Consider the following 115,343-nt stretch of genomic DNA (forward strand, 5'->3'; position numbering starts at 1 on the left):
GACACCGGCGTTTCTCCGCTGGCTGCTGTTGGTGTTGAATACGCACTGACCAAAAACTGGGCGACTCGCCTGGACTATCAGTGGGTTAACAACATCGGTGACGCAGGTACCGTTGGTGCACGTCCAGACAACAGCATGCTGAGCGTTGGCCTTTCTTATCGTTTCGGTCAGGATGAAGATGCAGCACCAGTTGTAGCTCCGGCTCCAGCTCCAGCTCCAGTTGTTGAAACCAAGCGTTTCACCCTGAAGTCTGACGTTCTGTTCACCTTCAACAAGGCAACTCTGAAGCCAGAAGGTCAGCAGGCTCTGGATCAGCTGTACAGCCAGCTGAGCTCAATGGATCCGAAAGACGGTTCTGTTGTAGTACTGGGCTTCACCGATCGCATCGGTTCAGAGCAGTACAACCAGAAACTGTCTGAGAAACGCGCTCAGTCTGTTGTCGATTACCTCGTATCTAAAGGTATCCCGTCTAACAAGATCTCTGCACGCGGTATGGGCAAATCTAACCCAGTTACTGGCAACACCTGTGACAGCGTGAAAGGCCGTAATGCCCTGATCGACTGCCTGGCGCCAGACCGTCGCGTTGAAATCGACGTGAAAGGTATCAAAGACGTTGTAACTCAGCCACAGGCTTAAGTTATCACGCAATAAAAAACCCCGCTTCGGCGGGGTTTTTTTATGGCTGAAAATCAGTGGCAGCGAGAAGTTTTATTCGCCGTCCGAGCTGCCTTTTCCCAGAATTGCCTGCAGATCTTGCTTCAAAGTGGACATCTGGCTGGCGTACTTCTCTTTGCGTTCTGCATCTTCAATTAACTGCACAATGGTTTCTGACAACGTACTGCTGCGACGCTGTGCTAATCCAGCCAGACGTTGCCAAACCAAATATTCCAGGTCGATCGATTTCTTGCGCGTGTGCTGATGCTCAGCATTAAAGTGTCGTTTACGGCGGGCACGTATCGTCTGCTTTAGGCGATTCTCAAGATCGGGATGAATATGCTGCGCGATCCACTCGTTAACATCAACCGGACTATTCTCCATCGACAATAGCGCATCCACCGCAGCGTGCGCCGCACTGAGCTCAAGATGACGAGTGATCAGTTCACCCTCCCGATGCTTTTTCACCAGGTATTTCCACTTCCATCCACTTTCAAGATTTTCGAGTTGCTGGTATTTCATCGGAATCTCATCGTGATCACGTAACAAACTAAGAATAACAGCTTTTTTCCTGGATGCAGCAAGGAAAAACATGTTGCTGGTGTCACAATTCGGGCCAGAACTCCGCCGTGATTAACCGGGTCGAATCCTGTATAATCGCGCTTTTCCTAAAACAGACTAATGCGAATATTTTGACCAGCACTCAAATTACGTGGCAAGCCCTGCAGCCGGATAGCGACCGCTACCAATCCATTTTCTCAAATGTCTCACTGGAAGATTGCGATAGCCTTGCCGCGGTTCAGCCGCGTCTGCTGAATGCGCTGGCGCATTTACATCACCAAACGTTAGGTTTTCCCCTGCTGTTACTGCGCAGTCAGGAAAACAGCGATTACCTTGCCTGCATCGCCGAGGCTGCACAACGCTTCCAGCCAGACGAGGTTTCGCTATACGGCGGTGACTACCATGTAATGGGCGATACCGTAAGTTTGCTGCCACCGAGCGATAGCAATCGCCCGTTCACCAGCCAGGGCGGTGTACATTTTGCCGACTGGATTGAGTATGAACAACTTTTTGGTTGTGTCCGCCAATATAAAGATCGCGTGCAACCTGAACCTGGTTTGCTGCATCGCGCCAATGGCGGCACGCTGATCCTCGCTGTGAACACCCTTCTGGCACAACCGCTGCTTTGGTTGCGCCTGCGCAAGTGTATCGAACAAGGTCGCTTCGATTGGTATTCGCAGGATGAACGTCAACCGCTACCGGTGGCTATTCCACCGCTTCCGCTGCAGTTGCGCCTGGTGTTATGCGGCGATCGTGATGCACTGGCCGCCTTCCAGGAACTGGATGTTGAAGTCCACGAGATGGCACTGTATAGCGAATTCGAAGAGAGCCTGCAGGTGCTGGACGAAGATGACATGACGTCATGGTGCCAGTGGACGCTCACTCAAGCCGAGCAGGCTGGTTTAGCACAGCCAGAAGCAGATTTCTGGCCTGTACTGATTACGGAAGCGGCGCGTATGACGGGCGATCAAGACACCTTGCCATTATGCCCACGCTGGCTGCGCCGCCAGTTACAGGAAACCGCGCTGCATGGCGATAGCCTGAATGGTGAAGCGTTGAAAGAAGCGCTGGAAGCGCGTCAGTGGCGTGAAGGCTTCCTTGCGGACCGCATGCGTGATGAAATCCTGCTCAATCAAATTATGATTGAAACGGAAGGCGAAGTGGTTGGGCAAATCAATGGCCTCTCCGTGGTTGAGTTTCCGGGCCATCCACGTCCGTGGGGCGAACCGTCGCGTATTACCTGTGTGGTCCATCCAGGCGATGGCGAGTTCACTGACGTGGAGCGTAAAGCCGAACTGGGTGGCAATATTCATGCGAAAGGCATGATGATTATGCAGGCCTACCTGATTGCTGAACTGGAACTGGAGCAGCAGCTGCCCTTCTCCGCCTCGCTGGTGTTTGAGCAATCCTATTCAGAAGTGGATGGCGACAGCGCCTCGCTGGCTGAACTGTGCGCGCTAATCAGTGCGTTGGCTAATCAGCCGGTTAACCAACAGATTGCGGTAACCGGTTCAGTCGATCAGTTTGGTAACGTGCAGCCGGTCGGAGGCCTGAATGAAAAAATTGAAGGTTTCTTCCACATCTGTAATTCCCGTGAGTTGACCGGCAAGCAAGGTGTGATTTTCCCTGCCAGTAATGCGCGTCATCTCAGTCTGAATCAGGAAGTGGTGGAAGCGGTGAAGGCCGGACAATTCCATCTCTGGGCCATTGAGAGTGTAGATGAAGCGCTGCCGCTACTGACCGGGATTGCCTGGCAAAGTGAAAGCGGCGAATCACTGCTTAGCACCATTCAGGAACGTATTACGCAGTTGAATCAGCAGGAAGCACGCCTGCGTCCGTGGCCACTGCGTTGGCTCAACTGGTTCAACCACAGCTGATAACATTGCTCAGCGTACAACTGTTCGCTAATATTCGGGCTTCACTAAAAGAAGGCATATTGAGAACATGGTAGATAAACGCGAATCCTATAGTAAAGAAGACCTGGTTGCCTCGGGTCGCGGCGAACTGTTTGGCGAAAATGGACCGCCGCTTCCATCCAACAACATGTTGATGATGGACCGCGTGGTCAAAATGACCGAAGACGGCGGTAAATTCGACAAAGGTTTCGTAGAAGCCGAACTGGATATCCGCCCTGACCTGTGGTTCTTTGACTGCCACTTCATTGGCGACCCGGTAATGCCTGGCTGCCTCGGCCTCGATGCCATGTGGCAACTGGTTGGTTTCTACCTCGGCTGGCTGGGTGCTGAAGGCAAAGGCCGTGCATTGGGCGTGGGCGAAGTGAAGTTCACTGGACAAGTTTTGCCGACCGCTAAAAAAGTGACCTACAAAATTCACTTCAAGCGTGTCATTAACCGCAAGCTAGTAATGGGCGTGGCAGATGGTGAAGTGTTCGTCGACGGCAACCTGATTTACTCCGCGACTGATTTGAAAGTAGGTCTGTTCAAAGACACGTCAGCTTTCTAATCCTTCCAAACGAAAACCTCCGCACGCAGCGGAGGTTTCTTCCTTAATGATAGACATCCGGCAATGCTAGGCCACCGCCGACCTGTCCTCCATGGCTTGACGCCAACCTCCCAACCAGTAAGACCGCGCATCGATCATTTGATAAGGGCATATCTCTTTCGAGCGGCCCGTAATACCGGCTTGATAGCCTCGTGAATGTGCTCGTTCCAGGCGGTCTCTCTTCTGTCTCTTCATGCCTCGTTTCCCTCATTTCAGGTCTGGTGGAATCTGGGTGGAAAGAAAGAGTGGCGATATAATGTTCAACCACAGTAATGTTCTAACCCGATGCAGAAGAAAGGTCAATGCGCAAAATTCACGCCAATGTCATGATTTTGACGTCAAATCGACATCTGGAATTGTCAGTTGATTGTATATCTGGCTGATTAGCCAATAAAAAAAGCCCCTGATTTGACTGCGATCACACTACAGTAAATCAAGGACTTAGCATAAGCTTCGAACAAATCTTAATTTAGCGAAACGACACTATTCGCAATTTGTTGCGCTGCTTGCTGCCAACCGAGAGCCAAAGTGCGTACCAACGCATCATAGCCATCTTCAGTTTGCGGCAGTGTCAGATTAAAGCCATGTTTGATTAGGTGCCCTTGATGCTGCAACAACCACTCGCCACTCACCACCACTTGTCCATCATAACGTCCCTGGAAACCAGTAACGTTGACTGAAAGCGTGTCGTGAGTTTCGCCAAGCGGCGAACCGGCGACCAGTCGGCCGGGCAGCGCTTTGCTGAGATTACTGATCAGCGTTTGCTGCAGCTGTTGGTCGAGCGGACTGGCCCAGAGGTTATTGCTAGCAATCACGTATTTCACATCGCTGGTCTGATAAACCAAACCGTTACCCGCCATATAATCCGGCACCGTTACCTGCTCGACCCAAATCATGGGTTGGCCAGTTCCTCCAGCACTCTCAACGCGCGCCACATTGCTGCCCGCAGGCAGCTGATAATAGGTGTTTTCAATGGTGCTGCTGCACCCTGTTAACAGCAGCAACGCACCGATAATTAGCCCTTTTTTCACTGTTTCGCCCTCTTTGGCTGTGGATCCTGGCCCGGTTTGGCTTCAAACACCAGCGCATTACTTTTGCTATTCAGCGTTTTCAGCACCGGCTGCAATTCACGTAGCACCTGATCCAGCCGCTGCATATCGCCCACCAGCTTGCTGTAAGCCGGCGATCCCGGTTGCAGCCCTTTCATGCTGCGATTCAGTTCGCGCAGGGTTTGCTGCATGTCTGAAGGCAAGGTTTTCATTGCTGGATTCGCCGTGACTTGATTGAGGTTATCTAATGTTTTCTGCAGTTGCTGCAGGGTACGCTGGCTCTCTTTCAAGGTTCCGGTCGCTTCATTCAGCACAGGATTAAGTGGCAGGCCGTTGATCTTATCCAGTGCCGCCATTAGTTTCTGCTGAATCTGCGCCAGGCCACCGCTGACGGTTGGAATCACTTCCAATCCGGCAACTTCGTTCGGACCTTTATAAGTCGGCGCGTTATCGTAGAAATCGAGATCGATAAACAGCGCGCCCGACAACAGGCTACCGGTCTTCAGCGTGGCACGCAGACCGCGTTTTTTACCTTCCTGCAGATGCTGCTCAAGATTGAAATCTCCACCCAGACGATTAACAAAGCGGTCGGGTTCAATGCGAATTAACACCGGCACGCGATAGTCGTTATTAAGCGCCTGATTGACGCCAGGAATCATATACGGAACTTGCGAGACGGTACCCAGACGAATGCCGCGGAACTCAACTGGCGCGCCAACCTGCAGGCCACGAATCGAATCGCTGAAGAACAGCAGGAAATCGGTGTGATTGGTATACAGCGAATCCTGGATGCTGCGTTGATCGTCGAACAGATGATATTCCGCTTTGTTCTCCGCAGCTCGACCCAGTTCAGCGCCGTCCGGCACATCGAAGCTGACGCCTCCGCTAAACAGCGTGGTGAGCGATCCCATTTCCACCCGCATACCGGAAGCCGACATATCCACGGCAATACCGCTGTCTTTCCAAAAACGTACGTTAGTGGTAATTAGGCGATCGTAAGGCGCGGCGACAAACAGTTGATAGGTCATCATGCGTTTATCGGTATCAAAGTTGCTGGCTTCTACCGTACCGACGCGATAACCGCGGAACAGCACCGGATCGCCCGCATTAAGCTGACCGGCTTTTTTACTGTCGAGCGTGACGCGAATACCTTTTGCATCAGGGGGTGCCAGCGGCGGAGCATCCAGCAGTTGGTAACGCTCTGGTTTAACGCCTTTAGAGCCTGGCTGCAGCTCAATGTAGGCGCCCGAAAGTAGCGTACCAAGACCGGTAACGCCCTCGCGTCCAATCTGCGGTTTTACCACCCAGAAAGCGCTGTCTCCCTGCAACAACTTCTCCATGCCGGAGTTCAGGCGTGCCGTAATTTCGACATGGTGAAGATCATCGGTAAGCACCGCACTCTCCACCACCCCAACGTCTACGCTGCGGCTTTTGATGGTTGTTTTACCGGCTTCAATGCCTTCGGCATTTTCAGTAATCAGCGTCACTTCCGGGCCTTGATGGCTAAAGTGATAAAAAAGAATCCATCCGCCGATTAACAGCGTAACGATGGGTACAATCCACACCGGTGACCAGCGTTTAATCTGGTCGACCTTAGCAGTCTCGTGATGGTTGTCCGTCAAGACGCGGCTCCTTACGTTCAGTTTCCCGTTGTCGATCCCACAGCAGGCGCGGATCAAAGGTCATTGCTGCAAACATGGTAAGAATCACCACCATGGCAAACAGTAACGCGCCCGGCGCAGGATACACACTCATCAACCTTCCCATCCGCACCAATGCGGAGAGAACGGCGATTACAAACACATCAATCATTGACCAGCGGCCAACGAATTCAACCACCTCATAAACCACGTGCATCTTTTCATCATCGCGCCCACCGCGTCCGCTGCCGTGCCAGCACAGCCAGGCAATCGCCAGCATTTTCAGCGATGGCACCATAATACTGGCGATGAAAATCACCAAAGCCACCGGCCATGATCCGTCGCTCCACAGCAAAATCACCCCGGCCATAATGTTCGAAGGATATTGCGAACCGAGCGTTTCGGTCACCATGATCGGCATGATATTGGAGGGAATGTAAAGCATCACCGAGGTGATCAACAGCGCCAGCGTCCATTGCAAACTGTGCTTGCGGCGTGCATGCGCTTTTACCCCACAACGTGGGCAAGCAAGTTGGGCAGCCGGCAGAATGGCAGTACAGCAAGGACAGCTGCGCAAACCTTGCTTAAGGCCGCTGATTCCAGCCTGCGGAACCTTAGGCAACGGCGGCATCGCATCAATGCGTTGCCATACCCAGCGACGATCGACACACTGAAACGCGCGCAAATGCAGCACGCAAAACAGACACCACGGCCAGAAACTGCTGCCGAGACCAATCTCACCGTAAGCCATCAGCTTCACGAAACTGACCAGCACGCCCGCCATAAAAATTTCGGCCATGCCCCAGCTACGCAGCTGAAATAGAATGCGCGCTAAACCCAACCGCAGGTTATGCGGCATGCGGACGTTGTTGACCAGCAGGATAATGGTGATCATGCAGAAGGCGGGGATGCCTTGCACAAACAGCAGAAACAGGGTCGCGAGGCTACGATAGTCTTCGCGATCCATCACTTGCGGGATTTCGAGCAGCGATATCTGGCTGCTCAAACCCGCGACGTGCATATTGATGAAAGGAAACAGATTGGCCAGCACCAGCATAAATAACGCCGAAATGGCGTAGCCGGTCGGACGTCGACGCGGCTCCTGCCAGTTGGCCAGCAGCGTGGTGTGACAACGCGGGCAACGCGCACGGCTGCCGACCGGGACAGCGGGCAGCTTTACTGTTAAATCACACTGTGGACAAAGACTCCACTGATGCGCCTGATCCGCTGCACACATGCTGACTCCTTCCGATTACGCGCCGTTTTTCAGCGCTTCCAGCTCTTCCCAACGTTCAAACGCCACTTCCAGCTCCTGTTCGGTCTGCGCTAACGCATCCAATACCGGCTGGGTTTCATCATGTGGCTGACTGAAGAAGTCCGGATGGCTCATTTTGGCCTGTAATTCACCGATACGTGTTTCCAGTTGTTCCAGCTTTTGCGGCAGCTGTTCCAGTTCACGTGCCAGGTTATAGCTTAGCTTGCTGGCGGGACGTTTGGTGGCTTCACTTTTCTCTGCGGTTTTCACCGGTGCAGCGGATTTCGCCTGAGAGGCTTTACCTTGTTTATAAGCCGCACGCTGCTGCTGTGCATCGTGATAGCCGCCGACAAAGGTGCCGATCTCGCCGTTGCCTTCAAAAATCCAGCACTCCGTCACGGTGTTGTCAACGAATTGACGATCGTGGCTCACCAGCATCACGGTACCCTGATAACCATCCACCAGCTCTTCCAGCAGCTCCAACGTTTCGACGTCGAGGTCGTTGGTCGGTTCATCAAGGATCAGCAGGTTGCTTGGCTTAAGGAACAGACGCGCCAGCAGCAGGCGGTTACGCTCACCGCCGGACAGCGCACGCACCGGCGTCATGGCACGTTTCGGGTGGAACAGGAAGTCCTGCAGATAGCCGAGCACGTGGCGCGGCTTACCGTTTACCATCACTTCCTGCTTACCTTCGGCGAGGTTATCCATCACGGTACGATCCGGATCCAACTCAGCGCGATGCTGATCGAAGTAAGCAATTTCCAGCTTGGTGCCACAATGTACGCGGCCGCTATCAGCTTTTAGCTGGTCCAGCATCAAACGCAGCAAGGTCGTTTTACCGCAACCGTTCGGGCCAATCAGGGCGATTTTGTCGCCGCGCTGCACCTGAGTTGAGAAGTCTTTCACCAGGGTTTTGCCACCCACGCTGTAATTGACATCTTCCATCTCAAACACAATTTTGCCCGAGCGTGCCGCTTCGCCGACCTGCATGTTGGCCTTACCCATCACTTCGCGACGCGCAGAACGTTCGTTACGCAGCGCTTTCAGAGCACGTACGCGGCCTTCGTTACGCGTACGGCGCGCTTTGATGCCTTGACGAATCCACACTTCTTCCTGTGCCAGCTTGCGGTCGAATTCTGCGTTCTGCATCTCTTCCACGCGCAACGCTTCTTCTTTGCCGGTCAGGAACAGATCGTAATTGCCCGGCCAGGAAACCAGCTTGCCGCGGTCGAGATCGACAATGCGCGTCGCCATGTTGCGGATAAACGAACGGTCATGCGAAATGAAGACAATGCTGCCGCTAAAGGTCTTGAGGAAAGTTTCCAGCCAGTCGATGGTTTCGATATCGAGGTGGTTAGTCGGTTCGTCAAGCATCAGCACACGCGGGTTGCTCACCAACGCGCGTCCCAATGCCGCTTTACGCAGCCAGCCGCCGGAGAGTGAAGACAACTCCGTATCGGCATCGAGGCCAATCTGCAGCAGCACATCATTGATGCGGCTATCCAGTTGCCATAGGTTCTGGTGATCCAGAATGGTCTGCAGACGACCCATCTCGTTCAGGTTCTTCTCGCTCGGATCTTCCATCACCAGATGGGAAATAGCGTGATAAGCCTTGAGATGTTCAGCCTGCTCGGCTACGCCTTCGGCAATGAAGTCGTAGACAGAACCGGTGATGTTGCGTGGCGGATCCTGTTGCAGACGCGCTACCACCAAATCCTGCTCATAAATGATGCGGCCGTCATCCAGCGGTTGTTCACCGTTGATGATTTTCATCAGCGTCGATTTACCGGCGCCGTTACGGCCAACCAGACAGACGCGTTCGCCCTCTTCGATATGCAGTTCGGTGTTATCCAACAGCGGCGCATCGCTGAATGAGAGGTAAGCGCCATGGATACTGATCAGTGACATAAAACTTATTCCTTACCGGCGTGGCTAACCAGCCAGCAGTTGTGAATTTGACGGTTGCGCGCGAAATCCTGCGACAGCGTTTTTTGGGTAATTTCCTGCGCCTGCAGACCAAGACGAGCTAAACCGTCGAGGTCCATTTTGAAGCCGCGCTTATTATTGGAGAACATAATGGTGCCACCGCGACGCAGCAGACGTTTTAGGTTCTGCATTAGCATCATGTGATCGCGCTGCACGTCGAAATCGTCTTCCATACGCTTAGAGTTAGAGAACGTCGGCGGATCGATAAAGATCAAATCGAACTGTTCGTCACTCTCGCGCAGCCAGCTCAAACAGTCCGCGTGCATCAGGCGGTGCTGACGTCCGGTCAACCCGTTTAGACGCAGGTTGCGCTCAGCCCACTCCAGATAGGTGCGCGACATATCCACGGTGGTGGTGGTTTTCGCTCCGCCCAGACCGGCGTGCACGCTGGCGGTGCCGGTGTAAGCAAACAGATTAAGGAAATCTTTACCTGCGCTCATTTTGCCGAGCATTTGACGCGCAATACGGTGATCGAGGAACAGGCCAGTATCCAGATAATCGGTGAGATTCACCAGTAGGCGGGCATCAAATTCCTGCACTTCAAAGAAATCGCCCTTCTCGCCCAGCTTTTGATACTGACTTTTGCCTTTCTGACGTTCACGCGTTTTCATCACCAGACGGTTTGCCGGGATCTCCAGCACGCTCAGCGTGGCGCTGATCACATCAAACAGACGCTGACGCGCTTTGTTGGCGTCCACGGTTTTCGGGGGCGCGTATTCCTGGATCACCACCCAATCAGCGTAGCGATCAACTGCCACGTTGTATTCAGGTAGGTCGGCATCGTACAGACGATAGCAGTCGATATTTGACTGACGCGCCCACTTATCCAGCTTCTTAAGATTCTTACGCAGACGGTTAGCAAAATCTTCGGCAATCTGCGCGCCGCCTTCGGCGCTGGTCGTGGCCAGCTGGTAGTTTTTCTGCACGCACTCCAGCGGCCCGTTTTTGGCTTTAAACTGGCGATCGGCACGCAGTTGCAGACAGCTTAATAGCTCTGGCGATGCGCTGAACAGTGACAGATTCCAGCCGCCAAAATTCTGCTTCATGATACGACCGAGCTGGCTGTGCAGCGCAATCAGTGCCGGCTCACTTTCCAAACGCTCACCGTACGGCGGGTTGCTCAATACCGTGCCGGTAATCTCTTGCCCAGCCAGCGGATTTTTCAGCTTGATGACATCCTGCTGCGCAAAAGTGAACAGCTCGAACACGCCTGCACGACGGGCGTTCGCGCGCGCAGATTCCAGCACGCGGCTGTCGTTATCATAGCCAAAGAAACGGGCGGTCGCCGCGGCGGTACCGACGCGTGCGCGCTCCTTCGCTTGCGCGTGTACTTCCTGCCAAACCGCCTGGTTGTGTTTCTTCCAGCGATTAAAGCCCCAATGGGTTCGCAGCAGGCCAGGTGCGCGATCGCAGGCGATCAACGCCGCTTCCAGCAGCAGCGTACCGGAACCACACATGGGATCAACCAGTGGCGTGCTGCTCTGCCAGCCGGAACGCATCACAATCGCCGCGGCCAAGGTCTCTTTCAGCGGCGCAGCGCCAGTTTGCTGGCGATAGCCGCGCTGATGCAGAGAATCACCGCTCAGATCCAGGGCGATGCTGACGCGATCTTTATTTAGCCACGCGTTAATACGGATACCCGGCTGCTCACGATCGACGTTCGGACGCTCCAGGTTCTGGCGGGTGAAGCTGTCGACGATGGCGTCTTTAATACGCAATGCACCGAACTGGCTATTGCGAATCACTTCGTTAGTGCCGCTAAAGTGGATGGCAAAACTGGTGTTGCTATCGAACATCTCGGTCCAGGGAATGCTTTGCGCGCCCACGTAAAGATCGAGATCGCTCCAGACGCCAAATTCTCCCAGCGGCAGCAAAATGCGTGAAGCCAGACGGCTCCACAGCAGGCTTTGGTACATTACATGGTCGTCGGCCTGAAAGTGGACGCCGCCCTGCACCACCTGCAAATCCTGCGCACCCAGCGCGTCTAGCTCACTTTTCAACAGCTCTTCGAGCCCACGCGCCGTACTGGCAAACAGAGAATTCATATCGTCACTTTTTACTCTTGCTTAAATTGCTGCGCATTATAGCGAATCAGCGTGCTATGTCATAAAGTTAGCTTCTTTTTGACAAATACCTTTATCGGGAACGCCATGATCACGTTATCTCGCCTTTTTATCCATCCGGTTAAATCGATGCGCGGCCTGCAGCTGTCGCATGCGCAGGTGCTGGAGAGCGGTCTGGGTTTTGATCGCATCTTTATGGTGACCGAGCTGGACGGCACCTTTATTACGGCGCGTCAGTATCCGGAGATGGTGCGCTTTACGCCGGCGCTGCTGCCGGACGGCCTGTTTTTGCAGGCGCCCGATGGAACACAAGCGCTGATCCGCTTTGCCGACTTCACCACCGAGCAGGCGCCAACCGAAGTATGGGGCAACCATTTTACCGCGCGTATCGCTCCCGAAGAGATCAACAGCTGGCTGAGCGCATTCTTCCCGCGTCCGGTACAACTGCGCTGGACCGGCGTGGAACCCACGCGTCGCGTAAAGCGCTTTGATCACGTGCCGCTGAGTTTTGCCGATGGTTTTCCGTTCCTGCTGGTGAATATGGCCTCGTTGCAGGATCTGCAGCAGCGTTGCCCGGCCAGCGTGCGCGTCGAGCAGTTTCGCCCCAATCTGGTGGTGAGCGGCGCAGCCGCGTGGGAAGAGGACAGCTGGAAACGTCTGCAGATTGGCGAAATCGTTTTGGAGATGCCGAAGCCGTGCAGTCGCTGCGTGTTTACTACCGTGGGCACCGAAAGCGGCCGTAAACATCCTGAGGGCGAGCCGCTCACCACCTTACAGCGTTTTCGCAGTGCGCAGGATGGCAGCGGTGATATCGATTTCGGCCTGAATTTGATCGCGCTGAATAGCGGTATTATTCGCGTCGGCGATGCGGTGACCATTATAGAGAAGCAAACGCCGCGCGCGTATGGTGCCGGTGCGGTCGTTGAAACCCTCGCACCGACCACCGGCAGCCACAGCGAAGTGACCATTGATTATCAGGGCACCGCCTTTAGCGGCGACAATCAGCAAGTGTTGCTGGAGCAGTTGGAGATGCAGGGATTTCGCATTCCCTACTCGTGTCGTGCCGGCATTTGCGGCAGTTGCAAAGTAAAGCTGGTTGCGGGCGAAGTGAAGGCATTAAAGAAAAGCGCGGTGCGCGCAGATGGCACTATCCTGAGCTGCAGCTGTATTCCCGCAGGCGATATCGAACTGGCCTAAGCCGATTATACCGCCCGCGCAAAGTGGGCGGTTTGCTCCTGCTGCTGCGGACGTAAACGATCGTTCATGATCTTAATCGCATCACCCAACTGCATACCTTTACCTGCCACGGTTAACGCGTTTTGCGCGACTAAGCACAGCGCCGCATTCTCACCGCTTTCAACCACAAACAGCTGTGCTTGTTCACCGCTATCGGCCAGCGTCACGGCAACCATCTCACCCGCGGCTGGCTGCCAGCTGTGCGCATGATTGGTGAAATGCCAGCTCTTAGGCATTAACGGTTTTAGAAAACGGCTCGCGACTAACGCGTTTAAAACTAATTCAGCGCGCTGATCGCCTTTTAATCCACTTTGGCGGCAGCGCTCCTCAAAAGTAAAATAGAGCGCGGCGTCATCAACGCAAAAACCGCTGACATTAAAGGCATCGGGCGTGAGCATTTTACGCGAGAAGCGCGAGCGAAATAACATACCATCCGCTAAATCCAGCATCATGCGGTCATGCTCGGCGTCGAAATACCAACGCCAGTTGTCATCAGGTTTGATTTTCATGATCTGCCCTGTGGTTTATCGCTGCGCTAAATGGCGCTTAATTAAAAAAATAAATCTGAGAAAAGGCTGAAAATGCACCAGCAGGACAAAATATAAACGAGCCGAAGGGATAAATAAACCCCTCGGCGCAGTAAAGTGGGAAATGTCTTAGAGGTGAGTCACGATATCTTTAATTAAACCCGGGCCTTTATAAATAAATCCGGAGTATATCTGCACTAATGTTGCACCCGCGGCGATTTTTTCACGCGCAGATACCAGCGAATCAATGCCACCTACGCCAATAATAGGTAAGCGTCCCTGAAGCTCTTGCGCCAGGCGGCGAATCACTTCGGTGCTGCGCGACTGCACCGGACGGCCACTTAATCCGCCCGCCTCGTCGGCATATTTAAGGCCGGTTACCAGCGAACGATCGAGCGTGGTATTCGTCGCAATCACTCCGTCAATTTCATGGCGCACCAAACTGTTCGCCACCTGAATCAATTCTTCTTCTGAAAGATCCGGTGCGATCTTAACCGCCACTGGCACATATTTAAGGTGCCGTTCTTGCAGCTCTTTTTGCTTTAATTTGATGGCGGAAAGAAGATCGTCCAGCGCTTCGCCATATTGCAGCGTGCGTAATCCTGGCGTGTTCGGCGAGGAGATATTGATGGCAATATAACCGGCGTGGGCATACACCTTTTCCATGCAGATGAGATAATCGTCTTTGCCTTTTTCGACCGGCGTATCTTTATTTTTACCAATATTGATACCGAGAATACCTTTAAAGCGCGACTTTTTAACGTTCGCAATCAGGTGATCAACACCGTGATTATTAAAGCCCATGCGGTTAATAATCCCTTCCGCCGCCACCAGACGGAACATGCGCGGTTTGTCGTTGCCCGGCTGGGCAAGTGGCGTCACAGTTCCGACTTCAACAAAACCAAAGCCCATTGCACCGAAGGCGTCAATGCACTCCGCATTTTTATCGAGACCGGCGGCTAAACCGAGTGCGTTCGGGAACGTCAATCCCATACAGGTAACCGGACGTGAAGGCAGCGACTGGCGAATCAGCCCTTCCAGCGGCGTACCGCTGATAAAACGCAGTTGTTGAAAGGTGAGTTCGTGCGCACGCTCAGGATCAAGCTTAAACAGCGCCGGCCGGACGATAGGATATAACATGCACTCTCCTCAAAGACGGATATCAGGGAAGTCGGGGTGCACGGGAATTTGTGCGCCAGAATGGTAAGGTGCTCTGGCGCAAAAGTAAATTGTTCTACTGCATCACAAATTGATCGGTATCAGCGCCGGGCAGAATAGCGTCCAAGCTGCTCGCGACACACCTGCAGCCCACTGTAAATCGTTGGGCAGTACCACATCAGTTTTAGACGCGCGCTGTGCTGCAACACTTTGCGCACCAGCTGATTCACCTGCGGCTGCCAATCTGTGGGAATCACCATATGATTTTTGCGAATTTGCGCTAAACAGCTTTGCATCACCGTTTGGTAATAGCTATCCAGCAGCGTTGCATCGACCGCCAGTTGATGATCGCGTAAGAACTGCTCGCTACTGGCGCGCGCAATAAAGTAGTTTTTCACATAGGAAAAATCGCGGGTGCTCTGCGACAGCGATGTCAGCATAAAGCGTTTGTAGTAGTAGCTTTGGCTGGTGCAGTAGATGTTGCGCGCCTGCAGATAGAGCGCAAACATGTATGGTGCATCTTCATGGTTTTGGATCGGCAGAAACTGCAGCGCCAGCTGATCAATTAACCGGCGGGAAATAATGCTGCTCCACACCACGCGATGTGCCGATTGATGCTGCATCAAGGTACGCAAGCTGGTGCTGCCGCCGGGCAACAGCCCGCTAACATGACGCTGATGAATGGTTTGATAGTGCCGCTGTGGCGCAGGCAGATCAAAGAACATCTTCGCGCCGAAACAGAACAGATCGATATCGTCATGGCGCGCCTGTACGCGGCGGAAATCGGCGAACAGATCGGTGGAGACAAAATCGTCCGCATCCATAAAGTAAACGAAATCGCCGGTGGCGACAGACAGCCCTTTCATACGTGCCGCACTGACGCCACCGCGTTCGCCGCTGAGCAGCACCACCTGCGGGTGCTGCTCAGCAAATTCCGTTAACCAGGCAACGCTGTTATCACTGGAGCCATCGTCGATAACAATGATCTGTTCCGGCGGCGATGACTGACGTAGCAGTGAACTCATCGCCTCTGGCAGCCAGGGCGCGCAATTCCAGTTCGGAATGATGACCGAAACCGTAGGGATACGGTGAGATGACATCATGCTCATCCTCTTTCCTCAACGTTAAACAACGGAATTCTGAGGCGCTTCAACACCACGCTATGCAGTAAGCAGCACACGCCGAGATTGAAGGCACCAATCACCGCCAGCCACAGCAGGTTGATCCAGCGATTTTGATTCCACTCGATAGGCAACAAGGTACTCAGCCAGGCAATTGCCGCAGAAACCGCCCAAATCAGCATCACGTCGTGGGTTAACCAGGTGAAATGAATGCCTGGTGCGAAGCGGCGATGCACCAGCCACGCCCAACCCACCAGATAGAAGATGTTCTGGCCCAGCCACAGCCAACCTGTGCCCAACGCGCCATAGTGAATAGCGCACCAGATATTGAGCGGCACCAGCAGCACGGCAAAGCAGGTGAACCCTTTCATATGCAGCTTGAGATTGCCGTTGATGTACTGCAGGTGATAGAGCAAGCCACAGATTGCCTGAATACCGCTCCCCAACGCGTAGAGGCTGAGGACAAACGACATCTCATCAACAATCTGGCTCTTCTGCGTCCACGCCCACAGTAGCGGCCCGGCATAGCAGGCAATGGTAATGCTGAGCGGCGCCATGAAGATCGCTACCGCTTGCGTGGTGTAGCGATAGAGCTTCAGCGACTCCGCATCGCCCTCTTTACGCGTTTTCATGCCGGTCATGCGCGGCACAATGGCCTGCATAATCGGACTACTCAGCAGCAGGATCCCGGTAGCCGCGGTTGCTACCACGGTGAATGAACCGTATTCACTCAACGGCAGCGTCTTGGACAGGACCAAACGGTCGATTTGCGAAATAAAGGTCCACACCGCGCTGGAAAATGCCGCGCTGAGGGCAAAACGAATGAAGGGTTTGAGCACCTCTTTGAGATCGCCGCGCTTCTCTTTGCGCGCCGCTCGGGGGATCAGCTGGCAGGATTTATAAATGCAGCAGGCCGCCTCGGCAATCGACACCAGCAGTTGCCAGACAAAGAAGGCCAATACCGGATTAGAGAAGAACTGAATGACCAGCACCGCACCGAAGGTACGCAACGTGGTGATGATCAGGTTAACGCCGTTCAGCCATACCTGATGCTCAAAGCCGACAATCACACTGCGATAAGGACTGGTGCGCCAGCGGATTGCAGCAGTGATCACCATGATTGCCACCGCAATCACCACATCACCTGACGGAAGATGCTTTGCATCCAGCCAGTGGGTCGCTATCCATGGCGTTGCCAGCCAGCCCAACACCACCAGCACGATGGTCGAGAACAGGAAGAATTTGGTGAGGGTGGCAAACAGCGCAGGAAACCAGACAAATTCCGCCTGGTTAGCCCGGTAGCGCGCCGCTTCGCGCATTAAGGTCGTGGAAACACCGGCATCCAGTAATTGCAGCCAAGTTAATAAGATCGAAAAGAAGCCGACTAATCCATAGGCTTCCATTCCTAAGTGTTGAATATAAAGGGGTACAACCAAAATACCTGACAGCGTCAGATAGATCTGGCCAACGTAGTTGGCAATCGCGTTACGTTTTATAGACATAGGTGTTTTGGCATCTGGGGATTTATCTCAGTGGCCTTAAGCGTGACATAAAAGCATTCACGCGCACACCGGAGTTATTCTTAAAATTAAAGTCGGCGCTAAGCGCCCAGCCTTTTTCTCATTTTCATAATAGAGAAATAGATGTCAGGTTGTTTCAACATAAGTTTTTCCATTGCACCCTGCACTGGAAAATTATCTGCAAAGTAAGTCAACGCATGACGGATATTATCTGAGAATTTATCTGCGCTACTCAACTCCTGCTGGACTAATTGTAATAAGCCGCTGCGTAAATAACTTTCACGGTAGCGGTTTCGCTCCGGAATAAAGTGTGACAAACGTGTGAGTTTTTCATAATCAGTAATAAATTGCTGATAAGTGAAGGGCTGAGAGGCATTTACGTTCGCTGCAAGCGCCGTTTCACTGGCGTAGTCGAGCACCCATGCGGTTTGGGTATGGAGTAATCCCGCCAGCATCACATCCTGAATCCGGTTAAGTGGCGCACCGCTCCGGGCCAGGCCCGCGCGCAAGACCACAGCAAAGGCGCCTTGTTGCCACCAGCGCTGCTCATGGAGTTGCTGAAACAGCTGGGTAGACGAATGCAAGCCGGCAGCCAGCTCGCGCTTTGCCAGAGAGACAATGAAACAGTTTAGCTCAGGCCGTTGATCGCTGAGTTTCGCGACATCCTGTAGCAAACTGGCGGGCAAGGCACCGCGCTCTGCACTGAACAGCAGAAAATCATCGTCGGACGGCGTACTGTGCGGAAAGGTGGGCAACAGCGAAGAGGTAAAATGGGCTGACGCAGCATCAGCCTGTAACCAATAACACACCAACTCCTCTGCAATTTTACTGGATGGCGTGAGGCGATTAAACGTGACAGGCGCAGCCTGCTGCTCAGTAAATTCCTGAGCACGTGATGCTCTTTCCATATTCATCTCCCTGGGGAAAATTGGTTTGCCACAACGGCATTACACGCCACAAAAGGTGGCTGTTAATTAAATAAGCGCAGTATCGTTATTGAGTTCTAGCGGAAATTAGCTCAACCAATTATAAACAGGCTGAGAGATTTAATTCCATCGTCGACCTTTTACGTTGCGTTTATGAAGCTCATAATTGTTCAATATAACTTGAGTAAAAAGTAAATCGCCGGGCAAAAAGTAACAATAAGTTTTGCTACTAGAGATAAGAACCGTCTTGTAATTAATCTTTGTAGGCTTTTTCGCAACCACCCGCTTAAATAAAAACCATTCATTAATAGGAAATAGTAGGCTCCTCCTAAGCTAATTCCGATTCCAGATGGGTAGAATAAGATTGAATCGGCATTTTTCTTCTTGTGATTCAATGCCAGTGTCCGCTAGCGCGGTATCATGTTGCCATCTGTGCAAATCTGTATCCGCGTTAACGCCTCTATTAAACCCTTTCATCAATGTGTTTAACCATTAACCGAGATAAACACGCTGTGCTGATTAATATAACTACGCCCTTTTTCCCCGGCTTTTCGGATTAACCCTAAGCATGCTAACCGGCCTGTTTTCGTCTTCCTTTATATGTCTCTGGCTATCCCATTTTACGACTTAGGATTACCAGATAAATCATTTAAGCCTCGCCCCCCGCTCTGACAGTATTGAACACATCAGTTCTGAATATTAGATAATCAATAACTTTCAGTTATAAGGAGTGACTATGCGGGTTATTACGCTGGCGGGCAGCCCTCGCTTCCCTTCACGCTCTACTGCACTGCTCAGCCTGTGCCAGCACGCGCTGGAGGCACGCGGTGTTGACGTCATTCCATGGAATATTCACAACTTCCAGCCGGAAGATCTGCTTTATGCACGCTTCGATTCCCCCGCGTTAGCCGCTCTGAAAGCTGATTTGGCGCTGGCAGATGGATTAATCGTCGCCACTCCTATCTATAAAGCCTCGTTTTCCGGTGCGTTGAAAACCTTGCTTGATCTGCTGCCCGAGCGCGCACTGGAACACAAAGTGGTCCTGCCACTGGCGAGCGGCGGAAGTTCATCACACCTGCTGGCGGTCGATTATGCGCTGAAGCCGGTGCTCAACGCGCTGAAAGCGCAGGAAGTATTGCACGGCGTATTCGCCACTGACGGCCAGATTACCGATTACGATCGCCAGCCGCTGTTAGATCCGCTGCTGTCGCAACGCATTGATGAGGCGCTGGATACCTTCTGGCACGCGCTGCATCGTCGCCATCAACCCTACGCACAAGCGGTATAAAGGAAGCATGATGAAACGGATATTGACGGGCTTGCTGCTCCCCGCTGTAGCGGGACTGCTGGCTTTAAGCGTTACAGCCCAGGCCGCTGATGCACCGGAACAGCTACGCATTGGTTATCAAAAGGGTTCGGTCAGCATGGTGCTGGCGAAAAGCCATAAGCTGCTGGAGCAGCGCTTTCCACACACACAGATAAAGTGGGTGGAATTCCCGGCTGGGCCGCAAATGCTGGAAGCGCTCAACGTCGACAGTATTGATTTAGGTAGCACCGGCGATATCCCGCCACTGTTTGCCCAGGCTGCTGGCGCCGATCTGTTGTATGTCGGATCTGAACCACCAAAACCGCAGGCGGAAGTGATTCTGGTGCCGAAAGAGAGCCCGATTCACAGCGTAGCCGATCTGAAAGGCCATAAGGTGGCGTTCCAGAAAGGCTCCAGCTCGCACAATCTTCTGCTGCGCGCCCTGGAACAAGCCGGACTGAGTTTTAAAGACATTCAACCCACCTATTTAACCCCCGCCGATGCGCGCGCGGCTTTCCAGCAAGGTGACGTGGATGCCTGGGCGATTTGGGATCCTTACTACTCTGCCGCCCTGCTGCAGGGCAACGTGCGTGTGCTGGTCGATGGCAGCAAGCTCAATCAAACCGGCTCCTTTTATCTAGCCACGCGCAAATATACCGAGGCTAACGGCGCATTCGTGCAGCAGGTGCTAAACACCTTCAGCGATGCCGATGCATTAACCCACAGCCAGCGCGACCAGAGTATCGATCTGCTGGCGCAGGCGATGGGCTTACCGAAGCCGGTGATTGCCAGCTATCTCGACCATCGTCCACCGACCACCATTACGCCGGTCAGCGCCCATACCGCGCAGGCCCAACAGCAAACGGCCGATCTGTTTTATGCCAATCATCTGATGCCGGTAAAAGTGAATATCGCCGATCGCATCTGGCAGCCACAATCCGCCCAGCCTAAAGGAAATTAATCATGAGCGTATCCGTATTCTGGTTTCTCCCGACTCACGGCGATGGTCACTATCTCGGCACGGCGGAAGGGTCGCGCCCGGTTGATCACGGCTACCTGCAACAGATTGCGCAGGCGGCGGATCGCCTCGGTTTCGGCGGCGTGCTGATTCCCACTGGTCGCTCCTGTGAAGATGCCTGGCTGGTAGCGGCATCTTTAATTCCGGTCACGCAGCGCCTGCGCTTCCTGGTCGCGCTGCGTCCGGGCGTGATATCGCCAACTCAGGCTGCGCGTCAGGCGGCCACGCTCGATCGTCTGTCGAATGGTCGTGCGCTGTTTAATCTGGTTACGGGCGGCGATCCGGAAGAGCTCGCCGGCGATGGCGTGTTCCTTGATCACCGTGAACGCTATGAAGAGTCCGCTGAGTTTACCCGCGTCTGGCGTCGGGTCACCGAAGGCGAAACCGTCGATTACGATGGCAAGCACGTGAAAGTGCGCGGTGCGCGCCTGATGTTTAAACCGGTGCAGCAGCCGCGTCCACCGCTGTGGTTTGGGGGATCGTCGGATGCGGCCCAGGATCTGGCCGCCGAGCAGGTCGATGTTTATCTCACCTGGGGCGAACCGCCAGCCTTAGTAAAAGAGAAGATTGAGCAGGTGCGGACCAAAGCGGCGGCACAAGGTCGCACCGTTCGCTTCGGTATTCGTCTGCACGTCATTGTGCGTGAAACCAATGAAGAAGCGTGGCAGGCAGCAGATCGCCTGATTGCCCATCTCGACGATGCCACCATTGCCAAAGCGCAGGCGGCGTTTGCACGCACTGATTCGGTCGGTCAGCAACGTATGGCCGCGCTGCACGGTGGCCGCCGCGACAAGCTGGAGATCAGCCCGAATCTGTGGGCTGGCGTAGGTTTAGTACGTGGTGGCGCCGGCACCGCGCTGGTGGGCGATGGTCCAACCGTGGCGGCGCGCATGCAGGAGTACAGCGATCTCGGCATCGAGACCTTTATTCTCTCCGGTTATCCGCATCTGGAAGAGGCGTATCGCGTGGGTGAGCTGCTGTTCCCGCACCTCGAGCTGGCCATTCCGGACGTACCGCAACCACGCGTGGTGCAAGCGCATGGGGAAGCGGTAGCCAATGATTTCACGCCACAAAAAGTGTCGCAGAGCTAAAGGAGCAGATGATGGCAAACGTTAAAACCAGGTTGACGAATGCGGTACTGCCCTGGGTTTTGCCGGTGGTGCTGATTGCGGTGTGGCAACTGGCATCGCAGGTGGGCTGGCTGTCGACGCGCATTCTGCCGTCGCCGGAAAATATCCTCATCACCTTCTGGAAGCTGACGGTAAGCGGTGAACTGTGGCAGAACCTGGCGATCAGCAGCTGGCGCGCCGCTATCGGCTTCTCCATTGGCGGTTCGATTGGTTTGATTCTGGGTTTGATTACCGGCACTTCACGCGTGGGTGAACGCTTGCTGGATACCTCGGTGCAGATGCTGCGTAACGTACCGCATCTGGCGCTGATTCCGCTGGTGATTTTGTGGTTCGGTATTGACGAATCCGCCAAGATTTTCCTTGTGGCGCTGGGTACTCTGTTCCCGATTTATCTCAACACTTATCACGGTATTCGCAACATTGATCGTGGCCTGGTGGAGATGGCGCGCAGCTATGGTTTGTCCGGCTGGAGCTTATTCATTCAGGTGATTTTGCCGGGTGCGCTGCCGTCCATTATGGTCGGCGTGCGTTTTGCTCTCGGCCTGATGTGGCTGACCTTGATTGTCGCCGAGACCATTTCCGCTAACTCCGGCATTGGTTATCTGGCAATGAACGCCCGTGAATTCCTGCAAACCGATGTGGTGGTGGTGGCCATCATTCTCTATGCCCTGCTCGGCAAACTGGCTGACGTCGCGGCACAACTGCTGGAGCGCGTCTGGCTGCGCTGGCATCCGGCCTATCAATTGAAGGAGAACGCATGAGCAACGCAATCCTAAATCCGGCACGCCTGAATCGCGGTACACCGGTTGGCGTAAAGGGCGTCAGCAAGCAATATGGCGATCGCACCATCCTGAACAATATTGATCTGCACATTCCGTCCGGACAGTTTGTTGCAGTTGTTGGCCGCAGCGGCTGTGGCAAAAGTACCCTGTTGCGCCTGTTAGCTGGCCTGGAATCCACCACGCGCGGTGCCTTACTGGCCGGAAATGCGCCGTTATCGCAAGCACGTGAAGACACGCGGCTGATGTTCCAGGATTCACGCCTGCTGCCGTGGAAAAAGGTGATTGATAACGTTGGACTGGGACTGAAAGGCCGCGAATGGCGAGCTTCCGCACTGGAAGCGCTGGATGCCGTTGGTTTGGCCGACCGCGCCAATGAGTGGCCCGCAGCCTTGTCCGGCGGGCAGAAACAGCGCGTGGCGCTGGCGCGTGCGCTGATTCACCGTCCCGGTTTGCTGCTGCTCGACGAACCGCTGGGTGCGCTGGATGCATTAACGCGTATTGAAATGCAGGGATTGATTGAGTCGCTATGGCAGCAGCATAACTTCACCGTGCTGCTGGTGACGCACGATGTTAGCGAAGCGGTGGCGATCGCCGATCGCGTGCTGCTGATTGAGGAGGGACAAATTGGGCTGGATTTGCTGGTCGATTTGCCGCGTCCGCGCCGTCGCGGATCTGCGCGTCTGGCGGAACTGGAGGCTGAAGTGCTGGATCGCGTGATGAAGCGAGGTTCATCGGAGCAGCCGCTGAAGTTTGCACAGCAGAGTTAAAAAAGGTGCGCATAAATGCGCACCCTGTGAAATCCGCGTAGGGTCGCCATTTATGGCGACCACTATGATTACGCGTTCAATGCTTTAGTGATCTTCTCGTACAGATCGCCAGACAGCTTATCCAACCCTTTCAACGTCTCCAGCGCCTTGCGCATCAACGCCTGACGGTCGGCATCGTAACGTTTCAGACGAATCAACGGCTCGATCATCCGCGCGGCCACCTGCGGGTTACGCGTATTGAGATCGGTCAACATCTCCACCAGGAACTGATAGCCGCTGCCATCTTTGGCGTGGAATGCCGCCGGATTAGCAGAAGCAAATGCCCCAATCAGCGAACGAATACGGTTCGGGTTGCCCATGGTGAATGATCGGTGATGCAGCAGTTCGCGCACCTTGCTCAGCACATCCGCCGCCGGGCTGGTGGCTTGCAGCACAAACCATTTATCCATCACCAAACCATCCTGATGCCAGCGCTCGTCGTATGCGGCTAACAAGGTATCGCGGCACGGCAGATTCGCCGCTACGGCCGCGGCCAGTGCCGCTAACGCGTCGGTCATGTTGTTCGCCTGCTGATATTGCGCCTGCACCAGCTTGTCTGCTTGTATCGCATCGGCAAACGCCAGATAGCCAAGGCAGACGTTTTTCAGCGTGCGCTTGCCAATTTCTGCATGCTCAATTTTGTATTCGTTGCTTTGGTTGGCCAGATAGAGGGCAAAGAATTCATCACTCAACTCTTTAGCCAGCGTACGTACCAGCGCATCGCGCACCGCCGAGATCGCCAGCGGATCGATGACATCAAACAGTTCCGCAATTTCATTCTCAGAGGGCAGCGACAGAATCAACGCTTTCAGCGCCGGATCGCCCTGCTCATCCAGCAGCACCGCGCGGAATGCATCGGCGACATGCAGCGGCAGCGACAGCGGCTGCCCCTGCTGATGGCGCGCCACATTCAGACGAATGTAAGTGGCCAGCAGACTCTGTGCCGCATCCCAGCGAGCGAAATCGTTGCGCGCGTGGCGCATCAGGAAGGTGAGCTGCGCATCGCTCCATTTATAGTCGAGCTTCACCGGCGCGGAGAATTCACGCAGCAGTGAGGGCACCGGCTGGAAATAGACTTTGTCGAAAATAAAAGTCTGGAACTCTTCGGTGACGTTCAGCACGTGATGCACCGGATGTCCGTTGTGCTGCAGCGGGATCACGTTGCCTTCGTTATCGTACAGTTCGATATCCAGCGGAATGTGTAGCGGCAGTTTCTCTTTCTGCTCGGCGGTGGCCGGCGTACGCTGGGTGACATGCAGCGTGTACTGCTCAAGCTCAGGATTGTAGTCATCGCGCACCGTCAGGATTGGCGTGCCCGCCTGGCTGTACCAGCGGCGGAACTGAGAAAGATCAACGTTGGAGGCATCTTCCATCGCCTGCACAAAATCATCACAGGTGGCGGCGCTGCCATCGTGGCGCTCGAAATAGAGCTGCATGCCCTTCTGGAAATTCTCTTCGCCGAGCAAGGTGTGCATCATGCGGATCACTTCCGAACCTTTCTCGTATACCGTCAAGGTGTAGAAGTTGTTCATCTCGATCACCTGATCCGGACGGATCGGATGCGCCATGGGGCTGGCGTCTTCGGCAAACTGCGCACCACGCATCACGCGCACATTATCAATGCGGTTGACCGCACGTGAACCGAGGTCTGAACTGAACTCCTGATCGCGGAACACCGTCAGGCCCTCTTTCAGGCTGAGCTGGAACCAGTCGCGGCAGGTGACGCGGTTACCCGTCCAGTTGTGGAAATACTCATGTCCAATAACCGCTTCAATGCCGAGATAATCTTTGTCGGTGGCCGTTTCGGCTTTCGCCAGCACATATTTGGAGTTGAAGACGTTGAGACCTTTGTTCTCCATCGCGCCCATATTGAAGAAGTCCACCGCAACGATCATAAAGATGTCGAGGTCATACTCGAGGTTGAAGCGCTCTTCATCCCACTTCATGCTGGCTTTCAGCGAGGTCATCGCCCAATCGGCGCGATCCAGATTGCCGCGGTCGACAAAGATCTCCAGCGCCACATCGCGGCCTGAGCGGGTGGTGAAACTGTCACGTAGCACGTCGAAATCACCGGCCACCAGCGCAAACAGGTAACAGGGTTTCGGGAAGGGATCTTGCCACTTCACCCAATGACGGCCATCTTCATGGCGCCCGCTCTCCAGCTTGTTGCCGTTCGAGAGTAAATAAGGATAGCGTGCGGCATCGGCAATAATGGTGGTGGTAAAGCGCGCCAGCACATCCGGGCGGTCGAGATACCAAGTGATGTGGCGGAAACCTTCGGCTTCACATTGGGTACAAAGCGCTTCGCCAGATTGATATAACCCTTCCAGCGCGGTGTTTTTATCCGGATGGATGTCATTAATGATGGTCAGGGTAAAGTTGTCCGGCAGCTGGCTAATGAACAACGCGCCCTCTTCTTCGCGGTAGTGCGACCATGGATTGCCATCCACCGCCAGCGACACCAGCGTGAGGTCTTCACCATCAAGGCGCAGCTCCGCATCCGCAGCACCCAGTCGCTTGACCTGACTGACCGCCGTAACGCGCGTCGAGGCGGCATCCAGATCAAACGTCAGGTCGATGTCGGTAATGGTGTAATCCGGCGCACGGTAATCGTGGCGATATTTAATTTGCGGCTGTTGCGTCATAAGTCCTTCTCGCATCTTTTAATCGTTAATATGTTGCCCCGTCAAAGTCTAAGCGGGTTGTGCCTTCGTTGCCACGCACAATGCGTGCCTTCGTTGAAAAGGCTACAATTCATTAACAATGGCACAAATGACCCTCGACCTGCCACCCGCAATTATGGTGTGATCGCGGTCATTACTGTTTTATACTCCTGCGTCTTTATGACTTTGTTGAACACCGGGCTCTGCTCCGCGGAAGAGGATGCTGAAACGCACCATGACTGGACATGCTTCCCCGATTTTGACCACGCTGCTTGATACCGATGCGTACAAGCTTCATATGCAGCAGGCCGTCTATCATCGCTATTATGATGTCCCGGTTACGGCGGAATTTCGCTGCCGTGGCGATGAACTGCTGGGTATTTATGCGGACGAGATCCGCGCACAAATTGAAACCCTGCAAACGCTCGCCCTTAGTGACGATGAGTATCACTACCTTAGCGGGCTACCCTTCTTTCAAACCGATTACCTCAACTGGCTGCGCCAGTTCCGCCTCGATCCTTCACAGGTAAATGTCCGCAACGACAATGGCCATCTGACGATTCAGATTCATGGTCCGTGGCGTGAAGTGATTCTGTGGGAAGTGCCGTTGCTGGCGTTGATCAGTGAAGTCGTGCATCGTCATCGCACGCCGCAGATGGGTGTGGACCAGGCGGTAGCGCACTTGCATGACAAGCTGGTGGCGTTCCGTCAGCAGGTGGGTGATTTGGATATGTCGCGCTTCCAACTGATGGATTTCGGCACGCGTCGCCGCTACTCCAAAGCGGTGCAGGAAGCGATTGTCGGTACGCTAAAAGCCGAATTCCCGTGGCTGGTTGGCACCAGTAACTACGATTTGGCGCGCCGCCTGCAGCTTAATCCGGTGGGTACTCAGGCGCATGAATGGTTCCAGGCGCATCAGCAGATTAGCCCGGTGCTGGCGAATAGCCAACGCGCTGCGCTGCAATCGTGGCTGGATGAGTATGATGATCAGTTAGGCATCGCACTCACTGACTGCATCACGATGGACGCCTTCTTGCGCGACTTTGGGCCAGGCTTCGCCCATCGTTATCAGGGTTTGCGTCACGATTCCGGCGATCCGGTGGAATGGGGCGAGAAAGCCATTGCGCACTATCAGCGTCTGGATATCGACCCGAAAAGCAAAACGCTGGTGTTCTCAGATAACCTCAATCTGGACAAAGCGCTGGCGCTCTATCGTCATTTTGGTCAACGCGCCAACGTGGTATTCGGCATCGGTACACGTTTGTCCTGCGATATTCCCGGCGTTACGCCACTGAATATCGTGATCAAACTGGTGAGCTGCAATGGCAAACCGGTGGCAAAACTCTCTGATAGCCCTGGCAAAACCATATGCCAGGATAAAGCCTTCGTGCGTGCCTTGCGCAAAGCCTTCGATCTGCCGCTGGTCAAAAGAGCCAGCTGATTCCTATTACAGGGTGCTTGCACCCTGCTTCTCGTCAACAAATCTCCCTTTCACCTGCCAATTTTGCTTGTTTCCTGTTGGCTCGCAAGTAACATAGCAAAACCCCGAAAAAGGGCTTTTATCCACTATATATATAGAGAGAACTTTATGAGCGTTGTGCCTGTAGCGGATGTACTGCACGGCCGTGTCGCGGTTGACAGTGAAGTCACCGTACGTGGTTGGGTGCGTACCCGAAGAGATTCCAAAGCTGGTCTTTCCTTTATCGCCGTTTACGACGGTTCCTGCTTTAATCCCGTTCAGGCCGTCGTCAATAATTCTCTGAATAATTATCAGGATGAAGTGCTGCGTCTGACCACCGGCTGTTCCGTGATCATTACCGGCAAAGTGGTGGAATCACCGGGCGAAGGCCAGGCATTTGAGCTGCAGGCGACCCAGGTTGAAGTCACCGGCTGGGTTGACGATCCAGATACCTATCCCATGGCGGCAAAACGTCACAGCATCGAATACCTGCGCGAAGTGGCGCATTTGCGTCCGCGTACCAACCTGGTTGGCGCCGTGGCACGCGTACGTCATACGCTGGCGCAGGCGCTGCATCGCTTCTTCCACGAAAACGGGTATTTCTGGGTCTCCACTCCGCTGATCACCGCTTCGGATACGGAAGGTGCTGGCGAGATGTTCCGCGTGTCGACGCTCGACATGGAAAACCTGCCGCTCGATCCGCAGGGCAAAATCGATTTCGATAAAGATTTCTTCGGCAAAGAAGCGTTCCTGACCGTATCTGGTCAGCTCAATGCCGAAACCTATGCCTGTGCGCTCTCTAAGGTGTATACCTTTGGCCCAACCTTCCGTGCTGAAAACTCCAACACCAGCCGCCATCTGGCGGAATTCTGGATGCTTGAGCCAGAAGTGGCTTTCGCAACGCTGGATGATGCCGCAGCCCTGGCTGAAGCCATGCTGAAATACGTGTTCCAGGCGGTGTTGAATGAGCGCGCGGATGACATGGCTTTCTTTGCGGAGCGCGTTGACAAAGATGCGGTTGCCCGCTTGGAACGTTTTGTTCAGACCGATTTTGCGCAGGTGGATTACACCGATGCAGTAGAGATCCTGCTGAAAAGCGGCCAAACCTTCGAGAACCCCGTGTCCTGGGGCGTGGATCTCTCATCTGAACACGAGCGTTACCTTGCCGAGCAGCACTTTAAAGCACCGGTAGTAGTGAAAAACTATCCGAAAGACATCAAAGCTTTCTATATGCGTATGAACGACGATGGCAAAACCGTGGCAGCGATGGATGTCCTCGCGCCGGGTATCGGTGAAATCATCGGTGGTTCGCAGCGTGAAGAGCGTCTGGATGTACTGGATGCGCGTCTGGCAGAAATGGGCCTGAATAAAGAAGATTATTGGTGGTATCGTGACCTGCGTCGTTACGGCACCGTCCCACATGCAGGCTTCGGATTAGGTTTCGAACGATTAATCGCCTATGTCACCGGCGTACAAAATGTAAGGGATGTTATCCCCTTCCCACGTACCCCACGCAATGCGAATTTCTAAAATTAGCGATTAATTATAAGTAATTCATATATATAAAGAGGTCGGCCTAGCCGGCCTTTTTTTATTTTTGTAAATTTAGAGTTCTCTCACAAAGTTCCCGATATTTTACAAATTGTAATACAATTTTTCCTTTTGATACTCAATTGCGAGATTTGAATCATCTTCGGGCTAGAATTAGCAACCCCGTGATGGAAAGATGCGTGCAGACACAGGAGACATCAAACTTCTTTCAAGGTTCTGTAAAGATTTCTTGGCAGCAGTGGCAGATGTCCAAATAACTCCAATGAGGGTAATAAAAAATGATGAAGCGCAACATTCTTGCAGTGGTTATCCCAGCTCTGTTAGCTGCAGGCGCAGCAAACGCAGCAGAAATTTATAACAAAGACGGCAACAAACTGGACCTGTACGGTAAAGTTGATGCACGTCACACTTTCTCTGATGACGCTGGTAATGATGGCGATGCAACGTATGTTCGCTTCGGCTTCAAGGGTGAAACTCAGATTACCGACCAGCTGACCGGTTATGGTCAGTGGGAATACAACGTTCAGGCTAACAACACTGAAGGCGCTGATGCGCAAGACGGCAACAAAACCCGTCTGGGCTTCGCCGGTCTGAAATTTGGTGATGCAGGTTCATTCGACTACGGTCGTAACTACGGCGTTATCTATGACGCAATGTCTTACACTGACCAACTGCCAGTGTTCGGTGATGATACCCTGTATCAAGACAACGACAACTTCATGATTGGTCGTTCAAGCGGTCTGGCTACTTACCGTAACAGCAACTTCTTCGGTCTGGTTGAAGGCCTGAGCTTCGCAGCACAGTACCAGGGCAAAAACGAAGGTTCTCGTGACCCACTGGCACAGAACGGCGACGGCTGGGGTACTTCTGTAGCGTATGACACCGGTATGGGCATCAGCGCTGTCGGTTCTTACTTCTCTTCTGACCGTACCAACGATCAAGTTGCAGATGGCAACGGCGACAAAGCTGACGCATACGGTTTCGGTCTGAAATATGACGCGAACAACGTATACCTGGCAGCATTCTACGGTGAATCACGTAACACCACTGCTTACGGTAGCACCGCTCGTCAGGTTGCTAACAAAACTCAGAACTTTGAAGTGGTTGCACAGTACCAGTTCGACTTCGGTCTGCGCCCATCTATCGCTTACCTGCAGTCTAAAGGTAAGGAGCTGAATGGCAACACCGCTAACGGCTCAACCTTCGCTGGTGGCGATGCTGACCTGGTTAAATACATCGAAGTGGGCACCTACTACTACTTCAACAAAAACATGTCTGCGTATGTTGACTACAAAATCAACCTGCTGGATGACAACGATTACACCCGTGCTCAGGGCGTAAGCACCGACGACGTAGTTGGCGTTGGCCTGGTTTACCAGTTCTAATCATCCGATTAGAGTTGCGTAATACCTAAAAACGGAGCCTTCGGGCTCCGTTTTGCATTTCAGTGATCGGCTTCGCAATTAGCTTTTCTACTTTCAGCACCCGCCCTATTTCTTTTTTATATCAACGGTTGGCAAGCGTGCCGTCTAACGCTAACCTGATAGCTCATTTCGCTAAAGTTCACCCAAACGGAACTGACTCATGTTTGAATCGATCTCTGCCGCACCCGCCGATCCTATTCTGGGACTGGCTGACCTTTTTCGCGCCGATGACCGCCCGACTAAAATCAATCTTGGCATTGGTGTGTATAAAGATGAAACCGGTAAAACGCCGGTACTCACCAGTGTTAAAAAAGCTGAGCAGTATCTGCTGGAAAACGAAACCACCAAAAACTATCTGAGCATTGATGGTCTGGCGGATTTCGCGCGTTGTACGCAGGAATTGCTATTCGGAAAAGAGAGCCCATTAATCTCAGCGGGCCGCGCCTGGACAGCACAGACGCCCGGCGGCACCGGCGCCCTGCGCGTAGCGGCAGATTTCCTGGCAAATCAAACTGACGTGAAGCGCGTTTGGGTGAGTAATCCAACCTGGCCGAACCATAATAATGTGTTCAACGCCGCGGGCCTCGAAGTGTGTGATTACCACTATTATGACGCAGCAAGTCACAGCCTCGATTTTGACGGCATGGTGGCGTCACTGCAGGAAGCCAAAGCGGGCGATGTAGTGTTATTACATGGCTGCTGCCATAATCCAACCGGCGTCGATCCAACAGCCGATCAGTGGCAACAACTGGCGAAGCTGTCGCAAGAAAAAGGGTGGCTGCCACTGTTCGACTTCGCCTACCAGGGCTTTGCTCGCGGTCTGGATGAAGACGCTGAAGGCCTGCGTATTTTTGCAGCGTCACATCAGGAACTGATTGTTGCCAGCTCTTACTCTAAGAACTTCGGCTTGTATAACGAGCGCGTCGGCGCCCTGACGCTGGTTGCAGCGAATAGCGACGTGGCGAAAACCGCGTTCAGTCAGGTTAAATACACCATTCGCGCCAACTATTCGAACCCACCATCACACGGTGCTGCGGTAGTCGCCACCATTCTCAGCAATGATGCGCTGCGTACTATCTGGATTCAGGAACTGACCGATATGCGTCAGCGCATCCAGCGCATGCGTCAGCTGTTTGTGAATACCCTGGCGGAGAAAGGGGCTAAGCAAGACTTTAGCTTTATCATTAAGCAGAACGGCATGTTCTCATTCAGCGGGCTGACTAAAGATCAGGTGGTGCGTCTGCGTGAGGAGTTCGGTGTATATGCGGTGAATTCTGGTCGCGTTAACGTGGCTGGTATGACGCCAGACAATATGTCGGCGCTGTGCGAGGCAATTGTCGCGGTTTTATAATCCGTTAAATAATTCATGATGCAGGCAGGCGGCAAACGAGAGAGTCCCGATGAGCTTACATTAGTAAGCGATTGGGCGAACGAGAGCAGCTAACGCGCCTGCAACATGAAACGGGTAAAAAAATGGGCCAGAATGGCCCATTTTCTATTCTTGCAGGAAAGGATTGCTAACGCGCTCGCGCCCCAACGTCGAGACAGGTCCATGACCCGGCACGAAAGTCACATCATCGCCTAATGGCAGCAGCTTGGTTTTAATCGCATTAATCAAGTCGCTGTGGCTGCCCTGCGGGAAATCGGTGCGTCCAACGCCCCCGTTAAATATCACATCCCCCGAAATCAGCAGACGTCCCGCACGGTCGAAGAACACAATATGGCCTGGCGTATGGCCGGGGCAAAGCAGCACTTCCAGTACGACATTGCCAACCTGCACGGTTTCGCCCTCTTCCAGCCAGCGTTCCGGCGTCAGCGGTGCGCATTCCGGTAAGCCAAACATACGGCTCTGCGTCGGCAGATTATCTAACCAGAAAGCATCAAGCGGATGGGGACCGACGATCGGGACCTGATAGTGTTCAGCCAATTCGGCAGCGGCCCCAACATGATCGAGATGACCATGAGTGAGCAATATTTGCGACGGCGTTAAACCACGTTCAGCCAATATTGCTTTGATAGTTTCCGCATCACCGCCGGGATCGACCAGTGCGGCTTGTTGCGTTTCGTCATCCCAGATAACTGAACAGTTCTGGGAAAAGGCCGTAACCGGAATAATTTGGTAATTCATAGCGCTCCATGACCGACACACGCAGCGCTGCCGGTATCAGGACCAGTGCCTTGCAGGCCCGGTATCAATGTGTACGAAGTTGCTGCGCGGGTAATATCCTACACCACCGGCGCGCATAGATAACGCCGCTTTGCGAACATTGCTTAACGAAATTCCCTCAATATGGAAATCCATCGCTTGTCCTTTAGTGTGATAGCTTTTTTTCGCCACGCCCGGACCGGACTCACGCAACATATTGTTGGTTGCCAGAGAACGGTAACCCGAGATCAGCTGCACCGGTTTACGCGTATCCAGCAATGTCTGCAAACGATAAAGCTGATCAAAAAGATGAGGATCGATATTCTTCACCTGATTGGCGCGGAAATCACGGAAGAAGTGGTTTAAACGTGCTAACTCATCCTTGTCATAACGCTTACCGTTAAAAAACTCTGTTTTGAGGGTTTCACCGGTATGAAGGTTACTAAGCGTCAATACTCGTGGACGGGCAGTGGAAAGCGAAGCCAGAGCGGAGCCTGGAAGCATCGCCAAACCTGCTGCTGCGCCTCCAATCAAGAGTAATCGACGACGTTGAGAATCAAAATTAGCCATGAAACGGGGTTACCTAATCTAAAGCGGATAAAATATGTGCGAAAAGTACACAAGGCCGAACATTAACCGCAGGCAAAAGCTCAGTCAACCCAGAATATGGCGCAGACGGCCAAAACCAGCGCAAAATCAAATTTTCGCGACTGGTCTTGGTTAATGAAATGTAAAAGGAGGAGCGTCAAATCAATGACTAAAGCAGTAATTGTCCTGCTTTGTGCAATACCTGACTGCCGGAACGCGCGGGATTATCATAATTGTAAATATCTGTACGATACTGTGGTTGCCCATCATCGGCGACCCAGGCGGTTAAATAATAGAGGTTGACCGGAATCCGATGGCGAATCGACACATAACGCGTGTTACCCTCTTTCAATGTGTCCGAAATACGTCCGTCGTTCCAGCCCACATCCTGCAGCAAGAGATCGGCCAGCTCTGACGCTTTATTCACGCGCACGCAGCCCGAGCTAAGCGCCCGAATATCACGCTGGAACAGCGTGTGGTTGGGCGTATCGTGCAGATAAATGGCATCCGAACTTGGCATATTGAACTTGTAACGCCCAAGTGAGTTGGTCGCGCCTGGCGCTTGGCGAATGCGATATGGGAAACTCGCTGCCGACACCATATGCCAGTCAATCATCGACGGATCAATCACTTCGGCATCAGCGCTCCAGCCGGACAGCAGCGTGTAGCCATGCTTATACAGGTAAGTCGGGTCTTGCTTCACTTTTGGCACAATATCCTGGCGTACCAGAGTAGTCGGAACGTTCCATGGTGGATTCAGCACCACATTATTCAGTGCGCTGCGCATCAATGGCGTTTTGCGGTCAGGACGTCCCACAATCACCCGGGATGACAGAATGGTGGCACCGTTGTTGTAGTAGGTCAGTGAATAGTTCGGGATATTCACCATGATGCCGTTATGCATATCATCCGGCAGCAGGCGCAGACGCTGGATATTCAGTGCCAGCAGCGAGGCACGCAGCTGCGGCGGCACATTCAACCATTGACGCGTACGCGGACCAATCGCGCCGTCATCTGCTAATCCCTGCCAATGCTGGAAGCGCTTGACCCCCTCGACCAGCGCAGTGTCATAGATATTGGGACCGGATGCCGTCGGAGTAGCAGCCACATTATTATTGGCCACGTCAGGAGAAGCAGCGAGAGCAGGCGCTGCATCAATATCATCAAAGTTTGCAGCGGACGGACTCACCGCCACCGGTTGATTACTCTGGCTTACGGGAACCGGCGCTGTGGGTACTGCATCTTCTGCAGGTGTTGGCGTGCTGCTGTGGCTAGCGGTGAGCATGCCTGTACGTTGCAGAATCTCACGCAGCGCCGGCACATCATTACTGATCTGGCCCGGGCGCAGGGTGCTGCTGTCGCGCAGTTGCGGCCATGGATTATTATCAGTCAGCAGGGCTTTCAGTGCGTTATGCATCGGCAGGTATTGCGGATGCTGTGGTTGCAATGACAACACGAACGTGCGGCTACCACCGGCGTTAACCGCATTCTGCCATTGATTGATCGCCGCTAGCGCTGGCATGGTCAGCTTATACGGCACATTGCTGTAGAGCCAGGTTTCGCCTTGCGTCGGCACGTTGGCAACGAATTGCAGATAGCCTAGCATGGCATCACTCAGCACGATATCGCGCGCCAGCCCTTTGATATTAGGGTTGGTCAGCCGCTCCACCCAGCGGGTAAATTGTGGCTGCACGCCAGAAAGCGCCACTTCCGCCAGCTGTTGCTGAAACGCCTGCACCGCTTGAGGATCTTGCCAAAGCGGTGCCATATCACGCGATGCGTAAATGCCGGCTAAGCCCGGCAAGTAGAAAGGTTGCTCAGTGGCGCTAAAGGCCTGCTGAATTTGTTGCTGGCTGGCAGCAACTGACATTGTACTGTGCGTAGAGTGGGGTAGCGTGGAGGCGATGGCCGCATAGCTTACCGTCAACGGCGATAATACCAATGACAAACCGAGTGCTACTGCAGCACGACTCATTTTGCTCTTATTGTTTAGCAACATCCCTGCCCCCTTCTCACCAATGACACAGCGCCCTGTGATCGCCATGTACAGCCATACTCTTAATGTTGAGTATACGAATAAAAAACGGCATCTGCCTCTCAGTGCAAATGCCGCTTATAGATTAAACGCAGTGCTGTTTTTTAACCAGATTCAGCGTTAGCTATTTTCCGTTTCCAGACCGAGCCTGGAATTTTCATTTTTCACCGGCGATGGGTCCGCTGAGAAACCGCGCAGACCAACGACATGCACGTGCTCAGTGTTGTTAAACACCTTACGCACCAGCTTGTAGGTGGTCCCTTTTTCCGGGCTAATGTTTTCCGGTGCTGCAATAACCAGCTGCATCTCCAGACGTTCGCACAGCTCAAACAGCGTAGCGATTGAACGTGCATCCAGACGCGCCGCTTCATCAAGGAACAGCAGACGGCACGGCGAAATATCTTTGCCACGCAGACGACGCGACTCCTCTTCCCAGCTCTGGACCACCATCACCAGAATCGACATCCCGGTACCAATCGCTTCACCGGTAGAAAGTGCGCCACTTTCCGCACGCAGCCAGCCATCAGAACCACGGTTAACCTCCACTTCCATCTCGAGATAGTTGCGATAGTCGAGTAGCTCTTCACCAATGGTTTGCGGCGTGCGCTGGCCCATATCGATCTGCGGATTCAGGCGCTGATAAAGTTTCGCCAGCGCTTCTGAGAAGGTCAGGCGATTACTGGTGAACAGATCCTGATGCTGCTCATGCTCTTCTGACAGCGTATCCAGCAGCGTTGAGTGCGCTTCACGTACGTTAACGTTCAGGCGAACGCTGCGCACCTGACCAAAGCTTACGGCCTGCAAGCCCTGATTCAGTTGGCGGATACGGTTCTGCTCGCGCTGGATCGTTTTGCGAATAATGTTCGCCGCACTGCGTGAACTGATGGCTAGCGTTTGCTCGCGCGCGGTCAGCTCTTCAGTCAGACGATTCAGCTCAATTTCCATCTGTTCGATAGCTTCGACCGGATCGTCGGTACGAATGATGTCCTGACGAATACGTTCACGCAGATGCTGGTACACCGCGATAAAGAACTGAATCTTGCGTTCCGGACGTTTCGGATCTTCAGACATGCGCAACACATCGCGCAGATGTTCGTTATCCGCCACCGCCAGACGCAGCGCACCCAGCGCCTTATCCGACATGGATCGCAGCTCATCGCCGCTGAGATACGCCAGTTCGCGACGATGCAAACGACGCTCAACGCCGTTCTCTTTAACCAGACGCAACACCGTGCACCAGCCCGCTTTGGCAGTAACCACCTGCTCACGAATCTGGTGATAATCGCGCTCCAGCTTGCGCAGTTTCTTCTGCAGGCTGTCCATCTCGGCTTCACAGAAGGTGATCTGTTTTTCCAGCTGATTGCGACGCGCACGGTTATGGCTAAGCGCGCTGTACAACTCATCACGACGAATGCGCGCCCGCTCTTCCGCGCTGGCATCCGCCTGCACGCCGATATCCTGCATCTCTTGCTGCAGCTCTTTCAGCATGTCGCGCTTAGCATCGTAAGAACTTTTTAGCGACGCCAGCACCTGTGAATACTGCGTCAGCTGCGCCTGATGCCCGCGCAGACGTTCGCGCGCGCGGCTGCGCTCGCCTTCTGCCTGCTCGAGACGCTGGCGCAGTTGTTCATTGAGATCGGTGTTGCCGCCCAACATGCCAGCCGAGCTTTCATAGTTGAAATGCGCACGGCGCTGCACCACTTCGGTCAGGGCAAAGGCCTGCTGACGTGCATCGCGCTGCTGTTGCTGTGCCTGCTGATAATCGCGCTGCAACTGATCGTGCTGCTGCGGATCGCTTTGCAGTACCGCAATCAACGGCTCCAGTTTGCTGAGTTTGCTGCCGTGCTGATGCAGGAAACGCGCGGCTTCCTGCGCCTCTTCCACGCGCTCGCGAATCTCTTCACAACGATCGCCGAGCGTATCATCGAGCAGCAGATTAACGCGCGGTAATAGGCGGTTCAGCTGGCTCACGCCCTCTTTAGCCTGCTCAAACTGTGCGCGCTGCTGTTGATTGTCGTTTTCATGCTGCGCCAACGCACGCTCCAGTTCGCCACGGCGGCTGTTGAGCTGGCGAATCAGTGCTTCCGGATCTTCATCAAACGCCACCGCTAAGTGGCTACCGATAAAGCGGCTGAAGGATTGATGCAGACGTTGGGTTTTCTGCACATCAAACGACAGCGTGGCGTAACGCTCAGCCAGCTGTTCACGTTCGTTGTTGAGCAGCTCAAGCTGATTTTCACGCGCCGCACGACCAAATAGCGGCACTTTCGGGAAGCGTGAGTAGCGCCACTGACGCTCAGCCACTTTCACCACCACCGCTTTTTCCAGCTCTTCCACGCTAAAGACGCTATCGTCAAACGCTTGCGGATCGCCCTCAATCAGGTAGAGATCTTCCGGGCACTCATCTAAACCGTCGAGCAGTTCGCGCACCAGCGACAAATCTGGCACCACGATGGCGTGACGCGATGGACCATACAACGCCGAGAAGTACGGCGCGTCATCCAGCGTGACATCGTCGTAAATTTCAGACAGCAGCACGCCGCCAAAGCGTTCCGCCAGTTGCGTCAGGCGCGCATCTTCCGCTCCGCCCGGTTGGCTCAGTCGTTCAATTTGCTGTTCGACTTCACGCTTACGCGCCGCCAGCTCATCGCGCTCAACGGTGGTTTCGCGCTCGCGCTCCAGCAGTTGCTGCATAAACTCGGTGATTTGCTGGCTGCTGGTCAGCTCCTGGCCGGTTTGCTCGCTGAGTTGGGTGAGGATCTCCTGCGCTGCCAGCCAATGTGGCGCGCGCGCGGTCAACGCGGTAATACGCTCACGCAGTTGCTCCAGTTCCTGACGCATCAGCATGCGGCGTTCACCCGCATCCGAGACGCTTTCGTTAAGCTGCTCGATTTGCGCTTCGAGTTCACGCTGCAAACCGTCCAGTGCATCCGCATCGTATTGCTGGCCCTGACGTTTACAGAAGTCCGCCAGCAGGCGCTCGGCATCATGCTGCTCACGCAGACGGGTTTCCAGCTCGTTGAGACGCAAACGCAGCGATGACAGCTGATCGGCATGATGACGCTGATTAGCCGCATCGCGCAGTAATTCGCGCCCCACTTGCCAGGCATCCTGACGGCCGACGTCATCACCGGCAATGCTGGTGACCAGGCTTAACGCCTGCTCGAACTGGCTGTGTGCCGCTTCGGCGACGCTCAGCTTCTGCTCCAGACGCAGTAATCGCTCGGTGGCTTCTTCTTCCCGCGCCTGGAAGGTTTCCTGCCATTCGGCAGCATTATCGATACTCAATTCGGGCAGCTGACACTGCGTACGCGCTTTTTCCAACGCCTGCAATGCCTGCTGATATTGAATCGCCCGTGTCTGCTGCACATCGAGTGCCTGCTGAAAATCAGCAAGCTGGCTTTTCAGCTCATCTACTTCAATTTCAGCCGCTTCGGCGCGCGCTTCATTCTCTTCCTGCACGTCACGCGCTTCAGCAACCACTTCGTTCTGCTCTTCCAGACGATAGGTCAACTCTTCCAAATCGGCATCGTATCGCTCGATTTTCTCCTGCTGACGCATCGCGGTTTGCACCAGATTCAGGTGATCGCTGGCACCCTGATAATCGGTTTCCAGGTCGTTCTCGGCAGCGTTGTGCTCAGACAACTCACGCGCCATCTCAATGTGACGATACTGCTCGGAAATCAGTTGATTGCGACTGGTGAACAACTCATTACGCAGTTGGAGCGCACCGTCGAGGTGAATACGACGCTCGTTGGCGTGGCGCATGTAGTCGGCAGAAACATAGCTGGTGGCTTCAGAGATCAGATGCTTAAACAGGTCGCGATCGGACTGGGTGACGCGAATCGCTTCCAGCGTCATGCGGTTTTCACGCAGCGCGGCTTCCATATCCTGGAAAGCCTTACGCACGCCGCCGTTTTCCGGCAGCAGGTAGTCGCGCAGCGAGCGGGTAATGGCGCTAGAGATACCGCCATACAAGGAAGCTTCAATCAGGCGATAGAACTTACTGCGATCGCTGGCATTACGCAGACGACGCGGCACTACGCCGAGCTCGAACAGCACCGCATGATAGTCCGTTACTGAGTTGTACTGGCGGAACTGCACGCCTTCCTGCGCTTCAACGCGCTCCTTCACTTCCGTCAGCGGCAAGACGCGCGCCTGGCGGTTGTTGAGGATTTCAGTCAGCATGTCGGTTGGCTGCGAATCCGTCGGTAAACCGTGAATACTGAATGGCTTGATATCGACCTTTTTATCGCGCCCGGCCACCTGCTGCAGACGCACCCCAACCACCACACGTTGATGGCGTGAGTTGACCACATCCAGCACCGAATAACAGACGCCAGCGCGCAGTTTGCCGTGCAGCCCTTTATCGCGCGAACCCGATGTCGCCCCCGCTTCGGTGGTGTTTCGGAAGTGCAGCAGCGTTAGATCAGGGATCATCGCCGTGACGAAGGCCGCCATGGTGGTAGATTTACCGGCACCGTTACCGCCCGATAGCGTGGTCACCAGCTCATCGAGATCAAAAGTACGGGCAAAGAAGCCGTTCCAGTTGATCAGCGTTAGCGAACGAAATTTACCGCGTTCAATCATGCTTGCTCATCCTCCGCGTTATCACTCGCGTCGCTTTCAGCGTCAATATCATTATCTGCTTCATCGTTCTCTGTCGCAGCCGGCGCGCTTTCCAGCGTCATCGCTTCACCGTCACGAATCAGGCGCAGCTGCGCTTCACGCGCATCGTCACCGCTGCGCACGTCAGCACCAAAGCGGAACACCGATTCGGTGATGCGGAATTTGCTGCTGTCATTGCCCATAAACCACACCATGCCAAGACGGCGCAGACGGCTCAGCGAGGCGCGCATTTTTTCCTGCAGCTTAGCGCGATCGAGATCGGAACCGGTGGAACGCTGGTTCACCAGCTTCAGCAGTTTGCTCTCATCGGCCAGCGACAGCAGCTCGTCGTACAGCTCCTGGTGGGTAAAAATACCCTCATTGGCCAGACGTTCCGGACTGAGATAGAGATAACAAAGAATTTTGCCCACCATCATATCCAGCTCGGACAGTACCGAGCGCGGAATCAATGTGGTTGAACGCGGACGCAGATAGAAAAAGCCTTCCGGCGCGCGGATCAGTTCAACGTTGTAGCGCGCGTAAAACTCTTCGAGGTATTCCTGGTAATCCATCAGGAAGGCGTGATTATCCAGCTCTTCAATGCCAATGTGGCGACCCGCGCGTAACTGGCTATCGAGCGCCGGGAAAATCGGGTTAGCCAGAGCCAATGCCAGTTTGACTGGCATCACTTGTTCAATATTTGTCGATGACATGTGCCTGCACCTTGGCTCCGTAATCATTAATGGCCTGCCATTGCGCAGGCAGGCCGGCTAAATCAGCTTCGGCCACGCCGAGTCGTACCGCCTGATCGATGACGATACGTGCCAAATCAAAGTGGCGCGCGCGCGGATACTGCGACAGGTAGTCGCGCATAACCGTCGCCAGATGGAGCGGTTTCTGCTCCTGTTTGTAGATCTGCAGCGCCTCTTCGATCATCGCGGCCAGCTGTTCGCGAATCTCATTAAACTCTTCATATTCCATTTCCGGCGGCAGCTCGCCCATCACTTCGTCATTGCGCAGCGTCATCTCTTCATCGCGCATATCATAAAGACGATCGGCATTGGCGTAGGTTAGCGCCCACGGCTGGTCGAAATAGTTCTGCACCGACAGGCGTAAACGCTGCGCAAAAACGCGGTTCTTATCCATGTCGATGGCGGTACGAATAAACTTATGTACGTGGCGGTCATAGCCGATCCACAAATCGATAGCCTGCTGGCCCCAGCTGATGATGCGATCCAGCTTGTTTTGCAGATCAAACACCAGCTTATCGACAAAGCCGAGATCCGGGCTGCTCAGCGTGGCGTCCTGAATACGCAGCAGGTTGGCCTGCAGCTTATCGCCCGCCGCCTCTAGCGTATCCTGCAGCTCACGTAGGGTGCCGGAGGTTTCTGACAACAACATTTCACAGCTGGAGATCGCCGCACGCCAATCTTTGTTAAGCAGATCGGCAATATCGGTTTTCACCGCCTGTTGCTGCTCATCCATCAGACGTTGCGTCATGTCGATGCTATCGAAAATTTCCGCCACCGAATATTTCAGCGGCGCAAAGACGTTGCGATGCCAGTGGAATTCGTCACCATCTTCTTCGGCCGCATCCGCCGCGCGTTTAAGCTCCTGCGCCACAATCGACAGCTGCATCGAGAGACGCAACGTGGAGAATTCACGCTGGCGAATATAGTAGTCGGTAATGCCGATGGCGAGCGGCGTCAGACGATAGATGGCGTGGCCTTCCGTCAACTCACTGGTAAAGCGGTTGAGCAAGCGCTGGCGCACCATGTCATTAATGGCGTTATTGGCACGCACCTGCACGGTTTCGTGGGTTTGTTCGAAAGCCTTGCTAACGTGACGAAACGCGTCAATCAGCTCGCCTTCGCTCATCTCGCCGTCCATGCGCTCACCGTTTAAGGTGGCGATAGCCAGCAAAAAGGCCAGACGTTCTACCGGCAACGCAAGCGAAAAGTCGTTCTTGCGCGCCCATGCCACCAATTCGGGGACCGTCTGGGAAAATTCGCTCATAGTTGATCCTTCTGACTGGGTTTGCGCGCGGTCACGTGGATATAGCGCCCTAAACTCAAAAAGGGCTCCTGGCGACAGAAACGCCGTTCCATCTCAATGATTTCCTCAACGCTCTTCCCTGCGCCGGGTTGCGGCTTCATATAATCACAGAAGACGCGAATGCCCGCACGCCGTTCAATTTCAAATCCGCAGTTTGTCAGCCAACGCGTCACATCATCGGGATCGCGAGGGAAATCCGGCGACAGCGTGCGCTTTTTGCGTTTGCTCATATTGGCGCGCATATAGCCGAAATTACCGAGCGTTAGGGTGCGGAAAGTTAAGCCATGCGCGTTGTAGAACATCAGCGACAGCACGCCGCCAGGCTTCAACGTGTGCCACAACGCTTGCAGCACCTCTTCCGGCTGTGCGACCCATTCCAACACCGCGTGAAACAATACCAGATCAACCTGCGTATCCAAATGTTCGCCCACCTGCTGGGCGCTAATTTGTTTGAATTGCATGTTGTGGCTCACACCCGCGTTGTGCGCATGTGCTTCGGCCAGCTTCAGCATCTCGCCAGAGAGATCGCACAGCAGCACCTGATGACCACGTGCAGCCAGGCCGCTTGAGATTTGTCCCACACCGCCACCGGCATCCAGCACCGCGAGCGGTCCAGCGGGCAGCGTGGGTAACAGTGCTTCCAGTTCATCCCAGACGATCGCCTGGCGCACCTGGCCTTTGCGCGTGCCATAAATGTTCTGTGAGAATTTGTCCGCCAGATCGTCAAAGTTACGATCCTGCATGATGATGGCTCCGCTTTGCTGCATTCAACTTGTGCTATTTTGTCACAGGCTCAACAAGAATGAACCTTTCATGCCACCGTAACTGTCTGGCTGCTGTTTTTTCGGACAAAAGGAGCAATTTTCGATGTTTTTCACGGTTAAAAAAGTCATTGGCGGGATGTTGCTACCCTTGCCACTGCTGTTATTGCTCATGGCAGCGGGACTTTTGCTGCTCTGGTTCAGTCGCTGGCAAAAAAGTGGCAAAATTATCATCTCTTGTAGCTGGTTGTTACTGCTACTGCTAAGTTTGCAGCCGATCGCCGATCGCCTGTTGTTACCATTGGAAAACCACTATCCCACCTGGAACGGTAACGAGCCGGTCGATTATATCGTGGTGCTCGGCGGCGGCTACACCTTCAATCCGAATTGGGCGCCGAGTTCCAATCTTATTAACAACAGCTTGCCGCGTGTGACGGAAGGTGTTCGGCAATGGAAGCGCTATCCGCAGGCGAAAATGATCTTTACTGGCGCAGCAGCGGGCAAAAACCCACGTAGCAGTGCCAGCGTGGCTGCCGAGGTAGCAGAGAGCCTTGGCGTTCCTCGTGAAGCGATTATTCAGCTGGATCAACCACGAGATACGCTTGGCGAAGCGCGGGCGGTAAAACAGGCGATTGGTGAACATCCGTTTTTGCTGGTGACATCTGCTAACCATTTGCCGCGTGCGATGCACTTTTTCCAGCGCGCAGGCATGAATCCGCTGGCAGCACCGGCAAATCAGCTGGCAGTAACATCGCCGTTAAACGGGTGGGAACGCGTTATTCCATCGCCAGTTTGGCTCGCCCACAGTGAGCGTGCCGTTTATGAATCGCTGGGACAGATCTGGCAGCAGCTGCGCGGTGACGAACTCACCTCAACCCAGCCAGGGGAGTAATTGCGCGCGGGCATGATCAAAGCGCGGACGATCAAACTGTCCGCTGCTGACCAGCGTGTCGACGCAATCCCACAGCTGATACAACCAGCGTCGCCAAAGAAAACCCTCCGCCACAGGCGCACGCTGCAAATAGTGTTGCAGCAGCGAAGCTTCTGCCCCGCTATCTGCCAGCCGCATGAGATCGTATTCCCGCGGCGCCCAAAGGATATTTCCCGGCTGCATCATCGCAATCAGTTGGTCGCTGTGCGCATCTTTTAACACGCTGCCCAAACGTAAATTACCGTGCATCAACACGCAGGCATCGTTAAAACCGTTGAAAAAACGTGGAAGCAGCTGGCGACTGCGGAACAATATTTGACGATCTTCCATGGTGAAAAACGGTGGCGACAGATAACCCAACGTCGACCACAACACATCAACCCGTTGGCGATACCACGCTGGCCAGTTGTTTTCCTGCACGCTGTCTACGCTGCCGACTAAGCCCTGACTATCGATGCGATGCCATGCCAACACACCTTCCATAATCTGTTCGCACAGTTGTTCCCAGCGCGCAGCATTGCGCGTTGGGGCTTCTGCCGACACGCCATTAAAACGCGCCATCAGCAACATCTCATGCGCGGGCTTCTGCTGACTTAGCACCAAGCCAAATACCGCTGGCACGGCGATCAAACCATCGTGACCGAGCATGGTGAGTTTTTTGGCTTCGAGCGCAGCACGTCCCTGATGGCGAAAATACTTCGCTACCAGCGGCATCGGTTTACCGGCGTCATCATAGAGTGCGTACAGCCGCGTTTGCGCCTGCTCGCTGATGGTTTCGAGACGGCTGATGCTTTCACCCAGCACCAAGGCAAGTTCTGAACGGAGCTGTTCCATGCGATATCCTCCGATGTCAAAGGGCTAGAATATGCTGGAGGTGATGGCGACGCGAAACTTAGCGCCAGATCAAACTTTTAGGCCAGCGAGAGTCGCTGGCCGGTCGGAGATTAACCCTGCATAGCGAGACGAACGCGCTCAAGGTCTTCCGGCGTATCTACTCCAACACTTGGGATAGTTTTTGCCACCGCGACGTGAATTTTTTCACCGTACCACAGCACGCGTAACTGTTCGAGTAGCTCAATGTGCTCCAGCGGGCAGGGCTCCCATGCGATATAGTGACGGATAAAACCGGCGCGGTAGGCATAGATACCAATATGGCGCAGTAGCGTGTCGCCGATCTGCTCACGCGAACGAGCATAACGCTCGCGATCCCAGGGAATGGTGGCGCGTGAAAAGTACAGCGCATACCCTTTCGCGTCCATCACCACTTTCACCGCGTTTGGGTTAAAGGCCTCTTCAGCATCGGTAATTGGCACCGCCAGCGTAGCCATTCCGGCTTCAGACTGCGCCAGATTACCCGCCACCTGACGTACAATTTCCGCCGGGATCATAGGCTCATCGCCCTGCACGTTGACGATAATAGTATCGTCAGCAAACTGGTATTTCTCGATCACTTCTGCCAGGCGTTCAGTGCCTGATTGATGATCGACGCGCGTCATGCATACTTCTCCGCCCGCCGCCGTCACCGCCGCAGCGACATCCGGATGATCGGTGGCGACAATCACACGATCGGCGCCCGATTCGCGCGCGCGTTCCATCACGTGCAGCACCATCGGTTTGCCCTGAATATCCACCAGCGGCTTGCCTGGCAGACGCGTTGAAGCGTAACGCGCAGGAATAATGGCCACAAAACTCATGGATGGATCTCTTCAACAGACAGCGTACGCGCTTCCACTTCCAGTAACACCGGAATACCATCGCGTACTGGATAGGCCAGGCCGTCGGGTTTACAGATCAGCTCTTGCTGCTCTTTGTTGAAATACAGTTTTCCGTTGCAAACCGGGCAGGCAACGATCTCGAGTAAACGGTGATCCATAATCTTCTCCTTTCAGGACCGATTCAGGCGGTTAGCATATCATAATAGCGTGCGCGTTAATGACGCACTAAAGCCAGACTCTTTGCGGATTTATTCGCTGATCGACCAGCGATTTGACCAAGCCGCCAGAAGTTCTGCAGGCGCATTTTCGATCATCACTTCATTGGCGCCTTGCCAATGAGCAAAGCGATTAATGGCTTTTTGTACATCGTTGAGAAAAGCATTACTAACGCGCGTGCCCTGTTCCAGCCAGAATGTACGAATCACTAATTGCTGTGCCTGACGATCCATTTTGGCGTCAATACGCGCTTTTAGTGCCCCGCGGTGCAAAACTGGCAGGACAAAATAACCATATTTGCGCTTCTCTGCTGGCGTATAGCACTCAATGCGGTAATCAAAATTAAACAGCTCCAGCGCGCGCCGCCGATCCCAAACAACAGGATCAAAGGGCGATAGCAGAGCCGTATGTGTAGCAGAAAGCGGCTTTTCCAGCATTGGCAATAATGTGTGGTGTAACCACATTTCGCCCAGCTGCTCCACCTCAACACGGACAATCTCGCCGCGTGCTGCGGCATCGGCTAGCCACAACTTGAGCGGTGCATGCTTGAGGCGATAGTAATCCGCTAACCAACTGCCGCGGAAAATCCCGAGACTGCGTGCACTGTGATTCAACATTTGCATAACAGCCTCTGCTTCACTCAGCGCATGCTGTTCGTCAATCCAGTCTGGCATGACACGGCTATGCAGATCATAAACCCTTTGGAAGTTGCGCCGCTCGACTACCATCAATTCACCTGCACTGAACAAGTTTTCCAGATGACGTTTATGCGGCTTCCATGCCCACCAGCCAGGTTTAGTCTGATTGTCGTTACTGAAATCGGCAGCACGAACTGGCCCGTTGCTAGCAATGTGCTCTAACAGATCCGCAATTTCCTGCTGATGCTTTGCCACCCAATCGGCGCTGTATTTCCAGCCAAGTCGCTGTGGCTGCAGCATGCGATGGCGCAGCAAAGGATAATCTTCGAAGGGAATAAAACAGGCTTCATGCGCCCAATATTCAAACAACGCCCTTGACGCCAGCGCCTCTTCCAGCCAGTTGGCGGGGTAGTTACCAAGCCGGCTGAACAGCACCAGATAAGGGCTCCGCGCGACAACATTAATAGTGTCAATTTGCAGCAGCGACATCTGACGCACGGTCGCGTGAATATCGGCAAAGCGCGCGCGGCGGCCCAAAGGACGCAGCAGTCCCTGAGCGGCCAAATGGAGATGACGAGCAGTTTGCAGCGAGAGGGAAGCGGAAAGGTTCATGGCTTAATTCCCTTTCAGATGTTTAGCGCGAACGGGCTTCGCGTGCGGTGAGGCCGAGTTGGGTGATATCGTCTAACAGGGTTGCCACACTCGCTCCTTGCAGATGCGCATCGACTGGCAGATACCACCAATTGGGGCGAGCAAAGCTGCGGCACTTCACTGCATCTTTTTCCGTCATCAGCAGACACTGTTCTGCCTGAGTCAAACGACGCAATTCGTCTTCGCTATAAGCATGGTGGTCGGCGAAAGCAATTTCTGCCACCGGCTTAACGCCTTGCTGTTTAAGGGTATTGAAGAAGCGCGGTGGATGTCCAATACCAGCCATCGCCACAATTTCTGGCAGCTGTTCCAGCGATGCGGTGGCGCCGCTAATCAGATTAACAGCCAGCCCGGGTTGTAATGTCATGGCAATTTCGTTGCTTTGCGTATCACCACCATTGACGATTATGGCGTTGACCTCACGCAAACGGGAAGCGCGCTCGCGCATCGGTCCAGCCGGTAACCACCAGCCATTGCCAAAACGGCGTATGCCATCCACCACCACAATTTCGCGGTCGCGCTGTAATGCATAATGCTGCAGGCCATCGTCAGTGATGATCACATCAAGGTCGTGCACAGCAAGTAAGCCTTCGACCGCCAGACGGCGCTGCGGCGCAACCGCAACCGGCACCTGAGTGCGCTGTGCGATTAACACCGGTTCATCGCCTGCTTGCGACGTTGCTGTCTCAGCGGTGACGAGCAGGGGATAACGTTCGGCTTTACCGCCGTAACCACGCGATACCACGCCAACACGTAATCCGCGTTGTTGCAGGGCCTGCACCAGCCAAATCACCACTGGCGTTTTACCATTGCCGCCGGCGGTAAGGTTACCCACTACAACTACCGGACAAGGTGCGCGCCAGCTTTTACGCCATCCGCGTATAAAGCTAAGGCGAATCAGCCAGGTGATCGCCCCATACAGCAAACTTAGCGGCCAAAGCAGCAGCCATAACGGCGATCGCCCGCTCCAGATGCGTTCAATCATTGACCAAACTGCATCTTATGAAGTTGCGCATACGCGCCCTTCTGTTCCAGCAGAACGGTGTGAGTGCCGCGCTCTACAATGCGCCCATCTTCAACCACAACAATCTCATCGGCCTTTTCAATGGTCGACAGGCGGTGCGCAATAACCAATGAGGTGCGGTTTTTCTGCAACTCATCCAGCGCAGCCTGAATGGCACGTTCTGATTCGGTATCCAGCGCTGAAGTCGCTTCATCAAGAATCAAAATTGGGCAGTCACGCAGAAGCGCACGCGCAATCGCAATACGTTGACGCTGTCCACCAGAAAGCAGTACGCCGTTCTCACCAATGATCGTATCGAGGCCATTATCCATTTTCTGGATAAAGTCCATTGCGTGCGCCATGGTTGCAGCCTGTTCGATTTGCTCACGCGTATATTGGCCGTTACGAGCATAGGCGATGTTATTAGCAATGGTGTCGTTGAAAAGGTGCACGTTTTGAGAAACCAATGCCACCTGATTTCGCAACGAACGTAGGGTGTATTCACGCAAATCATGTCCATCCAGCAGAATCTCACCGCTATCAATGTCATAAAAGCGCGTTAACAAGCTGGCCATTGTAGATTTACCGGAGCCTGAGCGTCCTACCAATGCTACGGTTTTACCCGCAGGCAGCGACAGATTGATATCACGCAGCGCGGGAATATCACGACCAGGATAGGTAAATGTCACATTGCGGAATTCAACATCACCTTTTGCGCGTTCCAATTCACGCTTGCCATTGTCAACTTCCTGCTCGCTGTCGAGAATTGAGAACAGCGTCTGACAAGCAGCCATACCACGCTGGAACTGCGCATTGACGTTGGTCAGTGACTTCAGTGGACGCATCAAAGCGATCATGGAAGAGAACACGACAGTGATGGTACCGGCAGTTAACGTCTCCATTACGCTTGGGAAGCTGGCGGCATAAAGTACGAAAGCCAGTGCCAGCGATGCGATTAGCTGAATAATCGGATCAGAGATGGAGGAAGCCGACACCAACTTCATGCCTTGCTGACGCATTCTGTTGCTGACCTGAGAAAAACGCTTCGCTTCTACATCTTGCCCACCAAAGATCAGCACCTCTTTATGCCCTTTCAGCATCTGTTCAGCACTAGTGGTGACCTGACCCATGGTGTTTTGCATATTTTTACTGATGCTGCGGAAACGCTTTGAGACGGTGCGAATTGCAAAAGAAACGATGGGAGCCAGCACGATGAGAATCAGTGACAACTGCCAGCTGTAATAGAACATCATGATAAACAGGCCAATGATCGAAGCGCCTTCACGCACGACGGTAACCAGTGCACTTGAAGAGGAAGAGGCAACCTGCTCAGAATCATAGGTAATACGTGATAAAAGCGTACCGGTAGATTGCTGATCAAAGAAGGTGACTGGCATGCCCATCATATGACCGAATAAACGGCGACGCATGTTCATGACCACGTTGCCGGAAACCCATGAGATGCAATAACTGGAAATATAACTGGTAACGCCGCGTACCAGCATCAGGCCGATAACGACCAGTGGCATCCACAGCATTACGGATCTGTCAGCTTTACCGAAGCCATCATCCAGTAAAGGTTTCAACAGAGAGAGCATCAGGGTGTCGCCTGCCGCATTGATAATCAGCGCTATCGCTGACACATACAGGCCAGCCTTGTGGGGTGCAATCATCGGCCAGAGTCGACGGAATGTCTGCCACGTTGAGAGATCTTTATCTTGATGCATTATTTATTCACGCTGTTTGAAATAGCCGCTCATTCTACCTGGATTCGCGTTTGACGCCAAACCACTGATGATACCAGCGGGGCATTATTTGCTCTCGTAAGCCCTTAATTTGCCAATGCCCCTGTCTGATAGCGATATGAATCTGCCCTGATTGCCCCGTGTCGTACCACCTGTAACCCTGTTGACGATAGCGTTCTACCACCGCGGGTGCCGGCATACGCCAGGCGTTATAACGTGCCAGTGAAGCAAGTGCAGCCTGACCTGCAACATTACGTAACAGTAATGAACCTGAAGAGGTGCGACTGCCGTGATGTGGGACCTGTAAAAATGTTGCCTTCAGCGCATCATGTTCGAGAGCGACGATTTTTCTCTCCGCTTCTAACTCAATATCACCGGTCAGCAGCAGGCTAATTTTACCGTCATCGACGTGAATAACACACGAATCGTTATTTTGCCCTTGCGTTTGATTTGCCGGCGGCCACAACGCCGTAAATTGCAATTTTCCCCACTGCCACTTTTGACCACGATGGCAGGGCAAGTGCCCCTCTTCCCCCAAGGCACTGCGAACTTTTATTGTTGGATTCGCGTTGAGCACTGAGTGTAGTCCACCACGGTGATCAAGATGTTTATGGCTCAGTATCAGTGAATGAAGCTTCCGTCCTTGATATTGCAGCCATGGCAGAAGCACGCGCGCACCGGCATCATCCTGCTTCCAGGCTGGGCCGACGTCATACAACACCACTTCTTTACCCTGTGTAATAGCAATGGCTAAACCGTGTCCTACATCAATCATGTCTATCTGCCAATCATCACGTTGCGCATTATTGCGCCAGACGATGATCGCGAAGACCAGACTCAAACAAGGCATTACGCTGCGATGTGCCAGCCCGCTACGCCAAAGCAGCACTCCCACCCAAAGCAGCACAATAGCGGGGAGCGTATCACTCCATGCCCACCAGCCTGCAGGTAACGACTGCAGCCCACTCATCACTGTAGTAATCGAAAGATCAGCCAGGCTCCATAATCCACTTGATATAACCGGCGCAGGCAGCAGCATTGCCAGTAATATCAGTGGTACGGTGATGAATGACACCACCGGTACCGCCATCAAATTGGCCACTAACGCACTCAGGCTTAAGCCCTGGAACAGGAAAATTTGTAACGGTGCCATCAGAATCATCATGCCGAGCTGTAAATGCAGCAATTGGAGCAACAGCCATCGACGCTGCGTGCGAAAACGAGGCGGTAAAGCAAACCATTGATACCAGACGATCAACATAGCGACTGCAAGTGCCGATAACCAAAAACTCTCGGATAATACAGTTAGCGGATCAAGCGCCAGTAATCCGCCTATACATAATGTCCATACTTGCCAGCCAGTTAATTGCCAGCCGGCCGCGCGAATCCCGATCCATAGAATCAGCGCAACTATCGCACGCTGAGCCGGAGCGTGACTGCCTGACACCCAAGTGTAAGTCGCCGCAGTGATCACGCTCACCATGAGCGGAAATAGATAACCAATTAGATGGGCGGGTAAAATTACCTGAGTAACACGTGCCAGTAGCCACCCAACGCTCGCGGCCAGCGCAATATGCATACCTGAGATTGCCATTAAGTGAGCAGTACCCGTTTCTCGCAGCAGTTGTCGCTGCTCTTCGGTCATGTTGGTGCGTATACCAAACGCCAGCGCCTGAATAATCGCGGGATGCTGAAGCGTTGCAAATGCGGGCCAATGGTAATTGATCAAGGCTGTCCGCCAGCTACAAGATAACGATTCTGACTGCTGGCCGATGATGCGCCCTTGCAGCGGCATATGATTAGACATAGCAAAGCGCTGAATATCGAACTCACCTTCATTTAATCTTCCATGGACAGGCCGCAACTTAAGTTTCATTTTCCAGCGTTGACCGGAACAGAATGATTGAATTAAAGCTGCGTTGTTGAGCGTGACAAATACGGGAGGGAATTGATAACGATCGCCAACACGCAAAATTTGTGCCGTCAGTTGCTGCTTTTCTTCGCGAACCTCTGTAATACGGACAGTCGCCTCTATGGGAGCGGCAGCCAATAACTCGATTGTATTGACCATGTGCCGCGCCTCTACCATCGCCCAGGATAATAGTAATAGACCCACACCCATCATGCGCAGCAAGCCATTTGGCATTACTCCTAATAGCAATGCAAAACCTGCTATAGCCACAATCACGCTGGTTTCGGGTATTTGCGGCAGGACGCCTAATGGTAATGCTGACACAATCATCATTCTGGCCAGCACAATCCAACTCATATGCATTGGTACTCTCCCTTAGTGGGAAAGATTGTGCGGTTAACAGGAAGAGATTGCTCCTCGGGAAAATCAGAATACAGAGGTGAATTCAGAAATTTATAACGGTATTACAGCTAAAGTAGCAATGCTTTGAGGGCAGACTCTCAATACTGAAGATTTAAGTAAAAAAAAACGACACTCAAGAGTGTCGTTTTTATCGTTCGGTAACGGCTTAGCCGTAAATATTCGCACGGTCACGCAATTCTTTGCCCGGCTTAAAGTGGGGAACGTATTTACCTTCCAGATCCACTTTATCACCCGTTTTCGGGTTACGACCCGTTCGTGGTGCGCGGTAATGCAAAGAAAAGCTGCCGAATCCCCGGATTTCAATGCGCTCGCCCTGTGCCAACGTAGTGGCCATGTGCTCAAGCATCTCTTTGACCGCATCCTCAACGACTTTCGCCGGAATATGAGTATGCTGTCCAGCAAGTCTTTCAATCAGTTCTGACTTGGTCATGTAACCTCCGGTTAATCCTTATTTGGAAAGGTATGACAGCTTTTACCGAAACCGGACGACTTGCATCGTCCGGTGCCTTAGGTCGATTACTCGCCTTTAGCCGCTTTGAACGCTTCAGCCATTGCGCTAGAGAAGTTGCTGCCTTCATCCTGTTTGGTGTTAACAGTATTGATAGCTTCTTTCTCATCAGCCTGGTCTTTAGCACGAACAGACAGGCTCACAACGCGGTTCTTACGGTCAACGCCGGTGAATTTAGCTTCAACGTCGTCACCAACGCTCAGAACCAGAGTTGCGTCTTCGATGCGGTCCAGAGAAGCTTCAGAAGCGCGCAGGTAACCCTCTACGCCGTCAGCTAATTCTACTGTAGCACCTTTCGCGTCAACTGCAGTGACTTTACCAGTCACGATAGCGCCTTTCTTGTTCAGGGTGATGTAGTTGTTGAATGGATCTTCAGCCAACTGCTTCACACCCAGAGAGATACGCTCGCGCTCTGCATCAACCTGAAGTACAACGGCAGCGATTTCGTCGCCTTTCTTGTACTCACGAACGGCTTCTTCGCCAGTCGCGTTCCAGGAGATGTCAGACAGGTGAACCAGACCGTCGATGCCACCGTCCAGGCCGATGAAGATACCGAAGTCAGTGATTGACTTGATTTTACCTTCAACACGATCGCCTTTGTTGTGGGTCTCTGCGAACAGCTGCCATGGGTTAGATTTGCACTGCTTCAGACCCAGGGAGATACGACGACGCTCTTCGTCGATGTCCAGAACCATTACTTCAACCACGTCGCCTACGTTAACAACTTTAGACGGATGGATGTTTTTGTTGGTCCAGTCCATTTCAGAAACGTGTACCAGACCTTCAACGCCTTCTTCGATTTCTACGAAGCAGCCGTAATCAGTCAGGTTGGTTACACGACCGGTCAGCTTGGTGCCTTCCGGATAGCGTTTAGCGATAGCTACCCACGGATCTTCGCCCAGCTGTTTCAGGCCCAGAGATACACGGGTACGCTCGCGGTCGAACTTCAGCACTTTAACAGTGATTTCGTCGCCCACGTTGACGATTTCGCTCGGATGCTTAACGCGTTTCCAAGCCATATCGGTAATGTGCAGCAGGCCGTCAACGCCGCCCAGATCCACGAATGCACCATAGTCAGTGAGGTTCTTAACGATACCTTTAACTTCCATGCCTTCCTGCAGGTTTTCCAGCAGCTGATCGCGTTCAGCGCTGTTCTCAGATTCGATAACTGCACGACGTGAAACCACGACGTTGTTACGTTTCTGATCAAGCTTGATTACTTTGAATTCAAGCTCTTTGCCTTCCAGGTGCAGAGTATCGCGAACCGGACGAACGTCTACCAGTGAACCTGGCAGGAACGCACGAATACCGTTCAGCTCAACTGTGAAGCCACCTTTAACTTTGCCGTTAATAACACCGGTAACAGTTTCAGCGTCTTCGTAAGCTTTTTCCAGCGTGATCCAAGCTTCATGACGTTTAGCTTTCTCACGGGACAGCAGGGTTTCACCGAAGCCGTCTTCTACTGCGTCCAGCGCAACGTCAACTTCGTCGCCTACCTGGATTTCCAGTTCGCCGGCTGCGTTCTTGAACTGCTCTGCAGGAATTGCAGATTCAGATTTCAGACCCGCATCAACCAGGACTACGTCTTTGTCGATAGAGACAACAACGCCACGAACGATGGAACCCGGACGGGTTTCGATTTCTTTCAGGGACTCTTCAAAGAGTTGAGCAAAAGATTCAGTCATATTGATAATCTTAGGATTCTTCAATTTAACGTCCACCTGACGTCATTGTCGGATGGGGTTGTTTCACATGCCCAGCACCGGGTCCTTGGTACAAGGTTACAACAATTCGAATGCCGAAAGATTAAATGCCCAGCTTTTGCCTGGCATAATCAAGCGCCTTTTCAATCACTTGCTCAATAGACATACTGGTTGAATCCAGTACCAGAGCATCAGTGGCAGGCACTAAAGGTGCAATGGCACGATTACGATCGCGGTCATCACGTTCCTTTATCTCGGATAAAAGGCGATCAAAGTTAACATTAAAGCCCTTCTCCTGCAACTGTAGCATACGGCGATGCGCCCGCTCTTCCGAGCTAGCGTCGAGGAAAATTTTCACTGGCGCGTCAGGGAAAACAACTGTCCCCATGTCACGTCCATCGGCGATTAAACCGGGTTCTTCGCGGAAGGCGCGCTGGCGGCGCAGTAATGCCTCGCGCACTCGCGGAAAAGCAGCAACGCGTGATGCGGTGTTGCTCACTTCTTGCGTGCGGATTTCACCGGTAACGTCTTCACCTTCCAATACCACCTGCATTTCACCCTCAACCGACAAAAAACGCACATCGAGGTGTGCCGCCATCGGCACTAATGCTTCTTCGGATTCAATATCCACCTGATGATGAAGTGCGGCCAATGCTAAAACGCGATAAATAGCGCCAGAATCCAGTAAGTGCCACTGCAACGACTCCGCCATCGCTTTACATAAAGTCCCTTTACCCGCGCCACTTGGCCCATCAATGGTAATAACCGGGGCGATTGCCGTCATTGTTCTCTCCTGTTGCTGCGTGCTTATTTTCAGCCCTTCCAGGCCGCCTGGAATGCGCGGCATTATACGCTGCCCGCATCAGGTTGGTTACCCTTTAGCGTAGACAGCGCTAGAAATATAGACAGATTCAGAAGAATTTCCGCCTGATAAGGCCAAAAGTTAGCAAAGAAACCCGGCGCAGCGCACCGGGTTAGAAGATCAAGACGTGTGGCTAATTTTCGCCAATTGCTCGAAATAGCTTGGGAAGGTTTTCGCGGTACAGCCGGGGTCAAGGATCGTTACTGGCGTATCGGAAAGCGCCACCAGCGCAAAACACATCGCCATGCGGTGATCGTTGTAGGTGCCAATATCTGCGTGTTGCAGTTTCGCCGGTGGTGTGACACGAATAAAATCATGCCCTTCTTCAACTTCAGCACCAACTTTGCGCAATTCAGTCGCCATGGCGGCAAGACGATCGGTCTCTTTTACGCGCCAGTTATAGATGTTACGCATCAGCGTGGTGCCTTGTGCAAACAGCGCTGTCGTGGCAATCGTCATCGCCGCATCGGGAATATGATTCATATCCATATCAATGGCAGTAAGCGAACCACGCGTACAAGAAATGTAGTCATCGCCCCACTCAATCACCGCGCCCATCTTTTCCAACACATCAGCAAAATGGATGTCGCCCTGAACGCTGTTGCGACCAATACCGGTTACGCGCACCGTACCACCTTTGATGGCTGCCGCAGCGAGGAAGTACGAGGCGGAGGACGCATCACCTTCCACCAGATAATCACCCGGAGACTGGTACTGTTGCTGTCCTTTTACCACAAATCGCTGGTAATTCTGGTTATCAACTTCGACGCCGAAGCTACGCATCAGGTGCAGCGTGATATCAATATAAGGCTTGGAAACCAGGTCGCCCTTAATAGTAATAACTGTATCTTGCTGCGCCAGCGGCGCGGTCATCAGCAATGCAGTGAGAAACTGACTCGAAACGCTGCCATCTACGCTAACTTCCCCCCCCACAAAGCCACCATTGAGACGCACTGGCGGATAATCAGTCTGCTCCAGATAATCGATGTTGGCTCCGCCTTGACGCAGTGCATCAACCAGATGACCGATTGGGCGTTCTTTCATACGCGGCTCGCCCGTCAGGACGATTGATTGTTGGCCCAAACAGAGCGCAGCAGCCAATGGGCGCATCGCTGTACCAGCATTACCAAGGAATAATTCGAGGGGTTGTTCAGCACGCAAAGGCCCCGCGTTACCCACCACTTCGCATACAGTGCGATCAGCAGAGAGCGTGAAGCTGACACCCAGCGCTTTTAGCGCGTTCAGCATGTGTTTAACGTCATCGCTATCAAGTAAGTTAGTTAAACGCGTAGTGCCGTTTGCCAGCGCGGCCAGCAATAGTGCGCGGTTCGAGACGCTTTTTGAACCCGGTAGGTTTACCGTGCCGTCAACGTGGGCAATCGGTTGTAGAGTCAGGGAGTCCTGCATGTGAAACTAAATCTCCAGAAAATACGAAACCCCATCATATGACGGGGTCTGATACCAGACAGGCTGGCATGAAAAAAGTCGTTAACCGTGGCGACGTTCGAAATCAACCATAAACTCAGTTAGCGTTTTAACGCCTTCCAGCGGCATCGCATTGTAGATTGATGCACGCATACCGCCAACCACGCGATGGCCTTTCAGTGCGTGCAGGCCCGCGTTGAGGGACTCATCAAGGAACACTTTATCCAACGCTGAATCCGCCAACTGGAATGGCACATTCATACGAGAACGGTTTTCGGTCGCTACATCGTTACGATAAAACGCGCTGTTATCAATTACACCGTACAACAAATCGGCTTTGGCCTGATTCAGCTTATCCATCTCAGCAACGCCGCCCTTCTCTTTCAGCCATTTGAATACCAGACCAGAGAGATACCAGGCGAAAGTCGGCGGGGTGTTAAACATCGACTCGTTTTCTGCCAACACTTTGTAATCAAGAATAGATGGCACATAACGCTGCGCTTTACCCAGCAAATCTTCACGCACAACCACCAGCGTTAAACCCGCTGGTCCAATATTTTTCTGCGCGCCAGCATAGATTACGCCATAGCGATTGATATCAATCGGACGCGACAAAATAGTAGAGGAGAGATCCGCAACCACAACCTTATTGCCAAAATCCGGCTCTTCATCAATGGCAATACCGTCAATAGTTTCATTCGGACAGAAGTGGACATAAGCTGCATCGTCGCTCAACTGCCATTCACGCATAGGTAATAAAGCACGCTTACCATCACGCGTGGTTTTTACATCAATCGTATTAGGTGAGCAGAATTTTTCGGCTTCCTTGATGGCGCTATGAGCCCAGTAACCACCATCTATATAATCTGCCGTTTTAGCCTCACCCAATAAGTTACCGGGAATAGCAGCGAACTGCGCGCGGGCACCGCCGTGGCAGAACAAAACTTTGTAGTTGGCTGGGATCTTCAGCAGATCGCGAAAATCTTGTTCTGCCGCTTCCGCAACCGCAATAAACTCTTTGCTGCGGTGACTGATCTCCATCACCGAGGTGCCTAACCCGTGCCAGTTTGTCAGTTCTTGTTCTGCGCGACGGAGCACTTCTACCGGCAGCATAGCCGGGCCAGAGCTAAAATTATAAACCTGCGTCATTTCCCCTCACCACTGTCATATCGAACGGTTATGAATACCCCATCGGTTTTATCATTGCCTCCAGATGGCTGCAATCATTAATCCGGCAGCGATCACATTTCCAGAGCCAGCCCCACCGCAGCTTATGTCATAAATGCATTAAGCTGCGGAATTTTGTGAGGTGGCTTATGAAACAAGAACCCAGGTGTTAAAGGGAGTAAATGCCGTTACCAGACTCAGATAAATTTGGCGGACTGAATAGCGAAGCACGTGTAAAACCCGTATTATTGCGCGCTTTACGCCCACCCCATTGACTTGAGAGAGCGCCACCATGACGCAAACGTTTATCCCCGGTAAAGATGCCGCACTGGAAGATTCCATTGCACGCTTCCAGCAGAAACTGCAAGACCTTGGTTTCAATATTGAAGAAGCTTCCTGGCTGAATCCGGTACCACACGTCTGGTCAGTGCACATTCGCGATCGCGACTGCCCGCTCTGCTTTACTAACGGTAAAGGTGCCAGCAAAAAAGCGGCATTAGCCTCAGCGCTGGGTGAATATTTCGAACGTCTCTCAACCAACTATTTCTTTGCTGATTTTTGGTTGGGCAAATCCATCGCCAATGGCGATTTTGTACACTATCCGAATGAAAAGTGGTTCCCGCTCACAGAGGATGACAGCCTGCCGGAAGGCATTCTGGATGCGCGCCTGCGCAAATTCTACGATCCTGATGAGAGCCTGGGTGCCTCTGAGTTGATTGATCTGCAATCTGGGAATAGCGAGCGCGGCATTTGCGGCCTGCCATTTACCCGTCAATCTGATCAGCAAACGGTTTATATCCCGATGAACATTATCGGTAACCTGTATGTCTCAAATGGCATGTCAGCTGGTAACACCGCAAACGAAGCGCGTGTACAAGGCTTATCTGAAGTGTTTGAGCGTCATATCAAGAACCGCATCATCGCCGAGTCCATCAGCCTGCCAGAAATTCCTGAAGCAGTAATGCAGCGTTATCCGGGAGTGATAGAAGCGATTGAGCGTCTGGAAGCAGAAGGTTTCCCTATCTTCTCTTATGATGCTTCGCTGGGCGGCAAATATCCGGTTATCTGCGTCGTGTTGTTCAACCCGGCGAACGGCACCTGCTTTGCCTCGTTCGGCGCACATCCAGACTTTGGCGTTGCGCTGGAGCGGACGGTAACCGAGCTGTTGCAGGGCCGCGGTCTGAAAGATCTCGACGTGTTCACGCCACCTACATTTGATGATGAAGAAGTAGCTGAACACGCTAACCTGGAAACTCACTTCATCGACTCTAGCGGCCTGATCTCATGGGATATGTTTAAAGAAGATGCCGATTATCCATTCGTCGACTGGAGCTTTGCGGGTACGACTCACGAAGAGTTTGATACGTTGATGGCCATCTTCCGTGCGGAGGATAAAGAAGTTTACATTGCCGATTACGAACATCTGAGTGTTTACGCCTGCCGCATCATCGTGCCTGGCATGTCCGACATCTATCCGGCAGAAGATTTACTGCTGGCAAACAACAGTATGGGTGCACCGCTGCGCGAGACACTGCTCGCGTTGCCAGAGAGTAAGTGGGAACCTGAAGCCTATCTCGATCTTATTGTTCAGTTAGATGAAGAAGGTCACGATGACTTTACTCGCGTGCGCGAACTGCTGGGCCTGGCGTCGGGCAAAGACAATGGCTGGTATACGCTGCGTATTGGCGAGCTAAAAGCAATGCTGGCACTCGCTGGCGGTGATTTGGATCAGGCATTGATCTGGACTGAATGGACGATGGAATTCAACCAGTCGATCTTTAGCGAAGAACGCGCTAACTACTATCGCTGCCTGCAAACTTTGCTGTTACTGGCGATGGAAGAAGAGCGTGACCCGCTTCAATACCATCGTGCTTTCACACGTATGTATGGTGAAGCAGCCGTAGATGCTGCTTCAGCCGCGATCAGTGGTGAAGCGCCATTCTATGGATTGCAAGCCGTCGATCTGGACCTCAAAGCCTTCCCTGCTCATCAATCACTGTTAGCCGCTTATGAAAAATTACAGGCAGCTAAACGTCGTTACTGGTCACAAAAATAATTATCCCTCTTTAATTTTTTAGTTGGATAATTCACGTAACGTAAATGGCACTGAGTAAGATCAGTGCCATTTTTTTAATCAAAAAATTAAAGAAGCATAAAACTTTATATTAAATAACAATTCAGCTTTAATCGTTAGTGATATTTAACAAAATTAAGCCTGCATCACAACTCACCTCAACTTATTTTGCATAAATTAAAAATTATTTATTTTATTAATTTCAATATCTTAATTGAAAATAGCCTTACTAGTCGCTTCGCTTAGCGCCTACCTTCCGGTCAAATATGATCCACGTCAATTTCTGACCTATACTCCTTTGTTAGTATCTTTACAGGCAATTTTTGGAGAGCGTTAGTGTGAAAGCTGACAACCCTTTTAATTCATTATTACCGGCGGCAATGGCAAAAGTTGCAGAAGAAGCCGGCATATATAAAGCAACCAAACATCCTTTAACCACGTTCTTCCTTGCCATTACTGCTGGCGTATTTATCTCAATTGCATTTGTCTTCTATATCACTGCGACTACCGGAAGTGGAACGATGCCTTATGGCATAGCAAAATTGATAGGCGGCATCTGTTTCTCACTCGGTTTGATGTTGGTAGTGGTTTGCGGTGCTGACCTGTTCACCTCAACCGTATTGATAGTTGTAGCGAAAGCCAGCGGACGAATTACCTGGTTGCAACTGGGCCGACACTGGCTGACCGTCTATATCGGCAATCTGTTCGGTGCACTATTCTTTGTAGCACTCATCTGGTTAGCTGGTGAACACATGGTGGCAAATGGTGCATGGGGTTTAAACGTTCTGCAAACTGCTGACCATAAAATGCATCACACCTTTATTGAAGCAGTCAGTCTCGGCACGCTCGCCAACCTTATGGTTTGCCTCGCTGTGTGGATGAGTTATTCCGGCCGCAGTTTGATGGATAAGATGTTCGCGATGATTTTACCGGTGGCGATGTTTGTTGCCTGCGGCTTCGAACATAGCATCGCCAACATGTTCCTGATCCCAATGGCCATCGTTATTCGCGATTTCGCCAGCCCAGAATTCTGGCAAATGGCCGGTGCAAGCGCAGCTCAATTTCCTTCACTTAGCGTTAGCGATTTCATTCTTAACAATCTTATTCCCGTGACCATCGGCAACATTATTGGCGGCGGATTGTTAGTAGGTTTGACCTACTGGGTAATCTATCTGCGTGGCAATGAGCCGGTGCATTAATGAATTGGTACGGGCGTGCTGACTCAGCGCGCCATACGTCAAAGTCTCCCTAAATAAGGCAGGTATATCATGTCCGAACTGAATGAAAAAATGGCGTCAGCCTGGGAAGGATTTAGCGCCGGCGAATGGCAGAACAGCGTCAACGTCCGTGACTTTATCCAGAAAAACTATACACCGTATGAAGGCGACGAATCCTTCCTGGCCGGTGCAACTCCGGCCACAACTAAGCTGTGGGATAGCGTGCTTGAAGGCATCAAAATCGAGAACCGTACTCATGCTCCGGTTGATTTTGATACCGATTTGGCTTCAACCATTACCTCTCACGATGCAGGTTATATCAGCAAGTCGCTGGAAAAAATTGTTGGCCTACAAACTGAAGCGCCATTGAAACGAGCCATCATTCCTTTTGGCGGCATAAAAATGGTTGAGGGTTCATGCAAAGTTTATGGTCGTGAACTCGACCCTGCGCTAAAAAAAGTTTTCACCGAGTATCGTAAAACCCACAACCAGGGTGTATTCGATGTTTATACTCCAGACATTATGCGCTGTCGTAAATCAGGCGTACTGACTGGTCTGCCAGATGCTTATGGTCGCGGACGTATCATCGGTGACTACCGTCGCGTTGCGCTGTACGGCATCGACTATCTGATGAAAGACAAAGTCGCGCAGTTCAATTCATTACAGAGCGATATGGAAAACGGCGTTGATCTGGAAGCTACCATCCGCCTGCGTGAAGAGATCTCTGAACAGCATCGTGCGCTTGGTCAGATTAAAGAGATGGCTGCGAAATATGGCTCAGACATTTCACTGCCGGCCACTAATGCACAAGAAGCAGTACAGTGGACTTACTACGGCTACCTCGCTGCGGTGAAATCGCAGAACGGTGCAGCGATGTCCTTTGGACGCGTATCAACCTTCCTGGATGTATATATCGATCGTGATATTCAGGCAGGCAAACTGAATGAAGAAGAAGCACAGGAACTGATTGACCATCTGGTCATGAAACTTCGTATGGTGCGCTTCCTGCGTACCCCTGAATATGATGAGCTGTTCTCAGGTGACCCAATCTGGGCAACTGAATCACTCGCCGGTATGGGTGTTGATGGCCGTACTCTGGTGACCAAAAGCACCTTCCGCTTCCTGAACACGCTTTACACCATGGGCCCATCACCGGAACCCAACATGACCATTCTGTGGTCTGAAAAATTACCGGTTAATTTCAAAAAATACGCAGCGAAAGTCTCGATCGATACGTCTTCATTGCAGTATGAGAATGATGACCTGATGCGTCCTGACTTCGATAACGATGACTATGCTATCGCTTGCTGCGTAAGCCCAATGATTGTCGGCAAACAGATGCAATTCTTCGGAGCACGTGCCAACCTGGCTAAAACTCTGCTGTATGCAATCAACGGTGGCGTAGATGAGAAGCTGAAAATGCAGGTTGGCCCAAAAGAAGCGCCAATTACTGACGAAATTCTCGACTTCGATACTGTGATGGAACGTCTGGATCACTTCATGGATTGGCTGGCTAAGCAGTATGTCACCTCCCTGAATATCATTCACTACATGCATGATAAGTACAGCTACGAAGCTTCATTAATGGCGCTGCACGATCGTGACGTTTATCGCACCATGGCGTGTGGTATCGCTGGCCTGTCTGTCGCAGCTGACTCACTCTCTGCGATCAAATATGCGAAAGTAAAAACCATCCGTGATGAAGATGGCTTAGCAGTAGATTTCGAAATTGAAGGTGAATATCCACAGTTTGGTAATAACGACTCTCGCGTTGATGATATGGCCTGCGATCTGGTTGAACGTTTCATGAAGAAAATTCAGAAACTGCAAACCTACCGCAACGCGGTACCAACGCAATCAGTACTGACCATCACCTCTAACGTAGTTTACGGTAAGAAAACCGGTAATACCCCAGATGGTCGTCGTGCAGGTGCGCCGTTTGGACCGGGCGCTAACCCAATGCATGGTCGTGACCAGAAAGGTGCCGTTGCTTCATTGACCTCAGTCGCGAAACTGCCGTTCGCTTACGCTAAAGACGGTATCTCTTATACCTTCTCCATCGTGCCGAATGCGCTGGGCAAAGATGATAACGTGCGTAAAACTAACCTTGCTGGCCTGATGGATGGATATTTCCATCACGAAGCCAACATCGAAGGTGGTCAGCATCTGAACGTCAACGTAATGAATCGTGAGATGCTGTTGGATGCCATGGAACATCCGGAGAAATATCCGCAGCTGACCATCCGCGTTTCTGGCTATGCTGTACGCTTCAACTCGCTCACTAAAGAGCAGCAGAAAGATGTAATTACACGTACTTTCACCCAGTCGTTGTAATCGCACCTTACTAAGATTAAAAGGCTCCTTCGGGAGCCTTTTCTCCAAAGTCCGTTTTGCCAGTTTGCTAATGCAGGCACCCTGGCAAAACCGACTTTCACTTAGAGCACAACAGAGATTGTGCTGCCTGATGTTCAGGCTCACCTGGAGAACTCATCGCAATGTCAACCATCGGTCGTATCCACTCCTTTGAATCCTGCGGCACCGTTGATGGCCCGGGCATACGCTTTATCACCTTTTTCCAGGGTTGCCTGATGCGCTGCCTGTATTGCCACAATCGCGATACCTGGGATACACACGGCGGGAAAGAGGTAACTGTTGAAGAGTTGATGAAGGATGTACTGTCATATCGTCACTTCATGAATGCATCTGGCGGCGGCGTTACAGCATCCGGCGGAGAAGCGATTTTACAAGCCGAATTTGTCCGTGACTGGTTCCGAGCCTGCCAGGCTGAAGGTATCCATACCTGCCTCGACACTAATGGCTTTGTTCGCCGCTACAATCCAGTGATCGATGAACTGCTGGAAGCCACTGACTTGGTGATGCTCGATCTCAAGCAGATTAACGATGATGTGCATCAGATTCTGGTGGGTGTGTCTAATCATCGCACGCTGGATTTTGCACGCTATTTGCAGAAGAAAGGTAAACGCACCTGGATTCGGTTTGTGGTAGTGCCAGGCTACTCCGATGATGATGACTCTGTTCATCGCTTAGGCGAGTTCACTAAAGATATGAATAATATCGAGAAGATTGAGCTATTGCCCTACCACGAGTTGGGCAAACACAAGTGGATTGCCATGGGGGAAGAGTACAAGCTGGATGGTGTTAAGCCGCCGAGTAAGGAAACCATGGAGCGAGTAAAGAGTATTCTCGCCAGCTACGGTCATGAAGTGATGTACTAATCGCAAACAAAAGGGGAGCCGCTGGCTCCCCTTTTTAGTGATTCATATTTCTGTATTATGCGTGTGCAACTGGCGTTGCCTGATGATCGACTTTACGCAGTAACATTACCAGATAAACCAGCGCCACCGCCGCAATCATCACAAACAGCAGTCGATCAGAGTAGTTCTGCATTAACATCGCCGTCATTCCCGGCCCCACCAGGCTGCCTACGGTATAACTAAACAGTAATGCCTGATTCATCGCCACTAATTCGTGGTGCGCCACGGTTTCACACGCCCACGACATGGCCACCGGATAAAGTGTAAAACCAGCAAGTCCCAGCACAAACAACGCCGGTGCCATCGCTGCATCACCAAGCATAGCGATAGCACCTAAAATCACCACGAACACTTGTACACGCAGCACCATCAAACGGCCAAAACGATCGGCCAGGCGCCCTACTGGCCACTGACCGACAATGCCTGAACTTACTAATAATGCCATCCAGTAACCGACGGTTGCATCGCTCATGCCCTGATGAGAAAGATACAGTGGCATCAAGCCATAAAGGGAACCGAGAACGATACCGGAAATAATGCAGCCATTGATACCAAGGCGAGAACTTCGACGGCGCAACATAATCCAGATATGGCCCGTTGAGGCCTCTTCCGTTGCTACAGTCGCTTTTACCTGCACAAACACTACCGGCAATACCGCACAGATAATCAGTGTGGTCACCCATGGAATCACGTGCAGCAATTCTGTCGAAAGGCGGCTTACCAACAGCTGACCTGCTACCGTCCCGAGATAATAGATAATCATGTAAGCAGCCAGTAACTGGCCACGATTACGCACGGTACCGCTGCAGAGCAAAGCGCTCTCAACCACAACCCAAATCAAGGCGCATCCGATGCCTGCAGTGAAACGCAGCATCGTCCAGCTGTAAAATCCATCCAGCATGACCATGCCCATGGTCGCCACGGCGAAAAGTACGCTAGCCAAATAGAAACAGCGGTTAAAACCATAACGATTTATCAACCAGCCCGCCAGTAAGGTGCCTAGCAAATTACCGGTGTAATACGATGAGCTGGCCATACCCACTTGCCAGGTTGGCAATTGATCGTGAGTAAGCCACAGCGGTACCAACGTATTAAGCACAGCAATAGACACCGTCATAAGCATTAAGCCGCAGAGCAGCAAAACGACGGGGCGGGACCAGGTTGACATAGTGAAGAAACCAAAAGAGATGATGATAATTGCGCGCAGTTTGCCATTCACCATTTTAAAGTCAATGTGCAAAAAATCACCGCAGCACGATTTGCTGATGAACAATTTATTTTTCTTATCTTCATAAGGTTAGAAGTGTGCGGGAGCAATTAAGATGGATAGCTATCTACTTGAATTAGCGATTTTTAATGCTTTATAGCCATTTGCTGTCGATAACGTTTATTTCTGATTAATTCCAACTAAAAAATAATTATGTTACAGCTTAAGAAACAAAAAAACCCGGCATTGCCGGGTTAATATCATTGAGCGTTGATTAGCCAACAAATTCCAGACCGCCCATGTAAGGACGCAATACTTCTGGAACTTCAATACGACCGTCGGCCAGCTGATAGTTTTCAAGCACCGCAACCAGAGTACGGCCTACCGCCAAACCAGAACCATTCAGCGTATGCAGCAAACGGGGCTTCTTATCGGTTTTGCTACGGCAACGCGCCTGCATACGACGCGCCTGAAAATCACCCATGTTGGAACAAGATGAAATCTCGCGATAGGTATCTTGCGCGGGCAACCAAACTTCCAGATCGTAGGTTTTGGCTGAACCAAAGCCCATATCGCCGGTGCAAAGCAGAACTTTACGATATGGCAGATTGAGCAGTTGCAGCACTTTCTCAGCGTGACCGACCAACTCTTCTAGCGCATCCATGGAAGATTCAGGTGCGACAATCTGCACCATCTCAACTTTGTCGAACTGATGCATGCGAATTAAGCCGCGCGTATCGCGTCCATATGAACCGGCTTCTGAACGGAAGCATGGCGTATGCGCGGTAAGTTTAATCGGCAACGCTTCTTCTTCAACGATCTCATCACGCACTAAGTTGGTCAACGGCACTTCTGCTGTTGGGATCAGCGCATAGTTGCTGCTACCCGCTTCTTCGCCCAACGGTTTGGTGTGGAACAGGTCTTCACCAAACTTCGGCAATTGTCCGGTACCGTACAATGTTTCCTGGTTGACCAGATAGGGAACATAGGTTTCGAGATAACCGTGCTGTTGCGTGTGCAGATCAAGCATAAACTGGCTTAAGGCACGATGCAGGCGCGCAATCTGACCTTGCATCACGATAAAACGTGAACCAGTCAGTTTTACGGCGGCTGCAAAATCGAGGCCTTTGGCAGCTTCACCCAACTCAACGTGGTCTTTTACCGGAAAATCAAACTGGCGCGGCTGGCCCCAGCGGCTGACTTCCTGATTTTCGCTGTCATCTTTACCCAACGGCACTTCATCAACCGGCAGGTTAGGCAGCGCGAGGGCAAAATCACGGATCTCATTTTGCAGCGTATCCAGTTCTGCTTTAGCCGCATCCAGGCGTTCGCCCAGTGCGTTCACTTCCTGACGCAGTGGCTCGATATCTTCCCCACGTGCTTTGGCCTGACCGATGGATTTGGATCGGGAATTACGCTCAGCCTGTAGATTTTCAGTTTCTACCTGCAAGACTTTACGGCGCTCTTCGAGCGAACGTAACGTTTCCACATCCAGTTTAAATCCTCGGCGTGCCAGTTTTTCTGCGACTGCGTCTGGCTCGTTACGCAGCAGGTTGGGATCGAGCATGCTAATCCTGTGTAATAAAAGGTTGATTGAACGAATGGCGGGACGCATCCCTATGGAATGCAATGAAATCCTTGCTCACCTTACCGTAAGGTGTTTATCAGCGGTAGCGTTTTATCGGGCTATTTTGATCCTGCTCAGCCAGCCAGGCGAGTTTTTCGCCAATTTTCCCTTCAAGCCCGCGATTCGTCGGCTGATAGTAGCGAGTCTGCGCCATTTCCGGCGGGAAATAGACTTCCCCAGCCGCATATGCGTGAGTTTCATCGTGCGCGTAGCGATACTCTTTACCCAATCCCATTTCCTTCATTAACTTAGTGGGCGCATTGCGTAAATGCTCCGGCACGTCGTAATCAGGAAACTCGCGCGCATCGCGCATCGCGGCTTTGAAAGCGGTATAAACTGCATTACTTTTTGGCGCACTGGCAAGGTAAACAATCGCCTGAGCGATGGCTCGCTCACCCTCAGCTGGACCGACGCGGGTAAAGCAATCCCAGGCGGCCAATGCGACCTGCATACCGCGTGGATCGGCGTTTCCGACGTCCTCTGAGGCAATCGCCAGCAAACGTCGAGCGACATACAATGGATCTCCGCCAGCGGTGATGATTCTTGCATACCAATAGAGCGCCGCATCAGGTGCTGAGCCACGCACAGATTTGTGCAAGGCGGAAATCAGATCGTAGAAGCGGTCGCCTTTATTATCAAAACGCGCTGCCCTTTCACCCGACACTTCATTGAGTAACTGTGGCGTTAATTCACGCTGGCCCTCAGCGTTGCTTTCTGCCATATCCGCCATCATTTCCAGCGTATTCAAAGCACGACGTGCGTCACCATTGACCAGTTCAGCAATCATGCGACGCGTATTATCCGGTAGCACAATATCACTCTTGCCATAGCCGCGTTCTTCATCCTCCATCGCCTGCAGCAGTACCTGCTCAATATCAGCGGTGGTGAGCGACTTAAGCAAATAAACACGTGCTCGCGATAGTAACGCCGAGTTGAGTTCAAACGAGGGATTTTCGGTGGTGGCGCCAATAAAAGTTATCGTGCCATCTTCAATGTGTGGCAAAAACGCATCTTGCTGGCTTTTGTTGAAGCGATGCACCTCATCTACAAACAAGATGGTGCGACGACCCACCTGACGATTTTGACGCGCACGTTCGATGGCTTCACGAATCTCTTTAACACCAGAAGTCACCGCAGATATGCGCTCAACATCGGCTTTACCATAATGACCAATGATTTCAGCCAGCGTTGTTTTCCCTGTCCCCGGCGGTCCCCATAAAATCATCGAATGCAGATGCCCAGCCTCAATGGCACGCGGTAAGGGCTTACCTGGCGCCAGCAAATGTTGCTGCCCAATATAGTGTTGCAGCGTAGCCGGCCGCATACGCGCGGCCAGCGGCTGAAACTCATTCGACGGGGCGAAATCCAGAGACAGATTACTCACTGTGGCCTCACTGACGTTGATCGTCCACCGTTACTCCTTTTGGCGGCGTAAAGGTGAATTTATCTGGGCTAATGGCGCCGTTGTTCTGGCTTTTCAACTGATAATCGCTGTGCTGTCCATCTTGCTCAATCGCGCTGAACTTATTGATGGTGCCTGCTGACGTCACATTAATGGTGAATTGCTTGAGATTGCCATCACTGCTTTTCGGGGTCAGCTCGAAGTTATCACCCTGCTGCTTGATGTTGTATTGCTTCCAATCACTTGGCTGGTTGCGAGCAATCAACATAAACGGCGTGTTGCTGGCGGCATTTTGCAGCAGGCTAACACTTGCTTGTTCAACAAATGGATTGTAGAACCACAGATTCTTACCATCAGAAATAATCACGCTTTCATCCGGTGCTGTCATGTGCCAATTAAACAAACTTGGACGCTTTACCCAAAGCTCTCCTTCGCCGTCCAGTACATTGGCACCGCCGCCGTCAGTCACTTTCTGACTGAAGCTGGCATGGAAGCTGTTCACTTTATTGAGACGCTGTTGCAGATCGCTGGACGCATCCGCCAAAACTGATGCGGAAACTAAACTGGCCATTAGGCCGCAGGCAATAACGTGTAATTTCATCTGATTCAATTCCTTATTCATTGTTTCCCGACACTTACCACATTAAACGTAGTTGCCGCCCTGTCTCTTCGACAGGAGAAAAAGCCGAAAGCTCCCGAAAATATGGGGATCGACCAACAGATAAACAATGGGCCAGTATTAACTGGCCCATAAGAGAACAATTGCACGTAATAAGCTACATCTCGTGTGGCGGCGGCGATAGTACTTCGCGGTTACCATTGTGTCCGGGTTCAGAAACGATACCCTGCGCTTCCATCTGTTCGATGATGCGTGCAGCACGGTTATAGCCAATACGGAATTGGCGCTGAACACCAGAGATGGAAGCGCGGCGTTTTTCCACCACGAAAGAGACCGCCTGATCGAACAGCGGATCCAGCTCTTCATCACCCATCATACCGCCAGCAGCACTGTCGCTCTCTTCACCCGCGGTAATGCTTTCGATGTATTGTGGGCGACCACGCGCTTTCCAGTCCTGGACCACCGCATGCACTTCCTGATCGCGCACAAACGCACCGTGCACACGCACTGGCATAGAGGAGTTAGGCGGCATGTAAAGCATGTCGCCCATTCCCAGCAACGATTCTGCGCCACCCTGATCGAGAATAGTACGCGAATCGATCTTACTGGAAACGGTGAAAGCGATACGCGTCGGGATGTTAGCTTTAATCAGGCCCGTAATGACATCTACCGACGGACGTTGCGTTGCCAGCACTAAGTGAATGCCCGCAGCTCGCGCTTTCTGCGCCAGACGTGCAATCAACTCTTCGACCTTCTTACCCACCGCCATCATAAGGTCGGCAAATTCGTCGACCAGCACCACAATATACGGCAATTTTTCCAGCACTGGCGGCGTAGTGTCCATGCTATCGCCCGGCTTCCAGAATGGATCGGGGATTGGTCGGCCCATCGCTGCAGCTTGCTCAATCTTTTCGTTGTAGCCCGCAAGGTTACGTACGCCCAGTGCCGACATCAGCTTATAGCGACGCTCCATTTCACCCACACTCCAGCGCAGCGCATTCGCCGCATCTTTCATATCGGTAACCACTTCGGTCAGCAGGTGCGGAATGCCTTCGTACACTGACAGCTCGAGCATTTTCGGGTCAATCATAATAAAGCGCACTTCTTCCGGTGTGGCTTTATACAGCATGCTGATGATCATGGTGTTAACGCCGACCGACTTACCGGAACCGGTGGTACCGGCAACCAGCAAGTGAGGCATCTTCGCTAAATCAGCGACAACCGGTTGGCCTGCGATGTCTTTACCCAACACTACGGCAAGCGGAGAGGGATTCTCGCGGAATTTAGGACAATCCAGCACTTCGCGTAGATAAACGGTTTGACGGTGTTTATTTGGCAGCTCAAGGCCTACATATGGCTTGCCGGGAATGACTTCCACCACACGCACCGCAACAGCTGACAAGGAACGCGCCAGGTCACGTGACAAGTTAGAGATACGTGAAGCTTTCACGCCTGGAGCCAGATCAAGTTCAAAACGGGTAATCACAGGGCCAGGTGAAATACCAACAACTTCCGCCTTCACACGGTAATCCGCCAGTCGCGCTTCAACCAGTCGCGCTGTTTGCTCAAGAGCAAACATATCGACGGGTTCTTCTTCTGCCGGTGGCGACGTCAGAAGATCCAGCGTTGGCAGTGGCGTAGAAGGTTTTTCCAGCGGCTGTTCATGACGAACCAGGAACGGGTGGAACAGGCTGTCCTGGACAGGCGCAGCGGGCTTCACTGGTGCCGGCGGCGCCGAATAGGCCTCCTGATCCGGTGACGACCACGGACTGGACTCTGCACTCAACGACGGCAGCGGCGAAGGCTGCGGAACAGCCGGCTCCTGCCACTGTTCAGGCTCTTCGGGCTCTGGCGTTGCTGAAAGCGTAAACAGGGGTTCACTTGGGCTATCATCGACCAAATCTTTCATTGGTGAGAAGTCAAAAGCAGAGGTCGTATCCAGATTGAATACCGGCGCCTCCTTAACTTCAGGTTCGTTATAGCGTTGTTGCTGCTGATCGGCGAACTGACGCGCAAGTTGCGCCTGCTGCAGTGCGTCCTCATCTTCAGGCTCGCGAACATCTTGCCAGCTTTCACCGTAGCGATTCTGCTGCTGTGACGCGAAAGCATCACGCAACTGCGCTTCCTGCAGTTCAATATCATCCTCATGCGAAGGAGCGCTAAAGGATGCCGTCATTTCCGGCTGCTGTTGCTCCGCATCTTTAGCTTGCTCTTCGGCCATACGCTGCGAAGGCAGCTTAATGCCGTATGAGGCCAACTCGCGTCGCGTTGGTAATTTGACTTTATTTGGCCGCGGTAACTCTGGGCCAATGCCCTGTTTTACCTGCGGGTTGTAATCACGTTCAGGCACAATATCGAAAGCAGGCGAGTAAGCAGCAGGTGAAGCAGCGGCTTTTACTGCCCCGGTTGCCAGAGATGCAGCGGCTACGCTATTGAATGATGCCGAAGAGGGATCGGCATCTTGCCAATTCCCCATACTCGGACCTTCATCATCATCGACAGGCGAAAACGGTGAAGGCGCGGGTTGATTCGGTACTTCAAAGCGATAAAGCGGAGTCGCGGATTGTGGAATCGATTCTGGCGCCGCAGCGACAGGCTGAGGAGCGGGAATCGATACCGGCGCTGGTTCCACAGAACGAGGCATAGCGACAGGTTCTGCGGATGCGTTGGCGACGGGTGCAGCTAAAGCTGGTGCTTGTTGTGCAGCTTGAGTAGTAACAGCAATCGCAGCGGCGGTTGCTGCACTGGCTTTTGCCAACAGCGGATCATCACCCAACTCTTCAGTAACCGATTCACTTACCTTGCGTGGTTTCGCCAACAGTACGTCATCGTCTTCATTTACAGACTGCGCAGCATGAATCGAAGGCGGAAAATCATCAGTGTGCTCCTCATCGTCATATTCTTCATCTTCCTGCCACGGCTCATCATGACGTGAACGATTACTGGCGAAAGTTAGAACGCCCATCACCACGCCACCAATTTTCTCGGCAATGGTTAACCAGGACCAACCGGTATACAACGTGATTCCTGCCGCCCAGACGCAAAGCAGCGTCAGCGTACCGCCGGCAGAACTAAACCATGGCGCCATCGCATTGCTTACCAGGCTGCCAATGACGCCGCCGGAAGCAAAATACCAGATGTCATCAACATTAAGCGCCGCAAGGCCGCAGGTGGTCACGACTAATGCTAATACGCCTATCAGGCGCAAGCCCACGGCAAAGTAGTCAATGTAGTCCTGACGATCGCGTTGGCGGAAGGTGATCCAACACAGACCAATAATCACGGGAGGAATGGCGTAGGCCATCACGCCAAAAATGAACAATAGCGTATCTGCCAGCCATGCACCTACGCTACCACCCAGATTATGGATAGGCTCGTGCCAGGCGGTTTGCGACCAGCTTGGGTCTGAAGGGTTAAAACTAACCAGCGACACCATCAAATAGACGGCGAACAAGGCCACGAGAATAAGCAACGCTTCCAATAGACGGCGTCCACTGCTCAGCGGTTGTAACGAAACTTCTTTATCTTCTGTATATTCCTGGCTCAAGAGAACTCTCCAGGTGCCTGTAAATTAAGAAGGCAACAACGTCGGGCATGCCCGACGCTGGTCCTGTATGAATTCACAGGAGTGTACCGAAATCCTGCAAGCTTTGCACCTGCCCTGCACTACCGGGTTTTGATCACCAGACGATTGCTCTGTTTGACCTCTTCCATCACCACGTAAGTACGGGTGTCGTTTACGCCCGGCAGGCGCAGCAAGGTTTCACCCAGCAGCTTACGATAGGCGGACATATCCGGTACGCGGGTTTTCAACAGGTAGTCAAAGTCACCGGAAACGAGGTGACATTCTTGAGTTTCCTCAAGTTTTTGCACTGCGGCGTTAAATTGCTCAAACACATCTGGCGCACCACGATTCAGAGTAATCTCAACGAATACCAGCAGCGAAGCATCCAGATAATGCGGGTTGAGTTGCGCGGTGTAACCCAGAATGAAACCTTGACGCTCAAGGCGACGTACGCGCTCAAGACAAGGTGTTGGCGATAATCCAACACGTTTGGAAAGCTCGACATTGGAAATTCGACCGTCTTTCTGCAGTTCATTCAGAATATTTCTGTCGATACGATCTAAATCTTTTCCGGGGCGTTTCTTATTGTCTACCATTATTATTGTCTCTCTTAATTCCTTCCCTTTACCTGCCACACCCTGAAAACGCTCATTGTTCAGGGCCTTACTGAAGTGAAGACGATAAGCCTGTGCAGAAATGCGACCATCCGTATGACGCATGTTGTCTGTCCACATCATGCGTCATTACCAATGTCAGGCTGAGTTTATTCGGCTAAAAAGCCCAAAACGGAAATGAAATTCTGTTTTGAATCGCTAAATATTCTCTGCTTCTCCCAATGTTTTCGCAAAAGCGCAGGCGATTGTCAAAGTAAAACATCCAAATTCAGTACAAGATGCCAGATAGAGATCTGGGTTGCTGTTTTTAAATGAGAATTTTTATGCTGCTGCACCACTATTTGCCGAGCATTGCCCCCTTTTGGCGCAGCGCACGTGCAGAATCTGTACTCATCGTCTACGCCGCTTACAGCGATTGTTAACAAAATTGCTGAAGCCTTTTTTTGCGGCGTTAATTTCCCTACAATCAAAAACTATGTTGTCAGAAAAAATTGAGGAACGCATGAGTACGGCCAAACACAGTAAGCTGCTCATTCTGGGCTCCGGTCCAGCCGGTTATACTGCTGCGGTGTATGCAGCGCGCGCTAACCTGAATCCGGTCTTAATTACCGGGCTGGAAAAAGGCGGTCAGCTCACCACCACGACTGAAGTGGAAAACTGGCCAGGCGATCCAAACGATCTGACCGGTCCAGCGCTAATGGAGCGCATGCAAGAGCACGCCGAGAAGTTCAATACCGAGATCATTTTTGACCACATTCATACGGTTGATTTGCAGAACCGCCCGTTCCGTTTGGTTGGTGACAGCGGCGAATACACTGCCGATGCGTTGATCATCGCAACTGGCGCCTCCGCGCGTTATCTAGGCTTGCCATCGGAAGAGGCCTTCAAGGGCAAAGGCGTGTCCGCCTGCGCGACCTGCGATGGTTTCTTCTATCGCAATCAGAAGGTTGCGGTAATTGGCGGCGGTAACACCGCAGTTGAAGAAGCCCTTTATCTGGCAAACATTGCCGCTGAAGTGCATCTGATTCACCGCCGAGACAGTTTCCGTGCCGAAAAAATCCTCATCGATCGTCTGATGGAGAAAGTGCGCAGTGGCAACATCGTGCTTCATACTCATCGCACGCTGGATGAAGTGGTTGGCGATCAAATGGGTGTAACTGGCCTAAAACTGCTTTCTACCAATGGCGAAGCACCAGAATCACTGGACGTTGCAGGTTTATTCATTGCGATCGGTCACAGCCCGAATACCGCGATCTTTGATGGTCAGCTTGAATTAGAAAACGGCTACATCAAAGTGCAGTCTGGCTTGCACGGCAATGCCACGCAGACCAGCATTCCGGGCGTATTCGCTGCCGGTGACGTCATGGACCATATCTATCGCCAGGCAATCACCTCTGCCGGTACCGGTTGTATGGCCGCGTTGGATGCTGAACGCTTCCTCGACGGACTGGTTAAAAACGATAAGTAAGTTGTTAATAACCTGATCATAATCTCCTCAAGGCGGCCAGTTTTGGTCGCCTTTTTTATTACCTGCGTGCTAAAGTTCAGGCGCCCTACACTGCTGGGTTTTCATCCGGGATTGACATCTCTTTTGAGTTACCAAACGGCATCGCATGAACAAATCACGGCAACAAGAACTTCTTCGCTGGCTCCGTCAGCAACGTCATCATGGCGCAAGCAGCTTGCGTGCAGCTTCACTGTTGGGTTTTGCTGGTGCTTTGGTGATCATCGCCCAGGCATGGTTGCTGGCTTCGCTGCTGCAAAATTTGATTGTGGCTCAACAACCGCGCTCGGCGCTTCTTAACGATTTTCTCTTACTACTGCTGTGCTTCGTGCTGCGCGCCGGGCTGCATTATGCCCGTGAAATGGCAGGCCATCGCGCTGGAGTGGCTATTCGGCGGGCGTTGCGTCAACAGGTATTGGACCGGCTCAATGAATTAGGCCCGGCCTGGATTCAGGGAAAGCCCGCTGGTAGTTGGGCGACGCTACTGCTCGAACAAATCGAAGATATGCAGGAATACTACGCGCGCTATCTGCCCCAGATGACGTTGGCGGCATTTATTCCCCTGGCTATTTTGCTGGCGATTTTCCCGGTTAACTGGGCGGCGGGATTGATTTTGTTGGTGACCGCGCCGCTGATTCCATTATTCATGGCGATGGTTGGTATGGGTGCTGCGGATGCTAACCGGCGCAATTTTCTTGCTCTTGCCCGGCTTAGCGGCGATTTCTATGATCGTCTGCGTGGCCGCGAGACGTTGCGCCTGTTCCACCGCGCCGCTGCAGAGCAACAAGCGATCGCTGCTAGCACCACTGATTTTCGTCAGCGCACCATGGAAGTTTTACGCCTGGCGTTTCTCTCATCTGCCGTACTGGAGTTTTTTGCTTCACTGGCGATCGCCGTTGTCGCGGTCTATTTTGGTTTCTCTTATCTGGGCGAACTGAACTTTGGACATTACGGCACCGGCGTAACGCTGTTTGCCGGATTCCTGGCATTAATTCTGGCGCCGGAATTTTTCCAGCCATTACGCGACTTAGGCACCTTCTATCATGCCAAAGCGCAGGCGATTGGCGGAGCTGATGCACTGGATCAATTTCTTCGTGAAAGCCCCGATCTGGCAGCCGACCAATGTTCGGCTGCGCTTACCGTAACCGCAACACTGACCATTCAGGCGAAAGATCTGGTGGTGACAACCGCCAGCGGTGAGGCGCTATCGCAGCCGCTGAATTTCACCCTCGAAGCGGGTAAACGTGTGGCATTGGTTGGGCAAAGTGGCGCAGGAAAAACTGCGCTGGTGAATGTGCTGCTCGGCTTCCTGCCTTATCAAGGTTCGTTACTGATAAACGCGACTGAATTACGGGATATCCATCGCGATAGCTGGCAACAACATCTCGCCTGGGTTGGACAAAATCCGCATCTGCCTGCAACGACGCTGCGTGAAAACTTATTAATGAACAACCATGTTGATGACGCTACGCTCGCGATAGTGTTGCATCGCGCGGGCGTTGATGAATTCTTAGACCGCTTGCCGCAAGGATTAGATACCGTTTTAGGCGATGGCGGCATTGGCCTTTCTGTCGGACAGGCGCAGCGTGTTGCCGTCGCACGCGCACTGCTTAAACCGGCACAATTACTGTTGCTGGATGAACCCGGATCCGGCCTTGATAGTCAAAGCGAGCAACACGTCATTAGCGCCCTGCAGCAAGCGGCTAACCAACAAACCACGCTGATGATCACCCATCAACTCCACGATCTCGCGAACTGGGATGAAGTGTGGGTTATGCAAGCTGGGCAGTTGGTGCAGCAAGGCCATTGGCAGCAACTGATTCTGCAAGATGGACCGCTGCGTGATATGGCACAGCATCGTCAGAAGGAGATCGCATGATGAAAGATTTATTGCCTTTCCTGCAGCTGTTTCGTCGTCATCCGTGGCGCCTTGGCCTTGGCATTGTGCTGGCGATTGTCACCTTGCTTGCCAGTATTGGCCTGCTAACGTTATCCGGCTGGTTTCTCGCGGCCTCTTCGCTGGCGGGTGTCGCAGGGCTCTTTACCTTTAACTACATGTTGCCCGCTGCAGGTGTACGAGGCGCAGCGATAACCCGCACCGCCGCGCGCTATTTTGAGCGTTTAGTCAGTCACGATGCCACTTTCCGCGTGCTGCAACATTTGCGTGTATTCACTTTCAGCAAACTTATCGCGTTGGCTCCTGAGCAACTGGCCCGTTTTCGTCAGGGCGAATTACTTAACCGCTTCGTCAGTGATGTCGATACGCTCGATCATCTTTACCTGCGTGTCATTTCACCTTTGATCGGCGCTGCGGTAGTGATTGTGGTGGTTACCTGCGGTTTAGCCTTGCTGGATGTGCCGCTAGCGCTGCTGCTCGGCGGTATCATGCTGCTTACGCTGATGCTGATGCCGCCGCTGTTCTGGCGACTGGGTGCTTCAGCCGGACAGCAGATCGCACAGCATCAAGCCCATTGGCGTCTGCAATTAACACTTTGGCTCACCGGTTTATCTGAGCTGAAAATTTATGGCGCAGCGCCTTCGTGGCGCAGTCAGTTGGATACGGAAGAGTTCAACTGGCAGCAGTCACAACGCAAACAACATCGTTTACAGGCGCTGGCACAAAGCCTGCTACTGCTGATCAGCGGAGTGACCGTGACGCTCCTGTTATGGATTTCTGCTCAGGGTGTGGGTGAAAACAGCGCCCCAGGCGCTTTCATCGCGTTGTTTGTGTTCTGCGGACTGGCTGCATTCGAATCGCTGGCCCCCGTGGCTGGCGCGTTTTTACCTCTTGCTCAAGTCACTAGCGCGGCTCAGCGCGTGCAAGAGATCATCGACCAACCCGCCGCAATTCATTTTCCCAGCATGAAAATCGAGAGCGTTGCAGGTCTTAGTCTAAAACTGGAAAACATTAGTTTTAGCTACCCACAACGTCCGGAACCCGTACTGCAGCATTTTTCGTTATCATTGCGCGCAGGCGAACATCTGGCGCTGCTCGGCCCAACCGGCTGCGGTAAATCCAGTCTGTTAACGCTGATTACCCGTGGCTGGGAAGCGCAGCAAGGTTCGATTGCCCTGAATGAAATCGACCTCGCCAGTTGGGATGAAGCTTCGCTGCGCAGCCGTATTAGCGTCGTGACGCAGCGTGTACATTTGTTTAGCCAAACGCTGCGTGACAACCTGTTGCTCGCCCAACCCAGCGCCAGCGACGAGCAGTTGATCGCCGCGTTAGACCAGGTGGGCCTGGCGCATCTTACCGAAAATGATGAGGGCCTCAATGCGTGGATGGGCGACGGCGGTCGCCCCCTGTCTGGCGGCGAACTGCGTCGTCTGGCGATAGCGCGCGCGCTGCTGCACGATGGCGATTTATGGCTGCTGGACGAACCCACCGAAGGCCTGGACGCCAGCACCGAACAGCAGATTCTTTCGCTATTGCAGCAAGTGAGCCGTGGCAAGACGTTGATTATGGTTACGCATCGCTTAAGCGGCTTAGAAGCCATGGACCGCATTTGTGTTATGGATGGCGGGCAAATTATTGAATCCGGCACGCACGCCGAATTAATCTCAAAAGCAGGCCGCTACTGGCGTTTCCATCAGCGCTTTACGCTATAGTCTTAGCCAACAGCCCTGAGTGTGATTAACGCAATGAGACTGATACAGCTTTCACGGGATTCATTAAATTTTCCACCACCGGAGATGGCGCTGCGCGAGCCCAATGGATTATTGGCGATGGGCGGCGATCTCTCCCCTGCCCGCCTGATGAATGCTTACCAGCGCGGGATTTTCCCGTGGTTCTCACCCGGTGACCCCATTCTTTGGTGGTCGCCGGATCCTCGCGCGGTGATGCTGCCGGAATCCTTCCATCTTAGCCGCAGCATGGCGCGCTTCCATAAGCGTTCACCTTTTCGTGTCACCATGAATCATGCCTTTCCACAAGTGCTGGAAGGATGTGCCAGCGGCCGCCAGGAAGGTACATGGATTACCTTTGAAGTTAAACGCGCTTGGTTGCGCCTTTATGAATTGGGCCATGCGCATTCGATAGAAGTGTGGTGCGGTCAGCAACTGGTGGGCGGCATGTATGGATTGGCGCTGGGACAAATCTTTTGCGGCGAATCGATGTTTAGCCGGCAGGAAAACGCCTCCAAAACCGCACTCTGGGTCTTTTCGCAACACTTTCTTGCCCATCAAGGCCGACTGATTGATTGCCAGGTACTAAACCCGCATACCGCCTCGCTCGGGGCGGTTGAAATTCCTCGCGTCGACTATTTACAGTATGTGCAAACACTGGCCTGGCAGCCGGTTTCAGAGAGTTGTTGGCAAACGCAGACCCTTTTTTGACATTGCTCTCAGATGTTTTGCACACAATTCCCGACAAAAGTGATACAATAAGCGAGTTTGGTATGTCGTCCGCGCTTCGCTGTGGCGAGCCGGAATTGCCAGGTTGGGAATCTCACACATTTCCCGAAGCTGTTTTGATTGTGCACCTGATGCCGATTGCTACAGATTCTTAGCCCGCTAATCCCCCGCAGACGTCAAAAAACACCCTAATTTATCCGTACTGCACGCGCAACGGCGCGACGCACGGCGAAGCGTTGGCAAAATCATCAACGGTTCTTTACATAAATCATGGAATTCGGCATTATCTTGCCGGTTCAACAGTTTGGTAGTACACCCAGAGGATTCGATGGCCAAAGAAGACAATATTGAAATGCAAGGTACCGTATTGGATACGTTACCGAACACCATGTTCCGCGTAGAGCTTGAAAACGGGCACGTGGTTACCGCTCATATCTCCGGTAAAATGCGCAAAAACTACATCCGCATCCTGACGGGCGACAAAGTGACTGTCGAGTTGACCCCGTACGACCTGAGCAAAGGCCGCATTGTCTTCCGTAGTCGCTAAGTAACTGTTCGCCCCTCGCGTTGGTTACACTTATTTAGCGCGAAAAAAAAGGCCGGACTTGCATCCGGCCTTTTTCATATCTGCAACACGCTTAGTGCACAGTACCTTCGGTTTTACGTTTTTCCGCGCTCAGGAAGTGGTAAGTAAGCTGGTTTTTATCTTTATCCAGCGCTACTGATACCGATCCACCATCAACCAGCGAACCAAACAGCAGTTCATTCGCCAACGGTTTCTTCAGGTTTTCCTGTACCGCACGTGCCATCGGACGCGCCCCCATCGCTTTGTCATAACCTTTATCAGCCAGCCAATCGCGCGCATCATCGCTCACTTCCAGCGACACGCCCTTAGCATCCAACTGAGCCTGCAACTCGACGATAAATTTATCCACCACCTGATGAATCACCTCCTGAGACAGATGACGGAACCAGATAATGTTGTCCAGACGGTTACGGAACTCTGGAGTAAAGATCTTTTTGATCTCTTCCATCGCATCCGTACTGTTGTCCTGATGAATCAGGCCAATCGACTTACGTTCAGTCTCACGTACGCCGGCATTGGTGGTCATTACCAGCACCACGTTGCGGAAGTCGGCTTTACGGCCGTTGTTATCGGTCAGCATACCGTTGTCCATCACCTGCAGCAGCAGGTTGAAGACATCCGGGTGCGCTTTCTCGATCTCATCCAGCAACACCACAGCATGTGGATGCTTGATCACCGCATCTGTCAGCAAACCGCCCTGATCAAAGCCGACGTAACCCGGAGGCGCACCAATCAAACGGCTGACCGTGTGACGCTCCATATATTCGGACATATCAAAACGCAGTAACTCTATGCCCAGCGCTTTAGCTAACTGAACCGTCACTTCCGTTTTACCCACACCCGTTGGGCCGGCAAACAGGAAGGAACCGACCGGTTTGCGATCCTGACCCAAACCAGCGCGGCTCATTTTGATCGCTTCAGTCAGAGCTTCAATCGCATTGTCCTGACCAAACACCAGCATCTTCAGACGATCGCCGAGATTTTTCAGCGTATCGCGATCGGTTTGTGACACGCTCTGCTCTGGAATACGCGCAATACGTGCAACCACCGTTTCGATATCGGACACATTAACCGTTTTCTTACGCTTGCTGACGGGGACCAGACGCGCGCGCGCGCCGGCTTCATCAATCACGTCAATTGCCTTGTCAGGCAGGTGGCGATCGTTGATGTATTTCACCGCCAACTCCACCGCCGCACGCACCGCTTTCGCGGTATAACGCACGTCATGGTGCGCTTCGTACTTCGGCTTCAGACCATTGAGGATTTGCACGGTTTCTTCCACAGAAGGTTCGGTAATATCGATCTTCTGGAAACGACGCGCCAGCGCACGATCCTTCTCAAAGATGTTGCTGAACTCCTGATAGGTGGTTGAACCCATCACGCGGATTTTCCCGCTGGAGAGCAGCGGCTTGATCAGGTTTGCCGCATCCACCTGGCCGCCCGATGCCGCACCGGCACCAATGATGGTGTGGATTTCATCAATAAACAGGATACTGTTGCTGTCCTGTTCCAGCTGTTTCAGCAGCGCTTTGAAACGTTTCTCAAAATCACCGCGGTACTTGGTACCCGCGAGCAGCGAACCGATGTCGAGAGAGTAGATGGTGCACTCTTTCATCACCTCAGGTACGTCGCCCTGCACAATGCGCCAGGCAAGTCCTTCAGCAATCGCAGTTTTACCGACGCCTGATTCCCCCACCAACAGCGGGTTGTTTTTGCGACGACGGCACAACACCTGAACGGCACGTTCCAGCTCTTTATCGCGGCCGATTAGCGGATCAATTCCGCCGACGCGAGCAAGCTGATTAAGATTGGTGGTGAAGTTTTCCATACGATCCTCCCCGCCTGCTTGCTCTTCGTTAACCGGATTCTCCGCATTGTTCTGCGGCTGGCCGGGTTCGTCTTTACGCGTACCATGGGAGATGAAGTTCACCACATCGAGACGGCTCACTTCGTGCTTGCGTAACAGGTAAGCCGCTTGCGACTCCTGCTCGCTGAAGATAGCGACCAGCACGTTCGCACCTGCAACTTCGCTGCGACCGGATGACTGGACGTGGAACACCGCACGTTGCAACACGCGCTGGAAGCTGAGCGTAGGTTGGGTATCGCGCTCCTCTTCACTGGCCGGCAACACCGGTGTGGTTTGTTCGATGAAGGCTTCGAGTTCCTGACGCAGAGCCACGATATCTACCGAGCAGGCTTCCAGCGCCTCTCTGGCCGACGGGTTACTGAGCAATGCCAGCAACAGATGCTCGACGGTCATAAACTCATGACGGTGCTCGCGCGCTCTGGCGAAAGCCATGTTTAAACTGAGTTCCAGTTCTTGATTGAGCATTTGGCACCTCCCCCAATTATCGCTCTGACAACCTATCTCCTATATGGAGATGGCTTCAGGCTTTTTCTAGCGTACACAGCAACGGATGTTCATTATCGCGTGCATAATTGTTCACCTGGGCTACCTTGGTTTCCGCGACTTCTGCAGTGAATACACCACAGATTGCTTTGCCATGGTAGTGGACTTTCAACATCAGCTGCGTTGCACGTTCAATATCATAAGAAAAGAACTTTTGCAGAACGTCAATAACAAATTCCATAGGTGTATAATCGTCATTGTTCAGAATGACTTTATACATTGAAGGCGGCTTTAACCCTTCGCGTACTTTATCTTCGGCTAGATGTTCAAAATTAAGCCAGTCGTTTGTGTTTGCCATAATGTTCCATCGAAATTCTGCGTTACGGTTGTGCACATTTCTGCGCCCATTCTTAAAGTTTAACATGCCTGTCAAGCCGGTTTTCACTTGAAAAAAACTGGCCCTAAAAGCACATGCGCGACCTGTATCACAAAATTTGCAATAGCGTTAACTGCCTCAAATTTTGATGAATTTATCCCCGTCCGCCAGGGCCGTTTGCTTGACGATAAGGTCCGTTTCTCTACATTCTACTAACACAAGCTGATTGAGTTTTAAACAAGCTCGACTCACAGCTTCAATGACCTCACCTACTTATCAAAATGTCTTGCGAGGGAAGTAAAAGCATGGAGACGGGTACAGTAAAATGGTTCAACAACGCCAAAGGCTTCGGGTTTATCTGTCCGATTAGCGGCGGCGACGATATCTTCGCACACTACTCCACGATCCAGATGGAGGGATACAGAACGCTGAAAGCTGGCCAGCAGGTTCAGTTTGATGTCCATGAGGGACCAAAAGGCAATCATGCCAGCCTGATCGTGCCCTGTGAAGCCACGCAAGCTGCGGTCGCGTGACGCGCAGGCTACTTCACTCATTCTGACCACTCCCGAAAAAAATGCCAGCCGCAGACGCTGGCATTTTTATTTGGCGACGTTCCTCTTTCCTCAATCCGCCCGACCGCGTGCCAGCCACATCACGCGCGCAAATAGCTGATCTAACAGCGGCGGAATCGCCTGTGGCCCGCGTTCAGCCGCAGCCATCGCGATGGCAATCGCCAGCTCAGGTTTCGAGCTATGCTGTATGGCTTTACTAATAATACGCCGCGTATTCATCGGCGCGTTTAACGGCAGGTGCGCCGTATGATGATAAACATCGCTAAAGCCCTGCTTATAGAGAAAATGTTCAATATCTGGCGCAGGGAATTGAGTGAGATGGTCCGCTTCCACACCGTGCGACGGCAGTTGGCTGCGTGCGGTAGCCGCATATTTACTGCCGGCCTGGTCGCCATCAGTGAGCACATGCCAGGCAATCCCCATGCGCTGGGCATACTTCAGCAGCGGCTTAAGACCGGACTGCGCAAACTCAATCACTTTTACCCCCTCCGCCGCAAAGTGATAGCCACGCTGTCGCGCCAGTTCATTGATAATCCACACTTCGGTTTCACCCTCTACCAGCAGCCAGCAGCGGGCAAACAGCGCTGAAGGTCGATTAACGCGGATGTGAAAACCGATGCGGCGACTCTCTTCGGCACTCAACCCTTCCGGGCCAATACGCCAGGCCGCCACGCGCGCCGGTTCACGCACCAGACGACAAATATTCTCCAGCGGTACCTGCGACAGCAGTTCGCCCGAATTGGTGGTGGCGATTTTTTGCAGCGGCATCAGCTCCAGTAGATTCCAGGCCACGGAGAGCATAATGGGATGCAGACGCGTTTCCGGATCCTCTACCAGCAGCAACGGATGTGCGCCTGCGGGCAACGCTTCATTGCCGTGTGCCTGAATTAACAACGAGAACATCCGCAACAGAATCACCTGACGACTGCGTGATTCGGTTCCGGCTATCAGATGGTTGAGCTTATCCAGCGAGCGCCAACCCTGGCTGCCATCACGCAGTTCCGGCGCAACCCGCGCGGCACTGCTGCCCGACTGTTGCACTAAAAAATAGTGTTCCAGCAGTTGCTGCATGGTATGCAAACCCTGCCGTAGCAGATCATCACTCAAGGTTTGTGGACGCACCACCAAATCACGCGTCAGCTTTTCCACTTCCTGTGCTAATGCCGTCAAGGTTGTGGCGCGCCGTTCCGTATCGTTGTCTGCGTGCCGGGCGCGACGACCAAAACGGGCATCGCGTAAACGCAACACCGGATTGGAAGCGCGCAAATGTGCCAGTGCCGCGTCGGTGCCCGCCATTGGTAACACATCGCCGCGTTGATCGATAAACCGCCAGGTGGTTTTTACCCCTTGCTCGTGACGTTTTGCCCGCGTGCTGAAACGGACAAAGCGTCCCTTTTCATCGTGCTGCCAAAAAGGCGCGAACAGCGCGTTGTCATCGTCTTTCTGGCTGCGGAAACGGAATATCAGTTGCAGCTGACGCATGCGGGCATCGAGATCGCCGGGAGGAAAGTGAAAATCGTGTTCCGTGAATTGATAGGGTTCCGCTGCGGGCGCCAGCGACAGCGTCAATGCATCCAGCAGGCTCGATTTACCCCAGGCATTTTCGCCAATCAACAGATTGGTATCAGTCAGCGGCAATGACAGCCGATTAATGCCGCGAAAACCATGAATATCGATATGTTCCAGAATCATCATACAATCCATCTGCTACTTTGCCTGAGCATGGTCTGCCACGCTGCGTTGGTCAAGTCAGCCACGGGAGAAAAGGTTTACACTTCAAACGTTTTTCGCTAGCGTTGCAGCCCTTCAAACATGGATAGAAACCCAACATGTACGGATTGATCATCATCCTGTTGCCGCTGATTCTCGGCTATCTGCTGCCGCTGCGACACACCAACCTTTTGCACGCTGTTGCCCGCACGCTGAGCGCGCTGGTTTACATCATTCTGTTCTTTATGGGCACCAGCCTGGCATTTCTCGATAACCTAAGCAGTAATCTGCTCGCCATTTTCCACATTGCGTTGGTGAGCATGCTGAGCATTCTGGCCTGCTCGCTGCTGGCATTTTGGCTGCTCGAGCGGCGTTGGCCGTGGCGACATCAGCACAAACCCCAAGCGCTACCGTCACGTCTGCACATGGCGCTGGAGTCGCTTAAGCTGTGCGGATCGGTGCTGGCGGGTTTTCTGCTGGGACTAAGCCAATGGGCGCCGCTGCGCCATGCATCGACCATTAGCGAATACGCCTTAATGCTGATGCTATTGCTGGTCGGCATTCAGCTGCGCAGCAGCGGCATGACACTGCGTCAGATCACCATTAATCGGCGCGGCATGGTGGTGGCGCTGGTCTCCCTGTGTAGCGCGCTGGTCGGCGGCATGATTGCAGCGCTGCTGCTGGATCTGCCGATCAAAACCGGTCTGGCGTTAGCCAGCGGTTTCGGCTGGTATTCACTTTCCGGCATTCTGATGAGCGAATCGTTCGGCCCGGTGATTGGCAGCGCCGCCTTCTTCAACGATCTGCTGCGCGAACTGATCACCATCATGCTGATCCCGCTGTTAATTACCCGTCAGCGTAGTATGACGCTGGGCTTAAGCGGCGCCACCTCAATGGATTTCACCCTGCCGATCCTGCAACGCACCGGCGGCATGGAAATCGTGCCTGCCGCGATTGTGCACGGTTTTATTATGAGCTTGCTGGCGCCGATCCTTATTGCGCTGTTCTCGGCGTAATCTGCGCAGCGCATTTTTTCACGGCTACGCGCCTGCTTCATCGTCTACGCTTTCTGACTGACACGTTTTCGCCATCGGCATGGATGGCTCAACACCAGAAAGGAGCAAACGATGAAGCAAACTGTGGCGGCACTGCTGGCAAAAACCCTCGAAAACGCCGGTGTGAAGCGCATTTGGGGCGTAACCGGCGACTCACTCAACGGGCTGAGCGACAGCCTAAATCGTATGGGCACTATTGAATGGATGCCCACGCGCCATGAAGAAGTCGCGGCCTTCGCGGCTGGAGCCGAAGCACAAATCAGCGGCGAACTGGCAGTCTGCGCTGGATCCTGTGGCCCAGGAAACTTGCACTTAATCAATGGGTTGTTTGATTGTCACCGTAACCATGTTCCGGTATTAGCCATCGCGGCCCACATTCCCTCCAGCGAAATCGGCAGTAGCTACTTCCAGGAAACCCATCCGCAGGAGCTGTTCCGTGAGTGCAGCCACTACTGTGAGCTGGTTTCCAATCCCGAACAGTTGCCGCAAGTGCTGGGCATCGCGATGCGCAAAGCGATTCTTAATCGCGGCGTCTCGGTGATTGTGATTCCCGGCGATGTGGCACTGCAGCCCGCCCCGGAAAGCGCGCGTAGCGAATGGTATCCACCGCAGCTGCCGCATGTGGTGCCATCCGCCAGCGAAGTGGCTCGGTTAGCCGAGACGTTGAACTGCGCGAAAAATATCACGCTGCTGTGCGGCAGCGGTTGCGCTGGCGCGCATGCAGAAGTGGTCAAACTGGCGGAAACGCTGAAAGCGCCGGTGGTACACGCCATGCGCGGGAAGGAGCACATCGAATACGATAATCCTTACGACGTCGGGATGACCGGGTTAATTGGTTTCTCATCGGGTTTCCACGCGATGATGAACGCCGACACCCTGGTGCTGCTCGGCACGCAATTCCCCTATCGCGCTTTCTATCCGGCAGATGCCAAAATCATTCAGATCGATATCAATCCCGGCAGTCTCGGCTCACATAGCCATGTCGATATGGCGCTGGTCGGTGATATCAAAACCACCTTGCATGCGCTGCAACCGCAGCTCACCAGTAAAACCGATCGCCAGCATCTGGACAAGGCGTTGGAACATTATGTCGATGCGCGTAAAGGCCTTGATGAACTGGCAACGGCTAACGACAAGCTGCCGATTCATCCGCAATATCTCGCCCAGCAAATCAGTGAATACGCCGATGACGACGCCATTTTCACCTGCGACGTGGGCACACCAACGGTATGGGCGGCACGCTATCTGAAGATGAACGGCAAACGTCGACTCATCGGCTCGTTTAATCACGGGTCGATGGCCAACGCCATGCCACAGGCGCTGGGCGCACAGTCGCTGGACAAACAGCGTCAGGTGGTGGCGCTGTGCGGTGATGGCGGCTTTAGCATGTTAATGGGCGATTTCATTTCGGTGGCGCAGCTGAAGTTGCCGGTGAAACTGGTGATCTTCAACAACAGCGTGCTGGGCTTCGTTGCGATGGAGATGAAAGCCGGCGGTTATCTGACTGATGGTACCGATCTCGAGAACCCGGATTTCGCCGCGATTGCCGCCGCCTGCGGCATCAAAGGTATGCGCGTGGAGAAAGCCTCCGAGCTGAACGGCGTGCTGCAGGAAGCCTTCGCTCACGATGGTCCGGTACTGATTGATGCGATTACCGCCAAAGAAGAGTTGTCGATGCCGCCGCAGATCAAAGCGGAGCAGGCCAAAGGTTTCAGCCTGTATATGATGCGCGCCATTCTGAATGGACGCGGTGATGAGATCGTGGAACTGGCGAAAACCAACTGGCTGAGGTAAAACAATTCAGGCCAGACATGATGATAACGCGGGCACTTTGCCCGCTTTTTTATTTCAGGAGAGCGACGTGATCGATTTACGCAGTGATACCGTAACCCGCCCCAGTGCTGCCATGCTCGATGCCATGATGGCGGCGGAAACTGGCGATGATGTCTACCGCGATGACCCCACCGTACAGGCACTGGAAGTTGAAGCGGCCCGCTTGAGTGGCAAGGCCGCTGCGCTGTTTTTCCCCACCGGCACCCAGGCAAATCTGGTGGCGCTGCTGTGTCACTGCCAGCGTGGTGATGAATATATCGTTGGTCAACAGGCGCACAACTACAAATACGAAGCCGGTGGCGCAGCGGTGCTGGGCAGTATTCAGCCACAGCCGATTCTGCACGCCGAAGATGGTTCTCTGCCGCTGGCCGACGTTGCTGCCGCTATCAAACCCGATGATTTCCACTTCGCTCGCACGCGTTTGCTTAGCCTAGAAAACACCCATCACGGTAAGGTGCTGCCGTTGAGCTACCTCGAACAAGCGTGGCGATTCACCCGCGAGCGCAAGCTGGCGCTGCATATTGATGGCGCGCGTATATTTAATGCCGTGGTGGCGCAGAATGTAGAGCTGGAAGCGATTGCGCGTTACTGCGACACCTTGACCATCTGCCTGTCAAAAGGCCTCGGCACGCCGGTCGGTTCGCTGCTGTGTGGCGATGAGGCGTATATCGAGCAGGCGCGGCGCTGGCGCAAAATGACCGGCGGCGGCATGCGTCAGGTGGGCATTCTGGCAGCGGCTGGCTTGTATGCATTGCAACACAATGTGGCACGCCTTGAAGAGGATCACGACAACGCGGCGTGGTTAGGCGAGCAGCTGAGCGCCATCGGCGTTGAGGTGCTGAATCAGCACACCAATATGTTGTTTGTGAAAGTAGCGCCAGAGAAAGTTGAAGCGCTGAAAAGCTGGATGCAATCGGGCGACGTGCTAGTCAGCGTCGGGCCGGTAACGCGTATCGTGACGCATCTGGATGTCAGCCGTCAGGATTTGCAACGGCTGGTGGCGCACTGGCAGGCATTCCTGCAGCAGTAAATCCTGGTACGCGCAATGCTTCGTCGGGTCGCCAATGCTGGCGACTCATACGCTACATCACTGCGCCGCACCGTATTTCGCCAGCAGCGCGCGGGCAATCGCCAGGGTTTCCGCATCGGCGATCCCGCGATAATCTGCTGGACGGAAGTGCATCTGAAACGCCGCAATCAGCTTGCGCTGCATTTGTGGCGTGGTTGCTGCGGCGACGTCATAACCGTAGCGCTGCAACGCCCCCAGCAACACCTCTTGATCCACCGCTTCATCCGCAGCACGTCCGTTGAGATAGCGCTGCACCGTAGCCTGCTCAGGCCATGCACCTACACCTTGCGCAGCCAGCTGCTGCCAGGGGAACAGCGGACCCGGATCGTGCTTGCGCTGCGGCGCGATATCGCTGTGCCCCACCACATTTTCCGGCGAAATGCCGTAGCGCTGCGTAATGTCTTCTACCAGCGCCTTCAGCGCATCGATCTGTGCTGGAGTAAAGGGCTGCCACTGTAAGCCCGTCAATGTTCGACGGTAACCGCTATTAACCATCTCAATGCCAATCGAGGTGTCATTGATGCGCGTTGCACCGCGCCAGAAGCTGGGGCCAGCGTGCCACGCTAGCTGGCTTTCCGGCACCAGCTGCCAAATGATGCCCTGCGCATTCTTCTGCGGCGGATGACGGGGAATTAAATAATGCGCGCTCACTTCACGATCGGTCAGCGTTGCCAGGGAACTGGAAAAATCCTCAGCGGTATAGTGAATCACCACCACTTTGATGCGTGGCCGCGCGCCCTGCGCCGGATGCGCGGTATCCACCCAATAGCCGTGACGCGCTTCAATCGATGACTGACAGGCGCTCAGCAGCAACGCCATCGCCAGCAGGAAAACCACGCGCATTAGCGAATAATCACCGCGGTGCCGGTGACGCTCACCATCAACATGCTGCCCTCTTTGCCCACGGTTTCGTAATCGATATCGATTCCCACCACCGCATTGGCACCCAGTGCTTTGGCCTGCTCTTCCAGCTCTTTAAAGGCGATCTGCCGCGCTTTGCGTAACTCTTTTTCGTACGCACCAGAACGGCCACCAACGATATCGCGGATACCGGCGAAGAAGTCGCGGAAGATGTTGGCGCCCAGAATCGCTTCGCCCGCAACCACACCGCAATATTCACTGATGCTGTGTCCTTCCAGCGTAGGCGTAGTGGAAAATTTCATACTTTCTCCTTTTCTGAATCAGCGAGTTATAGCTCTTACGGCGTAAAAGCAAGGCTATACTCTATGCTAAAAATGGCGCTTTGCCAGTGAACAATAAGGAAATCGAGATGAGAAACCATGCCTTTGCGCTGCTTATTCCCGCTGCGTTACTGCTGAGTGCTTGTACCACCGTTGAGCCAGTGATTAAGGATAATGGCCCGCGCACCGCTGCCTGCGTTGAGGGTGGTCCGGACAGCGTGGCGCAACAGTTCTATGATTTACGCGTCAGCCAGCCCACTCAGGGCTTGCCGGATAGCACCCAGCTGGCGAAATATCGCCCTTACCTGAGCGATCGTTTGTATCAGAAACTGCTGAGCGCCAACAGCCAGAATCCGAAACCGGCAGCGTGGACCCGCGGCGATCTGTTCTCAAGCCTGGCGCAAGGACCGACTTCGGCGGATGTCGCCAGTGCTTCGACCATCCCTAACCGTGATGCGCGCAACATCCCGCTGCGCGTGGATTTGAGCCGCGATGATAAAACGTGGCACGACGAAGTGCTCATGATCCACGAAGGCACCTGCTGGGTCGTGGATGATGTGCGTTATGTCAGCGATGTGCCGCACGTTAACGGTGGTTCATTGACGCAGCTGCTGGAAGCGAAAAAATAGTCGTTCACTTTTCCAGCACTCCGTTCTATTGATTAGCGCGCCGCATCCTTGCGGCGCTTTTTGTTTATAATTTGTGAACTAAATTCGCCTCGTCAGCCCTTACCCGCCGTGAGTGGCGCGATATTGTGCTACGCTTTGGATGTTTCACTGCTCTTTAATAAATATTAACCCACCACAATTGCATAACTATTCTGGTGACGTTAAAATCCGCGACACTAATTACTATTCATTTTTAGCGCATGAGTATTCAACTAAACGCCATAAACTGTTTTTACGGTGCCCATCAGGCACTGTTCGATATCAACCTGGCTTGTCCGCAGGGAGAAACGCTGGTGTTGCTCGGCCCGAGTGGCGCGGGTAAAAGTTCGCTCCTGCGCGTGCTCAATTTGCTGGAGCAACCGCGCTCCGGCAGCCTGCATATTGCCGGCAACCAGTTTGATTTCACCAAAGCCCCCTCTGACAGCGCGATTCGCGAGCTGCGTCAGAACGTCGGCATGGTGTTTCAGCAATACAATCTGTGGCCGCACCTCACCGTGGTGCAAAACCTGATTGAAGCCCCATGCCGCGTGCTCGGTCTCAGCAAAGACGCTGCGCGTGCGCGTGCCGAAAAGCTGCTGGATCGCCTGCGCCTGACGCCGTATGCCGATCGTTTCCCGCTGCACCTTTCCGGCGGTCAGCAGCAGCGCGTTGCCATTGCACGTGCGCTGATGATGGAACCGCAGGTGTTGCTGTTTGACGAACCGACCGCCGCACTCGATCCCGAAATCACCGCCCAGATCGTTAGCATTATTCGTGAGCTGGCACAGACCAACATCACGCAAGTGATCGTGACACATGAAGTGGAAGTGGCGCGTAAAACCGCCAGCCGCGTGGTGTACATGGAAAACGGTCACATTGTGGAGCAAGGTGATGCCAGCCACTTTACACAGCCGCAAACCGACGCGTTTGCTAATTATCTTTCGCATTAAGTCAGGAAGCTTCTAATGAAAAAAGTTGTAATTGCTGCCCTCCTTGCCGGCCTGAGCCTGAGCGCTTCTGCGGCACAGACATTGCGTTTCGCCACCGAGGCTTCCTATCCTCCGTTTGAATTCGTCGACTCTGACAATAAAATTCAGGGCTTTGATGTCGATCTGGCTAACGCGCTGTGTAAAGAGATGGATGCGACCTGCACCTTCACTAATCAGGCGTTCGATAGTCTGATTCCAAGCCTGAAGTTCCGCCGTTTCGATGCGGTAATGGCCGGCATGGACATCACCCCAGATCGTGAGAAACAAGTGCTGTTCTCCAAGCCGTATTACGACAACTCCGCCATCTTCATCGCGCAGAAAGATAAAGTCGCTGACGTCGCTGCATTAAAAGGTAAGCGTGTCGGCGTGCAGAACGGCACCACGCACCAGAAATACCTGTCTGACAAGCATAGCGATATCACCGTTGTGCCTTACGACAGCTATCAAAATGCGGTGCTTGATCTGAAAAATGGCCGTATCGATGCGGTGTTCGGTGACACTGCGGTGGTGAATGAGTGGCTGAAGCAGAACGCCAACCTCGCACCGCTGGGCGAGAAAGTGACCGACAAAGATTACTTCGGTACCGGCTTAGGTATTGCAGTGCGCCAGGGCAACACTGAGCTGCAGGGCAAATTCAATGCCGCCCTGGAGAAGATCAAAGCCGACGGCACCTACAAAACCATCTACAGCAAATGGTTCCAGCAGTAATTTCTGATGAATGAAATGATTCCACTCGCAAGCGCCGCCGGGATGACCGTCGGCCTTGCCGTTTGTGCACTGATCGCCGGCCTTGTGCTGGCGATGATTTTTGCTGGCTGGGAATCGGTGCGCTGGAAACCGCTGGCATGGATCGGCACCGGTCTGGTGACGCTGATTCGTGGCCTGCCGGAAATTCTGGTGGTGCTGTTTATCTACTTCGGCGCCTCACAGCTGCTGTTGACGCTCTCCGATGGCTTCCACATCAATCTAGGTCTGTTCAACATTCCGGTGCAGGTGCAGATTGAGAACTTTGACGTCAGCCCCTTCCTGTGCGGCGTGATTGCGCTAGCGATGCTCTATTCCGCCTATGCGTCACAGACCCTACGTGGCGCGCTCAAAGCGGTGCCGGTCGGTCAATGGGAATCGGGTCAGGCGCTTGGCATGAAAAAGTCGGCGATTTTCCTGCGCCTGATTATGCCGCAGATGTGGCGTCATGCGCTGCCAGGCCTCGGAAACCAGTGGCTGGTGCTGCTGAAGGATACCGCGCTGGTATCGTTGATCAGCGTGAATGACCTGATGCTACAGACCAAAAGCATTGCTACGCGCACGCAAGAACCCTTTACCTGGTATCTGGTGGCGGCGGCGATCTATCTGATCATCACGCTGTTCAGTCAGGCCGTGCTGCGCCGCATTGAATTGCGCACCACGCGTTTCGAGCGAGGGGCTTAAGCATGCTGGATTACTTACCCGAGCTGCTCAAAGGGCTGCATACCAGCCTGACGCTGACCGTGGCATCGTTGATTGCCGCGCTGGTGCTGTCGCTGCTGTGCACCATTGTACTGGCGCTCAAAGTGCCGGTACTAAACTGGATAGTCAAAGGCTATATCACGCTGTTTACCGGCACCCCGCTGCTGGTGCAGATCTTCCTGATTTATTACGGACCCGGCCAGTTTCCCAGCATCCAGAACATTCCGTGGCTCTGGCATCTGCTGTCGCAGCCCTGGCTGTGTGCGCTGCTGGCGCTGTCACTGAACAGCGCCGCTTACACTACGCAGCTGTTTTACGGCGCGATGCGCGCCATTCCATCCGGTCAGTGGCAATCCTGCGCCGCACTGGGTATGAATCGCAAAGACACGCTGCGCATTCTGCTGCCGTACGCCTTCAAGCGCGCCCTTTCGTCTTATTCCAACGAAGTGGTGCTGGTATTTAAAAGTACCTCGCTGGCTTACACCATTACGTTGATGGAAGTGATGGGCCACGGACAGCTGCTGTATGGCCGCACTTACGACATTTCGGTCTACGCCGCCGCTGGCCTGATCTATTTGGTGGTTAACGGTTTGCTGACGCTCATGATGCGCCTGGTGGAAAAACGTGCGCTGGCGTTTGAGCGCCGCAACTGATGTCAACAGAGCGGGCGCCGATTAAGGTGCTCGCCCTTTCATATTATTAAGCAAAAATATTGCATATAAATTCATTAACTGGCATCGTGTAACCCGTTCCGTCTCTGGCAAGGTTTACAGGAGTTATATAATGAAAAAATGGATCGTTGCTGCTGCGCTGGCAACTCTGGCAATGAATGCTTATGCGGCGGAAAAAATCCGCTTCGCCTCTTCCGCAACTTATCCCCCTTTCGAATCGCTCGATCACGACAATCAAATCGTCGGCTTCGATATCGATCTGGCAAAAGCACTGTGTCAGCAAATGAAAGCGGAGTGCAGCTTCACCAATAATGCTTTCGATAGCCTGATTCCCTCGCTGAAATTCCGTCGCTACGACGCAGTGATTTCAGGTATGGATATCACCGCCGATCGTAGCAAGCAGGTGGATTTCACCCAGCCTTACTACGCCAACTCCGCCATCGTGATTGCGCACAAAGGTCAGTTCAGCGACTTCAGCCAGCTGAAAGGCAAACGTGTCGGCGTTGAGAATGGCACCACACATCAGAAATACCTGCTGGAGAAGCATCCGGAGGTGGTGGCGGTAGCCTATGACAGCTATCAAAACGCGATTCTTGATTTGAAAAACGGTCGCCTGAACGGCGTGTTTGGTGACACGGCGGTGGTCAATCAGTGGCTGAAGGCCAATGAGGATCTCAGTGCAGTGGGCGAGCATATCACCGATACCGATTTCTTCGGCACCGGCTTAGGCATTGCGGTACGTAAAGGCAATGCGCCGCTGCTAAACGAGCTAAATAGCGCGTTAGTGGCGTTGAAAGCCAACGGCACCTGGCAGCAGATTAATCAGAAGTGGTTCCCGGAATAAGTCTGATGGGATGGCGTGGCGCCGCCTGACAGATTCTGTACGGCAGGCGTTACGCTGTTCTCTTTGTCAGCAAACACAGCACTTCAAAATGCGCGGTGTGCGGGAACATGTCGAACAGCTGCACACGGCTGACGTCATAATCCGTTAGACGCGCGATATCCTGCGCCATGCTGGTGGGATTGCAGCTGGAATAGAGAATATAATCAGGCGCCATCTCACTGAGATAAGCACACAACTCCGCACCAATGCCGCGACGCGGCGGATTGACCAGCACCAGCTGCGGCACGGCTTCCCGTGAAGTAGCGAACTGGGTGGAATCCAGCGCGGCAAAGCTCACCTTCTCCAGCCCCAACTGCTGCGCCGACTGCTGCGCACAGGCGATGGCTTCGGCGTTGATTTCAATCCCGGTCAGCTGCATGTCTGGCGTCGCGCAGTGCAAACCAAACCCGCCAACGCCACAAAACAGATCCCACATGCTGCTGACCTGCAGCTGCGCCACCCAATCGCGCGCGGTGGCGTAAAGATTGGCGGCAACCTGCGGGTTGGTCTGGAAGAAGCTTTGCGGGCGAATATAGAGCGGCACCTGATTAAAACGTTCAGCCAGCGCTTGATCCGGCGTCAGCGCGATCTCTTCATCACCTTCAAGGATCGCCATGTGCACCGGCTGAATATTCGCGGAGATCACTTTCAGCTGTGGTAACTGCTGCTGCAGCCACGGCAGTGCCGCACGTAGCTGCGCCAGCTTAGTGGTGGATCGCAGCACAAAGCGCAGCATCATGCCGCCCTGGGTGCTTTCAGTCAGCAGCAAAAACTTCAGCTCACCGCGTTTGCGCGCCACGTTATACGGGGTTAACCCCGCGCGGGCGATAAAGGGCTTAAGTACCTCGAACACCGCACCGAAGCTGTCGGGATAGAGCGGGCAGGCACACAAATCAACCGGTTCACCGTCGCGCGCCACCATACCGAGGATGGGACGCTCTACGCTGCCGCTGACCACCATTTTGGCTTTATTACGCAACCCTTGCTGCTCAGACTCAACCGGCGGCAACCACTCGGCGACCGGCCTTTCCGCCAGCAGCTGCTCCAGAAGCGACTGTTTGTCGTTGAGCTGTTGTGGATAGGGTTTTTCCAGCCACTGGCACGAGCGACAGCGACCGGCATCATAAAGCACGCAATACATGGAAAGGCCTGTATTCAGAATCGGGAAAAAAACGGGGGCCGATTGTATCACCGGTGCCGGAAAAAAGCGCGGCTGCTGGCGGGCACAAACAGCAGCAGCAGTACCAACACATCCGGCAGCTTTTGCTGCAGGGTATGATGAATAATCTGCGCATTGCTTTCGCCGGGAATGCTGAAAATCTCCGGGTAAATCCAGCCAACCGAAGCCATCAACATATAGAAAAGCACAATGATTTGCGTGACAACATAGCCCCAGCGTCCACGGTTATTGCCCCGCATCAGGGTGAAGGCACAGCGCAGTTCAAACAGGAAAATCAGCTGGCTGGCGATAAAAATCAGCGTGGAATCCCAGGCCTGCGCGCTACGATGCACAAAGTTGGCAAGTTCGTCGTAACCCAGTTCGTTGGCCAGCATCAACACGCTGAGGCAGCGCGTGATAATAATCGCGCTGCCCGCCACCATGACCGGCACCGGCGTCGCGTTAATCATTGAACCGTTTTTCAGGGTTTCCGACATGGTTTAGCTCCGTCACCATAATAAAACGGGCCGAAATAATCAGCCCGTTCTTATGGTGGCAAATGTTACGATGTTCAGCCACGTTTTGCTTTCTGAATATCGCGTAATCGCTGCTTTTCTTCGTGCGCCATAAAGCGCCAGGCGATAAAACCGACTAAACCGACGACAAACAGAATCAACGATGCCAAGGCGTTGATCTCCGGATTTACCCCACGCCGCACGGTGGCAAAAATCGCCATCGGCAAGGTGGTTGCGCCTGGACCCGTGACGAAGCTGGCGATCACCAAATCGTCGAGCGATAGGGTAAACGCCAGCAGCCAGCCGGTGACAATCGCGGGTGCGATCATCGGCACGGTGATCACGAAGAACACTTTCACCGGTGTGGCACCGAGATCCATCGCCGCTTCTTCTATCGAGCGATCCAGTTCACGCAGACGCGAGTTGATCACCACCGCCACGTAAGCGGTACAGAAGGTCACGTGCGCCAGCCAGATAGTCAGCATGCCGCGATCGCTCGGCCAGCCAAACGTATTGCCCATCGCCACAAACAGCAGCAGCAAAGATAAACCGGTGATGACATCAGGCATGACCAGCGGCGCCGTCAGCATAAAGGCGAAACCGTTATGCCCGCGGAAGCGGCCAAAGCGCACAATCACCACCGCCGCCATAGTGCCGAGCACCACCGCCATCGTTGCTGAGAGCGCGGCGATAGTCAGGCTAAGCCCCACCGCATCGAGCATTGCCTGATCCTGGAACAGCACTTTGTACCAGTGGAATGAGAAGCTATCCCACACCGTCACCAGCGGCGAACTGTTGAAGGAGTACACCACCAGCAGCAGCATCGGCGCGTACAGGAACATAAAGCACAGCACCAGAATCACGGTGCGCCACGGAGATCGAATGGTAGGTAACTGGCTCACTCTTTCTCTCCCACTTCACGGTTCTGATGCTTGTGGAACCAGATGATCGGTAATATCAGAATCAACAGGATGATCACCGCCAGCGCGGACGCTACCGGCCAATCGCGGTTGTTAAAGAACTCCTGCCACAAAATGCGCCCAATCATGATGCTGTCCGGACCGCCGAGCAGTTCAGGAATCACGTATTCGCCGACCGCCGGAATAAACACCAGCATTGAGCCGGCAATAATCCCGCCTTTGGTCAGCGGGACAATCACGCTAAAGAAGGTCTTTAACGGACGCGCGCCGAGATCCAGCGACGCTTCCACCAGCGAATAATCAATACGCGTCAGCGCGGTATAAATCGGCAGCACCATAAACGGCAGATAGCAGTAAACGATACCGATATACACCGCGGTATTGGTGTAGAGAATCACCAGCGGGTGATCGATCACCCCGAGCCACATCAGGAAACGGTTAAGAATGCCGTTGTTGTTGAGCAGCCCCATCCACGCGTAAACGCGCACCAGGAATGAGGTCCACGACGGCAGAATCACCAGCAGCAGCAAAATGGTGCGCATTGACGGCTTGCTGTGCGCCACCGCCCACGCCAGCGGATAGCCGATCATCAGGCAGATAATGGTCGAAATGCCCGCCACTTTCAGCGACGTCAGATAGGCATCGGCGTAAAGCGGATCGTCGGTCAGCGTAAAGTAGTTACCGAGATTGAGCACCAGATTGAGCTGACCATCTGCCCACGTAACCAAATCGGTATACGGCGGAATGGCGCGCGCAATATCGGCGAAGCTGATCTTCAGCACAATCAGGAATGGCAGCAGAAACAGCAGGATCAGCCACAGATAAGGCAGCGCAATCACCAGCTTGCGGCCGTGTTGCATTTTGATGCGCGTTGCCCAGCGCTGCAGCGGCGTGCCCACGACTTTAGGCACGCGGCGTTGAGAAATCTGGCTCATATCGCCCCCTTAAACCGTCAGAACCACACAGCTGTCAGCGTCCCAGCAGAGACGGACTTCATCGCCCCAGGTTGGCGCGCCTTTGCGGTAGCGATGGGCATTTTGCAACTGTGCGCTAATCATCTGGCCGCTGCGCAGACGCACGTGATAAATCGACAGGTCGCCAAGATAGGCAATGTGCACCACTTCACCGACGGCAAAGTTGCAGCCATCGGCCGGCACTTCCTCGCACAGCATTACTTTTTCCGGGCGCAGCGCAACGTGCACCGGCACGTTATCGACGACGGAGACATCAGTTTGCACCTTCAGCGGATGCACTAAGCCCGGCGCATCAATGATCAGTGCGTCTTCACCGCGGTCGCGCAGCAGGCCTTCAAACACATTCACCGAACCGATGAACTCGGCGCTGTAACGGCTGGTTGGATGCTCGTAAATCTCTTCCGGCTCACCAATCTGCACGAATTTGCCGCGGTTCATGATGGCGATGCGGCCCGCCATGGTCATCGCTTCTTCCTGATCGTGCGTCACCATCACGCAGGTGGCGCCCACACGCTCAAGAATATCGACCACCTCATGCTGCATGCGGTCACGCAGCTTTTTATCCAGCGCGCCCATCGGTTCATCAAGCAGCAGCAGTTTCGGACGCTTCGCCAGGCTACGCGCCAACGCCACACGCTGACGCTGGCCGCCAGAGAGCTGATGCGGCTTACGTTTGGCAAACTCCTGCATGTGCACCAGCGACAGCATCTCTTCGACGCGGCTGTTAATTTCGCCTTTCGGCAGTTTGTCCTGCTTCAGACCAAAGGCAATGTTCTGCTCCACCGTCATGTGCGGGAACAGCGCGTAGGACTGAAACATCATGTTGATCGGGCGTTGATACGGCGCTACGTGCGAGAGATCCTGACCATCCAGCACAATCTGGCCGCTGGTCGGCGGTTCGAATCCCGCCAGCATACGCAGCAGCGTGGATTTACCACAGCCGGAAGCACCCAACAGCGCAAAAATTTCACCTTTGTAAATGGTCAAACTGACATCATCCACGGCGTGCTGGCCGTCAAAAGATTTGGTCAGATTGCGAATTTCCAGCAGCGGCGTCAACGCCTTAGCGGTTTTATTTGGGGGGCGGGGAATCGCGTCGTTCACTAACATTTCTCCGGCGCTAAAATCGCGCGGCACAGCCAGCCGCTAAAAATGGCACAACAGAGGCCAGTACCGCGCCTCTGCTGTCGTCTTCAGGCAATACTCGTTCAGAACGAGTTACTTACCACTTTTTACTTTAGTCCATGCACGGGTACGCACACGATCCAGTTTCGGATCCTGGACCTTGAGCACAAACAGTTTGGCCATGGCATCCGGCGTTGGGAAAATGCCCGGATTGTTGCGCACGTCCGCATTAATCAGCGGCAGCGAGGCTTTGTTACCGTTGGCATAGTTCATGTTGTTGGAAACATCAGCAATGACTTTTGGATCCATCATGTAGTTGAGGAATTTATATGCGCCTTCCACATTTTTCGCGTCTTTTGGAATCGCGAACATGTCGAAGAACGCCAGGGCGCCCTGCTTCGGCACGATATAGCCCAGATGCACGCCGTTATTGGCTTTATCCGCACGATCTTTCGCCTGCAGGATATCGCCCGACCAGCCAATCGCTACGCAGATGTTGCCGTTCGCCAGGTCGTTGATGTACTGCGACGAGTGGAAGTAACGGATGTTCGGACGCAGTTTCAGCAGCAAATCGGTCGCCGCGCCAGAGTAATCTTTCGCGTCAGAGCTGTTGGGATCTTTGCCAAGGTAGTTGAGCACGGTAGCGAAAATCTCTTCCGGTGCATCAAGGAAGGAGACGCCGCAACCTTTCAGTTTTTCCAGGTTTTCCGGTTTCAACACCAGATCCCAGCTATCCAGCGGTACATCTTTGCCCAGTGCGGCTTTCACTTTATCGACGTTATAGCCGATGCCGGTGGTGCCCCACAGATAAGGGATCGCGTATTTGTTACCGGGATCGTGCTGGGCCACTTTCGCCATCAGATCGGGATCGAGGTTTTTATAGTTTGGCAGCTTGCTCTTATCCAGCTCCTGGAACACGCCCGATTGCAGCTGACGCGCAAGGAAACTCGACGATGGCACTACCACGTCATAACCGGTACTACCGGCCATCAGTTTGCCTTCCAGCACTTCGTTGGAATCGAAAACGTCGTAAACCACTTTATCGCCGGTCAACTTCTCAAAGTTCGGCACCGTGTCAGCCGCGATATAATCTGACCAGTTATACACATGCAGCGTTTTATCTTCTGCCTGAGCACCGGCGGCCGCAGCCATCAGCACACCAGCAACCACACCTGGCAACCATTTTTGACGTTGGTTGAACATGTTTTCCTTCCTCCTGAGCGGGTCATTACAACGCTGTATACACGCGATCCGAACGTTGCGTTTTCTGTAAAAATTACAGGCACACAATGAATCAATATTCAGCGGGAGTTTAATAGCAAAAACCTATAGTTGTGCTGAGGTTGCTTGTCCCAGTCAGCCCCGCAAGGATAGCCCCCCCTTACCTACTGCACCAGATCCCAGCTTAAAAAACGCCTTTTCGCGATAAGTTATGCATGTTTCTGCTATGGGGTTTGGCACTAGTGGCATAAAGCACAACTAATATCTGGCAATAAAGGGCAAAGTGCAGAATAAAAAGTGGTGGGGCAGAAATGAAAACTGCCGCAAAAAGCGGCAGTTAGCGAGGCGGGGAACTCAGTGCAGCATCGCGTGGCTGCTGGTGCTGGGCTGTCGCTCCTCTTCTTCTCCTTCCATGATGAGCAAGTTATTAGCGAAGGCTTCCATAATCACCATGGAAACGCCCTCTTCACTCTGCTTCATAAAGTGGGAGAACTGACCGAAGGTTAATCCGGCGGTGGTGCTGATCGACTGGCAGACAATCAGCTTCGGCAGATTGTCGTCCTGAATATCCACGAAGGCTTTAATCGTGAGCGAGCTGGCGTTGATCTGCGATAAATCGCCCACCAGCGGAATCAGCGCCGTGGGTTTCACTTCTGCCAGCGCGGAGAAGAGGATGACGTTATCCACCAGGTCAATTTTTGCATCAAACACCCCGTCAAAATTCTGCATGTGCGGCAGGTGCAGTGCCTGACAGGCATCGCATTCGAACCAGGTGATATTTTGTTGATCCAGCCAGCGACGCAGCACGTCAATGTCCGGAACGACCAGTGAATCCATCGTAATATCCTGTGGGGTGAAGAAATGAGCGCCTTAGCTTACGGAAAAACCGATCTGGATGCCACGAAAACCGCCGAAAAACGCGGGTTAGCCGCCGGTTTTAGGACGATAGCCGGGGCAAGCATGTTGCTCTATCCATGCGATCATCATGGTCGCGATATCCAAACCGGTAATGCCCTCAATGCCTTCCAGCCCCGGCGAAGCGTTCACTTCCATCACCAGCGGCCCGCGATGTGCGCGCAGAATATCCACACCAGCCACTTCGAGACCGAGCGTGCTGGCCGCTTTCACCGCAATTTCCCGCTCCTGTGCGGTGATCTCCACCGCTCGGGCTTTCCCGCCGCGATGCAGGTTGGAGCGAAAATCGCCCTCTTTTGCTTCGCGCTCAATCGCCGCCACCACTTCATTGCCAATCACTAAGCAGCGAATATCGCGCCCTTGTGCTTCCTTAATAAACTCCTGCACCAAAATATGTGCGTTGAGGCCACGAAAGGCATCGATCACGCTCTCCGCCGCCTGACGCGTTTCCGCCAGCACCACGCCGATGCCCTGGGTGCCCTCCACCAGCTTCACCACCAGCGGCGCACCGCCGACCATGGCAATCAAATCATCGGTATCATCCGGCGAGGAGGCAAAACCGGTGATCGGCATATCAATCCCCTCACGCGCCAGCAGCTGCAGTGAACGCAGTTTGTCGCGCGCGCGGGTAATCGCTACCGATTCATTAAGCGGATAGCTGCCGCGCACCTCAAACTGGCGCAACACTGCCGTGCCGTAAAAGGTGGTGGCGGTGCCGATACGCGGAATCACCGCATCAAAATGCCCCAGCGCCTCGCCGCGGTAGTGCACCGCCGGCGAATCGGAGTTGATATTCATGTAGCAGGAGAGCGGATCGATGATCTGTACCTGATGGCCACGCTCTTCCGCGGCGTCGCGCAGACGTTTACACGAATAGATCGATCCATCGCGGGTGAGAATGGCCATCTTCATTGCAGAGTTCCTTGTACTTAGCGTGTCGCCCAACCCTGCTGATGCAGGTAATCCAGAATAAATGGACGCGTTTCTTTAATGATCAGACGCTGAATCAGCTGGCTCCAGTTTTCAGAACGCTGATTACTGTCGCGCTGCTGATAATAGGCGGTAATTTGCTCATCGTACTGTGCCAGCACGGTTTTATCGACGGGTTGATAACGATTTTCGTGTACCAGCATCGCCTGCGGCATGCGCGGTTTAATGTCCGGCGCATCCGCTGGATGACCGACGCAGAAACCGAACAGCGGCAGCACAAACTTCGGCAGCTCAAGCAGTTCGGTGACTTGAGCAATACTGTTACGAATACCGCCAATAAATACGCCGCCAAGGCCGAGCGATTCTGCCGCGACCATGGCATTTTGCGCCATCAGCGCGGTATCAACGCAGCCGAGCAGCAGCTGTTCAGCGCGTCCCAGCTGCGCATCCGGGCAAATCTGCTGATGACGATTGAAGTCAGCGCAGAACACCCAAAATTCCGCCGCCGCGCTAACCCATGGCTGGCCGCCGGTAAGCTGCACCAGCTGCTCACGTTTTTCCCGATCGGTGATGCGAATAATGGAGGAACACTGCAAAAAGCTGGAGGTTGAGGCCGCTTGTGCCGCTGCAATAATGGCGCTGCGCTGCGCCTCATCAATGTCTTGTTCGGTAAAGGCGCGAATAGAACGGTGGCTGCACAGTAAATCGATAGTCGGCGTCATAATCCTCTCCGGTGGTTACTTCTTTTTGTTGGAATGATTGAACAATTGCGGGGCCATCGCCTTCGCCGTCCGCCACATCATCATCCATGCCGCAGGCAGCATCAGCGCGATGCCCAGAAAAAACAGCAGCGTCGCCAGCGGTTTTTTAGCCATAAAATCCGGCGCGCTCACCCAGTCATTGGTCAGTAGCAGCGCACCCACTACGGCAAGCACGCCGAGCACTTCAAGCAGCAACACGGGTTTGGGTAATGTGGCGAGATTACGCATGCGAGGGTTCCTTTGGCGTACAATCAGTTTTAGCGTCTGCATAGGCAGCAGATATCAGAATAACAGGTAACTTCTTCTTCCTTTAAGCAGGATGGGCGGGCATGATGTGACGCATTATTCACGCTGTGATGTGATTCTAGTCACAAAACAGCAGCGGAAGGAGAGAAGCAATGATTGCAGTGATTTTTGGCCGTTCTAGCTGCCCTTACTGCGTACGTGCAAAAGAGTTGGCGGCTAAGCTGACCAGCGAGCGCGACGATTTTAACTATCAGTACGTGGACATTCAGGCCACCGGCATCACCAAAGCCGATCTGGAAGCGCGTGCCGGCAAGCCGGTCACCACCGTACCGCAGATTTTCCTCGACGATCAGCACATTGGTGGTTACACCGAATTTGCTGCCTGGACGAAAGAAAACCTGGGTATCGAAGCGTAAGATAACGGGCCTGCGGGCCCGTTTATGATCGGGCTATTCAGCCCGCATCGCCAGCATAATCCGCAGCAAGCGCACCAGCAGTGCCCCACATCCCGCCCAGAACAGTGCACTTAAACTCCAGGCCACAATCAGCAAGGCGCTGTGCGTCATCGGTATGACCAGCATCAGCCACATCATTCCCAGCAGCGTGCCACCCAGCGCAATCCACAACGTGCTGACCAGCGGACTCTCTGGCTGCAAAAGCGCCATTAACATCCCCGGTAATAAAAACAGCAGTAATTCTGGTTGTCCGCGCACGGCTTGTTCACTGGCGGCGGCCCAGAAATGGTGTGCATAAATAAACACCAGCGTATAAAGCGTCACGCCCAGAACCGATGCTGGCCAGCGATTATTGCGCTGCAACATAATTAGCCTCAACTTTTACGTTAACAATTATGAAACTTTTTTGCCCTGATGCGCACGACTGGAAATAAAAAGAAACAGCTGGGGGCGAAAGGAATGAAAACTGCCGATAGCTGAGGATGTTAATTATGATTAGAATGACGCCGCTTTAGTATGAGGTCTTAGCTTTTTTGTTGCAGAAACCTTAGCGGTCGGCACAAGATAGCGAAAAAAGTCCTGCTCATCAACTTGTTACAGGTAAAGAAGAAGTTAAACCGTGAACATTAACGTCGCAGAATTGTTAAGCGGAAATGACGTTCTGTTATTATTTGTCGTTTTAGCACTCGGACTTTGCCTGGGTAAATTACGCCTCGGCTCGGTCCAACTCGGTAATTCCATTGGTGTACTGGTTGTTTCGCTAATTTTAGGCCAGCAGCATTTCGCTATTAATACTGACGCCTTAAGTCTTGGCTTTATGTTGTTTATTTTTTGTGTCGGCGTGGAAGCCGGGCCAAACTTTTTCTCAATCTTTTTCCGTGACGGTAAAAATTACTTCTTTTTGGCAATTGTTATGGTGGTTAGCGCGCTGTTAATCGCGTTGACGCTCGGCAAATTGTTCGGCTGGGATATTGGTTTAACCGCGGGCATGCTGGCAGGCTCAATGACCTCGACGCCGGTGTTAGTGGGCGCGGGTGATACGCTGCGGCAAAGCATCAGCGACAGTCATCAACTCACACTGATGCAGGATAACCTTAGCCTCGGTTACGCCCTCACCTATCTGGTGGGATTAGTGAGCCTGATTTTTGGTGCGCGCTATCTGCCGCGCCTGCAGCATCAGGATCTGCCAACCTGCGCGCAGCAAATTGCCCGCGAGCGCGGCCTTGATGCCGATAGCCAGCGCAAAGTGTTTCTGCCGGTCATCCGCGCCTATCGCGTGGGCCCGGAACTGGTGGAGTGGAGCGGCGGCAAAAACCTGCGTGAGCTGGGCATTCATCGCCAGACCGGCTGCTATATTGAGCGGCTGCGCCGCAACGGTATTCTCGCCAGCCCGGATGGAGACGCCATGCTGCAGCTCGGCGACGATATCTCGCTGGTTGGCTATCCCGATGCGCATGCGCGCCTGGATCCCAGCTTCCGCAACGGCAAAGAGGTGTTCGATCGCGATCTGCTGGATATGCGCATCGTTACCGAAGAGATCGTGGTGAAAAACCACAACGCGGTTAACAAACGCCTGAGTCACCTCAAATTGACCGACCACGGTTGTTTTCTTAACCGCGTGATCCGCAGCCAGATTGAGATGCCGATTGATGACAGCATCATGCTAAACAAGGGTGATGTGCTGCAGGTGAGCGGCGAAGCGCGTCGCGTGAAGAGTTTGGCCGACCGCATTGGTTTTATCGCCATCCACAGCCAAATCACCGATCTCCTCGCCTTCTGCGCCTTCTTTATCGTCGGCCTGATGGTGGGCATGATCACCTTCCAGTTCAGCAACTTCAGCTTCGGCATCGGCAACGCCGCCGGATTGCTATTCGCCGGCATTATGCTTGGCTTTATGCGAGCCAACCATCCCACGTTTGGCTACATCCCGCAGGGCGCGCTGACGATGGTGAAAGAGTTTGGCCTGATGGTGTTTATGGCCGGCGTCGGCTTGAGTGCGGGCAGCGGCTTGCAGCACGGTTTTGGCAGCGCAGGCGCATTGATGCTTCTGAGTGGCCTGCTGGTGAGTTTGCTGCCGGTGGTGATTTGCTATCTGTTTGGCGCCTATGTGCTGCGTATGAACCGCGCCCTGCTGTTTGGTGCCATCATGGGGGCACGCACCTGTGCGCCGGCAATGGAGATCATCAGCGATACCGCGCGCAGCAGCATTCCCGCGCTGGGTTATGCCGGCACCTACGCAATTGCCAACGTATTGCTCACGCTGGCGGGCACCTTGATAGTGATAATCTGGCCGCTATTGCCATTCTAAAAATATATTTGACGCAATAACGAACTTTCTTTTGGGGTCGCAGTCTGAATAAGTGCCACTGCTTTTCTTTGAAATCCCCAAATTGTGGAGCCCGCCGGTCAATGACTTGCGGGTTTTTTTATGGCTATCGATCCTGTGGTTTAAGGTTCGCTGCTGCGTAAATTGTCAGCCTGTCCACCGCCTGCGCTATTTTCCAATATTCATGCAACTTTCATCAAAGTTAAACACTCCAACAACCCGCAATAAGATTAAGAGCGCGACTATTTATTCCTGATGCGCGCGCTTTTAGGCTATCAGCTTTATTTTGCTGGCAATTTTTACGCTGGTGTTGTTTGGGTAAACAAGTCGAGGATACGCAATCGTGATGGAAGCACTTAACCACACGCTGTTTTTATGGATCAACGCCACGCAGGATTCACCCCAGTGGCTGATCGGTCTGGCGACGTTTATCGCCAAAGATGTGATTGCCATTGTGCCGCTGCTGATTGTCGCGCTCTGGTTGTGGGGACCGCGCGAGCAGGTGCAATCACAGCGCGAACTGGTGCTAAAAACCGGCATGGCGCTGCTGTATGCATTGAGCATTTCATGGTGCGTGGGTCAGTTGCTGCCGCATCCACGCCCTTTCGCCATCGGTTTCGGCCATCAGTTCCTGTCGCATGCGCCAGACGACTCTTATCCTAGCGATCACGGCACCACCATTTTCACCTTTGCGCTGGCGTTTATCTTCTGGCACCGCATGTGGTCTGGCGTACTGTTGCTGGTCGTTGGTAGCGCCATTGCCTGGTCACGCGTCTACCTTGGCGTGCACTGGCCGTTGGATATGCTGGGCGGATTTTTGGTCGGCATGCTGGGTTGCCTGGCGTCGCACATGGCATGGCAGCTTTATGGTCAGCGGATGCTGGCGTTCACCCATCAGATGTATCGCGCGCTGTTCGCTATGCCGATTAAGAAGGGTTGGATTCGCGAGTGAGCGATGAGGTCGCCATGAGTGGCGACCCAACAAATTCATCAGGTGCGCAGGGCTGCGCACCGTCTAATTAACTAAACCACTTCCCGAACCAGCCGTGGAATTTCATCATCACGAAATCCCAGATCCGGCCAACAAAGCCGCCTTCCGGCACGGCTTCCATCGCCACCAGCGGACGCTGTTCAATGGTTTTGCCATCCAGCTGGAAGTCGATGGTGCCGACCACCTGATTTTTCTCCAGCGGCGCTTCCAGCTGCGGTGAGTTCAGGGTAAAGCTGGCCTTGAGATTTTTCATCTGCCCTTTCGGCACGGTAATCGCCGCGTCTTTGGCCACGCCAAGATTGACCTGGCTGCGATCGCCAAACCACACGCGCTGCTGGGCAAACGGCTTATCAGCTTTAATCGGCGTGACCGTTTCATAGAAGCGGAAACCCCACGTCAGCAACTTCTCGCTCTCGCGGAAGCGCGTTGCATCGGTCGCCGCACCGAGCACTACCGAAATCAGACGCATATCCCCTTCGGTGGCCGATGCCACCAGATTGTTACCCGCGCCAGAGGTATGGCCTGTTTTAATGCCATCCACCTTCAGATTGCTGCTCCACAGCAGGCGGTTGCGGTTCAACTGCTTGATCTTGTTAAAGGTGAACTCTTTTTCACTGTTAAGCGCGTACTCTTCCGGCACATCGCTAATCAGACGTTGACCGATAATCGCCATGTCGCGCGCGGTGCTGTACTGCCCTTCGGCATCCAGACCGTGCACCGTCATAAAGTGAGTATTTTGCAGACCAAAGGCTTTGACGTAGTTATTCATCAAGCCGATAAACGAATCCTGACTGCCCGCCACATAATCGGCCAGCGCAATGCACGCATCGTTGCCGGACTGAATCACCACGCCTTTATTCAGTTCTGATACCGGAATGCGGTCGCCGGGTTTAAGGAACATTAGCGATGAACCGCGCAGTTTTGGATTGCCGGTAGCCCAGGCATCCTGACCGATGGTCACCATATCGTCATTGGTAATTTTGCCCGATTTCAACGCTTGGCCGACCACATAGCTGGTCATCATTTTGGTCAGGCTTGCCGGATCGAGACGCTGATCGGCATTGGATTCCGCCAGCACTTTTCCGCTGTTGTAATCCATTAAGATCCAGGCTTTGGCATCAATTTGCGGTGCTGCAGGTGCCTGCTCAGCCTGCGTGGTGACGGGAATAAAAAGCAGTAATAGTGAAGAAGCAGCCAGCGGCCGCCAGACAGAAGCGAAGGTGTTTTTTCTCATGAGCGTGACCAGATTGTCCTTGTTAAATCTTGGTTTTCTTGCAGGCAAGACGTGTCTCGCCCAACGCTAACGGTTCATGCCAGCGAAAAAAACCGTTCAATCGTAAAGTTTTATAGAGTTTATTAGAGTAACCCTGGCACCAACCGCCCTGCGCTGCCACTTTTGCGCGGCTGACCGCAAAGAAAAATTGCGTGTAATTCCGATTTTTCGCAGAACGGTTAAGCCAGTCACAAATTTCCGCTAACCTGAATCTCATTCAGCCTGAGGAGAGCCGCGATGGACTTAGCCATTTTCGATCTGGATGAAACCCTGATTTGTGAAGACAGCACCAGCCTGTGGCTACGCTGGCTGGTTTCACAGGGATTTGCCCCCGAAGAGATCATTCAGCAGGAGAAAATCCTGATGGAGCAGTATCACACCGGTACGTTATCAATTGAAGAGTATATGAACACCACGCTGGCACCGTTAGCTGGCATGGCAACCATGACCGTCGAAGGCTGGGTACGCCGCTTTATCCATCGCGACATCATGCCGCGCGTCTTTCCTGCTGCGCGCGCGCGCATCGAGTGGCATCAGCAACGCGGCGATACGGTGATGATCATTACCGCCAGCGGCGACCATTTAGCCGTGCCGATTGCCGAACGTCTTGGCGTACACGGTGCGTTGGCGATTGGCGTGGAAGTGGTGGATGAACGCTACAGCGGCCAAACCTACGGCACCATGACCTATCGCGAAGGCAAAGTGACGCGCCTCAGTGACTGGAAAGCCTTACAGCAGGAGCAGCACTTTGAACGCACCTGGGCTTACAGTGATTCCATGAACGATTTGCCGCTGCTGACGCATGCCGATCATGCCTGGGTAGTGAACCCCAACCCGCTGCTGCTACAAGAGGCGCAGCAGCGCGGTTGGGAAGTGTGTAACTGGGTACGTTGAGTTAACCGCGCGGGGTGCTGGCGTCAGCTGCCAGCCCCACTTTCAGCAGCTTGCCATTGGCTTCATCGGTCAATACATACAGATAACCATCCGGTCCCTGGCGCACATCGCGAATGCGCTCGCCACGATCGTCCAGTAACCGCTGCTCTTCCACCACTTTTTCGCCGTTAACCTGTAAACGAATGAGGTTCTTCTCCTTCAGCGCCCCGATAAACAGCGAGTTTTTCCACTGCGGGAAACGTGCGCTGTTGTAAAATGCCATGCCGCTAATGGCAGGAGAGACTTTCCAGTAGTGCAGCGGCTGTTCCGTGCCGTCCACGGCGCTGCCCTTGGCTTCCGGCACCTTTTCACCGCTGTAATCAATGCCGTGAGTGGCCAGCGGCCAGCCATAGTTTTTGCCCTTTTGCGGGATATTCACCTCATCGCCGCCGCGTGGACCGTGTTCGCTTTCCCACATTTGCTGCGTCCACGGATTGAGCGCCAGACCTTGCGGATTGCGCATGCCATAGGACCAGATTTCAGCACGCGCCCCTTTACGGTCAACGAACGGATTATCCGCGGGAATTGCGCCGTCCTGGGTCAGGCGCACGATTTTACCGGAAAGTTTATCCAGCTGCTGTGCGCTGCTGCTGGCGAAGTTATCGCCGAAGGCGATATAGAGAAAACCCTGACGATCAAACGCCAGTCGCGTGCCGATATTCGCGCCACCCGAGAGCTTCGGCGTTTGCTCCAGCACCACCTTAAAATCGCTCAATTGACGATTATCGTCGCTGAGTCGCCCATAACCTACTACGCCGCCAGCGCGTCCACTGGCATCGGCAGTGGTATAACTCAGCCACACGCGACGGCTTTGGGCGAAATCAGGCGCCAACACCACGTCCAGCAAGCCACCCTGGCGATTGGCCCACACTTTCGGCACGCCGCCAATCGGCTGTGACAAGCCTTTGCCCGGCTGCCAACTGCGCAGCTGACCGGATCGTTCAGTAATTAACAGCGTTTGATTGTCGGGCAGAAATGCGACCGACCACGGATGATCGAGCTTGTCTTGCAAAACCTGCACCTGCACACCGGCAGCGAGCAGCGGGGAGGAACAGCTTAAGGCGCCAAACAGAAGCGCGGCGGGCAGTAATCGCATGGCATTCTCCTTTATCACGGTCTGCCGTTAAGGGTAGTCAGCGCGTAACAAAGGATGGGACGGATTTACAAAACATTAAGCCCGGCGCAAGGCCGGGCTCGACGTTACGGTGTGGAAAACGCCACTACATCGCGCACCATCTCATCAATCGCCGGACGGAGATCGTTAAGCGTGATTGGCGTGCTGCTATTTGGCAACGGCTTGCCAAAGGCTTTACGCACCACTTTGATCAGCGGCTTACCGGTCTGCCCATCAACCGCTTCCACTTCGAGGAACAAGGCACTCTCTTGCGTGCGATGTCCGGTGGCCGCCATGGTGCTGGCGACTACCGCAGCGACCGGTACAACTTCATAGAATTGCATGCCTTTGTTTTCGGCCGACACCGCAGTAATGGCTGTTTTCACCACCAACGTTTGTGGACCTTTTTGTGTTACCAGCGGTTTGCGCTCAGAGATTGCGCGTTTTAGCTGGCTATCGGTATAGCTCCGCACCTCGTCCAGTGTTTGCTGACTGACACGTGCATTAGGACGTGGCACCGGATAATAGACCACTGGCGTATAGACCACGCCGCGATAATCCGCATCGCGATAATCGGGAGATACCCAGCGTAGCGTTGGTTTGCCGCTCGGTGATTTCTCCGGTTGTAACTGACTATAATCGCCAAGAAAGCCCGAATATTGTTGTTTGTCGGCAACATGAGAAGTACAGCCCGCCGCCAGCAGCGCCAGCGTTAAGACGGGAACAGAAAGGGAAAATCGCATGAGAGAGCCCTTATCAGAGGTAATTGCTTCTCAAGTGTAGAGGCTGGTAATGCGCGTGGGGGGAAATTTTCGCGAAATGCGAGGAAAAACCACCTGCATTGCAGGTGGTTAGGCGGAATTACTCGAAGCAGGTTTCCGGATTTTCCGACAGTGAAATGAACGATTCACCGCCTTTCGTCAGAGCGATTATTCCGCCGCTCTCAATATCATAAACCCACCCGTGCAGGCGAACTTTGCCTTTACGCAGCGCCACCGCCACGGAAGGGTGTGTTTTGATATTGTGCAGCTGCGCAATCACGTTCTCTTTCACCATCTCATTGAGACGTTTCTCCACGCTATCGTAGTTGCGCTCTTCCACCACCGCTTTAGCGGCGTTGGCATAGTGCAACCAGTGATCGACCGCCGGCATGGTTTCAAGATCGGCATTCGATGCAATGGCGTTCATGGCACCGCAGTTGGAGTGGCCGCAAATAATAATTTCGGTCACACCCAGCGCGACGACCGCGTACTCAATGGTCGCTGACACACCACCTGGCTCGGGTCCAAACGGCGGCACAATGTTACCGGCGTTACGGATCACGAACAGCTGGCCAGGCTCTGACTGCGTCACCAGCTCTGGCACCAGACGGCTGTCTGAGCAGGAGATAAACAGGGCTTTGGGATTTTGGTTGGATGCCAAACTTTTGAAAAGATCCTTCCTTTCCGGGAACACATTCTGTTGAAAATTCAGAAAACCTTTGACGATCTCTTGCATTTGTTTGCTCTCACATTATCCACTTCTGCCCTGGCAGTGAGGATTCACCATCAGTGCGATTTGAAATTTTCAGTGCAGATAATAACTTACCTTCACCGACCCAACATTTAAGCAAAACACGCCCGCTTACACAACTCGGATGACCCTATGCAGCCGGGCGCGTAGAGGGTGCGCCACAACGAATTAAACGCACCGCCAAATGAGTTAAGCATAATCACAACAGATTGGCGGCCCTAAAAGGAGATTCTTACACAGCCTATACATTTTCCTCTGCAACCTCTGTACAATCGCCCCCCTATCCACACTAATTATGATGAATTTTTATCCTTATGAGCCATGTCAAAAATCCACCACGCGTGGGGTTCGTCTCCCTCGGCTGTCCGAAAAACCTCGTCGACTCTGAACGCATCCTGACGGAGCTGCGTACTGAAGGCTATGACGTGGTGCCACGCTACGATGATGCGGAGATCGTCATCGTTAACACCTGTGGATTTATTGATAGCGCCGTACAGGAATCCCTGGAAGCGATTGGTGAAGCGCTGAACGAGAACGGCAAAGTGATCGTCACCGGCTGCCTCGGTGCCAAAGTGGATCAGATCCGCGAAGTGCATCCGAAGGTACTGGAGATCACTGGCCCGCACAGCTACGAGCAGGTGTTGTCACACGTGCACACCTACGTGCCAAAGCCGGAACACAACCCGTTCCTCAGCCTGGTGCCAGAGCAGGGTGTCAAACTGACGCCGCGCCATTACGCCTACCTGAAAATTTCCGAAGGCTGCAACCATCGCTGTACCTTCTGCATCATTCCTTCGATGCGTGGCGATCTTGATAGCCGCCCAATTGGTTCGGTGCTCGACGAAGCCAAACGTCTGGTCGAAGCCGGCGTCAAAGAGCTGCTGGTGATCTCGCAGGACACTTCCGCCTATGGCGTGGATGTAAAACACCGCACCGGTTTTTGGAACGGATCGCCGGTGAAAACCAGCATGGTTAGCCTGTGCGAGCAGCTGGCCAAACTCGGCGTCTGGGTGCGCCTGCACTATGTTTATCCGTATCCACATGTGGATGATGTCATCCCACTGATGGCGGAAGGTAAGATTCTGCCGTACCTCGATATTCCACTGCAGCACGCCAGCCCGCGCATCCTTAAGCTGATGAAGCGTCCTGGCGCGGTGGAGCGTACGCTGGAGCGCATTAAGCGCTGGCGCGAAATCTGCCCGGAGCTGACGCTGCGCTCAACCTTTATTGTTGGCTTCCCGGGTGAAACCGAAGAAGATTTCCAGATGCTGCTCGACTTCCTGCAGGAAGCACGCCTCGATCGCGTTGGCTGCTTCCAGTACAGCCCGGTGGAAGGCGCAACCGCTAACCAGCTGCCGGATCAGGTGCCGGACGAAGTGAAGCAAGATCGTTTCGACCGCTTTATGCAGCTACAGCAGAAGATCTCCAGCGAACGTCTGCAGGAGAAAATCGGCCGCGAAGTGCTGGTGCTGATTGATGAAGTGGACGAGGAAGGCGCGGTGGGCCGCAGCATGGCTGATGCCCCGGAAATCGACGGTGCGGTCTATCTGAATGGCGATCGTCAGGTAAAAGTCGGCGACGTGGTTCGCGTCAAAGTCGAGCACGCCGACGAATACGATCTGTGGGGCACGCGCGTTTAACCATACTTCTGCTGGTGCGCCCGTTTGCGCGCCAGATAGTCTGTATCGGCGCGCAGTTTATCCCAGCACGCTTTGAAAACGGCCGCCGCAGCGGCCTTCTCTTTTTCTGTGGTACGCGGCAGTTCGTTGCCCGCCGCGTCATATTTACGCCCACCCTGATGATTGCTGTAGCGCCGCGCGCGCGTATAGCCCATCTGAATGTATTTCCGCGCCATATCCATACCAACAAAGTCATCCTGCGCGCGGTACTCCTCAAACAGCTGCATAATCTGCTGCGAAGATTGCTGCGCCAGCGCTACGGTGCGAAAGCGCCAGTGTGGCAAAATCTCACTTTTGTAAGGTTCGACCATCAGCACGCCCTGTTCGCCACGTCCAACCTGATATAACTCTGGCTGCCGACGAAAATCGATGTGCTTGAAATCCTGCTCATAATTAAACGCTTTCATCTGGTTTTATCACCCTCTCATCATCCCGTGACGTAATTATTTCCTGCTGGCACTTAAGCGATGTGTTTTTGCACCGATAACTTAGATATAAGCCTACTTCCTCAGAGATGCCCCTATGTTTAAACGAATGAGAATTGTGACCGCCATCATGATGATTTTGGTGGTATTCACCGCGATGCAGGCGATTTCAGGATCGCTGTTCTTGTCATCACTGATTACCGGTCAGCATAATTTCACCACCAGCAATCAGCTATCGCATCAGCAGCGTGAACTAGCCGACGGCTGGCAAACGCTGGTGAAAACCCGCGTTATCATTAACCGCGTCGCGATTCGCATTCTGAAAAAGCAGACCGATGACGCGTCACTTGCCGCCATCAATAAACTGCTGATTAGCGCTAACGCGTCCCTTGATGAAGCAAAGCAGCATTACGATCTCTACAAAAGCATGCCGCGTCTGCCGGGACAAAGCGCTGACTCCGCCAGCGTGGTTGATGCGAAATTCATCGCCTTTACCGAATTGCTGCAGCAGTCGGCGGCATTCCTCAAAGCCAATGATTACGCTGCGTATGGCAACCTGGATGCACAACAGGCGCAGGACGATCTTGAAGCGGCTTACAAACAGTGGCGCGAGCAGAACGTCCAGCTGCTGGCGGAACGCAGTGCGCAGAACGACAGCACCTATCAGCAGATGCTGGTAATGGTAGCCGTGATGGCGGTGGTTGTCGTGCTGATGCTGGTTGCCGTGTGGATGCTGGTACGCCGTATTCTGCTCGCCCCGATGAAACAGGTGCAGCAGCAGATGGAGCGCTTCGCCGACGGCGATCTCTCCGCCAGCCTGCAGGTCGAGGGTCGTAGCGAAATGGCCTTGATTGCCGCCAGCCTCAATCATATGCAGCAGTCGCTGCTCAGCACCATTAACAATGTGCGTGATAGTGCGGATGCCATATTCGGCAGCGCCAGCGAAATTGCCACCGGCAATAACGATCTCTCCTCGCGTACTGAGCAACAAGCGGCTTCGCTGGAAGAGACGGCGGCAAGCATGGAAGAGTTAACCGCGACGGTGAAACAGAATGCCGATAACGCGCGTCAGGCTACGCAGCTGGCGAAAACCGCCTCCGAAACCGCGGATAAAGGTGGCAACGTGGTGGATGGCGTGGTGAAAACCATGCGCGACATCGCCGACAGTTCGAAAAAAATCGCCGACATCACCAGCGTAATTGATGGCATTGCGTTCCAGACCAACATCCTTGCGCTCAACGCGGCGGTCGAAGCCGCGCGCGCCGGTGAACAGGGCCGCGGCTTTGCCGTGGTGGCAGGTGAAGTACGCAACCTGGCACAGCGTAGCGCCCAGGCCGCTAAAGAGATCAAACTGCTGATTGAGAATTCAGTGCAGCGCGTGAACGTCGGCTCGCAGCAGGTAAGCAGCGCTGGCGACACCATGCAGGAGATCGTCAGCGCGGTGACCCGCGTCACCGATATCATGGGCGAGATCGCTTCAGCCTCAGATGAGCAGAGCCGCGGCATCGACCAAATTGGTCAGGCGGTGAACGAGATGGATCGCGTGACGCAGCAGAACGCCACGCTGGTGCAGGAATCCGCTAACGCTTCAGCATCGCTGGAACAGCAGGCAAGC

98 protein-coding genes (2 of these 98 cut by a window edge) are annotated in these 115,343 nt (G+C 53.4%); 39 read left to right on the plus strand and 59 right to left on the minus strand.

The window, feature by feature from the left end; genetic code table 11:
• Positions 1-636, plus strand: partial view of a porin OmpA gene (gene ompA, locus PMI17_RS06805; protein ID WP_007887357.1) — the 3' portion only. Its footprint begins 432 nt before the window's first position; 636 of the gene's 1,068 nt are visible here — the last part of the coding sequence; its start codon lies off the left edge, out of view; it ends in the stop codon at positions 634-636.
• Positions 637-708: 72 nt separating this feature from the next.
• Here the strand turns inward: ompA and matP are convergent, their stop codons facing one another.
• Positions 709-1,176, minus strand: coding sequence for a macrodomain Ter protein MatP (gene matP, locus PMI17_RS06810; RefSeq protein WP_007887358.1), 468 nt, complete (start codon positions 1,174-1,176; stop codon positions 709-711).
• 53 nt (positions 1,177-1,229) lie between these two features.
• On the opposite strand from matP, the gene PMI17_RS06815 reads away from it, so the two are divergent.
• Together PMI17_RS06815 and fabA are read left to right on the plus strand one after the other, a co-directional pair.
• Positions 1,230-3,092 carry a Lon protease family protein gene (locus tag PMI17_RS06815; RefSeq protein WP_007887360.1) on the plus strand — a complete coding sequence of 621 codons (1,863 nt, stop codon included), beginning with the start codon at positions 1,230-1,232 and terminating at the stop codon, positions 3,090-3,092.
• A 67-nt stretch (positions 3,093-3,159) separates the two neighbouring features.
• On the plus strand, positions 3,160-3,678 hold the full coding sequence (gene fabA, locus PMI17_RS06820; RefSeq protein WP_007887361.1) for a bifunctional 3-hydroxydecanoyl-ACP dehydratase/trans-2-decenoyl-ACP isomerase: 519 nt from the start codon (positions 3,160-3,162) through the stop codon (positions 3,676-3,678).
• 66 nt (positions 3,679-3,744) lie between these two features.
• Here the strand turns inward: fabA and rmf are convergent, their stop codons facing one another.
• From rmf to rlmKL, 6 genes are all read right to left on the minus strand, one after another.
• Positions 3,745-3,912, minus strand: coding sequence for a ribosome modulation factor (gene rmf / locus PMI17_RS24720; RefSeq protein WP_007887362.1), 168 nt, complete (start codon positions 3,910-3,912; stop codon positions 3,745-3,747).
• A 269-nt stretch (positions 3,913-4,181) separates the two neighbouring features.
• On the minus strand, positions 4,182-4,748 hold the full coding sequence (gene pqiC / locus PMI17_RS06825; RefSeq protein WP_007887363.1) for a membrane integrity-associated transporter subunit PqiC: 567 nt from the start codon (positions 4,746-4,748) through the stop codon (positions 4,182-4,184).
• Complete coding sequence (gene pqiB, locus PMI17_RS06830) at positions 4,745-6,388, minus strand: intermembrane transport protein PqiB (protein WP_007887364.1); 1,644 nt, start codon at positions 6,386-6,388, stop codon at positions 4,745-4,747. Before pqiB ends, pqiC begins: the two co-directional genes overlap by 4 nt.
• Positions 6,360-7,643, minus strand: a complete 1,284-nt coding sequence (pqiA, locus tag PMI17_RS06835; protein ID WP_007887365.1) for a membrane integrity-associated transporter subunit PqiA — start codon at positions 7,641-7,643, stop codon at positions 6,360-6,362. The genes pqiB and pqiA overlap by 29 nt, the downstream gene beginning before the upstream one ends.
• Positions 7,644-7,658: 15 nt before the next feature.
• A complete protein-coding gene (locus tag PMI17_RS06840) occupies positions 7,659-9,569 on the minus strand; it encodes an ABC transporter ATP-binding protein (RefSeq protein WP_007887366.1) in 1,911 nt (636 codons plus the stop codon).
• A 5-nt stretch (positions 9,570-9,574) separates the two neighbouring features.
• Positions 9,575-11,692 (minus strand): bifunctional 23S rRNA (guanine(2069)-N(7))-methyltransferase RlmK/23S rRNA (guanine(2445)-N(2))-methyltransferase RlmL, encoded by a 2,118-nt coding sequence (rlmKL, locus tag PMI17_RS06845; protein WP_007887367.1) that lies wholly within the window; start codon positions 11,690-11,692, stop codon positions 9,575-9,577.
• Between the two features lie 105 nt (positions 11,693-11,797).
• On the opposite strand from rlmKL, the gene PMI17_RS06850 reads away from it, so the two are divergent.
• On the plus strand, positions 11,798-12,907 hold the full coding sequence (locus PMI17_RS06850; RefSeq protein ID WP_007887368.1) for a YcbX family protein: 1,110 nt from the start codon (positions 11,798-11,800) through the stop codon (positions 12,905-12,907).
• Positions 12,908-12,912: 5 nt separating this feature from the next.
• Here PMI17_RS06850 and PMI17_RS06855 read toward each other — a convergent pair whose 3' ends face one another.
• From PMI17_RS06855 to PMI17_RS06875, 5 genes are all read right to left on the minus strand, one after another.
• On the minus strand, positions 12,913-13,455 hold the full coding sequence (locus PMI17_RS06855; protein WP_007887369.1) for a cell division protein ZapC: 543 nt from the start codon (positions 13,453-13,455) through the stop codon (positions 12,913-12,915).
• 147 nt (positions 13,456-13,602) lie between these two features.
• A complete protein-coding gene (pyrD, locus tag PMI17_RS06860; protein ID WP_007887371.1) occupies positions 13,603-14,613 on the minus strand; it encodes a quinone-dependent dihydroorotate dehydrogenase in 1,011 nt (336 codons plus the stop codon).
• Positions 14,614-14,732: 119 nt separating this feature from the next.
• Positions 14,733-15,734, minus strand: coding sequence for a glycosyltransferase (locus PMI17_RS06865; protein WP_238541535.1), 1,002 nt, complete (start codon positions 15,732-15,734; stop codon positions 14,733-14,735).
• A gap of 2 nt (positions 15,735-15,736) precedes the next feature.
• Complete coding sequence (locus tag PMI17_RS06870; RefSeq protein WP_007887373.1) at positions 15,737-17,254, minus strand: lipopolysaccharide biosynthesis protein; 1,518 nt, start codon at positions 17,252-17,254, stop codon at positions 15,737-15,739.
• Between the two features lie 98 nt (positions 17,255-17,352).
• Positions 17,353-18,180: a hypothetical protein gene (locus PMI17_RS06875; protein ID WP_007887374.1), complete on the minus strand. Its 828-nt coding sequence runs from the start codon at positions 18,178-18,180 to the stop codon at positions 17,353-17,355.
• A gap of 754 nt (positions 18,181-18,934) precedes the next feature.
• Here PMI17_RS06875 and ssuE point away from each other — a divergent pair.
• The 5 genes from ssuE to ssuB are packed head-to-tail and all read left to right on the plus strand — an operon-like array spanning position 18,935 to position 23,201.
• Positions 18,935-19,486 (plus strand): NADPH-dependent FMN reductase, encoded by a 552-nt coding sequence (gene ssuE / locus PMI17_RS06880; RefSeq protein ID WP_007887375.1) that lies wholly within the window; start codon positions 18,935-18,937, stop codon positions 19,484-19,486.
• 10 nt (positions 19,487-19,496) lie between these two features.
• Entirely contained in the window at positions 19,497-20,465 is a 969-nt protein-coding gene (locus PMI17_RS06885) for a sulfonate ABC transporter substrate-binding protein (RefSeq protein ID WP_007887376.1), read from the plus strand.
• A 2-nt stretch (positions 20,466-20,467) separates the two neighbouring features.
• Positions 20,468-21,613, plus strand: coding sequence for an FMNH2-dependent alkanesulfonate monooxygenase (gene ssuD / locus PMI17_RS06890; protein ID WP_007887377.1), 1,146 nt, complete (start codon positions 20,468-20,470; stop codon positions 21,611-21,613).
• Between the two features lie 11 nt (positions 21,614-21,624).
• Entirely contained in the window at positions 21,625-22,413 is a 789-nt protein-coding gene (gene ssuC / locus PMI17_RS06895) for an aliphatic sulfonate ABC transporter permease SsuC (RefSeq protein WP_007887383.1), read from the plus strand.
• Positions 22,410-23,201 (plus strand): aliphatic sulfonates ABC transporter ATP-binding protein, encoded by a 792-nt coding sequence (ssuB, locus tag PMI17_RS06900; RefSeq protein WP_007887386.1) that lies wholly within the window; start codon positions 22,410-22,412, stop codon positions 23,199-23,201. Before ssuC ends, ssuB begins: the two co-directional genes overlap by 4 nt.
• 68 nt (positions 23,202-23,269) lie before the next feature.
• Here ssuB and pepN read toward each other — a convergent pair whose 3' ends face one another.
• On the minus strand, positions 23,270-25,885 hold the full coding sequence (pepN, locus tag PMI17_RS06905; protein ID WP_007887388.1) for an aminopeptidase N: 2,616 nt from the start codon (positions 25,883-25,885) through the stop codon (positions 23,270-23,272).
• Between the two features lie 253 nt (positions 25,886-26,138).
• Here pepN and pncB point away from each other — a divergent pair, with 253 nt between their 5' ends.
• The 4 genes from pncB (at position 26,139) to PMI17_RS06925 (ending at position 31,688) form a co-directional block, all read left to right on the plus strand.
• On the plus strand, positions 26,139-27,344 hold the full coding sequence (gene pncB / locus PMI17_RS06910; RefSeq protein WP_036620527.1) for a nicotinate phosphoribosyltransferase: 1,206 nt from the start codon (positions 26,139-26,141) through the stop codon (positions 27,342-27,344).
• Positions 27,345-27,491: 147 nt separating this feature from the next.
• Positions 27,492-28,892 (plus strand): asparagine--tRNA ligase, encoded by a 1,401-nt coding sequence (gene asnS, locus PMI17_RS06915; RefSeq protein ID WP_007887393.1) that lies wholly within the window; start codon positions 27,492-27,494, stop codon positions 28,890-28,892.
• Positions 28,893-29,191: 299 nt separating this feature from the next.
• Positions 29,192-30,298, plus strand: a complete 1,107-nt coding sequence (gene ompC / locus PMI17_RS06920) for a porin OmpC (RefSeq protein ID WP_007887395.1) — start codon at positions 29,192-29,194, stop codon at positions 30,296-30,298.
• Positions 30,299-30,497: 199 nt separating this feature from the next.
• Positions 30,498-31,688: an amino acid aminotransferase gene (locus tag PMI17_RS06925; RefSeq protein ID WP_007887397.1), complete on the plus strand. Its 1,191-nt coding sequence runs from the start codon at positions 30,498-30,500 to the stop codon at positions 31,686-31,688.
• Positions 31,689-31,832: 144 nt separating this feature from the next.
• On the opposite strand, the gene PMI17_RS06930 is transcribed toward PMI17_RS06925, so the two are convergent.
• The 7 genes from PMI17_RS06930 to cmoM all read right to left on the minus strand — a co-directional run bounded on the left by PMI17_RS06930 (position 31,833) and on the right by cmoM (position 42,512).
• Entirely contained in the window at positions 31,833-32,465 is a 633-nt protein-coding gene (locus PMI17_RS06930) for an MBL fold metallo-hydrolase (RefSeq protein WP_007887398.1), read from the minus strand.
• A gap of 36 nt (positions 32,466-32,501) precedes the next feature.
• A complete protein-coding gene (locus tag PMI17_RS06935) occupies positions 32,502-33,053 on the minus strand; it encodes a YcbK family protein (RefSeq protein ID WP_007887399.1) in 552 nt (183 codons plus the stop codon).
• 187 nt (positions 33,054-33,240) lie between these two features.
• Positions 33,241-35,070 (minus strand): L,D-transpeptidase, encoded by a 1,830-nt coding sequence (ldtD, locus tag PMI17_RS06940; protein ID WP_036620478.1) that lies wholly within the window; start codon positions 35,068-35,070, stop codon positions 33,241-33,243.
• A 156-nt stretch (positions 35,071-35,226) separates the two neighbouring features.
• Complete coding sequence (gene mukB / locus PMI17_RS06945) at positions 35,227-39,696, minus strand: chromosome partition protein MukB (protein WP_007887404.1); 4,470 nt, start codon at positions 39,694-39,696, stop codon at positions 35,227-35,229.
• Complete coding sequence (gene mukE, locus PMI17_RS06950; protein ID WP_007887407.1) at positions 39,693-40,427, minus strand: chromosome partition protein MukE; 735 nt, start codon at positions 40,425-40,427, stop codon at positions 39,693-39,695. The genes mukB and mukE overlap by 4 nt, the downstream gene beginning before the upstream one ends.
• On the minus strand, positions 40,408-41,730 hold the full coding sequence (gene mukF, locus PMI17_RS06955; RefSeq protein WP_007887410.1) for a chromosome partition protein MukF: 1,323 nt from the start codon (positions 41,728-41,730) through the stop codon (positions 40,408-40,410). Before mukF ends, mukE begins: the two co-directional genes overlap by 20 nt.
• Entirely contained in the window at positions 41,727-42,512 is a 786-nt protein-coding gene (gene cmoM / locus PMI17_RS06960; RefSeq protein ID WP_007887412.1) for a tRNA uridine 5-oxyacetic acid(34) methyltransferase CmoM, read from the minus strand. Before cmoM ends, mukF begins: the two co-directional genes overlap by 4 nt.
• Positions 42,513-42,636: 124 nt before the next feature.
• Between cmoM and elyC the strand changes: the two genes are divergently transcribed.
• Positions 42,637-43,422 (plus strand): envelope biogenesis factor ElyC, encoded by a 786-nt coding sequence (gene elyC / locus PMI17_RS06965; RefSeq protein WP_007887415.1) that lies wholly within the window; start codon positions 42,637-42,639, stop codon positions 43,420-43,422.
• Here elyC and PMI17_RS06970 read toward each other — a convergent pair.
• From PMI17_RS06970 to serC, 12 genes are all read right to left on the minus strand, one after another.
• Positions 43,402-44,295, minus strand: coding sequence for a YcbJ family phosphotransferase (locus PMI17_RS06970; protein WP_007887422.1), 894 nt, complete (start codon positions 44,293-44,295; stop codon positions 43,402-43,404). The genes elyC and PMI17_RS06970 overlap by 21 nt on opposite strands.
• A gap of 110 nt (positions 44,296-44,405) precedes the next feature.
• Entirely contained in the window at positions 44,406-45,155 is a 750-nt protein-coding gene (gene kdsB, locus PMI17_RS06975; protein WP_007887423.1) for a 3-deoxy-manno-octulosonate cytidylyltransferase, read from the minus strand.
• Positions 45,152-45,334 (minus strand): Trm112 family protein, encoded by a 183-nt coding sequence (locus PMI17_RS06980; protein ID WP_007887424.1) that lies wholly within the window; start codon positions 45,332-45,334, stop codon positions 45,152-45,154. Before PMI17_RS06980 ends, kdsB begins: the two co-directional genes overlap by 4 nt.
• 90 nt (positions 45,335-45,424) lie before the next feature.
• Positions 45,425-46,642: a winged helix-turn-helix domain-containing protein gene (locus tag PMI17_RS06985; RefSeq protein ID WP_007887425.1), complete on the minus strand. Its 1,218-nt coding sequence runs from the start codon at positions 46,640-46,642 to the stop codon at positions 45,425-45,427.
• 22 nt (positions 46,643-46,664) lie between these two features.
• Positions 46,665-47,666, minus strand: coding sequence for a tetraacyldisaccharide 4'-kinase (lpxK, locus tag PMI17_RS06990; protein ID WP_007887426.1), 1,002 nt, complete (start codon positions 47,664-47,666; stop codon positions 46,665-46,667).
• Positions 47,663-49,411, minus strand: a complete 1,749-nt coding sequence (gene msbA, locus PMI17_RS06995; protein ID WP_007887429.1) for a lipid A ABC transporter ATP-binding protein/permease MsbA — start codon at positions 49,409-49,411, stop codon at positions 47,663-47,665. The genes lpxK and msbA overlap by 4 nt, the downstream gene beginning before the upstream one ends.
• A gap of 34 nt (positions 49,412-49,445) precedes the next feature.
• Positions 49,446-51,704, minus strand: coding sequence for a DNA internalization-related competence protein ComEC/Rec2 (locus PMI17_RS07000; protein WP_007887432.1), 2,259 nt, complete (start codon positions 51,702-51,704; stop codon positions 49,446-49,448).
• 205 nt (positions 51,705-51,909) lie between these two features.
• On the minus strand, positions 51,910-52,194 hold the full coding sequence (gene ihfB, locus PMI17_RS07005; protein ID WP_003849360.1) for an integration host factor subunit beta: 285 nt from the start codon (positions 52,192-52,194) through the stop codon (positions 51,910-51,912).
• A gap of 86 nt (positions 52,195-52,280) precedes the next feature.
• Positions 52,281-53,957 carry a 30S ribosomal protein S1 gene (rpsA, locus tag PMI17_RS07010; protein ID WP_049851017.1) on the minus strand — a complete coding sequence of 559 codons (1,677 nt, stop codon included), beginning with the start codon at positions 53,955-53,957 and terminating at the stop codon, positions 52,281-52,283.
• A 121-nt stretch (positions 53,958-54,078) separates the two neighbouring features.
• Entirely contained in the window at positions 54,079-54,759 is a 681-nt protein-coding gene (gene cmk, locus PMI17_RS07015) for a (d)CMP kinase (protein ID WP_007887471.1), read from the minus strand.
• Between the two features lie 198 nt (positions 54,760-54,957).
• Positions 54,958-56,244 carry a 3-phosphoshikimate 1-carboxyvinyltransferase gene (gene aroA / locus PMI17_RS07020; RefSeq protein ID WP_007887474.1) on the minus strand — a complete coding sequence of 429 codons (1,287 nt, stop codon included), beginning with the start codon at positions 56,242-56,244 and terminating at the stop codon, positions 54,958-54,960.
• 81 nt (positions 56,245-56,325) lie between these two features.
• Positions 56,326-57,411, minus strand: a complete 1,086-nt coding sequence (gene serC, locus PMI17_RS07025; protein WP_007887475.1) for a 3-phosphoserine/phosphohydroxythreonine transaminase — start codon at positions 57,409-57,411, stop codon at positions 56,326-56,328.
• Positions 57,412-57,721: 310 nt separating this feature from the next.
• On the opposite strand from serC, the gene ycaO reads away from it, so the two are divergent.
• The 4 genes from ycaO (at position 57,722) to pflA (ending at position 63,956) form a co-directional block, all read left to right on the plus strand.
• Positions 57,722-59,485, plus strand: a complete 1,764-nt coding sequence (gene ycaO, locus PMI17_RS07030) for a 30S ribosomal protein S12 methylthiotransferase accessory factor YcaO (RefSeq protein WP_007887476.1) — start codon at positions 57,722-57,724, stop codon at positions 59,483-59,485.
• A gap of 356 nt (positions 59,486-59,841) precedes the next feature.
• Complete coding sequence (focA, locus tag PMI17_RS07035) at positions 59,842-60,702, plus strand: formate transporter FocA (protein WP_007887477.1); 861 nt, start codon at positions 59,842-59,844, stop codon at positions 60,700-60,702.
• A gap of 69 nt (positions 60,703-60,771) precedes the next feature.
• The gene (gene pflB / locus PMI17_RS07040; RefSeq protein ID WP_007887486.1) at positions 60,772-63,054 is read left to right on the plus strand and encodes a formate C-acetyltransferase; all 2,283 of its coding nucleotides are present in this window, start codon (positions 60,772-60,774) and stop codon (positions 63,052-63,054) included.
• A gap of 161 nt (positions 63,055-63,215) precedes the next feature.
• Complete coding sequence (gene pflA / locus PMI17_RS07045) at positions 63,216-63,956, plus strand: pyruvate formate lyase 1-activating protein (protein WP_007887488.1); 741 nt, start codon at positions 63,216-63,218, stop codon at positions 63,954-63,956.
• A 55-nt stretch (positions 63,957-64,011) separates the two neighbouring features.
• Here pflA and PMI17_RS07050 read toward each other — a convergent pair whose 3' ends face one another.
• The 6 genes from PMI17_RS07050 to lrp form a co-directional block, all read right to left on the minus strand.
• Positions 64,012-65,163, minus strand: a complete 1,152-nt coding sequence (locus PMI17_RS07050) for an MFS transporter (RefSeq protein WP_036620530.1) — start codon at positions 65,161-65,163, stop codon at positions 64,012-64,014.
• Positions 65,164-65,476: 313 nt separating this feature from the next.
• Positions 65,477-66,769: a serine--tRNA ligase gene (serS, locus tag PMI17_RS07055; protein ID WP_007887492.1), complete on the minus strand. Its 1,293-nt coding sequence runs from the start codon at positions 66,767-66,769 to the stop codon at positions 65,477-65,479.
• A 97-nt stretch (positions 66,770-66,866) separates the two neighbouring features.
• The gene (locus tag PMI17_RS07060; RefSeq protein ID WP_007887493.1) at positions 66,867-68,213 is read right to left on the minus strand and encodes a replication-associated recombination protein A; all 1,347 of its coding nucleotides are present in this window, start codon (positions 68,211-68,213) and stop codon (positions 66,867-66,869) included.
• Between the two features lie 7 nt (positions 68,214-68,220).
• Positions 68,221-68,832: an outer membrane lipoprotein chaperone LolA gene (lolA, locus tag PMI17_RS07065; RefSeq protein WP_007887494.1), complete on the minus strand. Its 612-nt coding sequence runs from the start codon at positions 68,830-68,832 to the stop codon at positions 68,221-68,223.
• A gap of 175 nt (positions 68,833-69,007) precedes the next feature.
• Positions 69,008-72,397 (minus strand): DNA translocase FtsK 4TM domain-containing protein, encoded by a 3,390-nt coding sequence (locus tag PMI17_RS07070; protein WP_007887496.1) that lies wholly within the window; start codon positions 72,395-72,397, stop codon positions 69,008-69,010.
• 119 nt (positions 72,398-72,516) lie between these two features.
• Positions 72,517-73,011 (minus strand): leucine-responsive transcriptional regulator Lrp, encoded by a 495-nt coding sequence (gene lrp / locus PMI17_RS07075; RefSeq protein ID WP_006118610.1) that lies wholly within the window; start codon positions 73,009-73,011, stop codon positions 72,517-72,519.
• Between the two features lie 520 nt (positions 73,012-73,531).
• On the opposite strand from lrp, the gene trxB reads away from it, so the two are divergent.
• The 5 genes from trxB (at position 73,532) to infA (ending at position 79,433) form a co-directional block, all read left to right on the plus strand.
• Positions 73,532-74,497 (plus strand): thioredoxin-disulfide reductase, encoded by a 966-nt coding sequence (trxB, locus tag PMI17_RS07080; RefSeq protein ID WP_007887501.1) that lies wholly within the window; start codon positions 73,532-73,534, stop codon positions 74,495-74,497.
• Between the two features lie 145 nt (positions 74,498-74,642).
• Positions 74,643-76,412 (plus strand): cysteine/glutathione ABC transporter permease/ATP-binding protein CydD, encoded by a 1,770-nt coding sequence (gene cydD / locus PMI17_RS07085; protein WP_007887504.1) that lies wholly within the window; start codon positions 74,643-74,645, stop codon positions 76,410-76,412.
• Positions 76,412-78,142: a cysteine/glutathione ABC transporter ATP-binding protein/permease CydC gene (cydC, locus tag PMI17_RS07090; RefSeq protein ID WP_036620533.1), complete on the plus strand. Its 1,731-nt coding sequence runs from the start codon at positions 76,412-76,414 to the stop codon at positions 78,140-78,142. Before cydD ends, cydC begins: the two co-directional genes overlap by 1 nt.
• A 33-nt stretch (positions 78,143-78,175) precedes the next feature.
• A complete protein-coding gene (gene aat, locus PMI17_RS07095) occupies positions 78,176-78,868 on the plus strand; it encodes a leucyl/phenylalanyl-tRNA--protein transferase (RefSeq protein WP_036620486.1) in 693 nt (230 codons plus the stop codon).
• 346 nt (positions 78,869-79,214) lie between these two features.
• Positions 79,215-79,433, plus strand: coding sequence for a translation initiation factor IF-1 (gene infA / locus PMI17_RS07100; protein WP_002211347.1), 219 nt, complete (start codon positions 79,215-79,217; stop codon positions 79,431-79,433).
• Positions 79,434-79,524: 91 nt separating this feature from the next.
• Here the strand turns inward: infA and clpA are convergent, their stop codons facing one another.
• Both clpA and clpS read right to left on the minus strand, forming a co-directional pair.
• Positions 79,525-81,804, minus strand: coding sequence for an ATP-dependent Clp protease ATP-binding subunit ClpA (gene clpA, locus PMI17_RS07105; RefSeq protein ID WP_007887619.1), 2,280 nt, complete (start codon positions 81,802-81,804; stop codon positions 79,525-79,527).
• A 55-nt stretch (positions 81,805-81,859) separates the two neighbouring features.
• The gene (clpS, locus tag PMI17_RS07110; RefSeq protein WP_007887621.1) at positions 81,860-82,180 is read right to left on the minus strand and encodes an ATP-dependent Clp protease adapter ClpS; all 321 of its coding nucleotides are present in this window, start codon (positions 82,178-82,180) and stop codon (positions 81,860-81,862) included.
• A gap of 323 nt (positions 82,181-82,503) precedes the next feature.
• Here clpS and cspD point away from each other — a divergent pair, with 323 nt between their 5' ends.
• On the plus strand, positions 82,504-82,731 hold the full coding sequence (gene cspD / locus PMI17_RS07115; protein WP_007887624.1) for a cold shock-like protein CspD: 228 nt from the start codon (positions 82,504-82,506) through the stop codon (positions 82,729-82,731).
• A gap of 90 nt (positions 82,732-82,821) precedes the next feature.
• Here the strand turns inward: cspD and PMI17_RS07120 are convergent, their stop codons facing one another.
• Positions 82,822-84,462, minus strand: a complete 1,641-nt coding sequence (locus tag PMI17_RS07120; RefSeq protein ID WP_007887626.1) for an ATP-dependent endonuclease — start codon at positions 84,460-84,462, stop codon at positions 82,822-82,824.
• 137 nt (positions 84,463-84,599) lie between these two features.
• Between PMI17_RS07120 and PMI17_RS07125 the strand changes: the two genes are divergently transcribed.
• The 3 genes from PMI17_RS07125 (at position 84,600) to ltaE (ending at position 88,398) form a co-directional block, all read left to right on the plus strand.
• Positions 84,600-85,496 (plus strand): lysine exporter LysO family protein, encoded by an 897-nt coding sequence (locus PMI17_RS07125; protein ID WP_007887627.1) that lies wholly within the window; start codon positions 84,600-84,602, stop codon positions 85,494-85,496.
• Between the two features lie 111 nt (positions 85,497-85,607).
• Positions 85,608-87,329 (plus strand): ubiquinone-dependent pyruvate dehydrogenase, encoded by a 1,722-nt coding sequence (gene poxB, locus PMI17_RS07130; protein WP_007887635.1) that lies wholly within the window; start codon positions 85,608-85,610, stop codon positions 87,327-87,329.
• A gap of 67 nt (positions 87,330-87,396) precedes the next feature.
• Complete coding sequence (ltaE, locus tag PMI17_RS07135; RefSeq protein ID WP_007887637.1) at positions 87,397-88,398, plus strand: low-specificity L-threonine aldolase; 1,002 nt, start codon at positions 87,397-87,399, stop codon at positions 88,396-88,398.
• A gap of 57 nt (positions 88,399-88,455) precedes the next feature.
• Here the strand turns inward: ltaE and PMI17_RS07140 are convergent, their stop codons facing one another.
• Entirely contained in the window at positions 88,456-89,280 is an 825-nt protein-coding gene (locus tag PMI17_RS07140) for an N-acetylmuramoyl-L-alanine amidase (RefSeq protein ID WP_007887639.1), read from the minus strand.
• Positions 89,280-89,600, minus strand: a complete 321-nt coding sequence (locus PMI17_RS07145) for a heavy metal-binding domain-containing protein (protein ID WP_007887640.1) — start codon at positions 89,598-89,600, stop codon at positions 89,280-89,282. The genes PMI17_RS07140 and PMI17_RS07145 overlap by 1 nt, the downstream gene beginning before the upstream one ends.
• A gap of 107 nt (positions 89,601-89,707) precedes the next feature.
• On the opposite strand from PMI17_RS07145, the gene PMI17_RS07150 reads away from it, so the two are divergent.
• From PMI17_RS07150 to artJ (PMI17_RS07175), 6 genes are all read left to right on the plus strand, one after another.
• Positions 89,708-90,247: a lipoprotein gene (locus tag PMI17_RS07150; protein ID WP_007887642.1), complete on the plus strand. Its 540-nt coding sequence runs from the start codon at positions 89,708-89,710 to the stop codon at positions 90,245-90,247.
• A 239-nt stretch (positions 90,248-90,486) separates the two neighbouring features.
• The gene (gene artP, locus PMI17_RS07155) at positions 90,487-91,215 is read left to right on the plus strand and encodes an arginine ABC transporter ATP-binding protein ArtP (protein ID WP_007887645.1); all 729 of its coding nucleotides are present in this window, start codon (positions 90,487-90,489) and stop codon (positions 91,213-91,215) included.
• Between the two features lie 15 nt (positions 91,216-91,230).
• Entirely contained in the window at positions 91,231-91,962 is a 732-nt protein-coding gene (gene artJ / locus PMI17_RS07160; RefSeq protein ID WP_007887647.1) for an arginine ABC transporter substrate-binding protein, read from the plus strand.
• Positions 91,963-91,968: 6 nt separating this feature from the next.
• Entirely contained in the window at positions 91,969-92,682 is a 714-nt protein-coding gene (artQ, locus tag PMI17_RS07165) for an arginine ABC transporter permease ArtQ (RefSeq protein WP_007887649.1), read from the plus strand.
• Between the two features lie 2 nt (positions 92,683-92,684).
• Positions 92,685-93,353: an arginine ABC transporter permease ArtM gene (gene artM, locus PMI17_RS07170; RefSeq protein WP_007887650.1), complete on the plus strand. Its 669-nt coding sequence runs from the start codon at positions 92,685-92,687 to the stop codon at positions 93,351-93,353.
• A gap of 130 nt (positions 93,354-93,483) precedes the next feature.
• Positions 93,484-94,215: an arginine ABC transporter substrate-binding protein gene (gene artJ, locus PMI17_RS07175; protein WP_007887653.1), complete on the plus strand. Its 732-nt coding sequence runs from the start codon at positions 93,484-93,486 to the stop codon at positions 94,213-94,215.
• Between the two features lie 49 nt (positions 94,216-94,264).
• On the opposite strand, the gene rlmC is transcribed toward artJ (PMI17_RS07175), so the two are convergent.
• From rlmC to PMI17_RS07225, 10 genes are all read right to left on the minus strand, one after another.
• On the minus strand, positions 94,265-95,395 hold the full coding sequence (gene rlmC / locus PMI17_RS07180; RefSeq protein ID WP_007887655.1) for a 23S rRNA (uracil(747)-C(5))-methyltransferase RlmC: 1,131 nt from the start codon (positions 95,393-95,395) through the stop codon (positions 94,265-94,267).
• A gap of 47 nt (positions 95,396-95,442) precedes the next feature.
• Entirely contained in the window at positions 95,443-95,910 is a 468-nt protein-coding gene (locus PMI17_RS07185; protein WP_007887656.1) for a YbjO family protein, read from the minus strand.
• Between the two features lie 74 nt (positions 95,911-95,984).
• Entirely contained in the window at positions 95,985-96,830 is an 846-nt protein-coding gene (potI, locus tag PMI17_RS07190; RefSeq protein WP_007887657.1) for a putrescine ABC transporter permease PotI, read from the minus strand.
• Entirely contained in the window at positions 96,827-97,783 is a 957-nt protein-coding gene (gene potH, locus PMI17_RS07195) for a putrescine ABC transporter permease PotH (RefSeq protein WP_007887658.1), read from the minus strand. Before potH ends, potI begins: the two co-directional genes overlap by 4 nt.
• 9 nt (positions 97,784-97,792) lie before the next feature.
• Entirely contained in the window at positions 97,793-98,926 is a 1,134-nt protein-coding gene (gene potG / locus PMI17_RS07200) for a putrescine ABC transporter ATP-binding subunit PotG (protein ID WP_007887659.1), read from the minus strand.
• Between the two features lie 114 nt (positions 98,927-99,040).
• On the minus strand, positions 99,041-100,150 hold the full coding sequence (gene potF, locus PMI17_RS07205) for a spermidine/putrescine ABC transporter substrate-binding protein PotF (protein WP_007887660.1): 1,110 nt from the start codon (positions 100,148-100,150) through the stop codon (positions 99,041-99,043).
• 372 nt (positions 100,151-100,522) lie between these two features.
• Positions 100,523-101,005 (minus strand): YbjN domain-containing protein, encoded by a 483-nt coding sequence (locus PMI17_RS07210; RefSeq protein ID WP_007887662.1) that lies wholly within the window; start codon positions 101,003-101,005, stop codon positions 100,523-100,525.
• A gap of 87 nt (positions 101,006-101,092) precedes the next feature.
• Positions 101,093-101,995: a 30S ribosomal protein S6--L-glutamate ligase gene (gene rimK / locus PMI17_RS07215; RefSeq protein ID WP_007887665.1), complete on the minus strand. Its 903-nt coding sequence runs from the start codon at positions 101,993-101,995 to the stop codon at positions 101,093-101,095.
• Positions 101,996-102,012: 17 nt separating this feature from the next.
• Positions 102,013-102,735: an oxygen-insensitive NADPH nitroreductase gene (gene nfsA / locus PMI17_RS07220; protein WP_007887666.1), complete on the minus strand. Its 723-nt coding sequence runs from the start codon at positions 102,733-102,735 to the stop codon at positions 102,013-102,015.
• Between the two features lie 15 nt (positions 102,736-102,750).
• Positions 102,751-103,002: a DUF1418 family protein gene (locus tag PMI17_RS07225; protein ID WP_007887671.1), complete on the minus strand. Its 252-nt coding sequence runs from the start codon at positions 103,000-103,002 to the stop codon at positions 102,751-102,753.
• 170 nt (positions 103,003-103,172) lie between these two features.
• Between PMI17_RS07225 and PMI17_RS07230 the strand changes: the two genes are divergently transcribed.
• Positions 103,173-103,436, plus strand: a complete 264-nt coding sequence (locus tag PMI17_RS07230) for a GrxA family glutaredoxin (protein WP_007887673.1) — start codon at positions 103,173-103,175, stop codon at positions 103,434-103,436.
• A gap of 33 nt (positions 103,437-103,469) precedes the next feature.
• Here the strand turns inward: PMI17_RS07230 and ybjM are convergent, their stop codons facing one another.
• Positions 103,470-103,841, minus strand: coding sequence for an inner membrane protein YbjM (gene ybjM / locus PMI17_RS07235; RefSeq protein WP_007887675.1), 372 nt, complete (start codon positions 103,839-103,841; stop codon positions 103,470-103,472).
• Between the two features lie 253 nt (positions 103,842-104,094).
• Here ybjM and PMI17_RS07240 point away from each other — a divergent pair, with 253 nt between their 5' ends.
• Together PMI17_RS07240 and ybjG are read left to right on the plus strand one after the other, a co-directional pair.
• On the plus strand, positions 104,095-105,783 hold the full coding sequence (locus PMI17_RS07240; RefSeq protein ID WP_007887678.1) for an aspartate:alanine antiporter: 1,689 nt from the start codon (positions 104,095-104,097) through the stop codon (positions 105,781-105,783).
• A 364-nt stretch (positions 105,784-106,147) separates the two neighbouring features.
• Entirely contained in the window at positions 106,148-106,753 is a 606-nt protein-coding gene (ybjG, locus tag PMI17_RS07245; protein ID WP_007887681.1) for an undecaprenyl-diphosphate phosphatase, read from the plus strand.
• Positions 106,754-106,820: 67 nt separating this feature from the next.
• Here ybjG and PMI17_RS07250 read toward each other — a convergent pair whose 3' ends face one another.
• Entirely contained in the window at positions 106,821-108,026 is a 1,206-nt protein-coding gene (locus PMI17_RS07250) for a serine hydrolase (protein ID WP_036620498.1), read from the minus strand.
• Positions 108,027-108,302: 276 nt separating this feature from the next.
• On the opposite strand from PMI17_RS07250, the gene PMI17_RS07260 reads away from it, so the two are divergent.
• Positions 108,303-108,959, plus strand: a complete 657-nt coding sequence (locus tag PMI17_RS07260; RefSeq protein ID WP_007887688.1) for an HAD family phosphatase — start codon at positions 108,303-108,305, stop codon at positions 108,957-108,959.
• Position 108,960: 1 nt separating this feature from the next.
• Here PMI17_RS07260 and PMI17_RS07265 read toward each other — a convergent pair whose 3' ends face one another.
• From PMI17_RS07265 to PMI17_RS07275, 3 genes are all read right to left on the minus strand, one after another.
• Positions 108,961-110,094 carry a PQQ-dependent sugar dehydrogenase gene (locus tag PMI17_RS07265; protein ID WP_007887691.1) on the minus strand — a complete coding sequence of 378 codons (1,134 nt, stop codon included), beginning with the start codon at positions 110,092-110,094 and terminating at the stop codon, positions 108,961-108,963.
• Positions 110,095-110,198: 104 nt separating this feature from the next.
• Positions 110,199-110,855 (minus strand): DUF3313 domain-containing protein, encoded by a 657-nt coding sequence (locus PMI17_RS07270; RefSeq protein WP_007887694.1) that lies wholly within the window; start codon positions 110,853-110,855, stop codon positions 110,199-110,201.
• Positions 110,856-110,973: 118 nt separating this feature from the next.
• A complete protein-coding gene (locus tag PMI17_RS07275; protein WP_007887698.1) occupies positions 110,974-111,609 on the minus strand; it encodes a carbonic anhydrase in 636 nt (211 codons plus the stop codon).
• A gap of 329 nt (positions 111,610-111,938) precedes the next feature.
• Here PMI17_RS07275 and rimO point away from each other — a divergent pair, with 329 nt between their 5' ends.
• Positions 111,939-113,264 (plus strand): 30S ribosomal protein S12 methylthiotransferase RimO, encoded by a 1,326-nt coding sequence (gene rimO / locus PMI17_RS07280; RefSeq protein WP_007887701.1) that lies wholly within the window; start codon positions 111,939-111,941, stop codon positions 113,262-113,264.
• On the opposite strand, the gene PMI17_RS07285 is transcribed toward rimO, so the two are convergent.
• Positions 113,261-113,710, minus strand: a complete 450-nt coding sequence (locus PMI17_RS07285) for a DUF4385 domain-containing protein (protein ID WP_007887705.1) — start codon at positions 113,708-113,710, stop codon at positions 113,261-113,263. The two genes, rimO and PMI17_RS07285, sit on opposite strands and share 4 nt — an antisense overlap.
• Positions 113,711-113,825: 115 nt before the next feature.
• Between PMI17_RS07285 and PMI17_RS07290 the strand changes: the two genes are divergently transcribed.
• On the plus strand, positions 113,826-115,343 hold the 5' portion of the coding sequence (locus PMI17_RS07290) for a methyl-accepting chemotaxis protein (protein WP_007887707.1). Its footprint extends 144 nt past the window's final position; 1,518 of the gene's 1,662 nt are visible here — the first part of the coding sequence; the start codon lies at positions 113,826-113,828; its stop codon lies beyond the right edge, outside the window.

It is taken from the genome of Pantoea sp. GM01 (assembly GCF_000282675.1).
In the GTDB taxonomy this organism is placed as follows: domain Bacteria; phylum Pseudomonadota; class Gammaproteobacteria; order Enterobacterales; family Enterobacteriaceae; genus Pantoea; species Pantoea nemavictus.

What these genes read in the sequence shown, in the direction of transcription:
- matP (WP_007887358.1), bottom strand. Translation starts at nt 1,176, where the DNA reads ATGAAATACCAGCAACTCGAAAATCTTGAAAGTGGATGGAAGTGGAAA.
- PMI17_RS06815 (WP_007887360.1), top strand. Translation starts at nt 1,230, where the DNA reads ATGCAGCAAGGAAAAACATGTTGCTGGTGTCACAATTCGGGCCAGAAC.
- fabA (WP_007887361.1), top strand. Translation starts at nt 3,160, where the DNA reads ATGGTAGATAAACGCGAATCCTATAGTAAAGAAGACCTGGTTGCCTCG.
- rmf (WP_007887362.1), bottom strand. Translation starts at nt 3,912, where the DNA reads ATGAAGAGACAGAAGAGAGACCGCCTGGAACGAGCACATTCACGAGGC.
- pqiA (WP_007887365.1), bottom strand. Translation starts at nt 7,643, where the DNA reads ATGTGTGCAGCGGATCAGGCGCATCAGTGGAGTCTTTGTCCACAGTGT.
- PMI17_RS06840 (WP_007887366.1), bottom strand. Translation starts at nt 9,569, where the DNA reads ATGTCACTGATCAGTATCCATGGCGCTTACCTCTCATTCAGCGATGCG.
- rlmKL (WP_007887367.1), bottom strand. Translation starts at nt 11,692, where the DNA reads ATGAATTCTCTGTTTGCCAGTACGGCGCGTGGGCTCGAAGAGCTGTTG.
- PMI17_RS06850 (WP_007887368.1), top strand. Translation starts at nt 11,798, where the DNA reads ATGATCACGTTATCTCGCCTTTTTATCCATCCGGTTAAATCGATGCGC.
- PMI17_RS06855 (WP_007887369.1), bottom strand. Translation starts at nt 13,455, where the DNA reads ATGAAAATCAAACCTGATGACAACTGGCGTTGGTATTTCGACGCCGAG.
- pyrD (WP_007887371.1), bottom strand. Translation starts at nt 14,613, where the DNA reads ATGTTATATCCTATCGTCCGGCCGGCGCTGTTTAAGCTTGATCCTGAG.
- PMI17_RS06865 (WP_238541535.1), bottom strand. Translation starts at nt 15,734, where the DNA reads ATGATGTCATCTCACCGTATCCCTACGGTTTCGGTCATCATTCCGAAC.
- PMI17_RS06870 (WP_007887373.1), bottom strand. Translation starts at nt 17,254, where the DNA reads ATGTCTATAAAACGTAACGCGATTGCCAACTACGTTGGCCAGATCTAT.
- PMI17_RS06875 (WP_007887374.1), bottom strand. Translation starts at nt 18,180, where the DNA reads ATGGAAAGAGCATCACGTGCTCAGGAATTTACTGAGCAGCAGGCTGCG.
- ssuE (WP_007887375.1), top strand. Translation starts at nt 18,935, where the DNA reads ATGCGGGTTATTACGCTGGCGGGCAGCCCTCGCTTCCCTTCACGCTCT.
- PMI17_RS06885 (WP_007887376.1), top strand. Translation starts at nt 19,497, where the DNA reads ATGAAACGGATATTGACGGGCTTGCTGCTCCCCGCTGTAGCGGGACTG.
- ssuD (WP_007887377.1), top strand. Translation starts at nt 20,468, where the DNA reads ATGAGCGTATCCGTATTCTGGTTTCTCCCGACTCACGGCGATGGTCAC.
- ssuC (WP_007887383.1), top strand. Translation starts at nt 21,625, where the DNA reads ATGGCAAACGTTAAAACCAGGTTGACGAATGCGGTACTGCCCTGGGTT.
- ssuB (WP_007887386.1), top strand. Translation starts at nt 22,410, where the DNA reads ATGAGCAACGCAATCCTAAATCCGGCACGCCTGAATCGCGGTACACCG.
- pepN (WP_007887388.1), bottom strand. Translation starts at nt 25,885, where the DNA reads ATGACGCAACAGCCGCAAATTAAATATCGCCACGATTACCGTGCGCCG.
- pncB (WP_036620527.1), top strand. Translation starts at nt 26,139, where the DNA reads ATGACTGGACATGCTTCCCCGATTTTGACCACGCTGCTTGATACCGAT.
- asnS (WP_007887393.1), top strand. Translation starts at nt 27,492, where the DNA reads ATGAGCGTTGTGCCTGTAGCGGATGTACTGCACGGCCGTGTCGCGGTT.
- ompC (WP_007887395.1), top strand. Translation starts at nt 29,192, where the DNA reads ATGATGAAGCGCAACATTCTTGCAGTGGTTATCCCAGCTCTGTTAGCT.
- PMI17_RS06925 (WP_007887397.1), top strand. Translation starts at nt 30,498, where the DNA reads ATGTTTGAATCGATCTCTGCCGCACCCGCCGATCCTATTCTGGGACTG.
- PMI17_RS06930 (WP_007887398.1), bottom strand. Translation starts at nt 32,465, where the DNA reads ATGAATTACCAAATTATTCCGGTTACGGCCTTTTCCCAGAACTGTTCA.
- PMI17_RS06935 (WP_007887399.1), bottom strand. Translation starts at nt 33,053, where the DNA reads ATGGCTAATTTTGATTCTCAACGTCGTCGATTACTCTTGATTGGAGGC.
- ldtD (WP_036620478.1), bottom strand. Translation starts at nt 35,070, where the DNA reads ATGTTGCTAAACAATAAGAGCAAAATGAGTCGTGCTGCAGTAGCACTC.
- mukB (WP_007887404.1), bottom strand. Translation starts at nt 39,696, where the DNA reads ATGATTGAACGCGGTAAATTTCGTTCGCTAACGCTGATCAACTGGAAC.
- mukE (WP_007887407.1), bottom strand. Translation starts at nt 40,427, where the DNA reads ATGTCATCGACAAATATTGAACAAGTGATGCCAGTCAAACTGGCATTG.
- mukF (WP_007887410.1), bottom strand. Translation starts at nt 41,730, where the DNA reads ATGAGCGAATTTTCCCAGACGGTCCCCGAATTGGTGGCATGGGCGCGC.
- cmoM (WP_007887412.1), bottom strand. Translation starts at nt 42,512, where the DNA reads ATGCAGGATCGTAACTTTGACGATCTGGCGGACAAATTCTCACAGAAC.
- elyC (WP_007887415.1), top strand. Translation starts at nt 42,637, where the DNA reads ATGTTTTTCACGGTTAAAAAAGTCATTGGCGGGATGTTGCTACCCTTG.
- PMI17_RS06970 (WP_007887422.1), bottom strand. Translation starts at nt 44,295, where the DNA reads ATGGAACAGCTCCGTTCAGAACTTGCCTTGGTGCTGGGTGAAAGCATC.
- kdsB (WP_007887423.1), bottom strand. Translation starts at nt 45,155, where the DNA reads ATGAGTTTTGTGGCCATTATTCCTGCGCGTTACGCTTCAACGCGTCTG.
- PMI17_RS06980 (WP_007887424.1), bottom strand. Translation starts at nt 45,334, where the DNA reads ATGGATCACCGTTTACTCGAGATCGTTGCCTGCCCGGTTTGCAACGGA.
- PMI17_RS06985 (WP_007887425.1), bottom strand. Translation starts at nt 46,642, where the DNA reads ATGAACCTTTCCGCTTCCCTCTCGCTGCAAACTGCTCGTCATCTCCAT.
- lpxK (WP_007887426.1), bottom strand. Translation starts at nt 47,666, where the DNA reads ATGATTGAACGCATCTGGAGCGGGCGATCGCCGTTATGGCTGCTGCTT.
- msbA (WP_007887429.1), bottom strand. Translation starts at nt 49,411, where the DNA reads ATGCATCAAGATAAAGATCTCTCAACGTGGCAGACATTCCGTCGACTC.
- PMI17_RS07000 (WP_007887432.1), bottom strand. Translation starts at nt 51,704, where the DNA reads ATGCATATGAGTTGGATTGTGCTGGCCAGAATGATGATTGTGTCAGCA.
- ihfB (WP_003849360.1), bottom strand. Translation starts at nt 52,194, where the DNA reads ATGACCAAGTCAGAACTGATTGAAAGACTTGCTGGACAGCATACTCAT.
- rpsA (WP_049851017.1), bottom strand. Translation starts at nt 53,957, where the DNA reads ATGACTGAATCTTTTGCTCAACTCTTTGAAGAGTCCCTGAAAGAAATC.
- cmk (WP_007887471.1), bottom strand. Translation starts at nt 54,759, where the DNA reads ATGACGGCAATCGCCCCGGTTATTACCATTGATGGGCCAAGTGGCGCG.
- aroA (WP_007887474.1), bottom strand. Translation starts at nt 56,244, where the DNA reads ATGCAGGACTCCCTGACTCTACAACCGATTGCCCACGTTGACGGCACG.
- serC (WP_007887475.1), bottom strand. Translation starts at nt 57,411, where the DNA reads ATGACGCAGGTTTATAATTTTAGCTCTGGCCCGGCTATGCTGCCGGTA.
- ycaO (WP_007887476.1), top strand. Translation starts at nt 57,722, where the DNA reads ATGACGCAAACGTTTATCCCCGGTAAAGATGCCGCACTGGAAGATTCC.
- pflB (WP_007887486.1), top strand. Translation starts at nt 60,772, where the DNA reads ATGTCCGAACTGAATGAAAAAATGGCGTCAGCCTGGGAAGGATTTAGC.
- pflA (WP_007887488.1), top strand. Translation starts at nt 63,216, where the DNA reads ATGTCAACCATCGGTCGTATCCACTCCTTTGAATCCTGCGGCACCGTT.
- PMI17_RS07050 (WP_036620530.1), bottom strand. Translation starts at nt 65,163, where the DNA reads ATGTCAACCTGGTCCCGCCCCGTCGTTTTGCTGCTCTGCGGCTTAATG.
- serS (WP_007887492.1), bottom strand. Translation starts at nt 66,769, where the DNA reads ATGCTCGATCCCAACCTGCTGCGTAACGAGCCAGACGCAGTCGCAGAA.
- lolA (WP_007887494.1), bottom strand. Translation starts at nt 68,832, where the DNA reads ATGAAATTACACGTTATTGCCTGCGGCCTAATGGCCAGTTTAGTTTCC.
- lrp (WP_006118610.1), bottom strand. Translation starts at nt 73,011, where the DNA reads ATGGTAGACAATAAGAAACGCCCCGGAAAAGATTTAGATCGTATCGAC.
- trxB (WP_007887501.1), top strand. Translation starts at nt 73,532, where the DNA reads ATGAGTACGGCCAAACACAGTAAGCTGCTCATTCTGGGCTCCGGTCCA.
- cydD (WP_007887504.1), top strand. Translation starts at nt 74,643, where the DNA reads ATGAACAAATCACGGCAACAAGAACTTCTTCGCTGGCTCCGTCAGCAA.
- cydC (WP_036620533.1), top strand. Translation starts at nt 76,412, where the DNA reads ATGAAAGATTTATTGCCTTTCCTGCAGCTGTTTCGTCGTCATCCGTGG.
- aat (WP_036620486.1), top strand. Translation starts at nt 78,176, where the DNA reads ATGAGACTGATACAGCTTTCACGGGATTCATTAAATTTTCCACCACCG.
- infA (WP_002211347.1), top strand. Translation starts at nt 79,215, where the DNA reads ATGGCCAAAGAAGACAATATTGAAATGCAAGGTACCGTATTGGATACG.
- clpA (WP_007887619.1), bottom strand. Translation starts at nt 81,804, where the DNA reads ATGCTCAATCAAGAACTGGAACTCAGTTTAAACATGGCTTTCGCCAGA.
- clpS (WP_007887621.1), bottom strand. Translation starts at nt 82,180, where the DNA reads ATGGCAAACACAAACGACTGGCTTAATTTTGAACATCTAGCCGAAGAT.
- cspD (WP_007887624.1), top strand. Translation starts at nt 82,504, where the DNA reads ATGGAGACGGGTACAGTAAAATGGTTCAACAACGCCAAAGGCTTCGGG.
- PMI17_RS07120 (WP_007887626.1), bottom strand. Translation starts at nt 84,462, where the DNA reads ATGATTCTGGAACATATCGATATTCATGGTTTTCGCGGCATTAATCGG.
- PMI17_RS07125 (WP_007887627.1), top strand. Translation starts at nt 84,600, where the DNA reads ATGTACGGATTGATCATCATCCTGTTGCCGCTGATTCTCGGCTATCTG.
- poxB (WP_007887635.1), top strand. Translation starts at nt 85,608, where the DNA reads ATGAAGCAAACTGTGGCGGCACTGCTGGCAAAAACCCTCGAAAACGCC.
- PMI17_RS07140 (WP_007887639.1), bottom strand. Translation starts at nt 89,280, where the DNA reads ATGCGCGTGGTTTTCCTGCTGGCGATGGCGTTGCTGCTGAGCGCCTGT.
- PMI17_RS07145 (WP_007887640.1), bottom strand. Translation starts at nt 89,600, where the DNA reads ATGAAATTTTCCACTACGCCTACGCTGGAAGGACACAGCATCAGTGAA.
- PMI17_RS07150 (WP_007887642.1), top strand. Translation starts at nt 89,708, where the DNA reads ATGAGAAACCATGCCTTTGCGCTGCTTATTCCCGCTGCGTTACTGCTG.
- artP (WP_007887645.1), top strand. Translation starts at nt 90,487, where the DNA reads ATGAGTATTCAACTAAACGCCATAAACTGTTTTTACGGTGCCCATCAG.
- artJ (WP_007887647.1), top strand. Translation starts at nt 91,231, where the DNA reads ATGAAAAAAGTTGTAATTGCTGCCCTCCTTGCCGGCCTGAGCCTGAGC.
- artQ (WP_007887649.1), top strand. Translation starts at nt 91,969, where the DNA reads ATGAATGAAATGATTCCACTCGCAAGCGCCGCCGGGATGACCGTCGGC.
- artM (WP_007887650.1), top strand. Translation starts at nt 92,685, where the DNA reads ATGCTGGATTACTTACCCGAGCTGCTCAAAGGGCTGCATACCAGCCTG.
- artJ (WP_007887653.1), top strand. Translation starts at nt 93,484, where the DNA reads ATGAAAAAATGGATCGTTGCTGCTGCGCTGGCAACTCTGGCAATGAAT.
- rlmC (WP_007887655.1), bottom strand. Translation starts at nt 95,395, where the DNA reads ATGTATTGCGTGCTTTATGATGCCGGTCGCTGTCGCTCGTGCCAGTGG.
- PMI17_RS07185 (WP_007887656.1), bottom strand. Translation starts at nt 95,910, where the DNA reads ATGTCGGAAACCCTGAAAAACGGTTCAATGATTAACGCGACGCCGGTG.
- potH (WP_007887658.1), bottom strand. Translation starts at nt 97,783, where the DNA reads ATGAGCCAGATTTCTCAACGCCGCGTGCCTAAAGTCGTGGGCACGCCG.
- potF (WP_007887660.1), bottom strand. Translation starts at nt 100,150, where the DNA reads ATGTTCAACCAACGTCAAAAATGGTTGCCAGGTGTGGTTGCTGGTGTG.
- PMI17_RS07210 (WP_007887662.1), bottom strand. Translation starts at nt 101,005, where the DNA reads ATGGATTCACTGGTCGTTCCGGACATTGACGTGCTGCGTCGCTGGCTG.
- rimK (WP_007887665.1), bottom strand. Translation starts at nt 101,995, where the DNA reads ATGAAGATGGCCATTCTCACCCGCGATGGATCGATCTATTCGTGTAAA.
- nfsA (WP_007887666.1), bottom strand. Translation starts at nt 102,735, where the DNA reads ATGACGCCGACTATCGATTTACTGTGCAGCCACCGTTCTATTCGCGCC.
- PMI17_RS07225 (WP_007887671.1), bottom strand. Translation starts at nt 103,002, where the DNA reads ATGCGTAATCTCGCCACATTACCCAAACCCGTGTTGCTGCTTGAAGTG.
- PMI17_RS07230 (WP_007887673.1), top strand. Translation starts at nt 103,173, where the DNA reads ATGATTGCAGTGATTTTTGGCCGTTCTAGCTGCCCTTACTGCGTACGT.
- ybjM (WP_007887675.1), bottom strand. Translation starts at nt 103,841, where the DNA reads ATGTTGCAGCGCAATAATCGCTGGCCAGCATCGGTTCTGGGCGTGACG.
- ybjG (WP_007887681.1), top strand. Translation starts at nt 106,148, where the DNA reads ATGGAAGCACTTAACCACACGCTGTTTTTATGGATCAACGCCACGCAG.
- PMI17_RS07250 (WP_036620498.1), bottom strand. Translation starts at nt 108,026, where the DNA reads ATGAGAAAAAACACCTTCGCTTCTGTCTGGCGGCCGCTGGCTGCTTCT.
- PMI17_RS07260 (WP_007887688.1), top strand. Translation starts at nt 108,303, where the DNA reads ATGGACTTAGCCATTTTCGATCTGGATGAAACCCTGATTTGTGAAGAC.
- PMI17_RS07265 (WP_007887691.1), bottom strand. Translation starts at nt 110,094, where the DNA reads ATGCGATTACTGCCCGCCGCGCTTCTGTTTGGCGCCTTAAGCTGTTCC.
- PMI17_RS07270 (WP_007887694.1), bottom strand. Translation starts at nt 110,855, where the DNA reads ATGCGATTTTCCCTTTCTGTTCCCGTCTTAACGCTGGCGCTGCTGGCG.
- PMI17_RS07275 (WP_007887698.1), bottom strand. Translation starts at nt 111,609, where the DNA reads ATGCAAGAGATCGTCAAAGGTTTTCTGAATTTTCAACAGAATGTGTTC.
- rimO (WP_007887701.1), top strand. Translation starts at nt 111,939, where the DNA reads ATGAGCCATGTCAAAAATCCACCACGCGTGGGGTTCGTCTCCCTCGGC.
- PMI17_RS07285 (WP_007887705.1), bottom strand. Translation starts at nt 113,710, where the DNA reads ATGAAAGCGTTTAATTATGAGCAGGATTTCAAGCACATCGATTTTCGT.